98 protein-coding genes and 1 pseudogene are annotated in these 115,343 nt (G+C 43.8%); 53 read left to right on the forward strand and 46 right to left on the reverse strand.

Annotation, left to right across the window (positions count from 1 at the left end; translation table 11 throughout):
• The 3 genes from GVO62_RS02620 to GVO62_RS02630 form a co-directional block, all read left to right on the forward strand.
• Positions 1 to 2,431, forward strand: a 2,431-nt coding sequence (locus tag GVO62_RS02620) for an ExeM/NucH family extracellular endonuclease (RefSeq protein ID WP_159117616.1), incomplete at its 5' end; no start/stop codon positions are given.
• 16 nt (positions 2,432 to 2,447) lie between these two features.
• Positions 2,448 to 3,014, forward strand: coding sequence for a PEP-CTERM sorting domain-containing protein (locus GVO62_RS02625; protein ID WP_159117617.1), 567 nt, complete (start codon positions 2,448 to 2,450; stop codon positions 3,012 to 3,014).
• A gap of 118 nt (positions 3,015 to 3,132) precedes the next feature.
• Positions 3,133 to 4,020 carry a WYL domain-containing protein gene (locus GVO62_RS02630; protein ID WP_159117618.1) on the forward strand — a complete coding sequence of 296 codons (888 nt, stop codon included), beginning with the start codon at positions 3,133 to 3,135 and terminating at the stop codon, positions 4,018 to 4,020.
• Between the two features lie 118 nt (positions 4,021 to 4,138).
• On the opposite strand, the gene GVO62_RS02635 is transcribed toward GVO62_RS02630, so the two are convergent.
• Positions 4,139 to 6,265, reverse strand: coding sequence for a response regulator (locus GVO62_RS02635; RefSeq protein ID WP_159117619.1), 2,127 nt, complete (start codon positions 6,263 to 6,265; stop codon positions 4,139 to 4,141).
• 405 nt (positions 6,266 to 6,670) lie between these two features.
• Here GVO62_RS02635 and GVO62_RS02640 point away from each other — a divergent pair, with 405 nt between their 5' ends.
• Positions 6,671 to 8,545, forward strand: a complete 1,875-nt coding sequence (locus GVO62_RS02640; RefSeq protein ID WP_159117620.1) for an alkaline phosphatase PhoX — start codon at positions 6,671 to 6,673, stop codon at positions 8,543 to 8,545.
• 64 nt (positions 8,546 to 8,609) lie between these two features.
• Entirely contained in the window at positions 8,610 to 10,352 is a 1,743-nt protein-coding gene (locus GVO62_RS02645) for a hypothetical protein (RefSeq protein WP_159117621.1), read from the forward strand.
• Between the two features lie 34 nt (positions 10,353 to 10,386).
• Here the strand turns inward: GVO62_RS02645 and GVO62_RS02650 are convergent, their stop codons facing one another.
• Genes GVO62_RS02650 through GVO62_RS02660 form a run of 3 tightly spaced genes read right to left on the reverse strand, consistent with a single transcriptional unit; the run spans position 10,387 to position 12,698 of the window.
• Complete coding sequence (locus tag GVO62_RS02650) at positions 10,387 to 10,980, reverse strand: DUF1989 domain-containing protein (protein ID WP_159117622.1); 594 nt, start codon at positions 10,978 to 10,980, stop codon at positions 10,387 to 10,389.
• Between the two features lie 17 nt (positions 10,981 to 10,997).
• The gene (gene gntA, locus GVO62_RS02655) at positions 10,998 to 11,669 is read right to left on the reverse strand and encodes a guanitoxin biosynthesis heme-dependent pre-guanitoxin N-hydroxylase GntA (protein WP_159117623.1); all 672 of its coding nucleotides are present in this window, start codon (positions 11,667 to 11,669) and stop codon (positions 10,998 to 11,000) included.
• 48 nt (positions 11,670 to 11,717) lie between these two features.
• Positions 11,718 to 12,698 (reverse strand): glycosyltransferase family 2 protein, encoded by a 981-nt coding sequence (locus GVO62_RS02660; RefSeq protein ID WP_159117624.1) that lies wholly within the window; start codon positions 12,696 to 12,698, stop codon positions 11,718 to 11,720.
• Positions 12,699 to 13,298: 600 nt separating this feature from the next.
• On the opposite strand from GVO62_RS02660, the gene GVO62_RS02665 reads away from it, so the two are divergent.
• Positions 13,299 to 13,847: a hypothetical protein gene (locus GVO62_RS02665; RefSeq protein WP_159117625.1), complete on the forward strand. Its 549-nt coding sequence runs from the start codon at positions 13,299 to 13,301 to the stop codon at positions 13,845 to 13,847.
• A 28-nt stretch (positions 13,848 to 13,875) separates the two neighbouring features.
• Here the strand turns inward: GVO62_RS02665 and GVO62_RS02670 are convergent, their stop codons facing one another.
• On the reverse strand, positions 13,876 to 14,853 hold the full coding sequence (locus GVO62_RS02670) for an endonuclease/exonuclease/phosphatase family protein (protein WP_159117626.1): 978 nt from the start codon (positions 14,851 to 14,853) through the stop codon (positions 13,876 to 13,878).
• A 360-nt stretch (positions 14,854 to 15,213) separates the two neighbouring features.
• Here GVO62_RS02670 and GVO62_RS02675 point away from each other — a divergent pair, with 360 nt between their 5' ends.
• Positions 15,214 to 15,813 carry a BON domain-containing protein gene (locus GVO62_RS02675; RefSeq protein WP_159117627.1) on the forward strand — a complete coding sequence of 200 codons (600 nt, stop codon included), beginning with the start codon at positions 15,214 to 15,216 and terminating at the stop codon, positions 15,811 to 15,813.
• A gap of 296 nt (positions 15,814 to 16,109) precedes the next feature.
• Here GVO62_RS02675 and GVO62_RS02680 read toward each other — a convergent pair whose 3' ends face one another.
• Positions 16,110 to 16,310 carry a hypothetical protein gene (locus tag GVO62_RS02680; RefSeq protein ID WP_159117628.1) on the reverse strand — a complete coding sequence of 67 codons (201 nt, stop codon included), beginning with the start codon at positions 16,308 to 16,310 and terminating at the stop codon, positions 16,110 to 16,112.
• Positions 16,311 to 16,908: 598 nt separating this feature from the next.
• Here GVO62_RS02680 and GVO62_RS02685 point away from each other — a divergent pair.
• Positions 16,909 to 17,286 carry a hypothetical protein gene (locus tag GVO62_RS02685; protein ID WP_159117629.1) on the forward strand — a complete coding sequence of 126 codons (378 nt, stop codon included), beginning with the start codon at positions 16,909 to 16,911 and terminating at the stop codon, positions 17,284 to 17,286.
• Between the two features lie 71 nt (positions 17,287 to 17,357).
• Here GVO62_RS02685 and GVO62_RS02690 read toward each other — a convergent pair whose 3' ends face one another.
• From GVO62_RS02690 to GVO62_RS02700, 3 genes are all read right to left on the reverse strand, one after another.
• On the reverse strand, positions 17,358 to 18,266 hold the full coding sequence (locus GVO62_RS02690; RefSeq protein WP_159117630.1) for a 5'-methylthioadenosine/S-adenosylhomocysteine nucleosidase: 909 nt from the start codon (positions 18,264 to 18,266) through the stop codon (positions 17,358 to 17,360).
• 191 nt (positions 18,267 to 18,457) lie between these two features.
• Entirely contained in the window at positions 18,458 to 19,894 is a 1,437-nt protein-coding gene (gene pyk / locus GVO62_RS02695) for a pyruvate kinase (RefSeq protein WP_105929741.1), read from the reverse strand.
• A gap of 235 nt (positions 19,895 to 20,129) precedes the next feature.
• Positions 20,130 to 20,981: a MurR/RpiR family transcriptional regulator gene (locus GVO62_RS02700; RefSeq protein WP_105929740.1), complete on the reverse strand. Its 852-nt coding sequence runs from the start codon at positions 20,979 to 20,981 to the stop codon at positions 20,130 to 20,132.
• Positions 20,982 to 21,265: 284 nt separating this feature from the next.
• On the opposite strand from GVO62_RS02700, the gene zwf reads away from it, so the two are divergent.
• From zwf to GVO62_RS02725, 5 genes are read left to right on the forward strand one after another with little or no spacing between them, the layout of a single operon-like run.
• On the forward strand, positions 21,266 to 22,759 hold the full coding sequence (zwf, locus tag GVO62_RS02705) for a glucose-6-phosphate dehydrogenase (RefSeq protein ID WP_159117631.1): 1,494 nt from the start codon (positions 21,266 to 21,268) through the stop codon (positions 22,757 to 22,759).
• Position 22,760: 1 nt separating this feature from the next.
• Positions 22,761 to 23,453 carry a 6-phosphogluconolactonase gene (pgl, locus tag GVO62_RS02710; protein ID WP_159117632.1) on the forward strand — a complete coding sequence of 231 codons (693 nt, stop codon included), beginning with the start codon at positions 22,761 to 22,763 and terminating at the stop codon, positions 23,451 to 23,453.
• A 9-nt stretch (positions 23,454 to 23,462) separates the two neighbouring features.
• On the forward strand, positions 23,463 to 25,289 hold the full coding sequence (gene edd / locus GVO62_RS02715; RefSeq protein WP_105929737.1) for a phosphogluconate dehydratase: 1,827 nt from the start codon (positions 23,463 to 23,465) through the stop codon (positions 25,287 to 25,289).
• Complete coding sequence (locus tag GVO62_RS02720) at positions 25,289 to 26,242, forward strand: glucokinase (RefSeq protein ID WP_159117633.1); 954 nt, start codon at positions 25,289 to 25,291, stop codon at positions 26,240 to 26,242. Before edd ends, GVO62_RS02720 begins: the two co-directional genes overlap by 1 nt.
• A 3-nt stretch (positions 26,243 to 26,245) precedes the next feature.
• Entirely contained in the window at positions 26,246 to 26,890 is a 645-nt protein-coding gene (locus GVO62_RS02725) for a bifunctional 4-hydroxy-2-oxoglutarate aldolase/2-dehydro-3-deoxy-phosphogluconate aldolase (protein WP_105929735.1), read from the forward strand.
• Between the two features lie 130 nt (positions 26,891 to 27,020).
• On the opposite strand, the gene GVO62_RS02730 is transcribed toward GVO62_RS02725, so the two are convergent.
• Both GVO62_RS02730 and gap read right to left on the reverse strand, forming a co-directional pair.
• The gene (locus GVO62_RS02730) at positions 27,021 to 27,872 is read right to left on the reverse strand and encodes a D-hexose-6-phosphate mutarotase (protein ID WP_159117634.1); all 852 of its coding nucleotides are present in this window, start codon (positions 27,870 to 27,872) and stop codon (positions 27,021 to 27,023) included.
• Positions 27,873 to 28,058: 186 nt separating this feature from the next.
• The gene (gap, locus tag GVO62_RS02735; protein ID WP_159117635.1) at positions 28,059 to 29,054 is read right to left on the reverse strand and encodes a type I glyceraldehyde-3-phosphate dehydrogenase; all 996 of its coding nucleotides are present in this window, start codon (positions 29,052 to 29,054) and stop codon (positions 28,059 to 28,061) included.
• A 236-nt stretch (positions 29,055 to 29,290) separates the two neighbouring features.
• Here gap and malQ point away from each other — a divergent pair, with 236 nt between their 5' ends.
• From malQ to msrB, 5 genes are all read left to right on the forward strand, one after another.
• Complete coding sequence (gene malQ, locus GVO62_RS02740; RefSeq protein WP_159117636.1) at positions 29,291 to 31,489, forward strand: 4-alpha-glucanotransferase; 2,199 nt, start codon at positions 29,291 to 29,293, stop codon at positions 31,487 to 31,489.
• A gap of 176 nt (positions 31,490 to 31,665) precedes the next feature.
• Entirely contained in the window at positions 31,666 to 33,849 is a 2,184-nt protein-coding gene (gene glgB / locus GVO62_RS02745) for a 1,4-alpha-glucan branching protein GlgB (RefSeq protein WP_159117637.1), read from the forward strand.
• A 31-nt stretch (positions 33,850 to 33,880) separates the two neighbouring features.
• Positions 33,881 to 35,968 carry a glycogen debranching protein GlgX gene (gene glgX, locus GVO62_RS02750; protein WP_159117638.1) on the forward strand — a complete coding sequence of 696 codons (2,088 nt, stop codon included), beginning with the start codon at positions 33,881 to 33,883 and terminating at the stop codon, positions 35,966 to 35,968.
• A 279-nt stretch (positions 35,969 to 36,247) separates the two neighbouring features.
• A complete protein-coding gene (gene gndA, locus GVO62_RS02755) occupies positions 36,248 to 37,801 on the forward strand; it encodes an NADP-dependent phosphogluconate dehydrogenase (RefSeq protein WP_159117639.1) in 1,554 nt (517 codons plus the stop codon).
• A gap of 113 nt (positions 37,802 to 37,914) precedes the next feature.
• Positions 37,915 to 38,343 (forward strand): peptide-methionine (R)-S-oxide reductase MsrB, encoded by a 429-nt coding sequence (msrB, locus tag GVO62_RS02760; protein WP_159117640.1) that lies wholly within the window; start codon positions 37,915 to 37,917, stop codon positions 38,341 to 38,343.
• Between the two features lie 160 nt (positions 38,344 to 38,503).
• Here msrB and GVO62_RS02765 read toward each other — a convergent pair whose 3' ends face one another.
• Positions 38,504 to 39,388, reverse strand: a complete 885-nt coding sequence (locus GVO62_RS02765) for a DUF2989 domain-containing protein (protein ID WP_159117641.1) — start codon at positions 39,386 to 39,388, stop codon at positions 38,504 to 38,506.
• A gap of 192 nt (positions 39,389 to 39,580) precedes the next feature.
• On the opposite strand from GVO62_RS02765, the gene GVO62_RS02770 reads away from it, so the two are divergent.
• The 7 genes from GVO62_RS02770 to GVO62_RS02800 all read left to right on the forward strand — a co-directional run bounded on the left by GVO62_RS02770 (position 39,581) and on the right by GVO62_RS02800 (position 48,111).
• Positions 39,581 to 41,026: a glyceraldehyde-3-phosphate dehydrogenase gene (locus tag GVO62_RS02770; RefSeq protein ID WP_105929726.1), complete on the forward strand. Its 1,446-nt coding sequence runs from the start codon at positions 39,581 to 39,583 to the stop codon at positions 41,024 to 41,026.
• A 175-nt stretch (positions 41,027 to 41,201) separates the two neighbouring features.
• Positions 41,202 to 42,341 (forward strand): M14 family metallopeptidase, encoded by a 1,140-nt coding sequence (locus GVO62_RS02775; RefSeq protein WP_159117642.1) that lies wholly within the window; start codon positions 41,202 to 41,204, stop codon positions 42,339 to 42,341.
• Between the two features lie 103 nt (positions 42,342 to 42,444).
• Positions 42,445 to 44,103, forward strand: coding sequence for an alanine/glycine:cation symporter family protein (locus tag GVO62_RS02780; protein WP_159117643.1), 1,659 nt, complete (start codon positions 42,445 to 42,447; stop codon positions 44,101 to 44,103).
• A gap of 257 nt (positions 44,104 to 44,360) precedes the next feature.
• Positions 44,361 to 44,687, forward strand: coding sequence for a zinc ribbon domain-containing protein (locus tag GVO62_RS02785; RefSeq protein ID WP_014949837.1), 327 nt, complete (start codon positions 44,361 to 44,363; stop codon positions 44,685 to 44,687).
• Positions 44,688 to 44,981, forward strand: coding sequence for a YeaC family protein (locus GVO62_RS02790; protein WP_105929723.1), 294 nt, complete (start codon positions 44,688 to 44,690; stop codon positions 44,979 to 44,981). It begins immediately after the preceding gene.
• A gap of 46 nt (positions 44,982 to 45,027) precedes the next feature.
• Positions 45,028 to 47,892, forward strand: a complete 2,865-nt coding sequence (locus tag GVO62_RS02795; RefSeq protein ID WP_236547048.1) for a DUF349 domain-containing protein — start codon at positions 45,028 to 45,030, stop codon at positions 47,890 to 47,892.
• The gene (locus GVO62_RS02800; protein WP_159117645.1) at positions 47,893 to 48,111 is read left to right on the forward strand and encodes a hypothetical protein; all 219 of its coding nucleotides are present in this window, start codon (positions 47,893 to 47,895) and stop codon (positions 48,109 to 48,111) included.
• 63 nt (positions 48,112 to 48,174) lie between these two features.
• On the opposite strand, the gene GVO62_RS02805 is transcribed toward GVO62_RS02800, so the two are convergent.
• The 13 genes from GVO62_RS02805 to GVO62_RS02865 all read right to left on the reverse strand — a co-directional run bounded on the left by GVO62_RS02805 (position 48,175) and on the right by GVO62_RS02865 (position 58,259).
• A complete protein-coding gene (locus GVO62_RS02805) occupies positions 48,175 to 48,369 on the reverse strand; it encodes a hypothetical protein (RefSeq protein ID WP_159117646.1) in 195 nt (64 codons plus the stop codon).
• A gap of 38 nt (positions 48,370 to 48,407) precedes the next feature.
• Positions 48,408 to 48,584, reverse strand: a complete 177-nt coding sequence (locus tag GVO62_RS02810; RefSeq protein ID WP_025255564.1) for a DUF1328 domain-containing protein — start codon at positions 48,582 to 48,584, stop codon at positions 48,408 to 48,410.
• Positions 48,585 to 48,827: 243 nt separating this feature from the next.
• Positions 48,828 to 49,523, reverse strand: a complete 696-nt coding sequence (locus GVO62_RS02815; protein ID WP_159117647.1) for a DUF2490 domain-containing protein — start codon at positions 49,521 to 49,523, stop codon at positions 48,828 to 48,830.
• 107 nt (positions 49,524 to 49,630) lie between these two features.
• Positions 49,631 to 50,272: a phosphoribosyl-AMP cyclohydrolase gene (locus GVO62_RS02820; protein ID WP_159117648.1), complete on the reverse strand. Its 642-nt coding sequence runs from the start codon at positions 50,270 to 50,272 to the stop codon at positions 49,631 to 49,633.
• A gap of 395 nt (positions 50,273 to 50,667) precedes the next feature.
• Positions 50,668 to 51,240 carry a CC0125/CC1285 family lipoprotein gene (locus GVO62_RS02825; protein WP_159117649.1) on the reverse strand — a complete coding sequence of 191 codons (573 nt, stop codon included), beginning with the start codon at positions 51,238 to 51,240 and terminating at the stop codon, positions 50,668 to 50,670.
• A 25-nt stretch (positions 51,241 to 51,265) separates the two neighbouring features.
• Complete coding sequence (locus tag GVO62_RS02830; protein WP_159117650.1) at positions 51,266 to 51,523, reverse strand: hypothetical protein; 258 nt, start codon at positions 51,521 to 51,523, stop codon at positions 51,266 to 51,268.
• A gap of 44 nt (positions 51,524 to 51,567) precedes the next feature.
• Positions 51,568 to 52,080 (reverse strand): hypothetical protein, encoded by a 513-nt coding sequence (locus tag GVO62_RS02835; protein WP_159117651.1) that lies wholly within the window; start codon positions 52,078 to 52,080, stop codon positions 51,568 to 51,570.
• Positions 52,081 to 52,084: 4 nt separating this feature from the next.
• On the reverse strand, positions 52,085 to 52,414 hold the full coding sequence (locus tag GVO62_RS02840) for a DUF883 domain-containing protein (protein ID WP_105929716.1): 330 nt from the start codon (positions 52,412 to 52,414) through the stop codon (positions 52,085 to 52,087).
• A gap of 203 nt (positions 52,415 to 52,617) precedes the next feature.
• Complete coding sequence (locus GVO62_RS02845; protein ID WP_159117652.1) at positions 52,618 to 54,714, reverse strand: response regulator; 2,097 nt, start codon at positions 54,712 to 54,714, stop codon at positions 52,618 to 52,620.
• A gap of 12 nt (positions 54,715 to 54,726) precedes the next feature.
• Entirely contained in the window at positions 54,727 to 55,179 is a 453-nt protein-coding gene (locus tag GVO62_RS02850; protein ID WP_105929714.1) for a response regulator, read from the reverse strand.
• On the reverse strand, positions 55,169 to 56,683 hold the full coding sequence (locus GVO62_RS02855) for a sensor histidine kinase (RefSeq protein WP_159117653.1): 1,515 nt from the start codon (positions 56,681 to 56,683) through the stop codon (positions 55,169 to 55,171). Before GVO62_RS02855 ends, GVO62_RS02850 begins: the two co-directional genes overlap by 11 nt.
• A 4-nt stretch (positions 56,684 to 56,687) precedes the next feature.
• The gene (locus GVO62_RS02860; protein WP_159117654.1) at positions 56,688 to 56,912 is read right to left on the reverse strand and encodes a hypothetical protein; all 225 of its coding nucleotides are present in this window, start codon (positions 56,910 to 56,912) and stop codon (positions 56,688 to 56,690) included.
• A 15-nt stretch (positions 56,913 to 56,927) separates the two neighbouring features.
• Positions 56,928 to 58,259, reverse strand: a complete 1,332-nt coding sequence (locus tag GVO62_RS02865; protein WP_105929711.1) for a sigma-54-dependent transcriptional regulator — start codon at positions 58,257 to 58,259, stop codon at positions 56,928 to 56,930.
• A gap of 464 nt (positions 58,260 to 58,723) precedes the next feature.
• On the opposite strand from GVO62_RS02865, the gene GVO62_RS02870 reads away from it, so the two are divergent.
• Positions 58,724 to 59,329: an exopolysaccharide biosynthesis protein gene (locus GVO62_RS02870; protein ID WP_159117655.1), complete on the forward strand. Its 606-nt coding sequence runs from the start codon at positions 58,724 to 58,726 to the stop codon at positions 59,327 to 59,329.
• Positions 59,330 to 59,338: 9 nt separating this feature from the next.
• Here the strand turns inward: GVO62_RS02870 and GVO62_RS02875 are convergent, their stop codons facing one another.
• A complete protein-coding gene (locus GVO62_RS02875) occupies positions 59,339 to 60,262 on the reverse strand; it encodes a LysR family transcriptional regulator (protein WP_159117656.1) in 924 nt (307 codons plus the stop codon).
• A 55-nt stretch (positions 60,263 to 60,317) separates the two neighbouring features.
• On the reverse strand, positions 60,318 to 60,668 hold the full coding sequence (locus tag GVO62_RS02880) for a rhodanese-like domain-containing protein (RefSeq protein WP_159117657.1): 351 nt from the start codon (positions 60,666 to 60,668) through the stop codon (positions 60,318 to 60,320).
• 183 nt (positions 60,669 to 60,851) lie between these two features.
• Here GVO62_RS02880 and GVO62_RS02885 point away from each other — a divergent pair, with 183 nt between their 5' ends.
• Positions 60,852 to 61,163, forward strand: a complete 312-nt coding sequence (locus GVO62_RS02885; protein ID WP_105929707.1) for an ArsR/SmtB family transcription factor — start codon at positions 60,852 to 60,854, stop codon at positions 61,161 to 61,163.
• A gap of 82 nt (positions 61,164 to 61,245) precedes the next feature.
• Here the strand turns inward: GVO62_RS02885 and GVO62_RS02890 are convergent, their stop codons facing one another.
• Both GVO62_RS02890 and maoP read right to left on the reverse strand, forming a co-directional pair.
• A complete protein-coding gene (locus tag GVO62_RS02890; protein ID WP_159117658.1) occupies positions 61,246 to 61,992 on the reverse strand; it encodes a PRC-barrel domain-containing protein in 747 nt (248 codons plus the stop codon).
• 196 nt (positions 61,993 to 62,188) lie between these two features.
• Complete coding sequence (gene maoP, locus GVO62_RS02895; protein ID WP_105929705.1) at positions 62,189 to 62,545, reverse strand: DUF413 domain-containing protein; 357 nt, start codon at positions 62,543 to 62,545, stop codon at positions 62,189 to 62,191.
• Between the two features lie 396 nt (positions 62,546 to 62,941).
• Between maoP and GVO62_RS19320 the strand changes: the two genes are divergently transcribed.
• From GVO62_RS19320 to GVO62_RS02925, 7 genes are all read left to right on the forward strand, one after another.
• Positions 62,942 to 63,109: a hypothetical protein gene (locus GVO62_RS19320; protein WP_167390606.1), complete on the forward strand. Its 168-nt coding sequence runs from the start codon at positions 62,942 to 62,944 to the stop codon at positions 63,107 to 63,109.
• A 126-nt stretch (positions 63,110 to 63,235) separates the two neighbouring features.
• Entirely contained in the window at positions 63,236 to 64,066 is an 831-nt protein-coding gene (locus GVO62_RS02900; protein ID WP_159117659.1) for a LysR family transcriptional regulator, read from the forward strand.
• A gap of 67 nt (positions 64,067 to 64,133) precedes the next feature.
• A complete protein-coding gene (locus tag GVO62_RS02905; protein ID WP_105929703.1) occupies positions 64,134 to 64,484 on the forward strand; it encodes a DUF2750 domain-containing protein in 351 nt (116 codons plus the stop codon).
• 59 nt (positions 64,485 to 64,543) lie between these two features.
• A complete protein-coding gene (locus GVO62_RS02910; RefSeq protein ID WP_014949810.1) occupies positions 64,544 to 64,777 on the forward strand; it encodes a DUF2789 domain-containing protein in 234 nt (77 codons plus the stop codon).
• Positions 64,778 to 64,842: 65 nt separating this feature from the next.
• Positions 64,843 to 66,228, forward strand: coding sequence for a ribonuclease J (locus GVO62_RS02915; RefSeq protein ID WP_159117660.1), 1,386 nt, complete (start codon positions 64,843 to 64,845; stop codon positions 66,226 to 66,228).
• 200 nt (positions 66,229 to 66,428) lie between these two features.
• Entirely contained in the window at positions 66,429 to 70,601 is a 4,173-nt protein-coding gene (locus GVO62_RS02920) for an EAL domain-containing protein (protein ID WP_159117661.1), read from the forward strand.
• 212 nt (positions 70,602 to 70,813) lie between these two features.
• Positions 70,814 to 72,487 carry an AMP-binding protein gene (locus tag GVO62_RS02925; protein ID WP_159117662.1) on the forward strand — a complete coding sequence of 558 codons (1,674 nt, stop codon included), beginning with the start codon at positions 70,814 to 70,816 and terminating at the stop codon, positions 72,485 to 72,487.
• 120 nt (positions 72,488 to 72,607) lie between these two features.
• Here the strand turns inward: GVO62_RS02925 and GVO62_RS02930 are convergent, their stop codons facing one another.
• Entirely contained in the window at positions 72,608 to 73,261 is a 654-nt protein-coding gene (locus GVO62_RS02930) for a dUTP diphosphatase (protein WP_159117663.1), read from the reverse strand.
• Positions 73,262 to 73,945: 684 nt separating this feature from the next.
• Between GVO62_RS02930 and recC the strand changes: the two genes are divergently transcribed.
• Genes recC through recD form a run of 3 tightly spaced genes read left to right on the forward strand, consistent with a single transcriptional unit; the run spans position 73,946 to position 83,732 of the window.
• Entirely contained in the window at positions 73,946 to 77,575 is a 3,630-nt protein-coding gene (gene recC / locus GVO62_RS02935; RefSeq protein WP_159117664.1) for an exodeoxyribonuclease V subunit gamma, read from the forward strand.
• Positions 77,572 to 81,576: an exodeoxyribonuclease V subunit beta gene (gene recB / locus GVO62_RS02940; RefSeq protein ID WP_159117665.1), complete on the forward strand. Its 4,005-nt coding sequence runs from the start codon at positions 77,572 to 77,574 to the stop codon at positions 81,574 to 81,576. Before recC ends, recB begins: the two co-directional genes overlap by 4 nt.
• 8 nt (positions 81,577 to 81,584) lie before the next feature.
• Positions 81,585 to 83,732 (forward strand): exodeoxyribonuclease V subunit alpha, encoded by a 2,148-nt coding sequence (recD, locus tag GVO62_RS02945; RefSeq protein ID WP_159117666.1) that lies wholly within the window; start codon positions 81,585 to 81,587, stop codon positions 83,730 to 83,732.
• Between the two features lie 47 nt (positions 83,733 to 83,779).
• On the opposite strand, the gene GVO62_RS02950 is transcribed toward recD, so the two are convergent.
• Positions 83,780 to 84,187: a hypothetical protein gene (locus tag GVO62_RS02950; RefSeq protein ID WP_159117667.1), complete on the reverse strand. Its 408-nt coding sequence runs from the start codon at positions 84,185 to 84,187 to the stop codon at positions 83,780 to 83,782.
• Between the two features lie 162 nt (positions 84,188 to 84,349).
• Here GVO62_RS02950 and GVO62_RS02955 point away from each other — a divergent pair, with 162 nt between their 5' ends.
• Positions 84,350 to 84,667 carry a hypothetical protein gene (locus tag GVO62_RS02955; RefSeq protein WP_159117668.1) on the forward strand — a complete coding sequence of 106 codons (318 nt, stop codon included), beginning with the start codon at positions 84,350 to 84,352 and terminating at the stop codon, positions 84,665 to 84,667.
• A gap of 18 nt (positions 84,668 to 84,685) precedes the next feature.
• Here the strand turns inward: GVO62_RS02955 and GVO62_RS02960 are convergent, their stop codons facing one another.
• The 3 genes from GVO62_RS02960 to GVO62_RS02970 form a co-directional block, all read right to left on the reverse strand.
• Positions 84,686 to 85,258: a DNA-3-methyladenine glycosylase gene (locus tag GVO62_RS02960; protein WP_159117669.1), complete on the reverse strand. Its 573-nt coding sequence runs from the start codon at positions 85,256 to 85,258 to the stop codon at positions 84,686 to 84,688.
• Positions 85,259 to 85,273: 15 nt separating this feature from the next.
• Positions 85,274 to 85,492: a DUF2945 domain-containing protein gene (locus tag GVO62_RS02965; protein WP_159117670.1), complete on the reverse strand. Its 219-nt coding sequence runs from the start codon at positions 85,490 to 85,492 to the stop codon at positions 85,274 to 85,276.
• 116 nt (positions 85,493 to 85,608) lie between these two features.
• Positions 85,609 to 86,481, reverse strand: coding sequence for an EamA family transporter (locus GVO62_RS02970; RefSeq protein ID WP_159117671.1), 873 nt, complete (start codon positions 86,479 to 86,481; stop codon positions 85,609 to 85,611).
• 437 nt (positions 86,482 to 86,918) lie between these two features.
• On the opposite strand from GVO62_RS02970, the gene GVO62_RS02975 reads away from it, so the two are divergent.
• The gene (locus tag GVO62_RS02975; RefSeq protein WP_159117672.1) at positions 86,919 to 87,773 is read left to right on the forward strand and encodes a hypothetical protein; all 855 of its coding nucleotides are present in this window, start codon (positions 86,919 to 86,921) and stop codon (positions 87,771 to 87,773) included.
• 129 nt (positions 87,774 to 87,902) lie between these two features.
• Here GVO62_RS02975 and GVO62_RS02980 read toward each other — a convergent pair whose 3' ends face one another.
• The 3 genes from GVO62_RS02980 to GVO62_RS02990 form a co-directional block, all read right to left on the reverse strand.
• Positions 87,903 to 88,943 carry a methionine synthase gene (locus tag GVO62_RS02980; protein ID WP_159117673.1) on the reverse strand — a complete coding sequence of 347 codons (1,041 nt, stop codon included), beginning with the start codon at positions 88,941 to 88,943 and terminating at the stop codon, positions 87,903 to 87,905.
• 131 nt (positions 88,944 to 89,074) lie between these two features.
• Positions 89,075 to 90,061: a DUF1852 domain-containing protein gene (locus tag GVO62_RS02985; protein ID WP_373996001.1), complete on the reverse strand. Its 987-nt coding sequence runs from the start codon at positions 90,059 to 90,061 to the stop codon at positions 89,075 to 89,077.
• Between the two features lie 172 nt (positions 90,062 to 90,233).
• A complete protein-coding gene (locus GVO62_RS02990) occupies positions 90,234 to 90,497 on the reverse strand; it encodes a DUF7218 family protein (protein ID WP_159117674.1) in 264 nt (87 codons plus the stop codon).
• Between the two features lie 354 nt (positions 90,498 to 90,851).
• Between GVO62_RS02990 and GVO62_RS02995 the strand changes: the two genes are divergently transcribed.
• Both GVO62_RS02995 and GVO62_RS03000 read left to right on the forward strand, forming a co-directional pair.
• Positions 90,852 to 91,583 carry a hypothetical protein gene (locus GVO62_RS02995; protein ID WP_159117675.1) on the forward strand — a complete coding sequence of 244 codons (732 nt, stop codon included), beginning with the start codon at positions 90,852 to 90,854 and terminating at the stop codon, positions 91,581 to 91,583.
• Between the two features lie 297 nt (positions 91,584 to 91,880).
• A complete protein-coding gene (locus GVO62_RS03000) occupies positions 91,881 to 93,062 on the forward strand; it encodes a pyridoxal phosphate-dependent aminotransferase (protein WP_159117676.1) in 1,182 nt (393 codons plus the stop codon).
• Positions 93,063 to 93,222: 160 nt separating this feature from the next.
• On the opposite strand, the gene GVO62_RS03005 is transcribed toward GVO62_RS03000, so the two are convergent.
• The 4 genes from GVO62_RS03005 to trhP all read right to left on the reverse strand — a co-directional run bounded on the left by GVO62_RS03005 (position 93,223) and on the right by trhP (position 97,609).
• Entirely contained in the window at positions 93,223 to 94,398 is a 1,176-nt protein-coding gene (locus tag GVO62_RS03005; RefSeq protein WP_159117677.1) for a saccharopine dehydrogenase family protein, read from the reverse strand.
• Positions 94,399 to 94,534: 136 nt separating this feature from the next.
• Positions 94,535 to 95,746 (reverse strand): aminotransferase class I/II-fold pyridoxal phosphate-dependent enzyme, encoded by a 1,212-nt coding sequence (locus GVO62_RS03010; protein WP_159117678.1) that lies wholly within the window; start codon positions 95,744 to 95,746, stop codon positions 94,535 to 94,537.
• A gap of 117 nt (positions 95,747 to 95,863) precedes the next feature.
• Positions 95,864 to 96,109, reverse strand: a complete 246-nt coding sequence (locus GVO62_RS03015) for a YfhL family 4Fe-4S dicluster ferredoxin (RefSeq protein WP_120959039.1) — start codon at positions 96,107 to 96,109, stop codon at positions 95,864 to 95,866.
• Positions 96,110 to 96,112: 3 nt separating this feature from the next.
• Positions 96,113 to 97,609: a prephenate-dependent tRNA uridine(34) hydroxylase TrhP gene (gene trhP, locus GVO62_RS03020; RefSeq protein ID WP_159117679.1), complete on the reverse strand. Its 1,497-nt coding sequence runs from the start codon at positions 97,607 to 97,609 to the stop codon at positions 96,113 to 96,115.
• 276 nt (positions 97,610 to 97,885) lie between these two features.
• Here trhP and GVO62_RS03025 point away from each other — a divergent pair, with 276 nt between their 5' ends.
• The 4 genes from GVO62_RS03025 to GVO62_RS03040 all read left to right on the forward strand — a co-directional run bounded on the left by GVO62_RS03025 (position 97,886) and on the right by GVO62_RS03040 (position 101,640).
• Positions 97,886 to 100,333: a zinc-dependent metalloprotease gene (locus tag GVO62_RS03025; protein WP_159117680.1), complete on the forward strand. Its 2,448-nt coding sequence runs from the start codon at positions 97,886 to 97,888 to the stop codon at positions 100,331 to 100,333.
• A 15-nt stretch (positions 100,334 to 100,348) separates the two neighbouring features.
• Positions 100,349 to 101,005, forward strand: coding sequence for a hypothetical protein (locus tag GVO62_RS03030; RefSeq protein WP_159117681.1), 657 nt, complete (start codon positions 100,349 to 100,351; stop codon positions 101,003 to 101,005).
• Positions 101,006 to 101,098: 93 nt separating this feature from the next.
• A complete protein-coding gene (locus GVO62_RS03035; protein ID WP_159117682.1) occupies positions 101,099 to 101,356 on the forward strand; it encodes a type II toxin-antitoxin system Phd/YefM family antitoxin in 258 nt (85 codons plus the stop codon).
• Entirely contained in the window at positions 101,344 to 101,640 is a 297-nt protein-coding gene (locus GVO62_RS03040) for a type II toxin-antitoxin system RelE/ParE family toxin (RefSeq protein ID WP_159117683.1), read from the forward strand. The genes GVO62_RS03035 and GVO62_RS03040 overlap by 13 nt, the downstream gene beginning before the upstream one ends.
• 314 nt (positions 101,641 to 101,954) lie before the next feature.
• Here the strand turns inward: GVO62_RS03040 and GVO62_RS03045 are convergent.
• Positions 101,955 to 103,115: pseudogene (locus tag GVO62_RS03045) on the reverse strand (serine hydrolase domain-containing protein).
• Between the two features lie 662 nt (positions 103,116 to 103,777).
• On the opposite strand from GVO62_RS03045, the gene zapE reads away from it, so the two are divergent.
• Positions 103,778 to 105,253, forward strand: coding sequence for a cell division protein ZapE (zapE, locus tag GVO62_RS03050; protein ID WP_159117684.1), 1,476 nt, complete (start codon positions 103,778 to 103,780; stop codon positions 105,251 to 105,253).
• Between the two features lie 116 nt (positions 105,254 to 105,369).
• On the opposite strand, the gene GVO62_RS19635 is transcribed toward zapE, so the two are convergent.
• The 3 genes from GVO62_RS19635 to GVO62_RS03065 all read right to left on the reverse strand — a co-directional run bounded on the left by GVO62_RS19635 (position 105,370) and on the right by GVO62_RS03065 (position 108,901).
• Positions 105,370 to 106,476, reverse strand: a complete 1,107-nt coding sequence (locus tag GVO62_RS19635) for a methyl-accepting chemotaxis protein (RefSeq protein WP_159117685.1) — start codon at positions 106,474 to 106,476, stop codon at positions 105,370 to 105,372.
• A gap of 444 nt (positions 106,477 to 106,920) precedes the next feature.
• Positions 106,921 to 108,039: a succinylglutamate desuccinylase/aspartoacylase domain-containing protein gene (locus tag GVO62_RS03060; protein WP_159117686.1), complete on the reverse strand. Its 1,119-nt coding sequence runs from the start codon at positions 108,037 to 108,039 to the stop codon at positions 106,921 to 106,923.
• A 91-nt stretch (positions 108,040 to 108,130) separates the two neighbouring features.
• On the reverse strand, positions 108,131 to 108,901 hold the full coding sequence (locus tag GVO62_RS03065) for a HesA/MoeB/ThiF family protein (RefSeq protein WP_159117687.1): 771 nt from the start codon (positions 108,899 to 108,901) through the stop codon (positions 108,131 to 108,133).
• Between the two features lie 124 nt (positions 108,902 to 109,025).
• On the opposite strand from GVO62_RS03065, the gene moaB reads away from it, so the two are divergent.
• From moaB to GVO62_RS03100, 7 genes are all read left to right on the forward strand, one after another.
• Positions 109,026 to 109,532 (forward strand): molybdenum cofactor biosynthesis protein B, encoded by a 507-nt coding sequence (moaB, locus tag GVO62_RS03070; protein WP_014949775.1) that lies wholly within the window; start codon positions 109,026 to 109,028, stop codon positions 109,530 to 109,532.
• A complete protein-coding gene (gene moaC / locus GVO62_RS03075) occupies positions 109,529 to 110,008 on the forward strand; it encodes a cyclic pyranopterin monophosphate synthase MoaC (protein ID WP_159117688.1) in 480 nt (159 codons plus the stop codon). The genes moaB and moaC overlap by 4 nt, the downstream gene beginning before the upstream one ends.
• A gap of 158 nt (positions 110,009 to 110,166) precedes the next feature.
• Positions 110,167 to 110,415: a MoaD/ThiS family protein gene (locus GVO62_RS03080; protein ID WP_159117689.1), complete on the forward strand. Its 249-nt coding sequence runs from the start codon at positions 110,167 to 110,169 to the stop codon at positions 110,413 to 110,415.
• Between the two features lie 2 nt (positions 110,416 to 110,417).
• Positions 110,418 to 110,891: a molybdenum cofactor biosynthesis protein MoaE gene (locus GVO62_RS03085; protein ID WP_159117690.1), complete on the forward strand. Its 474-nt coding sequence runs from the start codon at positions 110,418 to 110,420 to the stop codon at positions 110,889 to 110,891.
• Positions 110,891 to 112,030: a molybdate ABC transporter substrate-binding protein gene (gene modA / locus GVO62_RS03090; protein WP_159117691.1), complete on the forward strand. Its 1,140-nt coding sequence runs from the start codon at positions 110,891 to 110,893 to the stop codon at positions 112,028 to 112,030. Before GVO62_RS03085 ends, modA begins: the two co-directional genes overlap by 1 nt.
• A 2-nt stretch (positions 112,031 to 112,032) precedes the next feature.
• Positions 112,033 to 112,728 carry a molybdate ABC transporter permease subunit gene (gene modB / locus GVO62_RS03095; protein ID WP_159117692.1) on the forward strand — a complete coding sequence of 232 codons (696 nt, stop codon included), beginning with the start codon at positions 112,033 to 112,035 and terminating at the stop codon, positions 112,726 to 112,728.
• A gap of 1 nt (position 112,729) precedes the next feature.
• The gene (locus GVO62_RS03100; protein WP_159117693.1) at positions 112,730 to 113,941 is read left to right on the forward strand and encodes an ATP-binding cassette domain-containing protein; all 1,212 of its coding nucleotides are present in this window, start codon (positions 112,730 to 112,732) and stop codon (positions 113,939 to 113,941) included.
• Here the strand turns inward: GVO62_RS03100 and hemN are convergent.
• Positions 113,928 to 115,304 carry an oxygen-independent coproporphyrinogen III oxidase gene (gene hemN, locus GVO62_RS03105; RefSeq protein WP_159117694.1) on the reverse strand — a complete coding sequence of 459 codons (1,377 nt, stop codon included), beginning with the start codon at positions 115,302 to 115,304 and terminating at the stop codon, positions 113,928 to 113,930. The genes GVO62_RS03100 and hemN overlap by 14 nt on opposite strands.
• Between the last annotated feature and the right edge of the window lie 39 nt (positions 115,305 to 115,343).

Here is a 115,343-nt window from a genome sequence, read left to right on the forward strand (position 1 = left end):
TAATGGGCCGTCAACCAATAGTGTTTACATCTCAGAGTATATCGAGGGTGGTAGCTTTAACAAAGCGATAGAGCTTTTTAATAGCTCGACTCAACCTGTGAGCTTGTCTGGTTATGAATTAGTTTTACTTTCAAACGGTGATACTGCCGATGCCGACCGCAAAGTGCTAGCGCTTGAAGGCGAGATTCCGGCAGGTGGTGTAGCAACAATCGCGCACGCACAAGCTGACCCATTGCTTACAGCTGGTTCTACAATCAGCAGTTTCGTAATGAACTTCAACGGCGACGATTACGTTGAATTGGTATATAACGGGCAAGTTGTAGATGCTCTGGGTACGTATGGGGTTGATACTGACTGGGGTAAAGACGTTACGCTAGTGCGTAAGAGTTCAGTGACAGGCGGAAATCCTAATCGTAACCCTGCTTTCACCACTGATGAATGGGATAGCTTTCCAAAAGATACGCTTAGTAACTTTGGCGGTCATAACGGTTCAGTAAGCGAACCAACGGACCCTACCGACCCAACTGACCCGACAGATCCTACTGACCCCATCGCTGAAGTAGTGCTTATCAGCGCGATTCAAGGTGACGGCGATGAGTCCGAAATGGTCGGTACCGACGTGATTGTTGAAGCGGTAGTAACAAAAGTAGTGCCTGCTATGAGTGGTTTCTTCGTTCAGGAAGAAGCGAATGATTCAGACGGTAATACGGCAACATCTGAAGGTGTATTTGTTTACGCAGGTTCATTTAGCCTACCTGAGGCAGGCGATGCAGTGCGTATAGCAGGTACAGTAGGTGAGCGCTTTGGTGTAACCCAAGTAGCCTTGTCAGCAGATGTAGAGGTTACTGGTACTGGTAGCAGTGTGCTTTACACACCAATCGCTATGCCGTTTAGCCCAAGTACGAATTTAGAAACCTTTGAAGGTATGCACATTAGTTTTGAGCAAACCCTTAAAGTTTCTGATATCTATAATCTTGGGCGTTATGGTCAGTTCAATGTGTCTTCAGAACGCTTGATGATTCCGACAAACCAATTTGTAGCGGGTTCAGAAGAAGCGCTGGCGTTAGCGGAAACTAATGCGCGAAACACTTTATTGGTTGAGGATGGAGCTACCTCACAGAATTTGGATGGAATCCCTTTCCCTGTTGGTGGCTTATCACATAATAACCCGCTGCGCTTAGGTGACAGTGTAGAAGCCCTTGAAGGTGTATTACATTATGCCTTTGGTGCTTACAACCTTATCCCTGTTGGTGATATCCAAACTGTACGTACTAATCCGCGGATTGCTGCACCACAGTTAAACGCTATTGGTGATGTAAAAGTTGCTAGCTTTAACGTGCTTAACTATTTCAATGGTCCAGACTTTCCAACTTCTCGCGGTGCTGACTCGGAAATTGAATTTGCTCGCCAGCAAGCGAAAACAGTATCTGCCATTGTGGCAATGAATGCAGACGTACTTGGCCTTGTTGAAATCGAAAACGATGGTTATAGCAGCGATTCTGCAATTGCGACATTAGTAGACAGCGTGAACGCTGAACTAGGCAGTGACGAGTACAGCTATGTAGCATTAGAGTCTCAATTAGGCGGAGATGAGATTGCTGTAGGTATTATTTATAAGCCAGCGGTAGTTTCACTTCAGGGTAATCCTGTGACCTCGTCTGAAGCACCGTTTGACTATGGTAATCGCCAACCTTTGCTACAAAGCTTTAGTGTGAACAGCAATGGCGAAGCGTTTACGTTAGCGATAAACCACTTTAAATCAAAAGGGAGCTGTGGCAGTGCTACAGGCAACAACGCCGACTTAGGTGACGGTCAAGGGTGTTGGAACGAACTGCGTACCCAAGCAGCACAAGGTCTAATTTCTCTTGTTGAGCAAAACAGCGACGTGTTGTCTGACCGCGTTATCGTGATGGGCGATTTAAATGCCTATGCGAAAGAAGAGCCTATTCTTGCTCTTGAAGAGGCTGGCTACAGCAATTTAGTCAACTTCTTCGATGGCGACAGCGCTTATTCCTATAGCTTCGGCGGCGAAATAGGTTACCTAGATCACGCCTTATCAAGCCCATCATTAACGGAATATGTGGTGGACGCGACGGTATGGCATATCAATGCAGATGAGCCTCGTGTATTCGACTATAACGTTGAATTTAAATCGGAAACTCAGCTTTCTAGTTACTACGGCGCTGACGCGTATCGTTCGTCAGATCACGACCCAGTAGTGGTAGTGCTTAATTTCCCAGAAGAAGTAACAGTTGGAGATTTCGATGGTGATAACGATGTAGATTACAGCGATATCATGGCCTTCTATCAACTGTTTTTGCAAGGGCAAGCCACGGGTAATAACTACGATTTTAACGGCGACGGCCAAATTAATTTCTTCGATATTCAAGCATTAATGGCGATGTGTACACGCGCTAATTGTGCAATTTAATTTTAGGAAAATAACAATGAAAAAATTCTTTTTACTATTAATGGTTGCAGCAACCTTCAACGCAAATGCAGCACTCATTTCGATTACAACAGATAAAGATACTTATAACGTTGGCGAAACGATTACAGCAACGGTGAGTGCTTCTGGTTTGTCATTAAATGGCGTTCAAACATACTTCTTCGGGTATGACATATCCGTTTTGTTTGATTCTCTGTTTGTAAGTTTAGACCCAACTACAGTTATGGACTTAGGCGCTATTGGGGTGCCACTTTTTGGTCCCTCAAATGATAGTTCAGCTAATTCAGCGTCATTAAGTAGCGCTACTTTTGGCCCTGTGGAGCTTTTTCAAGCTGGCAAAATTGAGGTAGACATTTTCTCTTTTGTTTTAGTTGCGCTAAGTAGCGGAATGGTCGACCTTTCATTTGCTAAGGCTGAATTATCAAATAACATTGGGTTTAACCTTCTCCTCGAGGCCCCCAGAGGCACTAGCTTCGAAATCGCCCAAGTACCTGCACCAGGTACCTTTGCGCTATCACTTCTGGCTTTAGGTGGTATGTTTTTCGCTCGTAAACGTGCGAAATAACAAACCTTAAATGCTAAATGTTTAAGCCCAGCCAAGTGCTGGGCTTTTTTATCTCTTTTGCTATTTACATGCGGCTTTAAATGAACCACACTGAATAAAAATACAATAAGTGCGCACCATGTTAGAAACCATTTCTTTTTCTCAACGCCAACGACTGGCGTATATCGACTTCTGCCTTTTGTTTAAAGGGGCCATTCATCGCCAAGATTTGATAAATCGATTTGAAGTAGGGCTATCAGCGGGCTCCCGCGACTTTACGCTCTACAAAGAACTAGCGCCCGATAACTTAATCTACGATCCAAGGGAAAAGCGTTACTTTCAAACAGAAAGCTTTATTCCGGTGTTCGAGCACGACGCAAAGCGCACCTTGGTAAAACTTGCCAACGACATCTCAGACGGCTTTGATGCTATTGGCGATGTGCATTTCCCTGTAGAAAGTGCGTCTTCGCTAAACGTGCCTGATATTTTTGTAGTGGCGAAAGTAGTGCAGGCTATTGTTAACAACAAGGCGATGAGTGTTATTTATACGTCGTTATCTAGCGGCAGCGGCGCGCGAGAACTGGTACCGCATAGTATTGTTGATAATGGTCAGCGGTGGCATGTTAGAGCGTTCGACAGAAAATCACAGAGCTTTAGAGACTTTGTTTTAACCCGCTTTAGCAAGGTGACAGTGAAAGCGGAACCAGAAGCACATGAATGTATCAAAAACGACAAAGAGTGGGGAAGACTTATCTCGCTCGAAATTGTGCCCCATCCTAAAAATATAAAATATCCTACCGCAATAGAGCTTGATTACGGGATGGAGGAAGGAGTGCTTACCTTAGAGGTACGTGCGGCCATGGCAGGGTACTTGTTAAGGCGTTGGAATGTTGACTGCACTAAGCACGCAAGTTTACGTACTGGTGAATATCAACTTTGGCTCAGAAACCAGCAAAGCCTTGCCAATACTGACAATCTGGCTATTGCACCGGGTTATGTTGTAGAAGAAGAACTGTACACAGTCTAGTAAAAAATTTGTGTGCGCTATGAAACCTGTGAATTAGCCATGCGCGCCGTATCAAACAGCCTCCAAGGTTGGAGTGATATAGTTAATTCGTTAGTTGTTTGGCGTTTGATAACGCTTATCATGAACCAAGGTATTTTCTGATACATAGCAGCAGCGTATCTTTGTCTAACGGCTTGGCTAAAAAGTCATCCATGCCGGCAGCCAAACATTCATCTTTGTCTTCAGCAAAGGCATTGGCGGTTAGCGCAACAATCGGAGTTTTTACCTCTAAGGTTTTACGCAATAATACAGAGGCTTCAATACCGCCCATGATTGGCATGTTACAGTCCATCAATATGAGGTCAAAGTTATGGTTTTTACAAACATTGACCGCGTCGGAGCCGTTTTTTACATGAAGAAAGTTGTACCCCTCATTTTGTAATATCGCTTTCACTATCTCGGCGTTTATTTCATTGTCTTCAGCCAATAATATTCGCTTTTTCTTGTTGATACTAAGCATGTTTTGTTGGTTAATCGGCTGCTTTTCTATTAACTTGGCTAAGTCGTTTTCCAACTCTCGCCTGTTGATAGGCTTTGCGTGAGTCTTCCAAATAAGTGCCTGTATGTCTCCTTCATCTTCTAAGCGCTCTAGCTCAGCAGATATCAGAATAATTTTTGGAAGCGATGCTGGACTCATGGTTTTCAATTGCTTAATCAGATCAGCACCGCTCATTTCTGGCATAGAAAGGTCTAAAATAATTACCTCATAACCAAGTGGGTTATCGTTTAGATAGGCGCTTGCACTTTCGTAGCAAGTTGGTTTAATCGACATTGAGGTAACAACATGTTCAAAATATTCACGGCTTGTTTGTAAATCGTCAATGATTGCACAGCGCAAATTCACATTTGTTTCTATAGCGATTTCAGGTAGGTGTGTTTCTTCAACTTTTAAATGAAACGTAAACGTACTGCCTTGACCAAGAACTGTGCGCACCTCGATATCGCCCCCCATTAGATTGGCAAGCTGCTTAGCAATGCTCAAACCTAACCCAGTGCCACCAAACTCGCGAGTTGTAGATTGGTCTGCTTGTTCAAATTTGCGAAAAATGGTTTTAAGTTTCGGTGAGGCTATACCTATACCCGTGTCAATTATATCGAACGTAAGAAGGTTGCCATCCTCTTGGCTTGCGTAGTCAACCTTAAATGTGACGGAGCCTTGCTCTGTAAACTTTATTGCATTGTTAAGTAAGTTGTGAAGGATTTGCGAAATGCGGGTAATATCGCCTTTGATTACATGAGGGAGAGAGGGATCTTTGACATATTTAAATGCTAAGCCTTTGCGTTGACAATATACCCGCTGAAGCGAGACCACATCATCTAGCACTTGGAGCAGGTCAACTGGCGCTTGTTCAATTTTAATCTTTCCCGCCTCTATTTTGGATATATCCAAAATGTCATTGATAAGTACGAGTAGCTGACGTCCAGCCGTTTTGGCCTTTTTAAGATAGATACCGCTCTTCTCTGGGTTATCAATTGCCAACTCTATCATACCAAACAGGCCGTTCATCGGGGTGCGAAGCTCGTGACTCATGCTAGAAAGAAATTCTGATTTGGCTTGATTAGCTTTTTGCGCTAACTCAGCATTATTTTCTGCTTGCTCTTTTAACGTGGTGAGTTTTTTGAATGAGCGTTTTATTTCAAGTTCCATTGGAAAAAATATACAGGCAGCTTCAACTGTCAGAAGAAAAAGTGCGGCTAGCCACAGGTACATCTCTATTGATAACACCGTTTCTACACGACTGGTTGCATCAAATTCGAACTGATTTACTACGTTATCCAGCTGCTCAAGAAGTGCTGTAAGTTGGTTAACGTCTAATAATTGGGTTGGTTTACATTCGCCGTTTTCTAAAACTTTTTCGGCCTTTGCAACATAGTCATTGACCATTCTATCGAGCTGGCCACTTTTAAAATAAGTATTGAAGGTGACAATGGGAAGCTGCTCTAACGAAATTAAATACTGGTGGTTCTGCTTGAAACGCGTTAATGACTTATTGAGGTAGCGGCGTTCATCACTGTCACCGCATATGTTTGCCGTGCCGACAAGCAGTGCAATACGCTGTGACAGCATACGCTGCTGACCCGCGATATTTATAATTTCTGCATCTTGTTGTTGGTGTTTAATAAGATCAGACAACACCAAAAAAGAAAGAGTGATAAGAGACGCCGTCAGTGCAAGAGCAATGATGTATCGAAATCGTATAGACATAGGAGCATGCGAAGCACAGTGATATTTAAAAGATAATAGATACCAAGTGGTTACGCAATGGGAATTCGAAGGCATATAGCCTTCGTTTTTTAAAGGCTCTTTTTAAATGTTGATGTCGTTCTACATGATGAAATAAATAATTCATAAACTGACTAAGTGGACTATCTTTTCTTAATTGGACATTCAAAAATCCTAAGCGCTGCGCCGCCTCCGTGTAAATTTACTTACCTTTTTCTTTTACTTTCAGGTTGTTGTGTCAAAAATCTTTCATTTTTGAGTCAATAATTTGTCACCCAAGTGTCATAAATCTTATCCACACTCTTTGCCCGCTAAGACCATTTAGCGAGGTGAGATTTTCGCTTGCCTCTAATCAATATAGAAAACAACTATAAGCAAGGAACCGTAATGAAAAGCGAAACTCTTCGTGGAATAAAGTATTCAGCGATTGCACTAGCAGTAACACTTGGAATGTCTGCCTGCTCACTAGAGGGTGATGATGGCGAAGACGGCGTTCAGGGGCCAGTGGGTGAACAAGGTCCAACAGGTGAGCAAGGCCCTTCTGGCGAACAGGGCCCTGTGGGTGAACAGGGACCAGAGGGGACAACAGCAGGTACACTTACTCGAATTGCGACTGTTCCTCTTGGCGCTGAAGTTACCGGTATTTTCTTAACTGATGAAGGCGACCTTTTCTTCAACGTACAGCATCCATCTGGCACTAACGCTGCGACTACTAGCGTAAATGATATGGCTATAAACACAGGTACTGTAGGTGTGCTAGCAGGCGCTAACTTCAATAATCTGCCAGTTACATTACCAAATTCACCTGTACCAAGCTCTGATGAAGAAAAAGAGCTGGTGGTTTCTGCTATTGGTCAATACCAAGTACTTGGTCAAACCGGTGATACTTTCGGTACTGATCTTCCTGAAGGTTTGGGCCACATCTACACACTAGATGGCGAAGAGCTTGTTCTTGAAAACGATATGCCTGACTTTAACGGCTTTATTTCAACTGCCGAAGGCGAAGGGTACCTGTTCTCAAACTGGGAAGAACTACCTGGCGGTATGAGCCGCATGAAAGTAGAAAAAGACGAGTTTGGTATGTGGGAAGTCACAGAAGCAATGATGCTTGATTTCTCTCCAGTATGGGGTACAGCAGCGAACTGCTTTGGTTCAATGTCACCTTGGGGTACGCCTCTTACGTCGGAAGAGTGGGTGGTTAACTCTGCGGTAGACACAACAACGTCTCCTAGCTGGAATAACCCAGAAGCCGTATCTACAGATGCACGCTTAGGTCGCATGTGGCAGATGACAGCACCAGATGCGCCAAACCCTTATAACTATGGCTACATTGCAGAAGTTACAGAGCCATTGGCTGATGAGCCAGTGATTGTTAAGCACTTCACGATGGGCCGTTATGAGCACGAAAATTCAACAGTAATGCCTGATGGAAAAACGGTTTATCTTTCTCAAGATGACACCGGCGGCGTGCTGTTTAAATTTGTCGCTGATACTGCAGAAGACCTATCAGCAGGTACACTTTACGGCGCAAAACTTACCCAGGATGCGGGTCAGAATGATCCTGCGACTACTGGCTTTGCGGTTGAGTGGGTTGAACTTGCTAGTGGCGACAATATGACTATTCGCGCATGGATTGATGAATACAACGGTATTGGCACCGACGGTTACGTAGATGGCCAAAGCTCTTACATCACGATGGCCGACGTTCAAGCGTGGGTGGATGGCGATACAACGTATCCAACAGTGGAAGAGGGCGGTTCAAGCGTAACCGCTGGCCAACCTATGGACGACCGCGTGGCGTTCCTAGAAAGCCGTGCAGCGGCCCGTCTTAAGGGTGCTACCGCAGAATGGAGAAAACTAGAAGGTATCTCTATTAATCAGAAGCGCGCAAAAGAAGCGGTGGAAGGGGTTGATACTATTGAAGGTGAAGTAGTAGAAAATGCTTACCTTTACATTGGCATTGCGGATATCGACAACACTATGGTTGACGGTGAAGGCGACATGCAGCTTTCTGCCCGCGTTAAAGATTGTGGTGGTGTTTATCGCGCGAAGCTCGAAGAAGGCTACAACATTTCTCGTATCGAACCTGTTGTGATGGGCGGTACGTACCGCTCAAGCCTAACAGGCGCAGAGAGTTGTGACGTAGAACAGCTTTCTCAGCCAGATAACGTAGTGGTAATGAACGACGGCCGTATTCTTATCGGTGAAGACGGTTTCCAAGAGAACAACACGCTGTGGATGTATGAGCCAGCAGATAAGTAAGTTTTCTATTTAATTTAAAATATGCCGGGTGTATTCACACTCGGCTTTTTCCGTTGTGACGAATATGAAAATACTAAAAATAACTTCAGGTGCAGGCATTCTGCTTTCACTACTTGTCAGTGCAGGGTGCACTGAAAGCACAAGTGATGATTTAAACAATCAATCAAATACCGGCATGAGCACAAGTACTCACTCTGCCATCGGGAAAAGGCCTTCATCAGAGCAGACAAACGCCGACAATGTGCACTCTTACCCTTATCAAGAAGGGGACGATATTCCTGCTCTGGCATATATTGAGCATAATGAAGTGTACAACCCTGAATCGGTTATTCCTCCCCAGTGTTACACCAAAACTGAAGGGGTTAACAACCCGTGTTATGCATGTCATCAAAGTTACGATGCAATGGAAAAGCGCCCTAACCAAATGGGTGATGGTACCTTACAGGGCAATTATGAATTTTCCGATGTTGGGTTAACAAATAGCTGGAAGAATCTGTTTATAGACCGTACTTCGCTTATAGCGGGTATTGACGATGCCACCATTCAAAAATATATAGCGCAAGATAACTACGCCGCATCGCTTAAAACAGACGCAATACCAGATTATATGCGAATAGAGGATTTAAGCGCAGCTGACGAAGCGTTTGATGGCGACGGTTTCGCTAAAGATAACAGCGGATGGGTGTCTTACAACTATAAGCCTTTCCCCAGCACCTTCTGGCCGACTAACGGATCGACTGGTGACGCCATGATCAGGCTTCCTGAAAGCTTTCAAACACTGAATGGCGAATACAATAAGGCCATTTATACATTGAACTTAAGCCTGGTTGAAATGGCAGTCAAAGAGCTAGACACACTAACCGTGGCAACGGTCGATGAATTAGCGCTGAACCTTGATATAAACCAAGACGGTAAGCTTACAAAATCAGTGACTGAAATAGCGCGTTCGTCGCATTATGTTGGCGATGCGAGTGCAATTCCGCTTGCCCATATGCTGTATCCTGAAGGTACCGAATTCTTGCATACGGTACGCTACATTGGCGTGGATGAAGATGGAAATATTTACAATGCGCCGCGTATGAAAGAGGTGCGCTACATGAAAAAACACATGTTCAGAAGCCGCGAAAGCTTAGCCTCTGCCTATTATGCCGAGGCAAAAGATAAACACTTTGAGAAACTGCCTCAAACTCGCTACCTAGGTGAAAAAGGGATAGATAATGGCTTTGGGTGGACGATTAACGGCTTCATCGAAGATGAGCAGGGCGAACTGCGTGCGCAACACGATCAAGAACTAGCATTTTGTAATGGCTGTCATAAAACAGTGGGGTCAACGTTCGATCAAACATTCTCATTCGCCCGTAAAGTACCTGGCAAGGCAGGGTGGGGCTATATTGATTTGCGTGCAATCGAAGATGTACCAAACATTAACGAAGAAACGGGTGAATACTTGACCTATATGGAGCGTGTAGGCGGCGGCGACGAGTTTCGTCAAAACGGCGAAATGCTGGCGAAATGGTTCGACGAAAAAGGCATGGTTAAAACGCAAGATCTGCAGCGCACTAAATCGGTTTACGACATCATCACGCCTTCGCCAGAGCGCGCTTATGCGCTAAACAAAGCGTATTTGACCATAGTTAAAGAACAAAGTTATCTTTTTGGTCGCGATGCGACACTGACAGAGGCAACCAATGTGTTGAGTACTATTGATGCAGCGCAACCGCCGCTAAAGCCTGAACATCGCTTTAAGTGGGACATGCGGCTTGATTGGCAACAAGAAAAACCGAGCGCTATTGCAGCGGCACAATAACGCTCGCCTCATTTGCTAAAATAATGCTCGCGAATTACAACGGGTTCGCGGGCATTATCTCAAATTGAATTGGCTTATATTGAAAATTGTTAGATTCACCGGCAGAACATGCAGTTAAACCTACAATCATATCCATTTTAGCTTCAAATATCGTGTAGTCGCCGGCTTTTGACTTCGGCGGCAAAACAGCAATTTTACCCGTACTGTCTACCTCAACATTCATAAATGTATTGAAGGTTGTGCATACGTTATGCTCTGGAATATCAAACTCAGCGAAAGCGGCAACTAAGTTACCGTGACAACCTGGTACCGGCTCTTCATTGGGGTAGAAGTGTTTGAAGGTATCTACGCTACAAGGCGTTAGTAAAAAATCATGATCCTCTACCTTATCGTCGATAATTTCAAACATGACGTTACTTTGATTAGAATAAAGCAGGCTGCCTTTTTTAAATTTAAGGCTTTCGTTGTAATCTAAACTCCTCCCCGAGGAAATGAACTCATCCTTATCATGCTCATTGAACGCGTAAAGGTCGGCCACTTGTTCCCCTTCAGGGTCAATGACTTTAAGGCGTTCACCTTTCTTGATAGTAAATGCAGTACCGCTTCTTGGCTGTATAGTTTGTCTCATACTGTGCCTTTTATATCTTATGAGTTAGTTTTTACTTGTTTAAAGGGGCATTCCCAGCTTTTTGAATGCTTTTTACCACTGTATTGATAAACTTCAGAACTTTCACCATGGTTAGCTAGCAATGGATTTTTACTGCCGCAGTAGGCGGCGTCACGCTTCCTGATATGATCTCTAAATGCTTCAAACTTCTGTTGTTTACGAAGCAGCTCAAACTGTTCGTGTAAATTAAACACGATTGCGGGATGAGAAAAACGTCGGCTCTTTCTAGAGGCATTTGGGTGCAACCCAATTACGAAAAAGCCCTTCCCGCCAAGACTTAAACTGAATTGAGCACTGTGCGGATCGCTTGATACTTTGCTATCCCAACTTTTTAAGCATGCGTCTACTTCATGAAGACGTTGAAGCTTTTCCCAGAGTACTTTATCAAACTCAGTTTCGGTAATGGTGTCGGGCTGTTCAAATGTAACCACAAGAGAGGAATACATATCACGCTTCAGCATAAATGCTTCTACGAACTTGTGAATTGAAGCCAAGATATCAGGTTCATTACTTTCGCAGTAGATATCGTCAAATTGCAGAACGTGTATTTGCTTCTTAGTTAGCGCCGATTTAGCACCTACACAGGGGAAGTCCCCTTCCCCTATAAATGATAAAAAACGATGTGTTAGATCGGGTTTTATTAAAGACATTCCATATCTCCCTAAATTAAACATTACCGCTCATTTCTTATAAAGAAATTAAGCCGTGCTGCTTAAATGCTCTTGGCTTTTAGCTGGCGAATGAAAAGACGTGAATTCAAATCCGGCAGTCGACGGGGTAGGGGTTGAGGCGCTCGTATCCGTGTTGCTCGGGTCATCTTCCTGCTTGGGCAACTGAATAACCTTTAATCCATTTTCTTCGTAGTTTAAATCGATAAAGCCTTTCTCCGCATAAGCGGTGAGTACTTCAGTGCAAGGGTAGAAGCCCCATTTAGCGTGGAAGCGCTGAGCATTATGAACAAAATCTAATAAGTGATTGACGGGGCACTGGTAATTAGGGCGCTGTGGCGCAAAAGTGCGGGTAGGTAACTGCTCTAATGAATAGCCTAATGCTCTGCAGTTGGTAAAAAAGTCTTCGTCATTTAGTCCGAAACCCGCGTAGCCTTCATCGAAGCCGCCGGTTTTCTGAAAGTCTGCCTTACGAATAAAAAACACTGTAGAACAAACACTATCGTCACTAAACTTTCCATGATTAATTTCCTGATCTCTTGAGGGTATTTCGTTGTTATCTTCTTTGGGTAGCGTGTCGTCATTACTCGCTAAATAACCAATCTGTTGCTCGCACTTTGAAATGTCCGAATACGGTTTCTCACATCGCTCACTAGGCAAGAAAACAACGGAAGTAAAAATTACCGCGTTGTCTTTCAGTGCAAGTAAGCCATCTTTAAACAGTGATGGGGACACCACCGCATCAACATTTAAGTAAGCAAGGTTTGCGTGTTTCGCGGCTTGCATTCCTTTGTTTCTCGCCTTCGCGATAGGAAGTTCGCCTTGGGTCGTAAACTTGTGCACGATGTCGAATTTGTCGCTTTTTATCAGAGAAAGACCTGATGGTGGTGCCATCCATACGATGACAAGCTCGTCTGGTGTTGGAGAGCATTGCTCGAGTTGATCGATAAGGTGAATCAATTTCTCAGTTCTATTTTTAACAATAGTTACTGCACTTATTGGTGAACGCATACTCAACCTCCTTTGCCTAGCCCTATAATGCTTAACGCTTGCGACGGTGCACCTTGCACGTTGTATTTGTGTGAAAGCAAAGAACGTTCCTTTTCTTTAAGGTTTTGAATTTGATGGGGTATTTTTGTTTTTGGTGCCTTGCTAAGCACCAAGTTTTACGGGAGATAACGAAAGAGGTGCCCGATAAAGGAAAATTTTACATACCTATTGTATTCAGTGTTCTTTATTCTTAGCGCTTTTTTAGAACCATAAAAGTGTTAACTGAATGCCGTTAAAAATAGGAAAAACATCAAAGGAAATTAATCGAAATGTTAGACACAATTTGATGAAGAGGATTTCTTGCCTTTTTGGTCTTATTTAAGTGTACTTTAAGCGTGCAATTGCTTTGCCCTGGCAACTAATTTTGTTATGCTTATTAGCATGATTTTAAACATGAAATTAAAGATATCAGATATCTATTCTGTTATCGATAAACTCTTTTTCTGACGAAAAGTTTGATTTTCTCTCGCAATACTTTTCTATTCAGAGAGTAGGTAAATCTTCAGTCTTACTTGTAACGTATTAATTTTTATTTCTCTTATTCTTCTGGTGGAAAAGACTGTGGAATCACAATCGTCTGTATTTATTAAAAGCTATGATAAGCAATCACTGAAATCAGTGGATGTGATATCTGGAATTTCCCCTAACGCTATGCGAAGGGTGTTTGGTGGATGGATATTTTTCGCCGCAGTCGTAGGCGTTATTATCAGTGTTGCACCGGACTTAAGCACACAATTTATTGGTCTAACACTTTTTGTTTTATTCGCGTTTACGCTGATTATGTTTGGTCAAAGTCGAATCTCAGAGGGCTGGCCGGCGATAATCTGCGATAACGACATTATCGGTGTGGTACGCGACCCAGTAAAACGAGAGTATATATGTGTTAATTCATCACTAGTCAAAGCCGCTAACCCTACGCTAATTAAACCAAACAAAAAAGCGGTAGAGATTGTGTTGAACCGTGAGAATTTGTCCGAAGAGGAGCAAAGCGTGCTTAACCAAGCAGTTTGGCCTAGAGATGGGGCGCTTATTGGTTTAGCACACTTTAAAAAGCGAGAAGACGCGTGCGAAAGTCTAATGTGGTGTGTAAAGCACAGAAGCTCTCGTTAAACAGCCCGGACTACGCTCTCGAGCTTGTTTAATCGTCGATAAACGCTAGTTCAGTATACAAAGGGTAGTGGTCTGAACCTATACTCTCTAGCTTTTCTATGTGAACCAACGCAAAATGCTTAGAATGGAATACGTGATCTAGTGGCCATTTTACTAACGGGTATTTTGCGTGAAACGTGTTATAAAAGCCTCGACCTTCTCGTGGATCTAGCAATCCGCTTATCTTTTTAAATTTTCGTGTTGTCGGCGACCACGCCACATCGTTGAGGTCGCCTGCCACAATAATCGGCCCGTTTGTATTCGATATCTCCTTTCCAACAATAGCTAATTCGACATCACGAGGTTTTGCATACGTGTTTTCTGTTGGGCTAGGGGGCTTAGGATGAAGAAAGTAGAGGAGAGTGTCTTGCCCTTCTAAATTTATCTTTACCTTCATGGAAGGAACATCATCTTCAATCAGGAAATTAAGCGTAGCCTCTTCAAACGGTATTTTGCTATACAAGTGCATACCGTAAAGGTTTTCAAGCGCACAGAACTTCCGGTAAGGGTACTCCGATTCGATTTCACTAATTCCCTTTTGCCACTTTTCATTCGACTCTAATGTTACTAAGAAGTCCGGTTTCTTATTTCTGACGTGCGCTATAAGTTTTCTAAAGTCGTTGTTAGGCATATAGACGTTACTTGAAAGCACACTTACCGTGCTCGCTGCCTGCGATTTTTCTATTCTTTTGACATCTTTTTTATAAAAGGGTGTGTAAGGGAGTATCCAAACAAGTTGGTAGAGCAGAGTTATCCCTAGTCCTGTAATTACCAGCGAGTTAATAACTAACCAATGATTATCAGAAGTCCAATTTAATGCGTGACAAAGAAGAAGAATGACAATAATTACAGATATTTGCAGGCGAGGGAATTCCCAAACTCGAACCACCCAATGAGAAGAGGGTAAAAGAGGAACAAAGCTGACTACAATAAAGAGTATTGATGCAGCAAAAAGTGCAATATCCATTGGCTTAGCATCCTTGATATTAAAAATTTGAAATGCTGTTTCCTATCAAGTTTTTGAAAGGTACCTAGCAATAAGAAGATTTCTCTATTATCTACGCTTAAATTGTTAAATCAGTTTAATCTTTACTCATTTCAATACGGATGAAACTCAATTCACATTTATTGATTATTCTTCGATAGCTATGTCGGAGAACTCACATTTAAAGCAACAGGTAAAAAATTCTCGTTTCACAGCAAAGATTTCAAATTCTTGAACCATTAAATACGAATATTTCTATGATATTCATTCAAAAACAATGGGTTGCGTTGTTGGCAAGGTTCTAGCTTACTTCATTGTGAGTTTCGACAAAGGAGAAATGTTATGAAACGTTCACTAATTTCTATGATTGTTGCTACAACGTTGACCACTGCAGCTTATGCAGGAGATATGGACACTGACAACAAGTGGGAAAAGGGCGCCAAAGACGCATGGATTGATGGCAAAGCTGAAGCTACGCTGTTGTTCAATGGCAACCTAGATTCATTCGATATCAATACCGATGTGAAAAATGGCAATGTAGTGCTAACAGGTAAGGTTGAAAATTCTGTCGATAAAAAGCTAGCGGAAGAGCTGGTAGCAAACATTGACGGTGTAACCTCTGTAGACAACAAGTTGACCATTGTTTCTGACAAAGACATGGACGGCGACATGTCTGATGATATGGAAGATACGGTAGATGAAGGTACAAGCGAACTTACTGACGCTAAAATCGCTACTGTAATCAAGACCCGTCTTCTAATGGACACTGATATTTCTGGTTTCAACATTGATGTTGACGTTGAAAATGGCGTGGTAATGCTGTCGGGCGACGTTGATTCTGATGCAGAGCGCGATTTAGCGGTTGAAATCGCAAAAAATGCATCTGATGTTAAAAATGTGAAAAGCGACCTTCGTGTAGTGACTAAAACTGCAATGAACTAAACGCATTTCATGTAGATAAGTTTGAAAAGGGGCATTCGCCCCTTTTTCTTTTTAAATGTTAACCAAATATATAATTATCGAAGTCAATGCTTCTATTCTTCGTTAAGGAGAATTGCTTAGCTATTTTCAGATTTGATCTCTTTGCAAGATTCAGTGCAATCATCAAAAACAAAATAGAATTCATAGATAGTGATATCAGTTCCATATTGCTTACTTTCTACAATACGCTTTATGTTCGCGTTCTTGTTCTGATCCCAAAATAGGCGTAAGCACCGCAGAAGCCAAAACTACCATATTCAAATCACGCTAAATTTCAACAATTTTCCGTTCGCTTCAATCAAAATGCTTAAATCAAACTTTTCAGCTGAAATTACTCCAGCATTAGCAAGACTCGAAGCGAGAATTAATGTAAGAGACATTAAAACGGGCTTCATCCATGGGATAACAGAAACGTCACATAACCAGAAGGCAGTAGGCATTGTCTTTATTTTAGACATTTAAACCTCTTGGTAGACAATTGCTTACCGATGCATCTCATACTTAAATCAATATTATTGGTAAGTCCGGTTAAGGGGGTGAAATTGCGTTTTGTAATGCCAATTTAAAATCAATTGACAAAAGTTATGAAGTCTTTAAGTAGATTGCCTTAGAGAGGGAAGGGTGATTATGTGATTGTTGTTTTCACTACTGATTTAATTGTCTTTTAATACTTATGTCTATTTTCACGACAATATTTAGCGCGAAAAATGAACTTTTTGGTAATACCAAACATTCACTGAACACTATATTCTTCATCCACTGTTTATTTAAGGCCGTTTTTATAAATTTTGTTTGGATAGGCTTTGATTAAACCCGAAGGAAAGACACGGAAAATTTCTCTTAAAGTGTGTAGAAAATTCTTTCAATACATTTTGCAGTAGTAGTCTTGTTTCATATCTTCCTGAAATACAAAGAAATATATTGTGGTATAGAAGCTGCAATTACAAATTACACATAGTAATTAAAATTAGCGCATTGTTTGGCTTACCTTAACTTTTTAGCGCTAAGTTTATTAATCAGATTATGAGCAGTTCACAGTTGATCAAGGAGTGAAGCATGAACATTTTAAAGTGGGTTTATTCAGCTATAGTTGTTTCAGTTGTAATAGCATTAATCGGTCTGTTCGGGCAGGGCAAGCTTTCAATTAGCCAAGCAACGGCCGATGACGCTGAACGCACTGTTCATGCAGATATCGTCAAAGTTGAACAGACATTATCACTTGTAGAGTTTGATTTATCCAAAAAGGCGCATCTGCTTAGAAAAACACGCTTAGATTTTTATGTTAAGCAGGCAAAACAAGCTGATTTAAGAGGCTGGAAGTTTAAACGTGACGAGTTTGTTGAGCGCGCTGAGAACATCATTAGCCACCATCTTACACAATATGCGAACGATATAGCTCAAGAGACAGAGACCTACACTGCACAGGCAATCTAGCCGAAACTGCTTTAATGAAAACGCCCTTTACGCTTTGAGAAAGTAAAGGGCGTTTTTGGTTCTATGTAAATCTATCCGTCGATATTTGAAATGTAGGCTTTAATCACTTTTGCGACAAATGCTTGGCAATCCTCGGCTGTTGTAGGATCATATTCACCGTGATTAGTGATATTATTTGATAAAACGCGAATACCCAAAAACGGGATATGGTAGGCGTGAGCAATTTGGGCTGCCGAAGCTGTTTCCATTTCTTCCACGCTAGTACCTAGGTTCCTATTAAGCCATGCAATTCTATCTAGTTCATTGTTCCAAAAGTTACCGCTGCCGATTGTTCCTTTTACTACACTACCTCGTTCATATTGGTTAGCTAGCGATGAAGCCAGCGCGATTAATTGCTTATCGCCTAAATAAAACCGCAATTTTTCAGCATCCTTTGCACTACTTCCTTCTCCTGCACTCCCTTCAGATGCCATAATATCCATGGGGATCCAATTGAGAGGATTACTGCCTTCTCCTTGCACTAGCCTTGGCGTTTTAAAGCTTGATGCGTTTACACTGCGCTCGCCCAAAACGATGTCTCCGACTTTCAAAGATGGGTCATGTCCTCCAGATGTGCCCTGATTGATAATGAGGCGAGGATGGTATCGCTCTATACCAATAGCTGTTGCTGCCGCAGTGTTCTCTAAACCTTTACCAGTTTTAGCAACTACAATGGGGTAGCCGTCTAGCGTACCTTTGTAGAACACAGCATTACCTGCATATTCGATGGTCACATTGCTCAAGAGTGCAGTAAAATATTGAGCTTCTATGGGCATAGGGCCTTGAATCATTATTGGCTGTAACGGAGCACTTGGTGAGCTAACTTCAACGCTTTTCATATTATGCGTGGTAGGGGATGTAGCCCATGCACAATGACCAATAACGGTAAGAAAGGCTATTGTGAATAACCTAAAGGCATGGTGTTTATGGATATAGTACATACTGATCCTTGTTTTTATCGTTCTTGTCCTGAGAAATTTATAACGAAGAAACGTTTGGCATATTAGGTGAAGTTAATTGTTCCAATAACTTTCACACCGCTTTTTTATTATGTGTTTGGTTTGATATTACTATTTAAATTTCAGGCAAAAAAAAGCGAAGCATCTGCTTCGCTTTAATATAATAAATATGGTTATTCAACTTCCACAATTTTTAACGTGTTAGTTGCGCCTACTTTTTCCATTTCATCGCCATAAGTAAGGATGATGCTGTCGCCACTTTTTACTAAACCTTTTTCTTTTAGTGAAGCAATAACATCATACTTTAATCTACCAGGCTCGCTGTTAGATGAGTCAAAATAAACTGGCTTAACACCCCGACACAGCGCCATCGTGTTAAGCGTTGATTCGTGACGAGACATCGCAATAATTGGAAGTGACGTTGTGATGCGTGACATTAACGTTGGCGTAGTACCGCTTTCAGTTAAGCCCACAATTGCTTTAACGCTTGGAAGGTGATTTGCCGCATATACTGCAGATAGTGCAATTGACTCGCTCGTTGATGAGAATTGCTGGTCCATACGGTGCTTAGAAATTTTAACGCTTGGGTGGGTTTCTGCGCCTTCACAAACGCGGGCCATTGCTGCCACCGTCTCGATAGGAAAGTTACCTGCCGCTGTTTCAGCTGAAAGCATAACCGCGTCGGTGCCGTCTAAAACAGCGTTTGCAACGTCCATAACCTCTGCACGCGTTGGCATTGGGCTGTCAATCATCGACTCCATCATTTGCGTTGCGGTAATTACCACTTTGTTAAGCTGGCGAGAACGGGCGATTAACTTCTTCTGTACACCAACAAGTTCGGCATCACCAATTTCAACGCCTAAATCACCACGAGCTACCATAACGGCATCTGACGCAGAGATAATGTCATCCATAGCTTCGTCAGAAGCTACGGTTTCTGCGCGTTCAACCTTTGCACAAATTTTGGCATAACAACCTGCTGCTTCGGCAAGTTCTCTTGCGTAATTTAGGTCTGCACCACTTCTAGGGAACGACACCGCGAGGTAATCAACACCGATTTCCGCCGCAGTTTTAATGTCTTCTTTATCTTTGTCGGTAAGTGCATCGGCAGAAAGTCCACCACCTTGACGGTTAATGCCTTTGTTGTTTGAAAGTTTACCACCTACCGTAACTTCAGTGATAACTTTACGCCCTTCAACACCAGTAACTCTCAGTTGAATACGGCCATCATCAAGCAGAAGAATGTCACCAGCTGAAACGTCATCAGGTAGCGCTTTATAGTCTATTCCTACTTGATTAACATCACCTTCATCGCGACCAAGCTCGGCATCAAGGATAAACTTTGCGCCTACTTCTAAGCGAACTGGACCCTCGGCAAAGCGTGCTACGCGTATTTTAGGGCCTTGTAAGTCACCCAATATCGCTACGTATTTACCAAGATTTTTAGCTGCCTCACGAACGCGCTTCGCACGTTCTATATGGTCTTCAGCTTGCCCGTGAGAGAAATTCATGCGCACTGTGTTTGCGCCCGCAGCAATTAATGCCTGAATTTGTTCAAGAGAGTCGGTTGAAGGTCCAAGGGTGGCAAGAATTTTCGTTCTTCTGGTCATGTGATTCCGTCGCTGTTTCTAAGTTAGAAAAGACAAAGATGATTGGCAGCACATATGAACAGTGTGCCTGTAATCGCTTTACGTAATTTTATTACAGAATAATAGTTTAATTTGACAATAATGTGAATGAATTAAAGAAAAACGCCTTACTGGCTCGACCAGTTAGGCGTTTTTACAAAAGCTAAGGGTCATTTATTATACGACCATAATTCGGGCAATGATCAACGATAGGGGACTAATCACCGCGCTTTTCGTAACGAGAGCCGCGTAGCGTATCCTTGACGCGCTTTAGATTCTCTCTAAATTTATTGCCTCGGCGCAAAGTAAAGCCTGTAGCTAGAACGTCTATAAGCGTCAGCTGTGCGATGCGAGACGCCATCGGCATATACATGTCTGTGTCTTCAGGCACTTCTAATGATAAAACATAGCTACACTCTTGAGCGAGTGGACTGTCAGCTGAAGTGATGCCCACAACAGTGGCGTCGTTCATTCGAGCAATCTGTGCAATTTCTACAAGACTTTTTGTGCGACCGGTGTGACTTATTAATACTACCACGTCACCTGCCGAACAATTCATGCAACTCATGCGCTGCATTAAAATGTCTTCGAAATACACAACAGGTACATTGAAGCGGAAAAATTTGTTAAGTGCATCGTGCGCAACAGATGCTGATGCGCCCAAGCCAAAAAACGAGATCTTCTGCGCTTGTGTCAGCAAATCAACCACGCGATTCACTACATTTACATCAACGGACTGGCGAGCCACTTCAAGTGAAGCCATGGTCGATTCGAATATTTTATTGGTATATTCGTCCGGACTGTCGTTTTCGTCAACATGACGGTTTACATAGGGCGTGCCGTTGGCCAAGCTCTGTGCTAAGTGAAGTTTAAAGTCAGGAAAACCTTTAGTATCAAGTCTACGACAGAACCGATTAACGGTAGGCTCACTAACGTCAGACATTTTAGCAAGGGTTGCTATACTTGAATGTATCGCCGTTTGAGGGTTAGCGAGAATGACTTCTGCAACCTTTTTCTCAGATTTACTGAATGCCGCTTGATTTTGTGTGATTTTTTCTAAAATGTTCATACAGATATAGCAAATACTTAGCACTGTTTATTATAAGGTACATCGCTAATAGTACCTATTGTGACGTCGGTGACAAGAAAAATGTAATTTTTTGACAATATTTGTTGTTTCAACTGGGGTAAATGAGGGTAAACTGAGGGAAACGGTAAATATTTAGATCCTATAGTTGGTTCAAGTTGTAATTTTACTACATTTGGTGTTAACTATACGGTAAAAATAGTCGTTAGTGTTGTAAATAACTGTACAATACGCTGCGGACACATACATTTAAAAGGTCGACGAATATGGTATTGGATAATTCCTACGAACCCTGTGATTTTGTACTTTTTGGTACGCTGGGAGATCTTTCACGACGCAAGTTGCTGCCTTCTTTATATCAGCTTGAGAAAGCAAATCTGATGCATCCAGACACTACTATTGTTGGTGTTGCGCGTCAGGAAATGGAGCTTGAAGCTTACATTGAAGAAGTTCACACGAACCTTGTTAAGTTCGGTGAAAAGAACTTGTGTGAAGAAACTTGGGAACGCATGAAAGCGCGTTTACATTACGCCTGCGTCGACATGAAAGATGTTGATAGCTATTGTGTTCTTGATGACCATGTCGATCCTAGCCGCACAATGGTATGCTATTTAGCAACACCGCCAGCTATCTACGGCGACATTTGCCGCGGCTTACACAGCTGCAAAATTATCGATTCAAGCGTTCGTGTGGTGCTTGAAAAACCAATCGGTCACGATTTGGAATCCTCCAAGGTTATCAATGAGCAAGTTGCCGAATACTTCGACGAAAAACAAATCTATCGTATTGACCACTATTTAGGTAAAGAAACGGTTCTTAACCTGGTATCACTTCGTTTCGCAAACTCAATTTTCGCGACAAACTGGGATCACAACTGTATTGACCACGTTCAAATTTCAGTTGCTGAATCAGTAGGTATTGAAGGTCGCTGGGGTTATTTTGATGATGCTGGTCAAATGCGTGACATGGTTCAAAACCATTTATTACAAATTTTGAGTCTAGTGGCCATGGAGCCGCCAACAACGCTAGATGCTGACAGCATTCGCGACGAAAAACTGAAAGTGCTAAAAGCGCTTCGTCCAATTAACTCATTTAATATCAATGAAAGCACGGTACGTGGCCAATATACCTCGGGCTTTGTAAAGGGCGAAGAAGTACCTGGATACCTTGAAGAAGAAGGTGCCAATACGCAGAGCAAAACTGAAACCTTTATTGCTATCAAAGCGGAAATTGACAACTGGCGTTGGGCCGGCGTGCCGTTCTACCTGCGTACAGGTAAGCGCATGCCAACTAAGGTGAGTGAAGTTGTTATTTACTTCAAGCGCCAGCCGCACAACTTATTCGGCGATAGCTTTAAGAATCTTCCGCCTAACAAGCTAGTTATTCGTCTACAGCCCGATGAAGGCGTAGAAATAACTGTAATGAATAAAGTTCCAGGCCTTACCAGCTCAGGTTCTATGGATCTTCAAAAATCTAAGCTTAACTTGAGCTTCTCTGAAGCGTTTGCTGACGAGCGCATTCCTGACGCCTACGAAAAATTACTCCTTGAAGTGATGCTTGGCAATCAGGCGCTATTCGTACGCCGTGATGAAATTGAACAAGCTTGGACATGGGTAGACTCAATACTTGAGGCGTGGAAGCAATCAAGTGAGCCGCCAGAGCCATATCAAGCAGGTACATGGGGACCAGTAGACTCTATTGGTCTTCTTGCTCGCGAAAACCGCAGCTGGTATGAAAGCAAAACAGGGAAGAAGAAATAGTATGGCATTAACAACTCTATCATTCGAAACGCCTGACGCGCTTACTAATGCCTTTGCGCAAGATTTAGTAAGTATTCTCAAAACAGGGATCAAAACACGAGGTCGTGCCTCGCTTATCGTTAGTGGCGGTCGTACGCCGCTAGCGCTGTTTAAACAGCTAAGCGAAACCGATTTAGAGTGGGATAAAGTTGACATTACCCTTGCCGATGAGCGTTGGGTAGAAGAGGGCCACGAGGCCAGCAACACCAGTTTAGTAAAAAATAATTTAATTCAAAATAAAGCCGCAGCAGCTCGTTTTATCGAATTGAAAAGTGACGCTGATGATGCAAACGAAGGCGTGAATGCAGCTGAATCAAATTTAGCCAGCATGCCTCAGCCCTTTGACGCATTAATTCTTGGAATGGGAGAAGACGGACATACTGCTTCGCTTTTCCCTTGTTCTGAGCAGGTCCTTGACGGCTTAGATATGAGCAGCGGCAGAACATGCATTGCTGTTCAACCTACAACAGCACCTCATCAACGTATTTCACTAACGCTACCAGCGTTACTAAATAGCCGTAATATCTTTTTGCACTTAACGGGTGAAAAGAAAAAGCAAGTATTGCTAGATGCTATTGAAAATGCCACCGAAGCGCAAAAGCCCATCACCGCTGTAGTTAACCGTGCGCCGGTTACTTTGATGTGGGCGCCATAGGAGACAAACATGAATCCAAAAATTGCTGAAGTTACGCAACGAATTATCGAGCGTAGTAAAGAAACGCGTAAAGCGTATTTAGAAAAAATTGAAGCAGCCCGTCGTCAAGGTCCACACCGAGGTGTGTTGTCATGCGGCAACTTGGCTCACGGCTTTGCTGCATGTGGTACAAGCGAAAAAGCTGACCTTCGTTCAATGACTAAAGCCAACGTAGCTATCGTGTCTGCATACAACGATATGCTTTCCGCACATCAGCCGTATGAGACGTACCCAGCGATCATTCGTGAAGCCGTCAAAGAAGTTGGCAGTGTTGCGCAGTTCGCAGGTGGTGTTCCTGCAATGTGTGACGGCGTTACCCAAGGCCAGTCTGGTATGGACTTAAGCTTAATGAGCCGTGACAACATTGCTCAGGGTGCAGCTATCGCACTTTCACATAACATGTTCGATAGTACGTTGATGCTTGGTATCTGCGACAAAATCGTACCTGGACTATTGATGGGTGCATTAACTTTTGGTCACTTGCCAACCGTTTTTGTTCCTGCTGGTCCAATGCCGTCGGGTCTGCCAAACAAAGAAAAAGCACGGGTTCGCCAAGAATTTGCTGAAGGCAAAGTGGGTCGCGACGCACTACTTGAAGCTGAATCTCAGTCATATCACTCAGCAGGTACTTGTACTTTTTACGGTACAGCAAACTCTAACCAGCTAGTGGTTGAAATGATGGGCTTACATTTACCGGGCTCTTCTTTTGTTAATCCGGGTACACCGTTACGTGACGCGCTTACGAAAGCAGCAGCGGTTCAAGCAACGCGCTTAACTGACCTTGGTGACAACTACACGCCAATTGGTCACATTGTAGATGCTAAGGCCATTGTGAACGGTCTTGTGGGTCTGCTTGCAACAGGTGGTTCTACTAACCATACCATGCACCTAATTGCCGTCGCGCGTTCTGCAGGCTACATCGTAAATTGGGATGACTTCTCAGATATCTCTAATGCAGTGCCGCTGTTAACTCGCATCTATCCAAACGGTTCAGCTGACATCAATCACTTCGTTGCCGCTGGTGGTATGTCTTTACTTATCAAGCAATTGCTTGATGCGGGCCTACTGCACAACGATGTGAAAACAATTGTTGGTGAAGGCTTAGATTTATACACCAAAGAGCCTGTTTTGAAAGATGGTGAGTTAGAATGGCGAGATGGCCCTACTGAGTCACTCGATAAAGAAGTACTTGCTACAGTAGAAAACCCGTTTAAACCAGACGGTGGATTGAGTGTGCTTGACGGCAACCTAGGCCGTGGCGTAATCAAGACTTCTGCGCTTCGCACTCCGCACTGCAACATCAAAGCACCGGCCGTTGTTTTTGAAGACCAATTCGAGTTAGATGATGCGTTCAAATCTGGCAAGCTAGACAAAGATTGCATTGTTGTTGTTCGCTTCCAGGGCCCATCAGCGATTGGTATGCCAGAGCTTCACCGCTTAACGCCACCGCTTGGTGTGCTTCAAGACCGCGGCTTCAAAGTAGCCCTTGTAACTGACGGTCGTATGTCGGGTGCATCAGGTAAGGTACCTGCTGCTATCCATGTGACTCCGGAAGCGTACAAAGGTGGCTTGCTTGCTAAAGTGCAAGAGGGCGACATCATTGAGCTTAACACCGAAACCGGTGCGCTTACCTTGCATGTTGATGATGAAACGTTGGCCGCTCGTGAGGCTGCGCCAGCAAACCTAGCTAAGCATCACATAGGCATGGGACGTGAGATGTTCGCAGGTATGCGTGCAATACTTACTGGCGCAGAAGAAGGAGCGTGTTCTCTGTTTTATACGCAGGAGCAAGCATAATGAGCCAGAAGTTTGTGGCTGATGTTGGCGGCACAAATATTCGCGTTGCTAGGGTAACCGAGTCTGGTGTAGCCGACATTAAAAAGTACATGTGCAATGACTTTGCCAGTATAGATTTGGCCATAGGCCAATACTTTTCTGATATGGCGCAACACACCTTTACGCAAGGCTGTATTGCCATTGCATGCCCTGTGCTTGGCGATCAAGTCGAAATGACAAATCACAGTTGGGCGTTTTCACAAAATGCACTTCGCAGTCAGCTTAAGCTAGATGCGTTGTTTGTTATTAACGACTTTACGGCGGTAGCGCACTCTTTACCCGTGTTGGGTAAAGAGCAGGTGGTACAAATTGGCGAAGGTACCGCGAAAGAAAATGGCAATATTGCTGTTTTTGGTCCGGGGACGGGTCTTGGTGTTGAACACATCACAATGACGTCTTCTGGCTGGCAGACTCTTGATGGTGAAGGCGGTCACGTTGATTTTGCCCCTGTTGATGAAACTGACGTTGTAGTGTGGCGTCATCTGCAAAACACTTTGGGCAGAGCGTCTGCTGAAGAAGTAATGTCGGGTCGCGGACTGCATAATATCTATACAGCACTTGCTACTGACGCAAACGCCCCAGTGACTTTTACAGAGCCAGCGCAAATCACAGAAGCAGCCCTTAACGGTACGTGTAAGATTGCAGAAGCAACGCTTACGCAATTTTGTCGCATTATGGGGAGTTTCGCCGGTAATTTAGCGCTTAACATGGCCACGACTGGCGGCATCTTCATTGGCGGTGGTATTGCCAACCGTTTCCCTGAATTTATTCAAAACAGTGATTTTAGAGCTCGTTTTGAGGCAAAAGGGCAGATGAAGCACTACGTGAAAGACATTCCCACCTATTTAATTGCAGAGCCTGACCATGGTCTATTGGGTGCGGCTGCATATCTGAATCAAAATACAGCGAGCTAAATTATGACAACCAAATGGAAAACCTCTCCAGAGGAAATTTTTGCAGCCGGTCCAGTGGTACCTGTACTGGTTATCAACGACGTGGAAAAAGCCGTTCCTCTGGCAAAAGCGCTAATGGAAGGCGGGATCAAGGTATTAGAAGTGACCTTGCGTACGCCAGCGGCAATTGACGTGATTAAGCGTATTGCAGAGGAAGTACCTGATTCACTTATCGGAGCTGGCACGGTAACCAATGCGCAGCAGCTTAAAGCGGTAATTGAAGCTGGGGCTAAGTTTGCCATCAGTCCAGGTATGACTGCTGACCTACTTAAAGCAGGTATGGATGCAGATATCCCGCTTATTCCTGGTATTTCTTCTACGTCTGACCTTATGAAAGGCAAGGATGCAGGCTACACCCACATGAAGTTCTTCCCTGCAGAAGCGTCAGGCGGTGTTAAAGCTATCAAGTCTATTAGTGGTCCTTTCCCTGATGTGACGTTCTGCCCAACAGGCGGTATTGGTCCAAACAACTACAACGACTACCTAGCACTTAACAACGTTAAATGCGTAGGTGGTTCATGGCTTGCCCCTGATGACGCAATTGAGTCAGGTGATTGGGCGCGTATTACCCAGCTTGCTAAAGAAGCTGTTGCAGGCGCGAAGCAGTAAAAGCAAAACGCTTTTAAATTAAAAAAACCTGCCATTGTGCAGGTTTTTTTATATTTATGCGGACTGATATTAAACGGTGCTGATAAATAAGCATTTTGAGGCGCTAGATATCAACACATTGCTAAATGTACTATCTAGGAATGATAGTTTGCTTGAGTGCATGGCTTTCACCAGGGGCTAACGTTTGACCTTGTGTTAAAGATGTCTCTACGCATAGCATATGTTTATAGCCGAAGGGATCCATATCTGAAATAGAGGCCGCACCCTGCCACGGGTTCCATATTACAAGCGAATCATTACCTTCAGAAACAACTTCGGTAAATGCACTGCCGTCCACTTCGATTTCAGCGGTTTTAACCGGGGCAACATGTATTCGGTCTGTTTCACCAGTAATCGTATATGGCGCAGGTGTAGATTTTAAGGCCCAATCATCTAGCTTATCTTTGTATTGCCCTTCAATACCGTTTATCTGCGTATGTTGGATGTGATCTACTTGAAAGTAAGTGTGTAATGCGCAATTGAACTCGAATGGTACTACACCCGTATTTTCTGTAACGAGCGAGACTTCTAGCGCTTCACCGACGGCAATTTTCATAATAACGCTGCAGTCGTTTTCGAACCCTTCTGCACGGGTAAAGCTTGGAGAAAGGGTTATCGTTGTTCTCTTGTCTGTATCTTCTGAATTAACCAGCTTCCACACTTGTGTTCTTAAAAAACCATGAGAGGGGAGTGCACCCTTCTCGCGGCCGTGATCGTCGCTAAACCAAGGCCAGCATACTGGAATACCGCCACGAATAGGACGTTCGCCATTTAAATAGGCGTGAGGGCTTACCCAGAGTCGCTCTCGTTCGTCGACTTTTGGAATATAAGAAAGGATATGGCCGCCAAATAGGCTTATACGTGCTGAAGCGAACGAATTACTCACATCTAGAAAGGTGAGTCCATTAGACTCGCTAACGGTAACTGAATTAACAGGCGGCATAAGCCCTCCTTGGACAAATAAGAGAACAAAAAAGATAAGCGACGGGAAAACATGTATCGCTAGAACATCGTGCTAATAGAAAGCGTCACTTTCAAAAACAAAAAAGGTGCAAACGCATTGTTTACACCTTTAGATTAACTCAACTTATACAAAATTAGTTTAACTATTTTTGCAAAATTTGGTTTTTTACTTTGATATGTGAGCCACAAGGTCAAGAACCTTGTTTGAGTAGCCCCATTCGTTATCGTACCAAGATACTAATTTAACGAATGTATCAGTTAATGCGATACCTGCCGTAGCGTCAAAAACAGATGTGCGAGCGTCGCCAACGAAATCATTAGAAACAACAGCATCTTCGGTGTAGCCCATGATACCTTTCAAGTCGCCTTCAGAGGCTTCTTTCATGGCTGCGCAGATGTCAGCGTAGCTTGCAGGCTTTGCCAAGTTAACAGTAAGATCTACAACTGAAACGTTTGGTGTAGGTACACGGAAAGCCATGCCCGTAAGTTTGCCGTTTAGTTCTGGAATTACTTTACCTACAGCTTTCGCTGCCCCCGTTGACGATGGAATGATGTTTTGGCCAGCACCACGACCCCCGCGCCAATCTTTCATAGATGGGCCATCTACAGTTTTCTGTGTAGCCGTCGTCGCGTGAACGGTTGTCATTAGACCATCAACAATGCCAAACTTGTCATTAAGTACTTTAGCAAGTGGCGCTAAACAGTTAGTAGTACACGACGCGTTCGATACGATGGTTTCGCCCGCGTAGCTGTCTTGGTTCACACCCATAACGAACATAGGCGTATCATCTTTTGAAGGCGCAGACATAACAACCTTTTTAGCACCTGCTTCGATGTGTTTAGCCGCCGTTTCTTTTGTCAGGAATAGACCGGTAGATTCAACAACAACGTCAACGTCTACTTCATTCCACTTAAGTGCAGCTGGATCTCTTTCTGAAGTGATACGAATAGTTTTACCGTTTACTACTAGGTTGTTGTTATCAACCGTAACTTCACCGTCGAATAAACCGTGAGTCGAGTCGTACTTCAGAAGATAAGCAATGTAATCTGTGTCTAGCAAGTCGTTAATAGCTACAACTTCGATGTCATTGCGCTCTGCTGCTGCACGCATTACTAGGCGACCAATACGGCCAAAACCATTGATACCGATGCGAATTGTCATAACGTACCCCGATTGTTTAAATAAAATGAAAATAAATTACGTAAAGTATGGATCAAAATGCCATAATTAGCAAAATAAAAAGCAAATGTGTTGCAAAATTACGAATTAATACTTTTGCAATCGTATTCAGATATCGTCGAGCTCATGTTTCTAGAATAATGTTAAAAAATTGTATGTGACGCTTACGCTTTTTCTCAGATACTGCGTCTTTCACCGAATAACAGGAATGACAAACCATGACACAACAACTTCTGCAACAACTGGTTGAAATGCGGGGCATCGAAACCCAATATGTCGACGCATGGGGAAAACCTGCAACCATCGCAGAATCAAGCAAAGCCAAGTTGCTTAACACACTTGGTTATGACACTAGTAGTGACGAAAAAATTCAGTCACAAATAACGCAAGACGTTAAATCGGTATGGTTGTCGCCGCTTAACCCTGTTCAGGTTGTTCGCAATACCGAAGAAATTATCGTTGCCGTTCGTCTTCCTATCGAATTGGTCAACGACGAACATACCCTTACCATCACTTGCGAAAACGGTGAGGTTAAAGCGCACACATTTATCCCTGTTGATCAAGAAATGACGACTATGGCTCACATCGACGATGTCGAGTTTCATGAGTACGTTGTAACAGTTCCTTTGGATTTACCATTGGGTTATCACGATGTGGTATTAAGTGCTGATAACGATGAATTTGCGCGATCCCGTATTATCGTTGCGCCAGAAGCGTGCTACACGCCAAGTGAAATCAAAGAAGGCAAGAAAATTTGGGGCTTAAGCGTTCAACTTTATTGCGTGCGTAGTGAAAAGAACTGGGGTATTGGTGACTTTTCTGACCTTTCATTACTCATAGAAAAAGCAGCAGGTGTTGGTGCGGATTTTATTGGCCTCAATCCAATTCATGCTCTATATCCCGCTAATCCAAATGCGTGCTCGCCATATGGGCCAAGTTCTCGTCGTTGGTTGAATTATTTATATATTGATGTAACTACCATTGAAGGTTACGACGATGCCTCCGTACAGAGCCTAGTAAATAGTGATGATTTTAAAGCGACCCTTGAACATGCTCGCAATGTCGAACACGTGGATTATGAAGCAGTCGCACATTTGAAATTAGCTGCACTTAAAGCCGTTTTTGAGGTGTATAACGCAAAATATCTATGTAAAAACACCAAACAAAATAAAGCGTTTAAAGCGTTTGTGGAAGCTGGCGGTGAAAGCTTAGATATGTTGGCGGTATACGATGCGCTGCAGTCGCACCTAAAGGCTGATGGTAAAGAGAGCTGGGGCTGGCCAGTATTTCCTCAGGAATTTAAAGATTATCACAACCCAGCCGTGGCTAAATTTAAGCGCGCGAACGAGCAAGAAGTGAAGTTCTATCTGTTTCTGCAGTGGATTGCGGCACAGCAGCTTGAACTAGCAAGCAGCAAAGCAACCGACGCAGGCATGATCATTGGTCTTTATCGCGATTTAGCCGTCGGCGTTAGTGAGGGCAGTGCCGAAATTTGGGGTAACAAAGACCTCTACTGCACGAACGCGAGCGTGGGGGCGCCACCCGATATTTTAGGTCCATTAGGTCAAAATTGGGGTTTACCACCTATGGATCCGCGTAAACTTTACGAACAGGGCTACCAGCCAATCATCGACTTATTTGCTTCGAACATGGCGTCTTCGGGCTCACTGCGTATTGACCACGTGATGGCGCTACTGCGTTTGTGGTGGGTTGTTAAAGGCGATAACGCAAAAGATGGCGGCTACGTGTATTACCCTGTAGATGACCTGTTAGGCATACTTGCACTAGAAAGTCACCGCAACGAGAGCCTGGTCATTGGCGAAGATTTAGGTACGGTGCCAGAGGAAATTCGCAGTAAGCTTGCAGATAACGGCGTGTATTCTTATCGTGTGTTTTTCTTTGAACAAGCTGAAGACGGTGGTTTCTTCTCACCAAGCCATTATCCTGTTCAGTCTATGTCCACGTTAACTACTCACGATATGCCAACGCTAATTGGTTACTGGCACTGTTTAGACCTTGAGCTAGGCAAAGATATCGGTCTTTATCCAACGGATGAAATTCTGCAGACCTTGTATGAAGACCGCCATGAAAATAAGCAGGAAATTCTAAATACCCTGCACGGCCATGGTTCAATTGATGACAATGTGGGTCACGATGTTAATTTCACAGGTATGAACCGAGAACTTAACAACGGGATGCAAGTTCATATGGCAGGAGGGTCTAGCGCACTCTTAAGTCTTCAGTTAGAAGACTGGTTAGAAATGGATAAGCCGGTGAATATCCCGGGTACGTTTAATGAATATCCTAACTGGCGCAGAAAACTCACCGAGAATATTGAATCGATGTTCGAAAGACATGATATTAATGATTTAGCGTCTAAACTTACTCAAGCACGAAAGCAAGCGAGCCAAGGGTAGGGCGTGTGTCCCTAATCATCATTATCAAAGAAACGGTAATTGATGGTTGCCTAGGTTACTTAATCGAGTAAGATAAAGTGCCATCACGGTGCTTTCGACAGGGCTTGAACGCAATAAGGCGCACTCAAGCCCTCAATTCAACCCGCTGAAATGCGGGTTTTTAATAGGAGTAGCGAATGCAATTAGCGCAGCAGTTTGAACAGGTATTATGTTCTCAGCCCTTTTCCCAACTAGGTATAATAACAAGTAGTAATGAGTCGAAACTTCGAGTGTGGCGCCCTAATGCTCAAGGAATCACCATTCAATGGGAAAATTCTGCGCTTGAAGATTTAACGCTCTCATCAAAAGATGGATTGTTTGAGGCGTCGCTACCAAAAGGTTATGACGGTGAAGTTTATCGGGTTATCACTCGAGGCTCCCAAGATAAAAAAGGTAATATTGACCCCTATCAGTTCACTGAACAGGCCTATCATGCAGTCCATTATATTGATAGCGCACCGGAAAATTTATACACGCAAGCTGGCGCACAGCTTATATCCCTCACTACAGGCAGTGGAAACGAAATTAGCGGTGTAAGATTTTGTGTTTTTGCGCCTAACGCCAGCACCGTTTCCCTTATCGGAGATTTCAATCAGTGGGATGGCCGTATGCACCCCATGGAAAAGACGTCAATGGGTTATTGGGTGCTTTTTGTACCAGAACTGACTGAGGGCGAACGTTACAAGTATCATATCAAAGACGCCCACGGGCACGACTTACCACATAAAGCTGACCCGCTGGGCTTCAGTGCCGAACAGTATCCATCGCACGCTTCAAAAATCTTCAACCACGATACCTATGAGTGGAACGACCAAGTTTGGATGGAACAGCGCGGTAAAAATAAGTACCAAAGCCCCATGAGTATTTATGAGGTACATTTAGGCTCGTGGAAGCGCCCGGACGATGCGTCTGGTGCTCGCTACCTGACTTATCGCGAGCTTGCTGATGATTTGATTGCTTATGTTAGTGACATGGGCTATACCCACGTCGAACTTCTCCCCATTTCTGAGTTTCCGTTTGATGGCTCATGGGGGTATCAGCCCGTAGGAATGTTTGCACCCACCAGTCGTTTCGGTAACCCGGATGATTTTAAATATTTTGTTGATAAATGCCACCAAGCTGGAATTGGCGTGATTATCGATTGGGTCCCCGCTCATTTTCCTGAAGATGGACATGGTTTAGCCCGATTCGATGGTTCTTGCGTTTATGAATACGAGGACCCACGCAAAGGCTGGCACCCAGACTGGAACTCATGCATTTATGATTTCGGTAAAGATACTGTTCGCCAGTTCCTAGTGGCAAATGCGCTATTTTGGTTAGATAAATTCCACGTGGACGGACTGCGTGTTGATGCCGTAGCTTCAATGCTGTATCTCGATTACTCGCGCAATGACGGCGAGTGGATCCCGAACGTGAACGGTGGTAATGAAAACTATGAAGCCATCAGTTTGCTTAAGTGGATGAACGAGGAAGTATATAAACACTATCCAGACGCCATGACGATTGCCGAAGAATCGACGTCGTTTCCCAAGGTTTCTCGCCCCGTATTCGATGGCGGCCTAGGTTTCGGTTTTAAGTGGAATATGGGTTGGATGCACGATTCATTACATTATATTGCTAAAGACCCCGCATATCGCAATTATCACCATGGCGATATCACGTTCAGTATGGTGTATGCGTTTGATGAAAACTTTGTACTGCCTATTTCACACGATGAAGTTGTGCACGGAAAGGGTAGTATGCTGCATAAGATGCCGGGGGATGAATGGCAGCAGGCAGCAAATTTACGCTGTTACGCCGGTTTTATGTATGGGCACCCTGGTAAGAAGCTAAATTTCATGGGGAACGAGCTCGCGCAGGCCCGTGAATGGAATCATGACAGTAGTCTTGACTGGCATCTTCTAGATTTCGACAAGCATAAGGGTGTTCAAACCCTTTACAAGGCGCTTAATCATCTTTATACGTCGACGCCTGCGTTGTATGAACAAGATCATAACCCCGCCGGTTTCGCTTGGTTAGACCACGGTAATGCCGACCAGAGCGTTGTGTCATTTGTACGAACATCTAAAGATGCAAAACAAAAGGTCTATGTTGTATCTAACTTTACTCCTGTACCGCGTAAGCATTTCAGGATAGGTGTTGATGAAGCGTGTTCGTTATCATTGGCTTTGAATACGGATGCCGGCGAATTCTGGGGAAGCAATTATGAAGTGGTTTCTAAAGTAGATACACAAAACACTCCGTGGAATGATCGACCCTATTCTGTGGAGGTAACGTTACCGCCCCTGTCTACTGTGTTTTATATTACCAACTTAGACTAAACCGTTAAGCTAATAGTACATTGAGAACGTTGTGAACGAGATACAAACAACCGCGCTAATTGAAATAAATGCAATAGGCCAGCCGTATCCATTAGGCGCATCAATTACAAAAGAAGGATGTAATTTCGCGGTATATGCACCAGACGCGAAAGCGGTAATATTGTGTTTTTTCAATAGCGATACAGAAGAGGCGATAAGCGAGCATCCGTTGCCGGAAAAAACAGGCGAGGTTTGGCATGGTCACTTCAGCGGCGTTAGTGCAGGGCAGTACTATGGATATCGGGTTGAACGGGGTGAGGGCGGTTTGCACTCAGTGCCCACTGACAAATTACTTATCGATCCTTACGCAAAGAAATTAAGCCGTGCGATAAAGTGGGATGCGCGACGTTACAAGCATGACTCTCAGTTTATGGTCCCAAAGTGTATTGTTATAGACGATAGCTCTTACGCTGTTAGCCATGCAAGTTCCCCTGTTATTCCAAAACACAAGCGTGTTGTTTATGAAGCCCACGTTAAAGGGCTCACTAAGCTTCACCCTGATGTACCGAAAGAGCATAGAGGCAAATTTATAGGGGCGGCGCATCCAAGCGTAATTAACCATTTAAAGGCGCTGGGTATCACTACGGTACAGTTTATGCCTTTGTGCTCATTCATGCCCGAACCGTTTATTACAGATAAAGGACTGACGAATTATTGGGGTTATAACCCCGTTAATTTTTTCGCGCCAGAGCCTCGCTACGGTGTGGCAGACGCCTTGGCCGAGCTTAAAGCAATGGTCGATGCGTACCACAGTGCTGGCCTTGAGGTAATTGTCGATGTGGTATTTAATCATACGGCAGAAGCAGGAGAGGGGGGCCCGATATTATCGTATAAAGGATTTTGCCCCTATCAAGCGTATTTATTGGAACAAACAAAAACCGGTGAGCTCGTCTATTCGAATCATTCAGGCTGTGGTAACACCGTAAACACCGCTCAACCATTTATGATGGGCCTTATTTTAGATGCGATGCGTCACTGGGTCTCGGTTATTGGTGTTGATGGTTTTCGGTTTGACTTAGCTGTTTGTTTGGGAAGAGAACCGCAGCAGTATAATAAAAAGTCCGGTTTGCTGCGGGCAATCAGCGCCGATCCTTTTCTAAGGGATAAAGTATTACTTGCCGAACCCTGGGACATTGGACCTGGCGGTTATCAGGTTGGCAACTTCCCGTCGCCTTGGCTTGAGGTTAACGATAAGTATAGAGACACGGTGCGAGCATTTTGGCGCGGTGACGATGGCGTAACAGCTGATTTCGCAACGCGACTTATGGGCTCCAGAGATATATTTCACAAAGGGCGTCGACATATCAGTACATCGGTGAATAACGTAACCTATCACGATGGATTTACCCTTCATGATATGGTGACTTACGCCGAGCGTCATAATCTTGATAATTTGGAAGATAACAGAGATGGTCACGGTCACAACCTATCGGCTAATTATGGTGTAGAGGGCGAAACCAACGATGAATCGATTATCACCATGCGAGAGCGCCAGAAACGAAACCTCTTTGCAACCTTGATTTTTTCACAAGGTACGCCCCATATTCTTGGTGGCGATGAGTTAAGCCGTACCCAAAATGGAAACAACAACGCTTACTGCCAGGATAATCCTATAAGCTGGCTGAACTGGGAGATGAATAAACGCAAGCAGGACTTTCTGAGTTTTTGTCAATACGTTATTCGCCTGCGTCAATCGTCTTCCTTATTAAGTGAGTTAAAGCTTCATGATGATGCTTTTACTTTGTCGCGAAATGTAAAAGAAATAAACTGGTACAAACCCGATGGTTCAGACAAAGCGTCTGAAGACTGGAATGCGCACCACAACAAGTCCTTTGGCGTTGAAATTAAGGGGTGTGCGTTAGGTGAACAAAAGCCAGAACATTGGTTTTTATGCGTTAACGCCAGTGAAAATGACGTGCGCTTCCATCTACCGTCTGTACTTCCAAAAGGGGGATGGACTATGCACCTAGATACCAGATACAGTTCGCTGGAAGAACAACCGTCAATATGCATCCAAAAGGTGTTTTTGCAAGCCAGTAAATCACTCACGCTGTTTAGCTTTGCCCAGTTTACTGGGTAGAGCGCCATTGATTTTCGGTTAGTGTGCGTTAAGAATAATATCTCCCTATACTATAATGCGTTGAAGCGACTAAGACTTTACCTTTGTTGGGATTTCATACAGCATAGGATTGTAAGCTGAAGCTCAGGGTTAAAATCTCCGACCAATTAGCCTTTAATGCCTGTTTATATTTACTGGTGGTGGTATTTACACCAGTGCAGACGAAATTACGATGTTTGACTGTTCATTATTGTTTCAGGTGGTATCATGCGCAGCCATCTGAAATGTGAGGGTGTTCCTATGCAAAAGAAAGGTGGTAATTCGCACGAAGACAAGTCGTGTGATATTGGTTTTATCGGTTTAGGGGTAATGGGTAGTAACCTGACCATGAACCTTGTGGACCATGGTTATCGCGTCGCGTGCTTCGACTTAGACCAAAACAAAGTTGAGTCTATTTTAGCTAAAGACGACAGCGAACGCGCCGAAAATACTGAGCCTCGTGTTGAAGGCTGTAGTTCATACACCGAGCTTTTGAGCAAATTAAAAGCCCCTCATTTAATTATCATCTCTGTGCCTGCGGGCGACCCAGTTGACCATGTTTGTAATCATCTGATTGATGCGGGTATTCATGCTGACGATATCGTTGTAGATACAGGTAACAGCTTGTGGACTGACTCTGTAGCCCGCGAAGAGCAGTATAAAGGGAAATTTATTTTCTTCTCTACTGCAGTGTCTGGCGGTGAAGTCGGTGCGCGCTTTGGTCCGTCTTTAATGCCTTCAGGCAACCCATATGCATGGACACGTATCGAGCCTGTGCTCAAAGCTATTGCTGCGAAGGTAGATCCTGAAACCGGTAAGCCACTAGAAAGTCATACGCCGGGTCAGCCAGTGTTAGAAGGCGAACCATGCGCGACTTATATAGGTCCCGTTGGAGCGGGTCACTACGTGAAAATGGTGCACAACGGCATAGAGTACGCCGACATGCAGCTAATTTGCGAAACCTATCATGTAATGCGCGAGGCGCTTCATATGGCGCCCGCTGAAATAGCAGAAGTATTTCGCAAGTGGAACCAAGGCAAGCTTAATAGCTATTTGATGGAAATCAGTGCCGAAGTGCTAGAGCAAATGGATCCAGAAACCAATCAGCCGCTTGTTGATGTTATTTTAGACAGGGCAGGCCAGAAAGGAACGGGTCTGTGGACCGCGGTAAGCGCATTACAGGTAGGTAGCCCGGCGCAAACTATTACATCAGCAGTATTCGCACGCAGTATATCTAGCCTGAAAGATGAGCGAGTGGCAGCGAGTAAAGTACTCACAGGTCCAGATGCGCGAACGTTTAGCGATGAAGAAAAAATGTCTATCGTTAACAAGCTAGAGCAAGCGCTCTACTGCTCGAAAATCTGTGCTTATGCTCAAGGTTTCCAGCTGATGGCTATGGCGGGTAAAGAACACGGTTGGACGTTAGAGTTTGGAGAAATCGCAAAAATTTGGCGTGCAGGCTGTATTATTCGCGCAGTATTTTTACAGTCGATTTCTAAGGCTTACGAAAACAACGAAGATCTTGCGAACTTGTTGATGGACCCGTTCTTTTCCGAACAAATTACCCAATTCCAAGCTGATTGGCGAGAATCTATCGCCCAAGCAACCCTTGCAGGGGTTCCTTGTCCTGCAATGATGTCAGCATTGAGTTATTACGATTCTTATCGCACAGCGGTATTACCTGCTAACCTGTTGCAAGGCCAGCGCGATTATTTCGGCGCGCACACTTATCAGCGTGTTGATAAACCAGCGGGTAAGAAGTACCACATCGAGTGGAGTGATCCAGCAAGGCCGCAAACTGCTATCAAAAGATAGCTGATAACATTCAACGCTATCGCTCTATGAGCCCTGTCATTAATGAGCGAGCGTTTTTAAGAAAAAGGTGTATTTGTTGTCAAATACGCCTTTTTTGTTTTAGGAGGTAAGCGATGTCGACAGATAATAATGAAGGTGTATCCAAAACAGAAAAAGATTGGAAAACAGATTTAAGTGAACAGGAATACTATGTGTGTCGTGAAGCGGGGACTGAGCGGCCCTTCACAGGGGTTCTTTTAGATGAACAGCGAGAAGGCTTGTATTTATGTAAGTGCTGTGAAGCTCCCTTATTTCCTTCAGATACCAAATTCGATGCCGGTTGTGGTTGGCCATCTTTTTATAAGCAGCTCGATGATGGCAATGTGGATTACAGAGAAGATTTAACTCACGGTATGCGAAGGGTTGAGATTTTTTGTAAGCAGTGTGGTTCCCACTTGGGGCACGTTTTTCCTGATGGACCTGCGCCAACGGGGCAGCGCTATTGTGTAAACTCACTGTCTATGACATTTAAGGGCGAAGACAACGTTAAAGTAAAAGGCTGATATTGCAGTCTCACAACGTCGCTAAAGAAGATTAAGGTAAACATCTGATTAAAAATTAACCTTGTGTTTGGCCTTCAATTTTAAAATTTAAAAAAACCGCCCATAAATGGCGGTTTTTTTAATTATTTACCGATAAAATTGTGTAACTAAGTTTCAAAAATCAGAGCTTATCTAGCTTAAGCGCATTCGCATCGAAGGTTGCGCTTTTAAGGCTGCTAACGACTTCATCGATGATAGCGTCCAATATTTCAGTAGGAAGTGCATGTTGTTGCCCCAATTGAACTCGCTGAGTTTCATCGAGTCTCTCATCGAAGGCTTCAGCGACGCCGTACCAGACATAAGCACGACGATAATTGTCTATGTCCATGCCTATAGAAGCGAGTGAATAAAAAACACTTACATCAATATCATCACTGTCGGTGTATAAGCTTAATGCGCGATAAAGGGTTTCTGTGGTGCGCTTTAAATCGGTTTTTATCTGAACTGAGGCAAGAGATACCAGTAAAGCGGGATCGGTAACCCGATTGCTTGCCGCGTAGCGCTCAAAGCGATGAAAAGCATCTTTATCGTTGAAACGAGTCCAGTGATAGTAGGAGAGGTAGGGGTCTAATGAATCTTTAGTCTCTCTGCTAAGCCGTTTAATTTCACGTTGAGCAGTGATCACGCCCTTAAGTCGGGTGGCTTCTTTTCCTTTGCGCTTTATGTGCTCAATGTGTTGCACTTCTTCTACACACGTTAAGTATTCTTCGAAATTCAAAAGAAGTGGGTATTTATATGCGTCATCTTTCGAGTCTTGGTTGTAGTAGCGAAGGCGAATAATTTCGGCTCGCTCGGCGCGACAGCGTGCGTCTAAACTTAAGTCGAGACAAATTTCGCTGTGAGACTCGCAAATTTCACTGATGGTAGGTTCGAAGAGATCGCCACAGCCGCCGAGGGCGAATAGTGAGACTAGCCCTAATGTCGAAGCCCGTATTTTTGTTGGAAACTTACTAAACAAATTCTTCGTTGTATGAGTTTTCATGGTGGTTTTGAAACTTATCAACAATTTGGTCTTCCTTGCTTGTTTATTTAAGATACTGCTCGTCACCGTCAGACGAAAACTCACCTAGTGTACCCTAAAAATAATAAAAAGCTGACGCGTAATTAAGAATTGTTGAACGTCTACGCCCTCTATTTTATGGCTGCAAATAGACATCAACGACAACACCGTTAATTTAATTTCGATGAAGGCAGAAGCATGAATCAACAGTTTGAGCAGGAATTACAAAGCAGCTGGCAAGAGCGTCAGGAATACGCAGAAATGATGTTGCCCCTCATTGGTAAGCTTTACCGTAATAAGGCAGTTGAAATTTCAGTTTACGGACGTTCATTATTAAATGCCAGTGCGATAGACGTTATCAAAGCGCATCGCAAAGTGCGACTGCACGAAGGTATCAAATTACGCCTTCGAGAAAGTTTCCCTATTTTAGAAGCGCTAAGCAATATGAAGCTGGCGCCTGCCCAAATCGATATCGGCAAACTAGCCTTCGATTTTCACTTCGGTTCTGCGGTTGATAACAGCGACCTTACGGCCTACCTCAACGAAAAACTAAACGACGTTGCCAACAAAGAGGACGATCAGAAGCCTCAAGACGTTGTACTTTATGGTTTTGGTCGTATTGGTCGCTTACTTGCACGCTTACTTATTGAGCGTCAGGGGAAAAATAACAAATTGCGTCTACGAGCCATTGTGGTCCGAGGTGGACGAGACGGCGACTTAGAAAAGCGAGCAAGCTTGTTGCGCCGCGATTCAGTTCATGGTCCTTTCAACGGGAGCATTACGGTAGATCACGAGCGAAACGCACTAAAAGCGAATGGCTCGTACATCCAAGTGATATATGCCAACAGCCCTGATGAGGTGGATTACACCCAATATGGTATAGATAACGCCATCATCGTTGATAACACGGGCATTTGGCGTGATCGCGATGGTCTTGGTCTTCACCTAAAGGCGAAAGGCGCAGCTAAAGCCATTCTTACTGCACCTGGTAAAGGTGACATTAAAAACATCGTACACGGTGTGAACGACGAAGAAGTAACACCAGAAGATACTATTGTTTCTGCTGCTAGCTGTACGACCAATGCCATTACACCGGTGCTTAAAGCGCTAGATGAAGAATATGGCATTGAAAATGGTCATGTTGAAACGGTTCACTCGTATACTAACGACCAAAACCTGATCGATAACTACCACAAAGGCGACCGTCGCGGACGAAGTGCACCACTTAACATGGTAATTACCGAAACTGGTGCGGCGAAAGCGGTTGCCAAGGCATATCCGAAACTAGCGGGTAAACTTACTGGTAACGCTATCCGTGTACCTACGCCGAATGTGTCTTTAGCTATTTTGAACTTGAATCTTAAAACGTCAGTAGATCGCATTGCAGTAAACGAATTTCTTCGTGATACCGCACTGTTCTCAAAGCTTCAGCATCAAATTGACTACACAGCAAGTAAAGAGATTGTATCTACAGACTTAGTTGGCTCTCGCGCTGCGTCAGTAGTAGATTCTCAGGCAACCATTGCCGCGGACAACCGCTTAACGCTTTATGTATGGTACGACAACGAGTTTGGTTACAGCTGTCAGGTATTGCGCGTAGTTCGTGACATGGCAGGGCTAAGCTTCCCTACATTGCCGCTTTAATAATCTTCTATAAAGCTGAGCTTTAAACTGTATAAAAAACCGACCCAAGTGGTCGGTTTTTTGATGGTGTAAACATTTTGTATACTTTCGACAGTATAAAAGCCGCTGAGTGCGTGGAATTTGTGTTTATGTCTATGCTAAATTAGCGCTCAAATAACGAGGAAAACGACAGTCTATGCATATTTCCAGTCAATTCGACAGCGGTAACATCGAAGTAGTTAGCGCACAATCACCAGACGATATTCGTCTTACCATTCCCAACGATAATCAATCTGAATTTGCTCAGTGGTTTCATTTTCGTTTAGTGGGCGAAACCTTTGTAACGCACACCATGACAATCGGTAACTTGGCAAAGTCGGCATATCCAGAAGGTTGGAAAGGATATAACGTTCTAGCGTCTTACGATCGTCACACGTGGTTTCGCATTCCTAGCGAATTTGACGGTGACAACCTTACGTTTTCACTTACGTTAGAACAGCCTAGCGTTTACTTTGCGTATTTCATTCCGTACAGCTATGAACGCCATCTCGATCTTGTGCACGATGCGCAAATGTCATTGTTGTGTGAGCACAAATTCTTAGGCCTTACTCTAGATGGCCGTGATATGTCTTTGCTGGTAATCGGTGAAGAAACGCCAGAGAAGAAAAAGGTATGGATAACAGCCCGCCAACACCCTGGCGAAACGATGGCCGAGTGGTGTGCAGAAGGCATTATATATCGTTTACTTGACGAGCAAGATGGTTTGGCGCGACAGTTGCTTGATAACGCCGTGTTCTACATTGTGCCAAACATGAACCCAGACGGCAGTGCACGAGGCCATCTGCGTACCAACGCTGTAGGCACCAACCTCAATCGCGAATGGGCAACGCCCTCGCAAGAAAAAAGCCCAGAAGTACTTTACGTACTTAACGCGATGAGTGAAATTGGTGTGGACATGTATCTTGATTTGCACGGTGATGAGGCATTACCGTACAACTTTGTGGCAGGAAGTGAAGGTAACCCGAGCTACAATGACACCATAAAGATGCTTGAACATACGTTTAAAGCTGCGCTTTTAAACGCAACGCCAGAGTTTCAGGATGAATTCGGTTACGACAAAGACGAGCCAGGTAAGGCTAATTTAACCGTAGCGTCAAATGCGGTGGGTGAGAAGTTCAAATGTATGGCATACACAGTGGAAATGCCATTTAAAGATAACGCTAATGTGCCGGACGACATTTATGGATGGTCGGTACAGCGCAGCCGTCAATTAGGTGAAGATTTGCTTATTGGCGTGAATGCGGTTGTTAAAAAGCTAAAAGCATCAGAAAAATAAAAATAGGAAGCGAAAGCTTCCGCAAGAAAGGCCTCGACAAAAAGAGGCCTTTTAATTATTAAAATAAAACAACAATTAAACATAATAAAAAAGGGGAATAACGTTGGAAGGGTTATATGGTTTTCTAACTATGCTCGATGGATTCTTAGGGGGCGCGTTTTGGTTTCCTTATGTGCTGTTAGGTGTAGGTCTTTTCTTCACGGTTTATCTTAAGTTTCCGCAAATTCGTTTTTTTAAACACGCTTGGCAGGTTGTTACCGGCAAGTTTGACAAAGAAAGCGACCCTGGCGATACCACCCACTTTCGCGCGCTAACTACCGCACTGTCTGGCACGGTAGGTACAGGTAATATCTCAGGTGTGGCGTTTGCTATTTTCTTAGGTGGTCCAGCGGCATTATTCTGGATGTGGGTTACCGCTTTTTTGGGTATGACGACAAAGTTTGTTGAGGTAACCCTGTCGCATAAGTACCGTGTTAAAACCGAAGACGGCACAATGGCTGGTGGCCCAATGTATTACATGGACCGTCGTTTAAACATGAAATGGCTAGCTGTGGCCTTTGCTATCGCCACGGTAATAAGTTCATTTGGTACCGGCAACCTTCCTCAAAGTAACGGTATTGCACAAAGTATTGAAGCCACTTTTGGTTTTGAGCCTTGGTTAGTAGGAAGTGTATTGGGTATTCTTCTCGCCTTGGTTATTCTTGGTGGTATTCAGCGAATAGCGGCTTTCACCGCGCGCGTTGTTCCCGTAATGGCAGTTATCTACCTTATTGGTGCGCTTGCGGTTATTTTCGCGAACCTTGAAAATATTGGCCCTTCGTTTGCCGCTGTAATTGGTGATGCGTTTACCGGCTCAGCCGCTGCAGGTGGTTTCTTGGGGGCGTCGTTAGCTTACGCGTTTAACCGTGGTGTTAACCGTGGCCTGTTCTCGAACGAAGCCGGGCAGGGGTCTGCACCTATTGCTCACGCAGCTGCAAAAACGAAAGAGCCCGCATCAGAAGGTATGGTTTCTCTGCTGGAACCTTTCATCGACACCATTTTAATCTGTACCGTTACGGGTTTGGTTATTCTCTCTTCAGGTGTGTGGAAAGAAAAGCACGAAAACGTGTTCGATCGTTCCGATATGTATTTCGTGGCGGGAAAATACGACGATACCAACCAAGCTGATGTCGATAAATTATATGGCTACCTAAACGAGATTGAAGGTAACGTTGTTGAACCTTATACAGGGTCGATTACAGTTGTTAACGGCACTGCGGTAAGCGATGGCTTTACGCTTCTTAACGCTCGTTCAATTGCGGAAGACGTGAAGTATTCTGTCGGTAGTGAAGACTTGTTTACCGGTACCCTCAAAATTGTGGACGGTAAGCCAGTTAAAGAGAATTTAGAAATCAGCGGAAAGTCACTGGTTCACTCTGCAGCGCTAACGACGATTGCATTTACACGAGGCTTTTTTGGCGACTTCGGTCAATATATCGTGTCAATTGGCCTTATGCTGTTTGCGTTCTCAACTGCTATTGCCTGGTCTTACTACGGTGACCGCGCCATGACTTACCTTTTGGGGCCGCGTTCTGTTATGCCGTATCGCGTAATTTACGTTGCCGGTTTTGTTTGGGCTGCGTTCTCCGACACCACATTAGTTTGGGCACTGTCTGCCGTGGCTATCGTGGTAATGACCTTGCCTAACCTGTTTGGGATCATGCTGCTTTGTAAAGAGATGAAGGAGACCGTAAACGACTATTGGTCTCGCCACAAAAAGTAGAAACCACGGATTTATAAGGCGTCTTAAAAGACGCTGTTGTCTAACGTTTATACAGAAAACAAGTGAGTAAATTTGCGCGCCGGTGTACTTTGTTAAAAGTGTACACCCCGCGCATTTTTTGTTTTGGGATGTCATGGTTTATCCTCAGAATCGACTTCATTGTTGTGCCTAACTTCAGTATGATAGCCGTCCGCGTAAAATACTGGTGCAAATAGCATGAGTATTCTCATTTCGCACTCAATCATTAGGAGCAACATATGGCATTAGTTGACTGTCCTTCATGCAACAAGAAAACGTCTGACAAAGCGAAGACGTGCCCTCATTGCGATTTCAAAATCGGTGACGCGACTTCAGAAGATATAGAGCGCAAACAAAGCTTACAAAGATTTAAAAAGCTGGCGAGTATCCAGAACCAGTCTCTTCTTGCTATGCTAATATTCGTTGCGAGCTTTGGCTTCATGTATTGGGGCGGAACCCGTCCGGGTGATTTGCAACATAATTTGGCTATTTTGGGCGCAGTGGTTGGCTTTGTATGGTACTTAGTAAATCGTGCGCGTATTGTTTATATAAAGCGTTTTTCCTAAATGAATATTGAAGCACTATTAGCGAGTATGACGCCAGAAATCTATGAGCGTCTCCGCCAAGCAGTTGAAACCGGCAAATGGCCTGATGGCACACCTTTGAATAATGAGCAAAGAGAAAGCTCGATGCAGGCCGTTATGCTTTACCAAGCCAAAATTGAAAAGTCCTCAGAGCATATGACTGTAGGCGAGAACGGCGAAATTGTTCACAAAAGCAAAGCCGATTTTAAACGCTCATTACGTAGTGAGCAGGATGATAAAAATACAATAGCGCGGTTCAAACAGGATGATATTTAGTCGTATATTTACGCCTTCGCACCAAAGCCCTAAGCCTGAAAAAAGAATGCAGGCAATTGAAAATCTCTCTCCAGATAAGGCACAAGAAAAAACAATTCTTCACGAGCTCGCCTTCAACGACGAGGATCCCAATGTAAGTTTATCAGCGCTAGAGAAGCTCAATAGTTTCGTGTTGTGGCTTAAAATGTCGCAAATCGCGAAGCAGGCTCGAGTAAAAAAGGTCGCTGAGCAGAAAGTTAATTCAGCGCTTTTAAATGAGGGGGATCTTTCCCTATCTTGTGAAGAAAAATTGTCGTTTTTAAAAGAAACGGCGAGTCCCGAGTTCGTCATACAACTTCTACCCAAAATGCTCGAAAAAGACGCTGCACTGTTACGTGACGATACGTTAGCCAAAGCGTTAATTGAGAAAGTTAATAAACCTTCATTTACACATTACGTTTTTTTAGAAGGGGCAAGTGCCAGTTTACAAACACAGCTTATTAACGGTTACTCAACGATATCCGATTTGCAAAAGCTGGCAAAAAAAGTGTCGGATGACGATTTGTTGTCCAAAATCAACGTTCGCATAGACGCAATAAAAGAAGCGCAGCAGCGCCCAGTGGAACTTAAAAAGCAGCTAACTTTAACCTTATCAAAGTACCAAGCGCTACTTGATAAGCCGGACGTAGAGGTTGTCGAGCAAAAACGCCGAGAATTCGACAGTGAGCTTTCGGGGTTATTTGCCCAAATTAACCTTCTCACTCAGGAAGAACACACAGAATATAAAGAAAAACGAGAAAGGATTTCAGAGCAAGTAGACCGGTACTTATCGCGTATTCGCCCAGGGTGGGAAGAAAAACAGTTAGCTACTCAGCTTGCCAATACTCAAGCATTATGTGAACAACAATTGGCCCACGCTATCGAGCAAGTTTCATGGCTTTACGACAATCGCCTTTGTGAAGCGACACTTGCGGATGTAGCAACAGTAAACGAGAGTGTTCGCGGGGTAGAAGCTACGCTTGAGCAGTTAGCTCGTTTGGGAAATGAAAAATCAAGCGAGAAGCGCCTAAAAGAAATAACAAAAGCAGTAAACGAGTTAAACGACAAACTTGAACGTTTCTCTATGCAGCAACACTACGGGCAAAAGCTCCTGATTAAACTGCAAATGCTTGAGGATATTGCTACCAAAATAACAACACTTAGCGCTGTGAAGGTACAGAGCGGTCAAACAGACGCTAACCCAGCGGAACTAAGCGCACAAGTTGATGAAACGTCGCATGAAAACGTCACCCTTGATACTCTTCAGGCCGCATTTACTGAAGCGCGCGAGGATTATAAAAAGCTAAGTAGTGAGATTGACGCTATCCCTAAAGCGTTGTCAGGGCGTTACAAGGCATTGATTAATCGTGTAAGTGCTAAGGAAAGAGCGCAAAAAACAAAGCAAAATGAGCAAATCAAAAATGTTAGAAGACAAATAAGCGTTATTGATAATCTCATTGGTCAAGGAAAGTTTCGCGTCGCGATATCGAAATTTCAAAAGCTCGAAAATAACTACAATGAGATGCCCGATTCTGCGAAAGAACAAGTCGAAAAGCGCTTCGACAAAACGGCTGAAGAAGTCTCTCGTCTTGAGGGGTGGCAGAGTTATCTCGCTGCACCTCGTAAGCCTGCACTTGTAGAGGAAGCTCTAACTTTAGCGTCGACAGAAGCAGACGATATAAAAGCGCGAAGCGAAGCGATCAAATACCTTCGCAAACAGTGGTTGTCATTAACAACAACGACGAATAGCAGCACAACGGATGGTAGCGACGACGATTTGCAGAAGCAGTTTGACGATGCGCTAGAAAAAGCCTTCGAGCCTTGTCGTGAGCACTATGCAAAACTTGATGAGCAACGGCAACAAGCTCAAGAAAAACGCGTAGCTATCATAGCTTCTGTAAAATCGATAGATCCAAGCTTACCGGAAGCGGAGTTAGTTAAAATTTTCGACAGAGCAGCAAAGCAATGGCACGCTGCAGGCCAAGTTGAACGAGATACTTACGAGCAGCTGAAGCGCGAGTGGAAAGCGATTTCTGCTCCCATCCAAACTAAGATTCAAGCTTGGCAGAATGATAACCAAGCTCAGAAGCGAGATTTAGTATCGCAAGCTCAGCAACTTGCAAATCACGACGATGTAGCTGTTGCAGCAGACGAAGCTCAGAGTCTACAAAACCGATGGAAGCAAGTTGGTCATGCGGGCAAGCGGGAAGAGAGTAAACTTTGGTCGGAATTTAAAGCGGCAAATGACTTAGTTTTCGAACGCTTGAAAGCGGAAAGAAAATTACTCAATAACGTTGTAAACGAGAAGGTAGATTCACTGCTTTCTAATATCGAAAATATTGATACAAGCAGCGACGACGCTTCTTTCAACGAGTCTATGGCCCGCGTTAGAGAACAGCTTGCGGAACTACCTAAGCCGCAGCGCAGCAAAGTTGAGCGAAAATTAAATGTGGTTGAAAGCAAGCGCGAAGCGCAAGCAGAACGTGCACAGGCTCAATCTCAACGAGACAAAGCACAGGCACTCACTTCATTACTTAAGCTTAGCGTAGGTGAAGGTACTGAAGATAAGGAGACGCTAATTGAACGGTTGGGTAAGCGCTGGTCAGGTTTCTTCACTCAGTCTGACGGCTGCACTCGCTCGCAGCACGATAGGCGGTGGTTAACCGTTGCCTTGGAAGTGGCATCTAATATGCCAAGTCCAGATACTGATACATCAATAAGGTCAAGCGTTCAGTTACAGATGATGACTGCAAAACTTGAGCAAGGGGAGGCCGCCACGGCTTCCGAGATTTTAGCTGATTGGCTGTCGTATGATGTATTAGAGTTTAAAGACAATGCTTTAACCCAACGTGTTATTGCTGTTGTTGATGCACACCCCGAGGTGGTGTATTAAATGGAAAACGCTGTTGAATATGAATTTACGACAGAAATGTCTGCTTATCGGTTTTTGAACACCGTTAAACACCTTGATGCAGATGGATTGAAGGTTAAATTCGGAAAGTCTGACCATCACGTTAGTGTTAAGTATCGTTATATACTTGGTGAGTTTGATTCGACGCTATCGACGCTCGACGATTTAGCTAGAGACTTAGGTGGCGAAGAAGTTTCCTAGCTAGTTTTTAACGTAAACGAAAAAGGGTCAGACAATGTCTGACCCTTTGTTCTAAAGATCCTATTAACAATCTTTATCTTCGGCTTCTACGCCTTCTTTCACATCTTCGCAAGCATCTTCAACGGCGTTACCCGCATCGGTAACCATTTCGTCAAGCTCTTCACCTGCGTTTTCTGCTTCACCATCGCCACACGCGGCTAGTGATAGTGCAAATGCTGATGCTACTAATACTTTAGAAAGATTTTTAAATGAAAACATATCCTTACTCCTTTTTCCTATTAAAATGCTTGTTACTTCTAGGCTCTTGGTGCTTTGCCACGTAGCGCGTTAGCGATTAGTGAGATTACTAGCAATGCGATAAACACGAAAAATAGAAACTGTGCTATACCCGTTGCTGCACCTGCGATGCCTCCAAAACCAAAAACTGCTGCGATAATGGCGATAATAAAAAATGTAATTGCCCAACCTAACATAACTAAGTCCTCGTTTTGCTTCCGTTACTTACACAGTAACTAATGCTAGCTTCATGCCGAGTTGCTAAGTTAATGATATTTAATATAAATATTTATTTTTCTTATTTTATTGGACGATAGTAACTAGATAGTTAAAGTCACGATTACATAAAAAAGTGCATATTTTACATGACAGCATGAATTGTATTTGGAATTAGAATTAGTTTATCTATCTATATCTTTTCTCAATTCAATATATTGACTTCACCAACTCCCAAAGAACGTGAGTGATAAATTGTGGTTCGTTATTGCGTCAGCATTGTCGTCAGGAGGGTTGATATAATTGTGCATATAGCCCATTTCGATGCGCCACTTTTGATTTAATTGAAAGGCAGGGCCAATGTACAAACGATTCTGGTCAAAACCACTAGTCTGTCCCCAGTCCGTATCGTTGAAGCCAAAGAAAATTTCATCCCAGATAACGAAGCTCCAATTTTCAGTAAGTGGTTTAGACCATCTAATAAACTGTCTAAATCTATAGCCAGTATCGTCACCTTCGTCATGTCTAAATCGCTGCTCTAGACGACTTCTTCCGGACAAACTTCCGCCCATAAATTTGTTTAAGGAGTATGTCGACTGCTGCCATATTCTGTCCTCATGTATCAAGCCACCGTTACTATCAATTGTAACTCGGGCTACACCTAACCAAAGTGCAAAATCGTCTGAAAACTTGTATCCAAAACCTGGTCTTATGATAGAAACGCCCAAACGAGAAGCATCGTCTTTAAATCGTAAATGGCCATCAAACCAAAATTGCCATTTTCCATTGTTACTTGCATCGCCGGAAAGTGCCAATGCATTCCAAGATTGGATATCAGCATTCGCGAATGTTCGAACACTTGTAAATGTTAGAGATAACAAGAGCAAGGCACATAGGGATAACTTAGATTTTATGTTCATAGTATTTTAACATCTCAAAAAAAAAGACAGAGCGGAAGGGAAAGCCGCGCTGCCTAAACAAAGGGGAGAGACCCCTGAATATGCAAGTACTCAGGGGCTGAACTGACTTAATTTCCATTGGGGTTGTAGGGTAAGGATGATTGATGGGCCACAATTCGAAGATCACCGTCACTGTCTTTTACATAGGCAAATGTGTACTCTACCTTTGTTTCTCCGCCCTGTGTGTCGGTAAAGAAGTAGTTACCCATTGCTACCGCCATACGGCAGCTGTTATTGATAATGCCAACGTTATCAAACTTGACGTTTGTATAAGGTTTAATTGCGAAGCCTTTATCCTCAGCATAGGCATCGTTGCCGCCAACAAAGTAAGAAAGCGCTGCATCAAAGCTTGAACGGAATTGGTCATTAGCGGCCAGGGTTGGCTTAAATAAGACACTACTTAAATCGTAGCCATACATCGCCTGTATAAAATCTGCAGCCTCAGTTGAGTAATCGCCATCATTACTAAATACTGCGCCAATTCTGACTATACCGTCGCCCCATTTTCTCTGCGCTGACACCACCTCTCTTTCCGTGATGCACTCGTCGGAATAAAGTAGCGCGTTATCTAGTGCTTTTGCTTTTAAAACAGGCGCACTGGAAGCGGTATTGTCCATCTGCGGTTTAGCCACAGCACTGCACCCCGAGACTAACAACACTGTAGCCGCTGCAACTGCAGTCTTTGTAATCGCTGTGTTTAGTTTTTTCATCGCTGACTCCTTAGTCGTATGCAAAATTAAGTTCTGCGTCACCCAAATCACTAATATGATTAAGGCGTATAAACCTGCTATGCAGTTCATGTGATTAAGGATAGAGATTGTTGATGACAAAGACTTTTGTACAATATTAATAGAAGATTAACGGGGCATTAACGCCATGAAGGTGCGGGAAAAGCTTTGAATGCAGTGGTGCTCAGTTAAGGCTTTCTGAGCACGGTGTATAGTGCTTATCTAGCAACGCCGGTGTAATTATGGTGAAGCAGAGTAGAAGGTGGGGAAAAGTCGCGCAGTCGATGATAGCAGGTTTTATGAGCCTGGCAGTATGACACGATAAACACAGAGTCGCGATCGAACTGCCAGACGCGGATATTGTATCTTATTTAATTCTACTTTTTGGGTTCCAAAGGCTCTGACAATATCTCATTTACTGTGAAGGCATTTTTGCCCAAAGTAGTCTTATCGCTCGACATCTCTACATCTATAGTAAAGTAAATATCGTTTATCTGTGTTTTTACCACGTCATTAGAGCTAGGTACGGCCATTGGCTGAGCTACTTCGTCACAGCCTGACATTGTACACTGTTTATCGGTTTGAAAAGCTACGGGCTGTTCGTTGTTCGCCATTACCTCTCTTGCCATCACAGGCTTTTTATCAACACTGGTTTTTACAATAGCGAGGTGAGAAAAACCTTGAGATTTAGCTATCTCAGCGGCCCGATGCAGTGCGTATTGCTGAACGAGATCTGCAGGCGTTTTATCCGTTGCTTTAAAAAGGACTCTAATCTCGTTTTCAGAAAGCTTTTCGCTGGAATAACCGTACGCGGCTTTTGAACTAGCCGATTTATAGGGAGTAGGGGCTGCAATGGGAGAGGATGAGCAACCTGTTATGGCTAAAGCAAAAGTAGCCCCAATTAAGGCCAACTTAATTCGTGATTTTCTATTTATGATTGTATTGCCCATCTCACATACTCCTTAGGTACTGTGATTATTGGAATAATGACATCAACGCCGTTCGGCCTAAAGCCATCATTGCTTGATTACGTTTTGCTTTAGGCTTTGCATCTACTGCACCTTTATAGGCACCAAGTGCCGAAATACCTAACAGAACTTCGGGTTTTCCCATCAGTAACTTACATTGCCTTTTTGCTTGAGTAAGTGCAATGTCTGCGTGATGTTTTTGAGAAAAGTAAGCATGCTCTTTTTGAGCAATATCTTGTATGTTCGATTTAAGAAAAATATTCATAAATACTATCCTTCGTATTAACGAAGCTTTTACGAGCAAATAAGTTAACCAATAACTTTATGCCATGTTCGAATCAGCCGTTGAAAGCTTAAATAATTAAATGCATTTTGAGCAAGTTTAAACAAACCAAATGCTGCAGCGCTATTAAGTACGAGAAGCACAAGAGGTACTACGACATAATGTAGGCCAATGTTGTGCAAAACAGTGCCAATGGCAATGTTCAAAATAAGCCAGCAGACTGTGCCAACCGTAAACGCAGCTAAACAAGCAAAAACAGTTACAAAAAAGCTTTTTTTAATAAGCATTAATTCGCTGTTGGTCAACTCTAAAAACGCAAAGCCTTGCGCTTTTCGCTGAGCAAGTGCTTCTTGTAGTGCTGAGAAAATGTCCGAGAAAGCCGGGTCTGGATATTGCTGTTCGTTTATAGTGGAGCTTGCTGATTTACTCGTATTTAAATTGCGGGAATAAAAATTCGTCTGCGCCCCAGGGGGCGTCAGACGAAACGGATTTTCTTCGCACAGAGTAAATTGTGCTTTGTGAAAATCAGGGGCTTTCATCAAATTACTTCTTGCGTAGTAGTGAAGTTACTAACATACCAGCAGCAAACGCGATACCCGCTGTTGCAAGAGGATTTTCGATTGCATAGTTACGCACTTTTGAAGCTTGCCATTTTTGCTCTGCCAAGCGTTTTCTCTCAGACATACTTTCTGCAGACGATGATGCTGTTTTACGAATATTTTCTTCGGCAATACCCGCACTGTCTGCTAATTTATCGACAGATGCATGAAGAGAATCCTTTAATTGATCCGTCACTGGGTGGCTTGGCTCAGTCACGCCGTTTGCTGTGGTAGATTTTACCGTTTGCGATTTTGCTGATGCTTGTGTAGCCATAATACTCTCCTTAATATTTTGGGTTCAACATAAGAGGTGCAACGCTTATACCAATACTTTAACTTTTTGATTAATAAGAAATATTATGTTTACGACGTGGTTTGGGTAGTGAAAAGTTTGCAAGTCCCACGCACTGAGGTTGCAAACCTTTGTAATATTTTCGCAGTGTCTATGCGGACTGGTATTAGGCTAATGTCGCCCGCTTAGCCTACGACGGATTCTAAGTCATCTTTAGATACAGGCTTAAGGAGTGCGCTGTCTATACCAATAGATTTCATGCTTTCTGTGTCAGCTTCATGTCCGCTTACTATCGTTAGCGATGTGTCAGGAAGTGCTTTCTTCAGCTCAGCTGCAAGGTCATAACCGTTGTAATCGGGTAAGGTTAAATCCATGAGTATGTGGTCAAAACGTTGCTCTTGAGCTGTATTTAATGCATCTACACCACTATACGTAGTTGTAACTGTGTGACCTAAGTGTGAAAGAAACAGCTGTAAAAGCTCCGCCGCATCTTCATCATCTTCAATCACAAGGATTCGCTTGTTAATAACCCCCTTTTCACTCGACTTTTCATCAATGTCTGTCTTTTCGGGGCTGAGTGATGTTACATCTCGCTTGTTTTCATCTTCTGCTGAATAGGGGAGGTGTTTTTCCGGCGCAAACGGTTTGTCCAAAGGCATGTCAGCAACCTGAGCTTCTACGTTTGTAAACGTAACATGGTTACCAGGTGGCAAGTATTGAGAAAGCAAGGTGGCGAGCGCAAACCGGTCGATAGGTTTGCCGATAACATCATTAAACCCTTCTCGAATTAACGACTCTTTGAGTCCCTTCCGGCTGGCGGCTGTTACTGCAATAACAGGAATTTTTTTACCGTGACGGCGTATCGCATGAAGTGCTTCAATACCATTCATAACAGGCATGTGAATATCCATTAGCACCAGGTCGAAAGGTTGATTGTGTTCATCTGCTTCCAACACAGCTTCTAGCGCCTTAACGCCATTTTCAGCATAGCTGATATCCGCCTGTGACTGGCTCACTAAATGTCCGGTAAGCCTGCGTATTTCTCTTAAATCATCAACGATTAACACCCTTCCCGTCACACAGAGGTTGATACTACTTGATTCAACAGGTTGAATTTGCTCAAGCTGAAGGTCAACGAGAGGTTGTGATGAAATATTTCCGGGAGCAATATTAAAAGTAAAGATACTTCCTTCGCCATGTCGAGAAGTAACTGTTATATCTCCACCGAGCTTAGTGACGAGCTCTTTGCATATTGCCAGCCCCAAACCAGCGCCGCCGTGGTTGGCCCGCATTACATCTTCGATTTGTTCGAAAGGTTGAAATATGTTTTCTAGCTTATCAGGAGGCATTCCAATGCCAGTGTCCTCAACCGAGAAACATAAACGCGGCTCGTCTGCGGGCTCTGACGAGGGCACTTCAAGTGAAATCGTTAGCGTAATGCTTCCCTTGTCAGTAAACTTTACTGCGTTCGAGATTAGGTTGAGCAGCACTTGTCGCAGTCGAGTAGGGTCGGTCTTAATAAATTCAGGTATTTTGGTAGTTGAAACAACGTTAAGGCTTAAACCTTTGTCTTTCGCATTTAACCGCATAAGTGAATGGATGTCGGTAAGAAATGCCGATAAATTCACGTCTTGAATATTAAGCTCCAGTTTCTCTGCCATGATACGCGACATATCAAGAAGATCATTCAGCAAACTTAACAGATGCTTACCATTAGAGTGAATAATCGACAGTTCTTGTTGGAAAGGACTGTTGCGCGCGTCATCAATAAGTAGTTCTGTATATCCAAGAATAGAGGTCAGCGGGGTGCGGAGTTCATGACCCAAATGGGCGAGAAATTTGTCTTTCGCCTTGTTTTTTTGCTCAACTTTATTGCGTTCAAGCCGCTCGTTTTCGATGTCACGTCGCACCATTGCATAGCGTATGGTGCGCATAAATCGTGGAGACTCAATTTCAGATTTCTGCAAATAGTCAGCGGCGCCAGCACGCATGACCATTTCATCTACCGTTGCATCGGATTGGCCGGTTAAGATAACCACGGGTAGGCTAAATTGATTTGACTTTAAGACGCCTAAAACATCAATAGCGTTTTCTGCACCTAACAAATAGTCAAGTAAGCACAAATCGAAACTATCAGCTTTAAGTGCTTCCACTGCGTCTAAACTGTTTGTCACCCACGTTAGTTCAAACGAAGGTGACTCACATTGTTCCAGATAATCAGAGGTAAGGAAGTAATCATCTTCATCATCCTCGACTAATAAAACTTTAATAACCTCTGTCATCTAGTTCCCCGACTACTCGTGTGGCAACTCTACGAACTCTATCCAATAGCGTCCGAGCGCGCGCATTAGTTCAACCAGGCCTTCAAAGTTAACCGGCTTGGTTATGTAAGATGCACACCCTAAGTCGTATCCTCGAAGCATATCTTCTTCTTCCTTAGAGGTTGTTAAAATAACAACAGGAATACTTCTAAGTTTTGGATCGTTTTTAAGTTCTTGAAGTGCTTCTCTGCCGTCTTTTCTAGGCATATTTAAATCTAACAGAATAAGACTAGGACGTGGCGCAGAAGCGGGGTCTGAGTATTTTCCCTCATGACGCAAAAACTCTAAGAGTTCAACGCCATCTTCAACGCAGAACAAATTGTTTAAAACTCGACTCTCTTTAAGTGCATCAACCGTGAGCAAACGGTCGTCTTCATCGTCGTCTGCCATAAGGATGTTGATAGGTTGGGACTGTTTACGCGTCATTGGTTGTTTCTCCACTATTGTTGTTAGTTCCAAAAGGATCACTGTCTTTTGGCAGTATTATCGAGAATGTTGCACCCTCTCCAGGCTTGCTTATTGCTTTAATTTGCCCATTGTGACGTTCAACTATACGGCGGCAAACAGCTAAACCAATACCGGTTCCTTTGTACTCACTTCTACCGTGTAAACGTTGGAAAGGTGCAAATATTTTCTCCGCAAAGGACTGCTCAAACCCAATGCCGTTGTCAGTTACCGTGATTTTTATCCACTCGTACTCTTCGGAAATGAGGATATCTGATATATCTTCGGGAAGTGCATTGGTTACATTTATCGAAACAATGGGCTTGACGCCTTCACTTTGAAACTTGAGCGCATTGGAAATAAGATTTAAAAACAGCTGTTCAAGTTGCGATTTATCGCCACGAATGACAGGCATATCACTCACATTTATTTCGGCGGATTTTTCATCAATAGCAATTTCTAAATCGTCAATAACGCTGTTTATCGCACGATTGAGGTCAACCTCGCCAAATTCCTTACCACGAGTTGATACGCGCGAAAACGCGAGAAGATCTGATATTAACATTGACATCCGCTCTGCTGCATTGAGCATGCGTGCAAGGTAATCTCTACCTCGTTCGTCTATGACATCGTTATAACCTGACTCTAGCCTATTACCGAACGCACGAATTTTTCTTAAAGGCTCTTGTAAATCATGAGAAGCGACAAAAGCAAAGTCTTCCAGTTCTCTGTTACTCCTTGCAAGTTCCTCAGAAAAAACGCTTAGCTCCTGAGTTCGCTCAGCAATCTTAGTTTCTAGATCCTCATTCACAGACTCAAGATCAGCTTGGTACTTTTCATGTTCCCGAGAGTTAATTTTCAACAGTAAAAATACGGTGATAATCAGAAGCAGAGTAGTGACCGAAGAAATGATTAATGTGTTCACGGAATCGCGTCGTAAGCTCATCAAGTTAGCCAAATGCGTTCCTTGCATGTTTCTCTCAGAACTATCGATTTCACTGAAAAGCGTTTCGAAACGCTTATAGAGGATAATCCCTTTGTCACTTTTTAGGAGATCGATTGCCTCTTGCTCTTTACCTGCTTTTACCAGTTCAACAACTTCAACGACCTCGTTAACCTTGGCTTTTGTCAATAAAAGCAGCTGTTCTATTCTGTCAGTTTGCACTTTAATGTCAGATGAATATGAACTTACTTCTACTTCATCCATGACCTCATTGATAAGGCCCAATGTTTCTGTGTAGTCAGCAAGATATTTTTCATCATCGGTTAGCATGAAGCCTCGTTGACCAGATTCAATTCTGAGCACGGCAACATGTAACCTGTTTACCGCGTTAATTACGCGGTTGGTAGTGAAAAGTCTTGCTTCAAGGGCAGAAAGGTCATTTAAAGTATTTACCACATAAAAAGAATTAGCCGTTATCACAACAATGACAAAAACAACAATAATGATCCAACTGTAAACAGAAGACAGCACTTTAGAAATCATTTAACTAATCCGCAATGTTGTCACCCAAGTCTGAGGTCATTTCAGTAAGGGTGTGGCTGCAGTCTTTCGCACTGCTAATTATTTTGTCTAACGCCGCAATTGCCTTTTCAGGGGCGACGTCTCCGTTTAAAGCCATTTTTACAAGTTCAGCCTGCATTGAAATCCTGTTAAGCGGCTTGCGTGCATCGTGTACGAAAACACTTAGCTTCGAAAATTCCTCGCTAGTCATACCGAATACCTCTTTTTATTCGTCTTTACTTAAATCACCATAGGCATGAAGACGGTTATAAAGCGTTTTAGTGCTGATCCCCAGCATTTCGGCTGCGGTGGTTTTATTGCCGTTCACTTTTTCAAGCGTGGCATAAATGAGTTCTTTTTCTACGTCCTCTATTGTCCTACCTGCCTGTAGCGCAGGGGTAGTACTTTGCTTTTGCGCAAAAGGAGACTCAATCGTTTTAGGAAGCTCAATTTCACTTTTTTCTGGGTCACTCATGATGGCAGCACGGTGAACAAAATGTCTCAATTCGCGAACGTTACCCGGCCAGTCATAGGCTTGTAACGTTTCAAGTTGGCTATCTTCCCAACGATAAATCGAGCCATTGTCTTTGTTGAATTCAGCGATAAAGGTTTTAGCAAGCAGCGGTATATCTTCTTTGCGTTCACGTAGGGGAGGGATAGTAATAGGAAAAACAGCAAGCCTAAAATAAATATCTTCTCGAAGTACCTTACTTTGTGCAATTTCTTCCATAGTGCGGTTCGTAGCCGAAACAACACGACAATTAACCGGAATCGATTTGGTTCCGCCAACGCGAAGTACAACTTTGTTTTCCAATACCCGAAGCAAATTCGGCTGCATATCAATTGGCATTTCTGTAATTTCATCAAGGAAAAGTGTGCCGCCTTCCGCTTGCTCGAATACACCTTCTTTTCTGCCTACAGCACCCGTAAATGCCCCTTTTTCATGACCGAATAATTCGCTTCCAATTAGTTCTTTAGAAAACGCGCCACAGTTTGTAGCGATATAGGGGCCTTCACTTTCAGAGGCGCGATGGATTGCGGCAGCAACCACTTCTTTACCTACGCCACTTTCACCTAGCAGCATAACGTTTGCACTTGTTTTACTGACGCGAGCAATAAGCTTATACAAGTCTTTCATCACCGGCGATTCGCCGATAAGTAAGTCAAAATGCTTCTCTATTTTTGCTTCTTCTGGCTCTTTACTCTTCTTTTTCTGACTTAGAACTGCTTCAATTTCTTCTCGTTGAATAGGTTTAACGAGGTAATCAACAGTCGGCCCACAAAGCCCTTTTATAACGCTCTTTACAGAAGGGTGACCAGTTATTAATGTAACTCGTGGTCGCTTTGGAAGTGCGTCTAATTCATTAAACAGGTGAGCCCCGCTACCATCAGGCAGCATAAAATCTAGTAAAACGTGGTCAAAGGTTTCTTTTTTTAACCAATCTCGCGCTTCTTCTAGTGTTCCGGCAGTAAGTACTTCATGCCCCAAAAATTCAATAATGGTACAGGCAACTTCTGTGAATTCGGCGTCGTCATCAACTAAAAGTACGGTTAGCACGTGGATGTCCCTCTCTTCTATTCCTAATTGGAAAAACTTGGAATTTAATCAATATTATGGTTTTCATAGTTCAGTCATCGCAGCATTACGAAATTTGCTATCGAAAGCTAGACAACTGCATACGTCAATTCTTTATAACTAGGAAAGTTAACTCGGCAGACGAAACAACCCATTCAAACTAGACCGCGTTTGTTGAGTAGTAACCTTTGAAGCTATTCCTATATTTCTAATTTTTGTTATTCGCAAAAACGTTTTATAAAAAGTGAATTTGCAAAAAACATTCCCATGCGCGCGATAGTTGTATCAAGTACCCAATGGCACATTTTTCGCACAGCTTTCATCTAATCATTGTTCGCAATATGAAGTGCTTTGTCTCTAAAATGCGCTTTATATTAGATTTTTAGCGAGGAATTCGTCAAACAGCATACCAGTTCACAGGTAAAGTTAAATCAAAGGATTTGAAAATGTTGGGAAAAACAGCTGAAAGATCAATGACATTATATGAGCTTCTTGGAAGAATGCAGCCCAGAGCTCAACAAGATGTCTTTCATCTTGCTGATTTTTGGAGTGTCTTAGAAAAAAGAGGCTTCGGTCCAATGCTTGCCTTGCCTTCATTTATCGCTTGTACACCTATTGGAGCTATTCCAGGAGTGCCATCTATAACAGGTGTGACGATTTTACTTATCTCTTTGCAAATTTTACTCGGTCAACGTCACCCGTGGCTCCCAGAAAAAGTAATGGAATTACAATGTGACGCCGACCAACTTAGATCGATAGTTGAAAAAGCGAAACCTTATGCGGTACGTATCGATCGATTCTTAGTTCCTCGGTGCTTTTTTATGCGTCAAACGGTTTTTCGATCGTTAATTGCATTGAACTGTATGCTATGCGGTGCGGTAATGATGCCACTGGAACTCATTCCGTTTATGGGTTTAATTCCTGCGTTTGCTGTTTTGGTTATGGCAATAGGTATGGCCACTGACGATGGAGCAGTGGCTTTAGTTGGTGTGTCTGTTTCACTTCTAGGTTTTGTTTTAGGTTTTGAACAGCTCAGCGGCATCTTGAGCTAGTCAAGACGTTTAATCCGTACTACTGTCTATGATTAAGTCGGAGGTTGGAAGGTTCATCGTTTGATAACGTAATTCTCCGATAAAAGCGCGAGCCGCAGGACCAAGTGTGTCACCATCCTCAAAAGATAGATAAAGCAGCGCTTTTCTCAACGCAGCATTGTTGTCCAGCGGCAGGGGAACCAAGGTTCCGTCTTCAAGTTTGTCTTTAATAATAGCAATAGGCAACCACGCAAATCCTAAACCCTGCGCAATAACATCTACCGATGTCCTTACATGACTCACTGTCCACCGCTGTTCCGCTCCTAACCAGCCGACGTCAGCCTTACGTTCAGTTGATGAATCTCGAACCACAATCTGACGGTGAGCCTTTAAATCCTCTAACGTGAGTGTCCTACCCAACTGGTGTAACGGGTGGTGGGCGTGTGCGACGGCTACAAACTCGATCTCGCATAGATCTTCACTAAAACCATTTGGAAGGACGAAGGGCGAAATGCCCATATCCACCTTACCGCTGCTCAACAGAGAGTTTGCACCGCTCAATACGGTTTCCTCTAATTCAATACGCAACAAGGGATATTCGTCTGACACTTTTGCGAGAACGTTATATAGCAGTTCCGACGGAAATATTATATCGACAGCGATACGTAATGTAGTTTCTGTTCCAGCCTGAAGACTGCTTGCCACCGCTTCTAATTTGTGTGCCTCATCCAGCAAAAAACTAGCGCGACGATACATTAAATCGCCCTGCGGCGAGAGCTGTACTTTTCGTCCAATGTTTTCAAATAATCTGACACCGATAGCGTTTTCTAACTTTTGTACAGCATGATGAACACTTGACTGACTTTTATGTACTTCTACGGCGGCCTGATTAAAACCGCCTGCGTCGACAACGGCTTTGAACATTCGCCACTGTTCTAATGTGGATTTCAGCATGTATCGCTCTTTCTCTTTCTTTTCAGGCTTTTATATCACATGAGTTAATATTGAGTCATTTATCGCTAACTTCGTTAATTGTAGGCACTGAGCACGTTACAACAGATATATTTTCGTAACCTAATTTAGTTAGCTGCTCTGCCGCGAGCTTAGCGCGAACACCTGAGGCACAGTGAATGTAAAGGGGTGTGGATGCATCTTTGAATTGCTCAAGGGCTTTCATTTCGAGAACGCCACGGGGGATGTGTAATGCAGAACGAACGGGTTGCTCATTTGCCTCTGCGGCTTCCCTCACGTCAATTAATGTACCTCCATTATTTTCTAACTCATTAAACGCCTGTTCTGCCGTCACAGTTCTAAAGTTAACGTCGATATTTTCTAACCGAGTCTTGATGTCAATGAGCATTTGGTTTCCTTTAAGTTAAGCTGGTGAACAACGCATTAACGTTTATATTTGCAATTTAGGATAGCAGAACAAGAGTCTTGACTGAAATTCATCGTATAAAATAGCCAATCGGCAATTTGTTTTATACTTTAGTATAATAAAGGGGTAAATTAGCCCAGTTATTTTACAAAAAAGGAAGTGCTTATGTCCGAGGATATGGTTATAGGTTCAAACGCGATAATGGAACATGCCGCAGAAGCTGAAATTTTTCTCAAGCAGTTTGCAAACAAAACGCGCCTTATGGTGCTTTGCTCATTACTCGAAGAGGAAAAGTCGGTTACTGAACTTCTTGATGTTGTCGACGTGTCTCAGCCAGTAATATCACAGCATCTCGCCTTACTGCGAGAGTCAAAAATGGTAGCCACGCGTAGAGAGGGGCAAACTATCTTTTATCGTTTAGCTGATGAACGGGTTAAACGTTTGATAGCCTTAATGTTCGAATTTTTTTGCAAATGAAGTAAAAATTATCGTAAAAGACTCTCAAAACAATGTCCGTTTAAAGAAACGGACATTGAAAGAGAAAGGCATATCGCCTCATTTATATATTGCTATTAAGGTCACTGCATAGCGTTGCAATGTAACCATCTTCAGAAATCTTATCGTTATCCACTTCAGGTCGATTCATTAGTTCATCTTGGCTCAGATTCACGCTAACGTGATGAGCAGCCCAGTCGATGTTTTTGATATCACTAGGTAATAACGCTAAATGCTTCCCGCCAGGTAGCCAGTTGTTTGTATCAACCACCAGAAGTACGATTTTCCAACTGCGCGTATCAATAATAAAATTACTAATATGACCTACATTGTCAGATGTCGTAGCAACTTCATATCCTCCAACTTCTCCCACCGCGCGTAAATGATTTGATGTTTTTTGAGGGTGAACAGTATCGGACTCCTCGGCATGCTGTAGTTCAACTAACTCATCGGGGTGGGCAAATTCGCCCCAAGCTCCGGGGCCTATCCAGTAGTAACCGTAGCCAAAGTACTTAAAAAGGTTCTCTTCGTACTCGCGAGAGACAGGTTTATGCTCGTCAATTGAAGGGCTATTCTTGAGTGTATCGACAGTCATATTAATATGAACTGTTTCATCTTCACAGGCTAACTGCTTGACCGAAATAGGGGATATCACGACTTTGCGGCTGAGGGGGAGCCAGGTATTAGTGTCCGCCACTAGATAGCGAACGGTGAAGGTTTCATCATCAAAAAGGATGTCGCGAATACCGCCCACTTTGTCATCAAGTGCATGAATAGAAAAGTGAGTAAGCTGTTTCGAACTAATAACCATCGTTGCGCCTCCTTTGCATGGGCTGGTTTAATCAGAGCAATAAAACCTAACACGGGCTTTTTTGCTCATCTTTAATCTAAGTGTAGACATTCCTTAACGTTTCTCAATTTTGTTCTTTCCATAACTTGATTGAGATCATTTAAAGCTCAAACAAAAAAGCTCGCCATGGCGAGCTCTTTTGATCAGTCTATACTTTTTACGCAACGTCGAACTCGTCGTCTGAGTAGTCGTCATCGTAATCCGACTGATTACTTGCGCTACTGTGCAACGTATAAAAATGTTTTTTGCCTCTTGCAAGTCTGACGTACTTTGCCCACGCCTTCTCCATGTTATTGCTTGCTTCAACCTTACCACTAATAAAGTCAACAAAATGCGCTTCATCGTCACTTTCTGGTTTAAGTTCGCCACTCTCAAGTCCCAGCAGGGTTTTACCGTATGTGGTGAGAAGATCTGCTTCAGCAATGCTGAAGTCACCGGACTTACGAAATCCATAGGGAAACTTCAAACGGTCAATGTAAGGTTTTGCTGATGGTCTAATAGCTAAACTTTTCATAATGTACCCAACGTAATGTTTTGTTCAGCGCTCTTGTATGACAATTGAAAAGCAAGATAAAACAAAAGTTTTTTTTCTTATCAACAAAAAATTTTTAACTGAAGATAAATTCAAAAACTATGCGAGATAAAATAAGCGATAAATTGCTATTGGTGACTTGTAAAGTGATGTTCTCTTTCTTCTATTTTATTGAATAATAAAGAATATAACTTTTTCTGTTTTGTTTTTAGGTGATAGCAGATAAACGTTCTATCGATAGCTTTTGGTGACGGTAGATTTTTCAAAAACTACTCCATTTAGTCATCAAAAATTATTATCGCTACGATGATAAATTTTCGTTTTTCATTTTTACGCTTACGTTAATAATTAAGGTGTGTTAACAACTTAGAGAAAGCAATGAGCAAAGACTATCGTTACCAGCGTGAAGAATGGGACTCGGTAGAAGACGAAGGTTCTTACGCAAAGAAAACTAACGCTAAGCGTCAAAGCAGCGTCAAAGTTAAACAAAAGCGTGACCTACAACGTCGTGATAAACAGCGTCGTCTGCACCAAGAAGAATATTAATTCTACTAGTTGGTGAAAATTTGATTAAGCGTACCGTTTGTAGCGGTGCGCTTCTGTGCTTTTGTGTTTACTTGCCGTATCATCTATGTCAATTTAGACACACTTTGATTCGGTTGTACAACAAGCATGGACATACGCTTCCTTACCACCTTTATAGAGGTGGCCAAAACTCGTCACTTTGGTAAAGCCGCAGAAAATCTTTACCTCACACAATCTGCAGTCAGTGCACGTATAAAGCTTCTTGAAGAATACTTTCATACCACGTTGTTCATCAGGCAAAGAAATAGTATCCAGCTTACGCAATCCGGAGAAAAGCTCCTGCCTTATGCGAAACAGCTTTGTGCAACACTAAACGAGGCTAAACAGGAATTACAAATTCAGTCGTCTGAATATGTAGTATGTGGCGCCACGCAATTAGCCAGTGAACTGTTGTTACCCCAAATGTTGAGTCACTTGCATAATGCCTTTCCGGATTGGTCGGTCAAAGCGGAAGTGCTTACGCTTGACACCTTGTCTCGTCAAATGCACGAACGCGTTACAGATTTGTCTTTTTCTACCGAACCGTTAAAGTCAGAAGAAGTGAATAGCACAGTGTTGCTAGAGCATGAACTTGCTCTGTATAGAGTCGGAGAGGGACGGGAAACCATAGATGCCGCCGATTTTGTTGCCATCGACTGGGGCGCCAAAGCAAGAGACTGGCTACTTACGACCTATCCACAATTACGAGATGCTAAATTAAGAACAAACTCTTTGAATTTAGCGTTAAACAACCTTCAAAGCGAAGGCGGTGTTGCTGTTTTACCCACGAATGTTCAAACCCAATTACCTGAAAATGTAAATCTTACGAAAATTAAAGTATTGGAAAACGTATCACTGAAAGTATACGTACACAGCATGAAGCAAGTAAGAAGAGTAGGTCTAACAGAAATAATAGACAGTGTGTCCACTGCAAATTAATCGTTAATTAGACAATAACTCTGAATACACAGAATGTGGCAATCGAGCCAATTAAAACGAGAATTTTATGCCAAATATACATCCATTGTTAGAAAAAAGTGCTGCTCAGCGATTAGACGCCAGTTTAGCTATTATTAAAGCCGAACAACGATTATTCATTCTCAAAGATGAGCATGGATGTGTGATGCTAACTACGGATGAAGAGGATGGCGTACCAATTTGGCCTGAATCTGAACTTGCATTATTGTGGGCGACAGAGGATTGGGCTCACTGTGAGGCGATGGAGCTTACTACCCAAGAGTTTTTAACTAAATGGGTTCCGGGTATGACCCAAGATGAGCTTATGGTCATCGTGTGTCCTGTACCTGCCGAAGAAGGTGAGGTAATAACGCCTGAAGATTTTGCAGAGTATTTATAACCTGTGATCTCAGAAGCAGATGTGCCGGTAAACAATTATTAGGAATAAAAGGAGACAATATGTTTACTGAGCAACCCACGATGAATAGTCTGTTTAGTCAACTTGGCCTAGGAAGTTCAGACGAAGAAATCGCTGAATTTTTTGAAACACACCGAGGGCTGAATAAGAGTCAACATCTACATGAGGCTCCTTATTGGAACGAGAGTCAGTCTGCGTTTTTAAAGGATGCAATTGTTGAGGATGCAGCGTGGGCTGAAGTCATTGACCAGCTGAATGCCGAGTTACATGAGTAGTCGTGTTTTTGATATCAGAATTTATCCTCGCTAAGTAATCAAATTTAATTAAAGGTAGTGTTAATTTGTTGCAACCAACAGCGGACGACTTGTGGTTTGTTCCCCTAGGAGGGACCGGAGAGATTGGGATGAATCTCAATCTCTATGGCCACAATGGGCAGTGGCTGATGGTAGATTGCGGTGTCTCTTTTGATGAACCCTTGATACCGAGTTACAAAATCAAAAGTACTCATGGAGAAGGTAGCAAAGCAGGGATTACTCACCGAGTTGTCGCTCCCGACCCTTCTTTCATTGCTAGTCAAAAGGAGTCGCTGGCAGGTATTGTTATTACTCATGCTCACGAAGACCACGTAGGTGCAATCCCTTATCTATGGGAGAGATTTCAAAAGCCAATTTACACTACGCCTTTTACCGCTGAAGTACTCCGACGAAAACTCGCTAAAAGTAAATTGGCAAACCTTATTCCGATTGTTGAGGTTGACGCTGGCGATATCCGTCAAATTGGGCCATTTACAGTAAACTGGCTGGCGATTACCCACTCTCTGCCTGAGCCTTTTGCATTGAAAATATCCACACCAGTGGGGACCGTTCTACATACTGCTGATTGGAAAATTGATGCCAACCCTATTACCGGTACACCGTTTGACGTAAACCTTTACAAACAGCTTGGAAAAGAGAACATACTTGCGCTGGTAGGTGATTCTACTAACGCGACAAAACCTGGTTTCTCCATTTCCGAGCGCAACTGTTATGATGGATTACTCAGCACCATTTTACCCCTCAAAGGCAGGGTCGTTGTTGGATGCTTTGGTAGTAATATCGCGCGCCTTATTTCTTTAGCGAGGGTGGCGAAAAAAACGCAACGTTACATGGGGCTTTATGGGCGTTCACTATTAAACATGTACGGCATCGCTAAACAGCAGGGGATTTGGCCTGACGACTTGCCAATTGCCGATGCGCAACATCTCGGCTATTTACCGCCACATGAGGTGCTTGCTGTGGCTACGGGTAGCCAAGGCGAGAAAAATACGGCGCTTGCAAGGCTAGCTAAAGATAATCACCCCCATCTTCAGGTCGAGAAGGGCGATACGGTGCTGTTCTCTTCTATAGTGATCCCAGGCAACGAGAAAAGCGTTGAGCGTTTAAGTAAATCACTGACAGATAAAGGAGTGACAGTGATTCATAGTGAAGACAGTTCTCTACCGATTCACGCTAGCGGTCACCCTTGTGAAGAAGAGCTCAAGCTTATGTATCACTGGGTAAAACCGAAGATTTCTATTCCTGTTCATGGCGAACACCTCCATCTTTCTGCTCATGCCAACATTGCGAAAGAGAGCGGTGTTTTAAAACATTATGTGGGGCAAAATGGTGATTTATATAGGCTAGCACCACAGCCTAGTATTAGACGTCAAATTGTTCCAACAGGTCGTATTCCCGTTCAACAAGATTAATGGTACCGAGTCGTTTATATACCTAAACTTAAAATAAAGGTAAAACGTTTCACTCAATTCGTAAAATAAATATCTTTTTTATCAACGTGATATCGCAATACTTTTGAGTTAAAAACCTGTGTACGGATGCTGCCCATGCTTAAAACATTCTGTTACACTGAAATGAATAATAATAAATCTTACCGAACGACCCTTATTCGATGCGAAGTTTCTTTTATTTGTTTCTGTTTCTTTTTGTTGTGGGATGGCAGGCGGCAGCGTCACCTCGATTATCCAATCCGGTTTTTCAATCGCTTTCGACAAAAAACGGTTTGCCTCAGGACATCGTTAACGACATCGTCCTCAGTGAAGACGGGTTTGTTTGGATAGCCACAGAAGGCGGGTTAGTTCGCTGGGATGGCGTGCGTGCCAAACGAGTAGAAGGCCCTAATAATTCCATAGTTGATGCCTCAATTTACAAGCTCTCACTAAAGGGAAAAGAATCATTATGGTTTAGCGTTTACGGTAGAGGTGTTTTTTATTTAGATTTGGCAACTCAGAAGATTGAACAGATAGAGCCTACGAGTTATAGAGATATAAAAAGCTATGTTCAGCACGCAGAAAGCTTTTACTGGCAAAGTGCGAATCAAATAATCATCGCACTTGCAGAAGAAGTGCAGAGATTCAATACCCAGACCAACACACTCGAGACAGTAGCACGACTTCCTGACAAGTTTCTCGATAACAATCAGAGTATTCGTGCTGCGATTTCCATAGACGACACGCTTCTTATTGCTACCACATCTGGTGTTTTCACTAAAGATGTAAACAACCCATCTCAATCGCTTAGCGAGCTTAACTATTTGGGCGAAATACCAAAAAATCTTGACAATTATAACGCCAAGTTTTTGATGGTAGATAACCAAGATAGGGTTTGGATTACAACGGTTCAGGGCGTTTTTGTTGCAGAGAAAACAAATTTCCTCGCGCAGTTACAAGGCAAGAAAGAAGGAGCTTTCACTCAAGCTGTATCCGATAGAAATGTTTGGACTATGGTGCAACACAAATCCGACGGATTTTGGATGGGTACGAATAAAGGGCTCTACGAATTAAATAAGACAGCTAACGGATGGCAGTATGAACATATCTTGGAGCCGCACAATGGGTCGACCGAGATATCAAATAAAAAGATATCAGCCATCGCAAAAGACGAATCTGGAAACCTTTGGCTTAGCTCTGTTTACGCGGGTGCGCTTTATTTTGGTACCAAAAGTGCTGATATCTTTTCAATACAGAATACGCGAACTGGAAGCGGCGACGTTCTTACGAGTCATGTGATATGGGCCCTAGCCGAAACACAGCCTAATGAACTGTGGCTAGGCACAGAGAATGGCCTCAATCGTTACAATCTAACGTCTAGAGAGTCCAACAAATATCTTTTTTCAGAATCTGAGCTTGCGTCTATGGGAGATGGTGCAATCGACCGCATCATTCCACTGCCTGATGGAAGACTCTTAATTCAATCCTACAATGGGATTCGACTTTTTGACCCAAAAACCGGTAAGTCGAAGCGACCAGCTATTTTAAACGGTGGAGAGCCCTCTATTTTCGACGCTTACGCGCCAGGCGCAATGCTAGCAAGTGATGGCCAGCTTTACTTCATCGGGGCTTCCGATTTTATAAGGTACGACATTGAACAAAAACGTATTTCTACTTTAGAGCTCGACCCCCGAGTATTTGATATTAATTTTTCATTCGGTTTTCTAGGGGAGTCTCCCCATCATGACAATAGGCTGTTCCTCGCAACCGAAGGCGGCCTTTGGTTGATTGACCCTAAAACCTCCGGTCATGAACTTGTTTACAGATTTTCAGAGCTTCAACGGGCCAGAGACCGCTCTATAGGTTCCTGGGTTATCGATGATATGGGCGTGTTATGGCTTGCTTACAGTGGTGTAGGCCTTATTGGAATAGATGCCGACACCTTCGAGCCGCTGTACAATTTAGATGACTCCAATATTTTACTTTCCAATATTGTGTATGGCCTTCAAAAAGATGAGTCTGGGAAGATATGGTTTAGTTCTCATAAGGGCTTGCACAGGTATGATCCTTCAACTAGCCAAATAAAGAATTTCATCTACGGTCGTGAGTTGAGTGTGTCTGAATTTAATCAGGGAGCGTCACTCAAGCTCAATGATGGTCGGCTTGTTTACGGCTCTACAAGCGGCGCGGTCGTATTTTCACCGTCACAGTTAGAAAACTTAGAGACTGGAAAAAGTCTGCTAAGTAAGCAGACGGCGATTACCGAACTTTCTGTAGACAATAGAGCGCTTCCACAACCTCTTGCGAACTTAAATGGGCACCATTTTAACTTAGGCTATGAAGACTATGGCTTAACTATCCATTTTTCAGCACTTACTATGTCTGGTGTTGGGAAGGTAAAATATTACTATAAATTGCTTAACGGGGAGCAAACCGTGACAGAAGGCGTTACGGAAGATGCAAAAATTACTATCGCCAATATAGAGCCTGGCGACTACGTGTTCTCCGTCGTACCTACACCGGGAAGCTTCGACTTCAATGTCACTCCTGCTGAAGTTACTCTTTCCATGCCTTATGCGCCACTTCGTTCACCGCTGGCTTACACGATATACGCATTACTTATTATTGGTCTTTTGATCGCTTATTTGTTATCGCGTCAGCGTCAGCTATTCAGGTTACAAAAAGCCCAGCAACAGGTGACTTTGTTCAGTGATGCATTCAGGCAAACTCGCGACTGGGTTTTAATCTTTGATAAAGATAAGCGGCTTGTTGCAGCGAACCCAGCATTTGAGCAGGTGTTTGGATTTAACAGTAAGGAACCTTTACCCAAACAGCTAGCGAAACTTTATTTGCGCTATCCGAATTTGAACAGGCATCTTTCTGGAAAATTGCCAGAGATGCAGGGTGGTGATTTTTGGAAAGATGAAGCCACAATAGATGGTGCCGACGGAAAACGCTACGATGTTTTAATCGATATTACAGCGGTAAGTGGTGAAACTTATGATGCTGATCACTACCTCATTGTTATATCGGACATCACAGAGCAAAAAAATGCGGAGCGCAAACTCTTAAAAATTGCGACCTATGATAGTCTGACAGGCTTGGTAAACCGGCCACTCCTCTTAGATAGGTTAGAGCATGCTATTGGCTTGGCGCGCCACAACGCCCACCGTGTAGCCGTAATGTTTGTAGACTTAGATCGTTTTAAGGGAATTAACGACTCGCTAGGTCACGATTATGGCGATAAGTTGCTACGTATTGTAGCAAACAGAATGAGAAACCTTGTGGCCGAGTCGGGAACTGTTGCACGACTTGGTGGTGACGAGTTTGTGATCGTAATTGAAGAAGTTAGTAATGACGACGATTTAAGTCCATTTGTTTCGCAAATTATCGAGTCGGTCGAAACGCCAATTTCATTAGCAGAAGAGGTCCTTCGAGTGTCTTGCAGCATTGGCGTGGCATTTTACCCGGAGGACGCCTCAGAACCCGCTGAACTGATAAAGCAGGCGGATGTTGCGATGTATACGGCTAAAAAAGATGCGCTGAGCGGTTTTACGTACTTTACGAGCGACATGAACGAACGAGCAAAAAACCGACTTCAGCTAGAAAACAAGGTAAAACGCGCGTTCTCAGAAGACGGCTTCTTTAACAATTATCAGCCCATTATTGATTCCAGATACAACACGACTGTTGGCGTAGAGCTATTGTTGAGGGGAAGGCTGAACGATGAGCCGTTATACCCAGATCAATTCATTCCCGTGCTAGAAGAGCTCAAATACATAATTGAAGTTACACGCAGAGCGATGCGAAGAGCTGCTGAAGACTTGTCCTCATGGTATGAGCAAGGTTTTGAAGGATATGTTTCAATTAATCTGTCGGCATTGCATTTTAAAACCGAGTTCGATGTGGCGGGCGTTTTGAATTTACTTGGTGAGTTTGGGTTACCAAAGGAAGCATTCCGTTTTGAAATCACAGAAGGCGTATTGATGGACGATAGCGACAACGCGCTTAGGCAAATTCAACGTTTTGTTAACGAAGGTTTTGTACTAGCACTGGATGATTTTGGAACAGGGTATTCATCGCTCAGTTACCTAAAACGCTACCCGCTGTCTGTATTAAAAATTGATAAGAGCTTTGTTAATGAAATGGCGCCTGGTAACGCAAATGAAGCATTAGTGACTACCACTATCACACTTGCCAGCAATTTGAAGATGACGTGTATAGCCGAAGGCGTTGAAACAAAAGCGCAGGTTAACGAATTAAAATCAAAGTCGTGTTTTCTACACCAAGGCTATTTTTACGCGAAGCCATGTTCGGGCCAAGAGATTATTCCGCTTTTGTTTAAGACATGGTAAAAAATTTTGTGGGTTTTGCCTCGATTACCTATAAAAATTAAAAAGCCTTAACTATAAGGAAACTAAATTCAGCGCTCAAAGTGTTGTTATTCATCGCAAATAATGTAAACGCTTGTTTAAAAGGCTTGTTTTTCAATTAAAAATAGGGCTTATTAGAAGTCTGTGAAATCATTGTAAAAATGATCTACATTATAACAACATATGAGTGACTTATGCCGCTAGACATGACAGCAAATACTACGGAAGTAATAACATCGCCATTGAGTATGTTGTACCACTGGGAAAAAAGCCGAGGGGACGACGTATTTCTTACTCAACCAATAAAGGGTGAATATCACGATTTCACTTGGAAGCAAGTGGCTGAACAGGCTCGAAAAGTCGCTGCACGTCTTCGTGAAATGAATTATCCTGCTGGCAGCCGTATAGGCATTTTTTCAAAGAACTGCGCAGAGTGGTTTATCGTTGACCTTGGCATAATGATGGCCGGTCACATTTCTGTTCCAATATTCTCCACAGCCGGGCCAGATACCGTTCAATACGTGTTAAAACATGCAGACGTACAGCTTTTATTCGTTGGCAAACTAGACAATACTGCAGAACAGGTTGCTTCTATTCCTGCCGAGTACCTAACCGTTGCTTTCCCGTATCCTAATATCGCTACCAAACAGCAATGGGATGAATTCATGGATATTGGGCCTATTGATGATTCGCCGGTTCACGACATGAACGATATCATGACCATTATCTATACGTCGGGCAGCACAGGCCAGCCAAAAGGCGTCGTTCATAGCTACAACACTGCATGTTGGGCGGCCCGTCGATCGTTAGATCAGTTGGGTATAAATCAAGATGATCGCACCATGAGTTACCTGCCGCTCGCACACATCACTGAGAGAGTGCTTGTTGAGCTTTCAAGCTATTACAGCGGCGGGAAAATCCACTTTGTTGAAGATTTGGCTACCTTCCAGCGTGACGTTGGTCACTGTCAGCCAACCTTGTTCATCTCGGTTCCTCGCCTGTGGACGAAGTTCCAAATGGGCGTGTTGGCGAAGATGCCACAGAAGAAGCTAGACACACTGCTGAAAATTCCAATTTTGAATAAGATTGTAGCGAAGAAAATTCGTAACGGCTTAGGAATTAACAATGCCCGCTTATGGGCTAGTGGATCGGCGCCACTTGCACCAGCGGTAATAGAATGGTTTGCCAAAATAGGGATCAATATTTCCGAAGGTTGGGGTATGACCGAGAACAGCGCTTATGGTACAGGTAGCGTTCCATTCCGCCACGATAAAATAGGATGTATCGGTAAGCCGTACGATGGCGTTGACATTCGTACTTCTGAAGAGGGCGAAATTCAGGTTAAGTCGCCATGCAATATGTTGGAATATTATCTCGAGCCAGAAAAAACTGCCGAAGTCTTCACTGACGATGGTTACTTGCGAACCGGTGATAAAGGCGTTATCGATGCTGACGGCTACGTTAAAATTACGGGCCGTTTGAAAGATATATTTAAGACGGCTAAAGGCAAGTATGTGACGCCTGCGCCTATCGAAGCTAAGTTTATGGAAAACCCAATTGTGGAACAGGTGTGCGTTACGGGAACGAACCTACCTCAGCCTGTCGCTTTATTGGTGTTAAGCGAAGAGGCCCAGAAAAAAGATAAGTCGGGTATTGAAGCAAGTCTTAAGAAAACCTTCGACGCTATCAACGCTAAGCTGGAAAGTCATCAGGTTATGGATCGTGTGGTAGTGATGAAAAACGAATGGAGCATTGAAAACGACCTGCTTACGCCAACATTAAAAGTAAAGCGTCACGTATTAGAAGAGCGTTTCGAAGATATTATCCAGGGTAACTACAGTGACAAATTAGTGTGGGTTGATGCGTAGACGTGCTAACTAGCTCAATCGGATTTGATGAACATCAAAAAGCTCTGTCATAGACAGAGCTTTTTTCTTGAACGCTCAGTTAACAGCTGCTTTATCGTGTTAAACGAAATGCAACCACGCTCAAGAAGGGTAGCGAGCGCGTAAACCTTCATAAACCAAGTCGCTAAACTCAGGCTTAGTTAAGTCAAGTGCGTCCATAACTTCTACTAAATGCTCGTTATCTTCACGGCCTTCCCATACTTTTACGTAAGTCCCATCCTTGTAACCATTATCTTGGCGGAAAAAATTAAGTACATTCTTACCTACGTATTGACGATACAGTTCGTCGGCCGACATTTCGCACTGACTTACAATGAACATAAATAGGGGAACACTAAAGCGCTTAGCGGCACAGAGCCCAGTCATCAACTCTAAATTATCAAGAAGCGACTGATTTGATGCGTCATAGTCTTTACCGTCAAACGCAACTAAGGCGTTGCCACTTGCCAGTTCAGAGGCAATGCTTTTAGCAGATTCCTCAATATTGCCTTTGTATTCAATAATGCAGGCGCTTAATGCAAAATGCCAAATATCAACTAACTCCATTTGAAGTTGAGGCAAATCTTTCTGCTGCGCCTTCCACCATTTCCAGCCGTGATGCTCGATAGCCTCAACCGACTCGACCATTGCCGCACGAAGGTAGCCATAACCTGCGTTCAGCCAGTCTGGGTTTACTTTTGCGTTCATTTTATCTTGAAGAGAAAGCATGGTGGCGAGTTGTTGCGCGGTTAACATTGTTGCTCCTGACCGTGAAATTATATTGCGTTTTATAAAGGTGAAATTGTACTTGAATGGTGCTTTGGGAGAAACCGCTAATTATCGTTTAAAAGCGAGTTCATCCTTACGATTTGGCTTTATGCGCATTGGTATTTCCCCGTGCTTGCTTGTGGTGCATTTGCACCAAGCTTAAACCTTAAGTATAAACCAAATGGCTCGAAAAATATGTAAGTTATTGATATTTAGAAGTTAAAAAGTTGGCACCCAACATGCAAAATCTTATAGTGTTAACAGTGCTGCGCAGTAGCGCTAACGTGAATGAGTGCCAGGCAACGCTTATTCACGTTGTTACTGAGTAGACCGTAAACCTTACCCATACAGATTTTTCGTGTCCTGAGGTCTGTGTGGGTTTTTTTTTGCTCGAAAAACGTGGCTCTTACACCTTTTCTTTTATCCGCTTGATCACGTTCAATGTTTTTGCCTCTGAAACATCAACCCGCACATCGCTAATGAATGGCGTGAATGAAGCTATTGTAAAGAGACTCCCACCGTTATTTTTAACGCATAAGACATTTGCTTATCAATTTTTAGAGAAATAACTTAACTACTTTGTTGAATACGATACACTAAATTATAACGTCGACGATGTGTGCACGGTATCTTCACTGTATCTAAAAGCACGTTCTACAAAGGATTTTTCGATTGCTTGCGCTATATCCCTCTAACAAATTAGAACATTTAAGTTTTCTTCTTACTACGCTTTTACGTCAACAGCCTTTGGGCGTATTTACGCCGGAAACAATTTTGGTTGAAAGCCCAGGAATGCAGCACTGGGTAAGTATGCAGCTAGCAAACGAACACGGTGTAGCGATGAATATCGACTACCCTTTGCCGGTGCGCTTTATGTGGAATACTGCGCGAACGGTACTAGGAACTGATAAGGTACCAAAGCAATCGCCTTATCGCCGAGAAGTGTTGACGTGGCGAATAGATAATATTCTTCAAGATAGTTCGTTAATGGATAGCGACGCATTCGAGCAGGTAAACAAATACTGGCAGAGCGCAGGCAGTGAACAAGAGCAAGGGTTACAACGTCTTCAGCTTGCAACAGCCTTGGCTGACGTTTACGAACAGTATTTACTTTATCGACCAGACTGGCTATTCAAATGGGAGAATAATGAGCGCGCCGTCTTTGATGATATGGAAATATGGCAAAGTGAAATTTGGCGTATTTTAGCGAAAGATCAGCCCTTGCATCCTGCTCGCTTACACCAAATGACGCTAGAAGCACTCGAAGCGGGGAAAGTGCCAGCTAACTTGCCCAAGCGTGTCATTGTTTTCGCTATCAATACCATGGCTCCCCAACTTATTGCGTTTTTTGACGCGCTCGCTCAGCATATCGATATTCACATCTTTCATCTTAATCCAAGTGTCAATTACTGGGGGGAAGCGAAAAGCAGTAGCGAGCAAGCGAAGCTACTTCGTTTAGAAGGGCTCAGAAAGTGGATGGAAGAAGACCAGTCTAACCCTTTGTTAGGCAATTTAGGCAAGCAAGGACGAGAGTTATTTAACCTGCTTACTGAGCTAGACACGTTTGAGATAAGTGCATTTGATTCGCCAGATTTTGAAGGTGTAGGAGAGGGTGATAGAACAAACGAACAGGTTAATGGCAAAGGCCTGCTCGAATATATCCATAACGACATATTGCACGCTGCACATCCTCAGCCAATTGATAGTCAATTAAAAGAAAACGACGACAGCGTTACCGTGATGTGCACCCATTCAGCGCTTCGAGAAGTCCAAGTCTTACACGATCACTTATTGCATTGGCTTTCTCAAGACAAAAATCGAACACCTTCTGATATTTTGGTCATGTGCCCCGCGATAGAAAATTATGCGCCTTTTGTAGACGCAGTATTTCACAGAGTAGGCACCAAATCTTTAGCCGGTACTGGGCAGGTGCGTCTCCCTTGCACCATAGCCGACAGAAGCCCGATGGATGCGGAGCCTCTTATTGCCGCATTCATGGCGCTACTCCAGCTACCGGATAGCCGTTTTGGTGTGTCAGATATTTTAGATTATCTTCAGCTTGATTCTGTTCAAAAGCGCTTTTCTGTGTCTCAAGATGATATCGAGCAAATGGTGGTTTGGTTAAAACAAGCGCATATCCATTGGGGGCTCAATAGTGCCCATAAAACTGCTGTTTCAGAGGGTGTTAGCTTAGACGACACTTACAGCTGGTGGTGGGGAATTCGTCGATTACTTATGGGAATGCTCGCGCCAGATAGTGAAATGATAGTAAGTGATTTACTTACCATTCCCGATGTAGAGGGGCAAAGTGCCCTTACCTTGGGCAAGCTTATAGAAGTTGTCGCCTTGCTGGGCGAGTTCGCACAGGAATTAACGGCACCGCGAACACCACAACAGTGGTCAAAGGCATTGATTGCACTTCGTGACGCCTGCTTTGTGCCGATAAATGATCAGCAGCAAAGCTGGGATCTTATTGCCAAGGTTGCAGCAGATCTCGCCGCACGGTGCGAAGAAGCGGGTTACGAGCACGAGTTAACGTTGCGTCAGGTCCGCGATCTTTTACTTAATCGGTTCTCTTCGCCTGATGCGGGAAACCATTTTATGACCGGCCAAGTCACCGTATGTTCAATGCTTCCAATGCGAAGTATTCCGTTTAAAAAGGTGTGTATATTAGGGTTGAACGACAGTGAATTTCCTCGCAAATCGAGCCCCTTAGGGCTCGACCTAATGGCAGGCTGGGGTCGTCGAGTTGGCGATCGCTCTAGGCGGTTGGAAGACAGGTATTTATTCCTTGAAGCCATTATTTCAACGCGGGAAAGCCTGTATCTAAGCTACCAAGGTAACGATGTCACCAATAATAGTGAAAGGCAGCCCAGTCTTGTGTTGGCTGAATTTATGGATATGCTAGAAAATAGCTACGCATTATCTTTAGACAGCTACGCGGTTCATGCGCCACTACATCCGTTCAGCGAGGCGGTTTTTTCTGGTGTGTTGCCCAGCTATGAGACAGGGTGGCTGCGGTTGGCCGATGCGCTTCAGCAGAATAATTATCGAGCAGGTATCGAAAAAAGTGCTAACGACGGGCAATCAATAGAAGGCATGGCTAGCGAATCAGCAACCGAGACTATCCAGCCACCAAACGCACTTGCAGCCCAAGAATTACGTTTATCACATATGCAAATAGCCAGAGCGTTTAAAGATCCCCTTGAACACTTTGCTATTCAGAGGTTGGGAGTGAATCTAACTCAATCCTTTACCTTGCTTGAAAACAGCGAACCCTTTGAGACTAATGCGCTGCTTCGTTATCAAGTGCTAGACGCTATTTTTTCATCGCCAGATCGCATGTCAGCTGGTGAACAAGACTCCAATGAACTTACTTACAGTGAACAGGTGATCACGTATGCATCCCTAAGAGGGGATATCCCTAATAACGCTGTGGCGATGGATGAAGTGGAAATGTGGAAAGAAGGGGCGCTAGCGCTGAGTCAAGCTATGGGCCCTCACGATGCGGACCCTAAAAAGGCACAATTTAAAGGGAAATATATTACCTTCAGCACTGCGGCATACAAAGGTCGCGATGCATTAGTAGAGCTTTGTGCCGGAAAGGTTGATACTCACAGAGCGCTGGGCTTTTTCATCTCTCAGTTGGTCTTTTCATGTAGCAATGAAGAAACTAGCTATACCGGTTATCCACTAGAAATCTATTCATGCTCGTGGGAAAAAGGGGAAACTACCCTGAAGAAACGAACGTTTCCTGCATTTGAACGTGATACCGCCGCGCAATTGCTATTATTTATCGAACAGCTTTATTTGGCTATTTATTCCGCGCCAAAGCCTGTGTATCTCAGCCTTTTTGACAGCATTATCCCCGGCAAGAGAAATTCTGAGAGTAAACCTATCGTAGATAGCGTAACCCCTTCACTGTTTAACGAGATTCTGCGCGGGCTTGTGCGAATAAATGAAAGTTCCAGCGAAGCTGACAAGGCGCTGCTAAGCCAGCTTCGAATGACAATTGACGAAATATGTCCGTTCGTAGACAAAGATGATGCACCAAGCGAAGAAAAAGATGAGAAGGTTCAACAGATAGTCGGTCATGCCGCGGCGCTTTTTGACAGTGTCGAGTTGCAGCGGGCGTTAACCGATTGGCAGCAAACTAGCGGGCAATTTAGTGCTGATATAGCGAACAACCCCTACCTTAACTGGCTCTTCCCGCAAGGGGTTAGTTGGAATGACGTACCGCATCTTAGTGCGTTTATATTACTAGCTATGGTGAACAACGCATCTCGAGAGGAGAAGTTATGAGTAATTTTACCCCATCCTCTGGTAACGACATGTCAATCGATACGCAGCCTCACGCCAATGAGCAAGGCAAAGATAATGCACGGCTACTCGATGTTGTGGCAATGCCGCTTAAGGGGCGTCATCTTATTGAGGCCAGCGCGGGCACAGGTAAGACGTTCAATATCACCCGATTGTATTTACGTTTGCTGCTAGAGAAAAAACTTACCGTAAAAGAAATATTGGTAATGACCTTTACCAAGGCTGCCACCGAAGAGATAAAAGGGCGCATTGCTAAAACCTTGAGAGAAGCGTTACTGATTTGGCAGGAAGCTAAAGATAATGGTAATAAAATTAAAGACGACTGCGACCCAGTCTACCAGCATCTGTTTAATAGCTTTGATATTGATGAGAGTTTGGCTTTATTAAAAGCAGCGCAACTTGAGCTGGATGAAGCGTCGGTATTCACCATTCATGGCTTCTGTCAGCACGTGATCACGCAGCTGGCGTTTAACAGTGGCTTTGCCATGTCGTTAAATTTAGGTAATGACACGGGCGACTTGTATCTTCAGGCAGCAGAAGATTACATCCGAAAGGTGAGCAAAAGTGAAGATGATTTTCGGCTGTTGGCAGAGTCTGGTTGGCATACACCTGAAAAGCTATTGCTTGAATTTGGTACCAGCATAAAAAGTACTCTGACCCCACTAATGCTCAGCGAGCAAGATATCGAGCATGCCTTTCAAAAGCGGTTGGATGAATTACCCGATACATCATTGGCTTATGTAAAAACCTTGTCGCAAAGTGTGGAAGAAAACGAAGGGCTATTGGTTGAGCAGCTGATTAAAACCCCCGCACATAGAAAAGAAAGGCCGCAGGAATTAGCTGCGCTAAAAAGCTGGTTGCGCTCGTGCGTAGATAACGCACAGTATTATTTACCACCGCCTGAAGCGGAAGCCTTTGTTAAAGGAACTCGCTATGCGAGAAATTCCTCTGGGGTTAAGGAAATTCTAACACCTGTTAAAGAATTTGCTGCTACGTTGAAAAAGGTATTTGGCGAAAAAGAAAAGGCCCTTGCTAAAGTGCCGGTATTTAAGCTGATTGTAGAGGCTATTGGATTTATCAAAGGGCGTGTTGATAAGCAGAAAAAGCAGCTTGGCCTTATTGATTTTGATGATCTAATTCGCATGCTGGCTGATGAGGTCGTGAAGCCAAGCAATACACTAGTACCTGAACTTCGCAAAAAGTTTCCGGTGGCGCTTATCGATGAGTTCCAAGATACGGATGCCAAGCAATACGCTATTTTGGACGCGGTCTATCCCAATGCATCGAGCAATTCGACCTCACAAACAGAAACAGACCGTTTAAACGATAACGAGGAGAGCGCCTCGGCTAGAGACAGCGCGCTTCTAATGATAGGCGACCCCAAACAAGCTATATATCGCTTTCGCGGAGGAGATATCTTTACCTATTTGAAAGCCGGTAGGCAAGCTGACTATCGCTGGGTAATGAACACAAATTGGCGTTCAGTAGAGGGAATGGTAAAAGCTTATAACCGACTATTTTATGGCGCACCTGTCGCATCGAATGAACCTACAGATGTGTTTGGCTTCGACATCAAATATAACCCCGTTGAATTTACGTCTAAAGCGGCAGCGGCTAAAACACCGTTGGTTGACCCTGCTAATCAACGCAGTGCAATGAACTACGTAAGCATGTGTTTGGAGGAAAAAGAAAATACCAACATCATGCGTCGTAAAATGGCCCAATGGATTGCGCAAGAGATTTACCGCTTACTTAACGAGGCACACTTTGAATTAAGAAATGGCGAGACTAGGCCGGTAAAACCTCAAGACATCGCTATTTTGGTGAAAGACAGAACCGAGGCTGGGGCTATTAAAAATGTGCTTCAGCAAAAAGGGTTAGCCTGTGTGTATTTGAGCGACCGAAGCAATTTGTTTGCTAGTGCCGAAGCGAAGGATGTCCTCAGGCTTCTTAACGGTATATGGCACGCAAACGATACGAGTAAAGTTGCTTCTAGTTTAGCGTCCCCGCTTTGGGGCTATAGTCCACAGATGCTTATCGAACTGCTTTATCACGAAGATGATGCAACATGGGATAGGGCGATGGACAAAGTATTGTCTCTGCGGGATATGTGGCTGCAAAAAGGATGTATGAGTGTGCTGTTGCACTTAATGCAAGATAGCTATTTCCCTCACGCTGATAGCGTGGAGCGAGCGCTAACAAATTATCAGCATCTTGCAGAAGTGCTGGAAAAAGCCAGTACCACTCACCAGCGACCTGAACAGCTACTCGACTGGCTAAATAAACAAATTCACAAGCCAGAAAGCGACGAAGAGCTTACGTTACGTCTTGAAAGTGATAGCCAACTAATTCGTTTAATAACGCAGCATGGCTCAAAAGGCCTTGAATACCCCATTGTGTTCATTCCTTATGCAACGGGCTATCGTGATGCGGCAAAAAATGGTAATTCGACGTCTCAAATATTTACCTACTACGATGAAGAGAAGCAAGATTTGCAAATGCAGTTAGGTCAAACTGCGCAAGCCATATCTCGAGTGCAAAGTGAAAGCGAGGCAGAAGACATGCGCCTTGCCTATGTTGCGGTAACGCGTGCGGCACATCGTTGTTACATGGGGGTTATTCCACTTACAAATAACGAAAAAAGCGCATTGGCGCGCGCTCTAGGCGTGAGTGGGGAAGAAGGTTTGGGTAATGACTGGTCGAGTGTATTACGCCGTGTGGCCGAAGAAGATGAATCTCATGCAAGCTATATAGACGGTGATGAGTTTGTGGAAGTGTATTCAGGCTTTGAACAAAATGAAGTAACTCCTCAACTTACGGCACTTCAATTTACGGGCACCGCGAGCGAGGAATGGCGGCTTTATTCGTTTTCCGCCATGAGCCGTTTAACAACTACTGGCCCAGTGAATAATACTGAAATAGCCGAAGATACAAACCAAAACCTTCCTAGTGTCCCTGTACTTCAAACTATTCGTGATGAAGAAATATTCGCGCTCAATACATTATCTGCTGATGGTGAGATTCTCGACGGGATGACGTCACACCACAACCCGTTTGTTGAAATGAGTTTAGTGACCCGAAGTGACCTGCGTTTTACGCTGGAAAAAGGAGCAAGCGCGGGTAATTTGCTCCACGATATTTTAGAGCATAGCGATTTTAGTGACCCTACTTGGGAAGAGACGGGCAAAGAACTGGTAAATCGTTTTGGATTAGATGAAAAGCGCACGCCTTTTCTATATGCGTGGTTAGACGAAGTCTTACAAACGCCGTTATATCCTAATATGCAACTAAGTTTGAGTGATTTGACCCTTGAGCAAACCCTGCGTGAGGCGGAATTTTACTTCCCAATGAACGACACACAATGGGCGTTGCTTAAAGAGGCTCTAACAAGCCATCGACAAGACGTCGCAGCTACCCTAGGTGGTCAAGCTGAAGTCGCTCCACAGTTAATGACCGCAAAACTACAAGGCATGATGCATGGTTTTATCGATTTGATTTTTGAGCATGAGGGGCAGTTTTTTGTTGCTGATTACAAGTCGACCTGGTTAGGAGATACGTTAGAGAGCTACACACCTTCAGCGCTTTTTGATAACAATCAGCATCACCTTTATGACCTGCAGTATTTAATTTATTGCTTGGCACTGCACCGTTATTTAAGCAATACATTGCCAGATTATGATCCCGATATTCATTTTGGAGGCGTCTACTACCTTTATTTACGCGGAATGCATCCAGAAAACGAGCAAGGGGAAGGCGTGTTCTATACTGATATACCCTCATGCTTACTTAACCAACTCGATGCTATTTTCGCAAGTAGGGATGGTACGCACACCTATCAAGACAAAGCCTATGAGCTTGAAAGCGAAGTGCCTGCATGTGAAGCGCAATCGGATGGCACGCTGAAAAGTGATGCGAGGGTAAACTCGCCAAGCTCAAACAATGGAGCTTCAGGTCAGCAGCAATTTAGTTTCGACGACGAGTAGGAGATGTCATGAACAACTATCAACAATGCGTGTCGTCGTTTTTCGATAATTTATTTGGCATTGAAGCCATCGATAAGTTCGTCGCAAAAGAGTTTGGCTTTGTAGAACCGCTGTCTGAAAGTGATGCTTTAATTTGGGCAGGTTTATTGGTACACCTGTCGTACATGCAGAGAAATGGCCATAGCTGTGTTTATTTAAAAGATGTTGCGGGAACTACGCTTTTTAAAGAGGTAGCACCTTCGGCGGCAAGTAGTATTGCTGAGCAACCATCTGGCGACGTACTTCAAACAGACGAAATTCATGCAAGCGGACGAGAAGAAAAAGCGCTTAAAACAGGCTTTGTGTTACCAGAATTAACGCCTCTACTTAAAATTGTGAAAAGTGCGCTTAAAAACGAGCAGGTTGCTCAGCTGTTCGTCTATGACAATGGCAAACTTTACAGCCGTCGCTACTATGAGTTTGAACAAGAGGTAGCGAGAAACGTTGTGAAGCGAGCAGCGCTTGAGCCGTTAACTGAAGAGGCTAGCGAAAAAGTTAAGCAGCTTTGGCCTGCTATATTCCACACACAGACCACAGAGCATCAAGACTGGCAGCAAATCGCCGTTGCTAAGAGTTTGATGCAGCGCTTTTGCGTGATAAACGGCGGGCCGGGAACCGGGAAAACCTATACTGTGCTGCGCCTTTTACTCGCGCTCCAGGCAAGTAATGAGAATTTAAAAATTGTACTGGCAGCTCCTACCGGTAAAGCGCAGCAGCGCATGACTGAGTCTATTATAAGCAGTATAGAAGGACTTCGGGGGAAGGTAGACGATAGTGCCCTTGATAAAGTGCCTACCGACGCCGTAACCCTGCACAGATTGCTAGGGCTTCGCGAATTCGGCGTTTCAACAAAGTACAACCATTATAACCAATTGACTGCTGACGTCCTCATAGTAGATGAGGCAAGTATGGTCGATTTAGCGTTAATGACTCGCATCGTTAGAGCGTTGCCAGAGCATGCTCGACTTTATCTTGTCGGCGACGCCGACCAGTTGCCTGCGGTAGAGCTTGGCAACGTGTTAGAACAACTTGTTAGCGACGAAACAGTGGTTTTTGACAAGGGTGATAATGCTATATCAAGTAACGCAAGTACTAGTGATGACGCGCTTTCAATGGGAGGAGTGCCTTCTTTAATGCGACAGAGTATCGCAACGCTTTGCCCACATCTCCCCTTGTTGCCTGTAAATGAGGAAGCCAAAACTTATGTGGCGACACTTCAGGCACCGCAGCGCTTCAAGGGGCAGGTGGCGAAGGTGGCGACGGCCATTCAACGTGGCGATGCTAATGAAGCAATTGCCGCCATTGGTGAAAATGACAGTGGCGATGAAAAGACAAAAATTACGTCAAATGCTCTTTTAGGCTTGAAAGCTGGCGTTCATCTATTGCCAGAACAACAAGTAAATACTCGAGATTTACAGAAGCTTGCAAAAGAAAGCTTCTTGCCAATATTTGATGCGAAAAGCGCTGAAGAAGCGCTTAGTTGTCTCAATTTTGTCCGATGGCTCACACCAGTACGAAAGGGTGTAATGGGTATTGAAGGTTTGAACAGTCTTGTATTCGACGCCATCAAGCACAAAATTAAAAAGCGAGAAGGGCACTTCTACCAGGGCCAGCCGATAATGATAGTAAAAAATCATCATCCTCAGCGACTTTCAAACGGCGAAGTTGGCGTAATTTGGCCAGACAGCAAGGGTAAACTTTATGCTTGGTTTTACCAAGATACAAAAAATGAAGTCGAAGTTCCAAGTGCAGATAACAAACAAAACGTAAATGTGAGTAGCGGGCAGCAAAAGCAAGCGCTTCGCAGCATATCACTGTCAAGAGTTCCGCAGTTCGAGACCGTATATGCGATGACTATTCATAAATCCCAGGGCTCTGAATTTAACCATGTAGTACTTATTTTGCCGAAGCCTGACAGCGAGAAGGCCGCTAACCTTTTTCATCGAGGCTTGGTTTACACTGGGTTAACCCGTTCAAAAGATGGTTGCTTAATCATTGCTGATAACAACACTTTCACTGGTATGGTTGCGAAGGTTGACAAGCGTTATTCTGGGCTGTCAGAAGCGATAAAACGAATCACTGCCAAAGAGCAGGTCCTCGTACTAGAAGACGATTAGAAATAAGTACTCTGACCCCCTAAACTTTTGAGGGGCAGAGTACTTTTCTATCTCACAGGGGTAAAAAGGCACAGGCCGTGTTTGTTGATATCTATGGGTGTTTTGCTTATTAAATAGATGCGGGTCGGTGACGTGACGCGAAGGATCCCGCCTTCTGCTTTTAAAAACTGAGAAGGAAGGATCACTGATTTGTCGTCAGAGTCACTGCTGGTTGTTTCAGTTTTCACCGCAAAGTAAGATAACCCGCCGTGATCGAGCCAGCCTAATATATTATCTGGCGTCGCCACAAAATTATCGTGTTTTAATACGCTACTGTGCAGCGTAATGTTGGCCCCAAAAACCGGCTTGGTTTCTATTGCCATTTGAGTATTGGGTTTCAGGTGCAGCCGATAAAGACCATGAGGTTCTGGTACGATCTCGTCGTTTGCATCTGTACTGTTCACTAACGTAAGCATACTAAGTTTCGCATGGAAGTTCTGATGGTTTTATTGTGGTGGACTTATGGCTAGGCTGCATTGACGTGGATCAAGTAGATTTAAAAGCCGTGGTGGGTTGGCATAAATCGACCAAGCCCACTTTAAAAAGTAGAAGTAATTCAGTAATTATTGAGAGACGTAGTGACAGATACCCTAATTAGCGTGCACTTTCGCTTAACAAAGTTGGATGCCATGCAAGCATATACACTAAAACGTGAAATTGAGGGCGCGTACTTCATTAAGCGCGATGGCTCTGATGTGTTTGTAGGTATGGTGCCTTTAAAAGAAACGCTGTTCGACGAGCTAAACGATTATGTTATTCGTCAGCAAATTCAATATGATGCTTGCGATATACTTGTAGAGGCGAAAAATACAACAGGGGAAGTAGCGGTACCAAGGGAGGTAAACAAACTGCTCAAATATATCGACTGTAAGCTAACTTACACTTGCTCCGCATAGCATCAACACTCTCTAACCTTAATGCTTCATTACAAACCGCCAAGGCAATTTGGCATCATGCTGGGCATAATCAATACCAATACGAGGTGAGCTTATAATATTCTCATGGCAAACCGGCGAGGCGTTGCCTTCAATCCAAACAGTGGTTTTATCTAAAATAGATATGCCATTCAGTGCAGGCGTTAAACCGAGAGCTTGAGACAGCTTTGCAGGGCCGGTACACAAAGACCGAGTTGGTGTTTTTATTCCTCTACGCTCTCGCATGGTGTCTAAGCCGACTGTGGGCTTTATTGCCCTAACGAGAACCGAGTCCGCATAGCCCGATTCATTCGTGACTATATTAAACATGCTGTGATAGCCATAAACGGAATAGATATAGGCAATACCACCTTGGCTTTTGAGTACATCAACAGATGAGGGTCTTCGCACAAGGTGCTTTTGCATGGCTAAATCGCAGCTTTCACAATATGCCTCGGTCTCGATAATGATACCGCCAGTAAGTGTGCCGTCTACCTTGCTATAAAGGGAGGCGCCAATGAGCGACTTGGCGATACCAACAACATCGTTATTAATGAAAAAAGACCGTTGCATAACAAGCAAAACCGATTAAGACGACTTCTTGAGCTCACTATGAGACTTTAAAACCTTGCTGCCATCATCTTGCTCTATGAGGTAAGCTGGGTCGCTATCGCTTGCTTCACGTTTAACTGATGAGCCCTTAATTGTGCGCTCAACATCACTGGTAAACTTTTCTCTAATATTGCCAGAAGCGCTACCGTTACCCCATTCCCATTCAACTTCTGTGTTTACAGCGTAGTGTTTCATCGCATTATTCCCTGTGTTCTTGAACGTTAGCGCCATATACTGCTTAAACGGTACGGGTAAGCGCTAAGTTCATAAATCAGAGAAAAAACGATAAAAAGCACGGCAAATTTTAAGAGCTAAGATAAGGTCTCGACCTGTTTTTGCCTCTGAGTAATAGAGCTGCCAGCAGTAGCGATAACCACCAACGCCACAGCAAACCACTGCGAAAGGGTGAGGGTTTCATCAATAATGATAAATGCCGCTATTGCCGCGACGGCTGGCTCGACACTCATCATTATACTGAACGTTTGTTTGGGCATATTGCGCATAGCACTCATCTCTAATGTATAGGGGATAGCAGACGAAAATATGCCCACAGCGCAGCCTATAAGAATAACGTCGATGTTTAGTAAAGCGCTTCCTTGGCTTATTATGCCAATGGGTACAACGCACATAGCGGCTACCAACATGCCCAAGGTTACCGTAACACCGCCCGACCCTTCGTTACCTGTTTTGTTACCAAACACGATGTAGCCAGCCCAGAAAGCACCCGCAGTAAGTGCAAAGATAACACCGAGTGGATCTAAGCTTTCTGAAGAGGCTCCGCCAATATCAGGAAGTAGCAAGCAAACGCCAGCAACAGCTAAAAGAGCCCACGCAAAATCTCGCTTTTTTCTCGCACTAAAAAAAGCGACAGCTAGCGGGCCAGTGAACTCAAGAGCAACACCAATACCAAGAGGAATGCGGGCAATGGCAAGATAAAAAATGATATTCATTGCACCTAAGCAGGCGCCATAAAAGAAAACGTTCCGCCATCCCTTCGCGCTTAAGCGTGCACGCCAGGGCCTAAAAATACCTGTTAAAATTAATGCGGCGAAAAAAGCGCGAAGGGCGCTTGTTCCCTCAGGTCCTACAATTGGAAAGAGCTGTTTGGCAAACGAAGCACCGGATTGAATAGTTATCATGGCCAACAGCACTGCGACAATGGCCAGTAAAAAACGTTGATTCACAATGTATTACAACTTGGATAAGACAAAATTAAATTATATTTCTTCTAGAAATGAAAAGCTTGTCTATTAGGGAAAGTAGTGAAAATTAATGTTGAATAGCAGAGGGTGTCTAAAGTGAGGTTTGGCGTTACTTTACGCAAGAAAATACAGCAAAGCTGTAACGCGTTTAAAAGAGTATGCACAGTAGCTTTTAGCACAATGCTAACGGCAGTTAAATTGATGTTTAAATTGCGGTGTAGCAACGCTCTATTGTGCTATTACGTTAGCTTAAAACGCATGAACTCTTGAATATTAGTATGTATCGCTACCATCACCTATACTGAAGTGCGAACGTAATTCAGGCCATTATTTTTCTAAATACATTGTTCACCGTATCCACCAATCAAGAAGTGTGGGTGATAGTAGTCGGTTGATATTTCCTAATTTAAGGAAAGCACTTGTTTACAATTACCCAGTTACATATCGATATTGCGCGCAACGCCACTGATGATTTTAACTTATTTCACGACCCTATGCGATGGCAGCGAATATCGGGCAATCCATTTCATGGCACTATCGCGCTTGGGTTTCAACTTGGTTTATTCATAGAAACTCAAATTCATCGAGGTGCGTCTAACATCAAACCAAGATGCTATTCAGTCTACGAATTTACCTTCGTAAATCCCGCCAAAGAGGGAGACGAGCTAAGCTTAATGTTCAAGGCTCAAAGGGTTTCACAGACGGAGCAGGGTGAACAGGAGTCACAGCGTTTGATTTTAAAGGCGTCGGGTAAGGCGAGTTTAATGGGGTTTTATCGGCAGTCAGATTTTATGTCGGTAAAAAGCCCTTTAGTTAAATATAAAAAAGAAGACTTAGCTCGACTAGCGGACAGGACGTTGTTAGATGGGGATGTGTTTCTAAAGCGGAAATGGATGATAGTCGGTAATGCTAAAAATTATTTGTTGAGCGCCTTTGCTGACCAATCGCTATATATTGACGAATTCGCAGATAAAGTGCGCTTTCCACAATTTTACCCACTGTCTCTGATGTCTTCAGCCATGCTAGAAAGAGCCCAGGCTCTTAGTTACGATTTAATTAAAAACCCCATGATCTACGTATCGCAAAATTTATGCATTGACAACGACCAGCTCGAGCAACTTAAAAGTAACGACTGTTTAAATATGCTTGTTGCGCCTGTGGAGTCTGACTCTGGCCATCTTACTTGCGCGGGATGGGTAAAAAGTGAATCTCCACTTTTTTGCGCCGAAGTGAGACTTATGCCTCTATCAGATATGCTCGTTAATAATCGTTAACCAGGCCAAATTTTCAGAGCAAATTTTTAATTTGTAAAAAAACGGCGCTGAAAAACGCCGGTTTTACTTTTACTCTATAAGAATTGATTTACATTTTGTACGCTACAGGCACAACCGAAACGGCCCCTGTTAAGCAGTTCGTCTTAGCGCTAATTCTTGTCTTACAATGTCGGCACCTGCACTTAATGCCTCAAGCTTACCTCGCGCAACAGCGCGAGAAAGTGGCGCCATACCGCAGTTAGTGCAAGGGTAAAGCTTGTCTGCATCCACGTACTTTAATGCTTCACGCAATGTAGCTGCTACTTCTTCGGGTGTCTCTATCGAGTCTGTAGCAACATCAATAGCGCCTACCATTACCTTTTTGCCTTTAAGAAGCGAAATCAGCTCAATAGGAACATGGGAGTTATGACACTCTAGCGAAACCATATCAATATTGGACTTCGCTAGTTTAGGAAAGCTTTCTTCGTATTGACGCCATTCCGTACCCAGTGTTTTCTTCCAATCTGTGTTGGCTTTGATACCGTATCCGTAGCAAATATGAACAGCGGTTTCACATTTCAGCCCTTCAATAGCACGCTCTAATGCGGCGATACCCCATTCATTAACTTCATCGAAGAACACGTTAAAAGATGGCTCGTCAAACTGGATTATATCTACACCCGCTGCCTCTAGTTCTTTCGCCTCTTGGTTTAAAATTTTTGCAAATTCCCATGCAAGCTTTTCGCGGCTTTTATAGTGGTCGTCATACAAGGTATCGACCATAGTCATTGGGCCTGGAAGTGCCCATTTAATAGGTTGATCAGTCTGGCTTCGTAAAAACTTGGCATCTTCAACAAATACCGATTTTGGTCGCGTAACCGCTTGGGTTACAACAGGTACGCTAGCATCGTAACGATTGCGAATACGCACGGTTTTACGGTTTTCAAAATCTACGCCATCAAGATGTTCTATGAAAGTGGTCACAAAGTGCTGACGGGTTTGCTCACCATCGCAAACAATGTCGATGCCAGAAGCGGTCTGCTCCTGAAGCGTAACGCGCAGCGCATCTTTTTTACCTTCTTCCAGCGTTTCACTTTCTAACTTCCAAGGCGACCATAGCGTTTCGGGTTCTGCCAACCATGATGGTTTTGGAAGACTGCCTGCAATAGAGGTGGGGAGTAGTTTTTTCATGTAGTTTGGTTTCTTTGAATCAATAATTCGGATAGGTGAATACAGGGCAGGGCGTACTGCCCTTTTCATCGACATTTCGAATTCAATTAGCCCTGTTTGAACGTGATGAGCCGCGCTAAAAGAGGAAGCTTTTAAGCATAGCTAGCCGTAAATTGCTGTAGCTTGTGTTGATAAGGCTTCAGAAAATTATCTTCTACAAACTTGCCTTGCTCAACAGCGAGCTGGCTGCGCTCTTCACGGTCATACACAATGCGCGTTACCGAATGGTCGCTATTTTTTAAGTCCGGCTTGTAGCTTAGACCTGCTTGTGCGTTTGCGTTGTAAATTTCTGGGCGATAGATTTTCTGGAACGTCTCCATGGTCGCAATCGTGCTAATAAGCTCTAAATTGGTGTAGTCGTTTAGCAAGTCGCCGAAGAAATAAAAAGCAAATGGCGCGGCGCTGTTGTGCGGCATGAAATAGCGCACGTTTAAGCCCATCTTTTTAAAATACTGCTCAGTTAGCGACGTTTCATTAGGCTGATATTCCACACCTAATACAGGGTGCTGGTTCTCTGTTCTGCGGTATGTTTTATTGTCAGAAACACTCAAGCAAATTACTGGCAGCTTTGAAAAATGTGTTTTATAGGCTTCTGAATTAACAAAGTATTTAAAAAGTTTGCCGTGCAGGTCGCCAAAGTCGTTGGGTACACTGAAGGATGACTGCCCACGGTTGTGATTAGATAGACGAACGCTAAAATCATAATCGCGAACATAAGACGAGAAGTTGTTACCCACGATACCTTGGGTGCGTTTACCGGTTTGCTTATCGATGATATTGGTTTGCAATATCTCGATAGTGGGAAAGGTGTTGCCATTTCCTTCTATATCAATATCTACCGATACTATTTCTAGTTCAACGGCATAACGGTCACCACGTTCATTGTCCCAGCTAGCTAGTGCATTAAAGCGGTTGTTAATCATACTTAATGCATCGCGTAAGTTTTCTTTGCGGCGCTCACCCCGCGCTAAGTTGGCAAAATTTGTGGTAATGCGCGTATTGTCTGACGGGTGATAATCTTCATCAAACTTAACGCTGTTAATAGTAAAAGAGAAATTTGTGTCCACGTTACTGTTCATGAGAATGCGCTTCTATTCAAAAGATTAAACCGAGTAATGTAAAGGCTGTAAAAGCTATAAGTACGTTATACGTGGTTTTATTTATGAATAAAAATGACTTAATTTCATTTTTGTATGAAATATTCTCATTGATTTTTTTAACGCTGCTATTTAGATAACGGTGTGCCCGCCACTAGTGGTTGCGCAGAGCGTCGATTAGCTCGTCTTTGCTCATGTTTGAGCGACCTTCAATACCTACCTCTTTTGCTTTTTGGTAAAGCTCATCTTTAGTGCGGTCCTCGTACTTCTTGCCTTTTCCGCCATCCTTTGAAGGCGTTTGTTTGCTGTTTGCCTGTGCATTGGCAATACGCGCTGACTTTTCTTTGCTATACCCTTCATCGCGAAGCGCTTCGTAAGTATCGTCGTTTTTAATTTGAGCACCGTGATCCTTAGCCATTTTGAAACTCCTGTTTAATGGTGATAACAAAGTTTTGTACTTAAGTTGTCGTATTAAAGTTTAAAGAATTATGCGGAGGACACTCTGATAAATACAATTCGTTACATGCTGTATCCATTTGGATCTCAAACGATTACTGCTTTATTTTTTGCTTCGTGAAATTTAAAAGATGTCGTAGCTTGTAGTGCTTGTCGAGTGTCGATAAAATTTACAAAAATTCAGAGAAAAATTATAACCTTATGAAAAATATAAAAATAAAACATGGATTAGAATTTGCTTATGTCTCGCAGCAATTAAGCTATTAAAATTAAAAAAGGAATTAAAATGTATTTTAAAAATATATGTCTTTCATTAGTGCTCATAGGATTAGCATCGTCAGCATCGGCTGGTTTGATTATTGAAACCGATGCTCAAAACAGAACGATAATTAGCTGGACTGGAAGTTGTTCTGATTGTTTAGGCACAAAGGGTGACAATAGTTTTTCAGATCCAATAGATGTATCAGGTAACATTGTTGTAGATGGCTTCACTTATGGCCAAGACTTTCGTTTTAATTCGTCTAACCTCTATTCATTTCAATACGATGGCCCATCAAATCACGTAGACAATTTGATCATATATAACGCGGGGTATTCCTCTGACGATGCTTGGATAGATAGCTCTGATGCTCTATTTAGTATAATTGGTCGAACAGATTACTCCACGTCAATAACAGGTACGGTTCCACCAGAGGGCTATTATGCTGAATTTGGCGAAAACTTGACCGTATCAGGTAAAATTACAGGTAATTTAGAAAGTTATTTCTTATCAATATCTTTCGATACTTACGTTCCTGTAAATTCGTTGACAGGCGAATATATTAAAATGAGTACTTTAGTCAACACAGGTGAAGAAGCTCTTCTTACGTTGATTACGTTTGATCTAGAGTTTTTCGATGATGGAACTTGGTATATTAGGGCTAATGACGAGGCTTATGATATCGGCCGAAACGCACAACTTTCAATTGCCCAGGTTTCTGAGCCTGCAACATTTGGTATCTTTTTGTTGTCTCTAGTCGCTTTCTCGAGAGCTAGACGCGCTAAATAAACTCTCTCAAGCATCGTCTTGTTAAAGACAATTTGTTAAAGCGTGAGTCTTCACGCTCTAACTCCCCTCCAGTTTGTTTAAAAAATGTCATTCGTCGCAAACGCTCAAATGCTCAAAATACCACTGCACCGCAATGTAACAGCTTAACACCTTAAAACTTCTTGTATTGTCAACTTTAGTGCGTTTTATGCACGCAAAAAGTGCATTTGAGTCAATGGTTTACGTTTTTTATCCTATTGCACGTTCAAAATTAAGTCTTTAGTCTAAAGATATCGTAGATGGAAGGCAGAGCGAAATATGAATAAAAATGTACAACAAACCACGGTGAATTCTTCACGTCGCAATTGGTTGAAGTCAGTGGGTTTAGGCGCTGGTGCAGTGGCATTGACGACCAGTGTCGACAGTATTATGGGTGACCTTCGAGCAGCAGGTATGCCCACCGAACACTTTCCATCAGCTACCCCTAATGTGAACGACGGTCTTATTCGCTTGTCGTCAAACGAAAATGCCTTTGGCCCATCAAAGAAAGCTGCAAAAGCGATGCAAAGCGAGCTTTTAAATCTCGCACGTTACACTGATGCTACCGTTGAAGTATTGGCGCAAAAAATTGCTAAGCAAGAAGGCGTATCTGCTGACCAAATCGTTATCACAAACGGTTCTTCACCTATTCTTTTTGGCTACGCTGACTGGATCACGAAAAATGGCAACAAACTAGTTACCTCTATGGCAACCTATGAAGGGGTACCGCGAGGCGCTGAGTTTATGGGGGCAGATGTCACTTATGTCCCCCTTGCGGCAGACATGAGATTTGACCTTGATGCGATTGAGGCAGCTGTAACCGAAGATACTACCGCCGTTTATGTATGTAATCCAAATAACCCCACGGGGAGCATGGTCGATGCAGCCAAACTGACTGCTTTTGCAAAGCGCGTGTCAAAGAAAGCGCAGGTGTTTATTGATGAGGCCTACATTGAAATGTCTGATGCTTATCCAGCTAATGTGCAGTCTAAGCTAGTAGCAGAAGGTCACAACGTGGTGATATGCCGCACCTTTTCTAAGATTCACGCGATGGCAGGCCAGCGTTTAGGCTATGCCATTATGCCTGCCGAACAAGCTAAAACTATGGGTGGCATGCTACGCATGGGTGGTGTGAACTATTTGGCATTAGTGGCGGGTATGGCAAGTATGGACGACCATGCGAACTTAAACACAATGCGTTCACGCATTAAAACCGAGCGTGAAAAACTAGTGAAAGTGGCGAAGGAGTTGAACCAGCCGTATGCACCAAATCCGCAAGGGAATTTCATCTATATGGATACGGGTATGCCGCACGATGTATTCGCGGAAAAAATGAAAGCTCAGGGTATAAAGGTGGTAGGGCGCACATGGCCAGGTTACGACTCGTGGTCACGGATCAGTGTCGGCACGCCTTCAGAAACAGATGCGTGCGTTAAAGCATTAAAAGCAGTACTTGCTTAGAAAAAACAATAATAATACCTAGCGCAGAAAGAACAGGCTGAACACTATTAGTGTTCAGCCTTTTTCATATTAGTTGTGCGAAAATGCAACCTACGTTTTGATAGAGTGGAACAAAGTTTGAATTTTACTTAAGTCTTTGCTTTAGCTCTTATTTTAGCTCTTATTTTTCGATAGCAAACGTTAAGCCTGCTTTCTCTTCTAAGCGGTTTACTAGCTTATCACCAAGAGCAGCCGCTGGTGTGAAAAAGCCGCCAGATAGGTTTACGTCTTTACACAAGCAAAGCGCCGACTCTGAAATCATCTTACTAGTAGAGCCATAACCTGGGTCTTTATCACCTTTTACCGATACGGCTAGCATATCGCCATTCGTTGCGGTACCTACAAACATGACATCGTAAAAACCGTTTTCACGCTCTTCTTTGCTAGGGCCTTCACCTGGCTTAGGACCATCGTCGCTTGCAAGCGATTTATCTTTAGCAACGTGGTTGGCCATGGCCTCACCTTTTTCGCCAGGACCTGTCATCATCATTTCATCGTACTGGAAGTTTTTTCCATAGGCATAGCCACCTAAATAGTTCGTGCGGTGAACGTTTTTCGTATTGATTGCCGCCATAATGAAGGGGGCAACCCATGTACCTAATTGCTCGTCGAAATAAGGTTTGTTGCCGTCGGGCTGAGGCTGGTTTGATGCGCCATCGGTTAACGAATGCGGGTTGATAAGCGCGGCCATTACCGATTTATCTTTGTGAGCAGCAGCCATGGTTGCTTTTAAGCTGGCAGCCGTTCCACCAGAGAAGGTTCCCTGCATCTTGCGAACGCGACCTTTGACGTATTCAATCACGTCGCCAGTTTGCTTTTTAGCATGCGCTTGTAAGTAGTGAACACCTAAGTCAAATGGTACTGAGTCGAAGCCGCAAGAAAATACAATGTTTGCGCCAGTTTCTTTGGCCTTCGCTTCATACTTATTGATCATTTGGTGCATCCACGCCGGCTCACCGCATAAATCTGTATACCCCGTACCATTATCAACACACGCAGAGAGTAACTTTTCACCGTAAATTTGATAAGGGCCCACTGTGGTGAGTACAACCGCAGTTCGCTTAGTCATAGCATCTAGCGCGTCGGCATCATCACCGTCGGCTACAATACTGGCAACGCTATCACTGATACCTAGCTCCTGTTTTACGTCGTTAAGCTTAGCTTCATTACGACCTGCAACTGCCCATTTAACGCTGCTGTCATTGCCATACTGTGCCTGAAAGTATTCAGCTACTAGTTTGCCCGTAAAACCTGTAGCACCGAAGATAACTACATCAAATTCCCGTTCGTTACTCATTGTTTTGTCCTGTTTTATTTCGTTTTGACACGTGTCATCAATATACGATATCCAATATACGCACAAGCGCGGATATCTATCATTTTTTTCGGTAATATTTGTCTATTCACGAAATTAAACGGCAGGCGATAAACCGTTAGTTTAATGACTTAACAAACTTAGCCAGACGTGTTAATCCTTCGTTTAAGCGGTCCATATCCGTAGCGAAAGACAGCCTTACATAGTGGTCGGCATTGTGCTCGCCAAAATCATTGCCGGGCGTAAGTGCAACATGATGTTGTGAGAGCAGGGCGTCACAAAACTCAATAGCACTTAGCCCTGTGTGTTTAATATTGATGAAAGCGTAAAAAGCACCGTCTGGCTGGGCATCTAAACTAATGCCGATTTTTTCAAGTGCATTAAAAACGAAAGAGGCCCGCTTTGTCAGGTTTACACGATTTTGTTCGCATTGCGCCAATGCCTCAGAAGTAAAACAAGCAAGGGCGGCTTTTTGTGAAAGGGTGGAGGGGCAAATGAACAAGTTCTGCGCGAGCTTTTCAACGATGGGTGTCATCGCTTCAGGCACAACACACCAGCCGAGGCGCCAGCCGGTCATGCCAAAATATTTAGAGAAGCTATTGATAACCACTACAGTGTCTTCCAGTTTAGCGTTAGCAAGTACGGTTCGAAGCTTGGCGTTCTTGTTGCTGGTTGATTGGGTAGTATCGTCATTAATAGAAAGCGAAAGATCCAAGTAAATCTCATCAACAATTAAGAAACCACCGTTGGCTTTGCAGTATTCGCCAATTTTAATCAACTCGTCTATATCAATCGCTGTACCTGTCGGATTGGCTGGGGTGGCTATAAGCACGCCTTTCGTGTTTTGCTTCCAATTATCGGCAACACTTTCAGCGGTTAATTGAAAGTTATCCTCGCTGCGTGTTGGTACTAGCGTTACTTCTGCGCCAAATGCGTTCAAAAAGCGTCGGTTACAGGGGTAAGACGGGTCGCCCAATATCACATTATCGCCGGGTTCAACCAAGGCCGCGCTTGCCAAAAGTAACGCACCAGACGCGCCGGCGGTTACGACCACCCGTGAAGGACTTATCTTTACGCCGTGTTTAAATTCGTAAAAGCGGGCTATGGCTTCTCGGAGTTCAGGCATACCTAGCGCAGACGTATAAGGAAAATCTGGGGTATTCAAGCTTTCTTTCATTGCTGCAAGTACAGGCTCGGGAGCGCCAAAATCTGGCTCACCAAGATTAAGACGAATAACATCTTTACCTTGCTTTTCCAGAGCAGAGGCCTTTTCGCCATAGGCCATGGCAAGAAACGGAGAGATAGCGGTAGCGCGAGAGGCAAACTTCAAAACAAAACCCTTATTAGTTGTGCCAGTTCAAACAGTTCTGCAATTAGGGATCACTCTTGAGTAGGATTCAAGAAAATTCTTTGAATAGTATGTTTAACTTATTGGCTTACATCGTTGCTAAGTAGTTAAACGTATAAATTTCTCAGCTAACTCATCTAACGTTTCTTTCTTGTTCGGGTCTGGTTTAACTACATCTATAGGGCACACTGCCACGCAGGTAGGGGCATCGTAATGCCCCACGCATTCGGTACAACGATTAGCATCTATTTCGTACACGTTATTTCCCATGCTAATTGCTGAATTAGGGCACTCAGGTTCGCACATATCGCAGTTAATGCAGCTATCTAGAATAAGCAGTGCCATGAATTATACCTCGCTTACGCTCTGTTTTTTTACGGCACTATCCGTTTTGCGAAACGGGTTACGAGTGTCAACGCCTTCATCCAGATTACGTAGCAGCAGAGCAAAATCTAGGTCTACATCGCAAGGTAGAGGTATACTAACCTGGTGCCCTGAACCTTTGGCATCGCTGATATAAAGGTTTTTCTTATCCAGCATTTCATCAAGCGCAAAGGTAATGTTTCCGCTTGGTGTCATCAATTCTAGCGAGTCCCCTACACAGAATTTGTTTTTAACATCTATAATCGCAAAACCCGTTTCGTTGCAGCGGCCTAGCACTTCACCAACAAATTGCTGTTTATCGCTGACAGAATGCCCGTATTCGTAGTTCTGATACGTTTGGTGTGAGTGACGACGCAGGAAACCTTCTGTATATCCTCGATGAGCCAAGGTTTCCAAGCTTCCCATTAACGAGTTGTCGAAGGGTTTACCTGCTACTGCGTCGTCAATGGCTTTGCGATAAACTTGCGCTGTTCGAGCGCAGTAGTAGTGTGATTTTGTGCGACCTTCTATTTTTAAGCTATGCACGCCCATTTTGGTTAGGCGGTCGACATGCTGAACGGCACGCAAGTCTTTCGAATTCATAATATAAGTGCCATGTTCATCTTCAAAGGCAGGCATCAATTCGCCGGGCTTTTCTTTTTCTTCTAACATAAACACATCAGTACTTGGCACGCCTTCGCCAAGGGTGGGAATGACCGTTTGAGATGCCGAAACGGCTTTATCAATTTCGGTGGCTTGAACGATATCACCGGTTTCGTTTTCGCTACCCTCCTTAACATCATAAGACCAACGACAAGCATTGGTACAAGTGCCTTGGTTAGGATCTCGTTTATTCATGTAGCCAGACAATAAACAGCGCCCGGAATACGCCATGCAAAGCGCGCCATGAACAAACACTTCTAATTCCATGTCTGGCACTTGCTCGCGGACTGTTTCAATTTCTTCAAGCGATAGTTCTCGCGATAAAATAACGCGCTCAATGCCTTGTTTCTGCCAAAACTTCACCGTGGCGTAGTTCACAGCATTGGCCTGAACACTTAAATGAATTGGCACATGAGGGAATGCATCGCGCACCATCATGATAAGTCCGGGATCTGACATAATTAGCGCGTCAGGTTTCATAGCAATTACCGGCTCAATATCATTAAGGTAGGTACCGAGCTTACTGTTGTGGGGCGCGATATTGCTTACCACATAGAACTTCTTCCCTAGAGCATGCGCTTCTTCTATACCTATCGCTAAGTTTTCGAGGCTAAATTCGTTATTTCTCACGCGTAGCGAGTAGCGGGGTTGACCAGCATAAACAGCGTCTGCTCCATAGGCAAAAGCGTAGCGCATATTGCGCAAGCTACCTGCTGGGGCTAGCAATTCTGGTGCGTTAAACGTTTGGTCGGAAAGTTTTAACGCTGAATCTTCGCATTGAATTGAAGAACTGTTACGAGAAGAAGTGTTTGAAGTCATATATAAAAACCGCTACTAGACGCCTTTAACAAGGCGGCGGATTCTATAAGTACGCCGTGAGGCCCTCAAGGCAAATCAGGCAAGGGGTTGATGGAGATCAAATTATTTCTGCATATTAGACTGAGCAGCAAGACAAATGCACTAAGAAAAATGTTATGAGAACTTATAGCAAAACTAATCTATCACCTCAATTGACGTACTTAAACGACGAATCACCATGGGCAAAAGCCGCCACATAGGGTAGGCTAGAAATTCACAATAATAAGGACTAACTGCATGCTGCAATTGAACATTTTTCATAAAGCGGCGCGACAAATAAAAGCCTCCGGCAAATCGGCCATTGCCATTACGGTATTGTTTGTTGTGTCTACGTCTTCAGCTTGGGCAGCGCTGCCAAGCATTGGTGAATTCACTAGCGATATGACCAAAAAAGACGGTCTAATCCCTGTTTACTATGACGATGAAAGTGACAAAGTTTATTTGGCGGTGCCAACAGGTAACGCCGAATATTTGTTTCAAAGCAGCTTGCCCTACGGTGTAGGCTCGAACGACATTGGCCTCGATCGCGGACAGCTTGGCGAAACCCGCTTAGTAAGTTTCGAAAAGTTTGGTAACAAGGTTTTGTTGAAGCAGCACAACACGAAATACCGTGCGGCACACGGCAGCGATGCCGAAAAGCAAAGTATTGATGAAGCTTTTGCGGATTCGGTCATTGCCGGTTTCACGCTGGTAGCAAAAAGCGACAACGCCAGTCTTATCGATTACACGCCTTTTTTACTCAGTGATATTCACGGTATCGGTAACCGCATGGCGCGCACCAATCAAGGTAGCTTTAGCGTAGATAAAATGCGAAGCGGGGTGTACTTACCAAAAACCAAAGCCTTTGAAAAAAATACCGAGTTAGAAGCATTAGTCACTTTTGCTGGTAAAAAGCCGGGTGAATACGTTCAGCAAGTGACCCCCGACCCAGAAAGCGTGTCGGTGCACTTACATCATTCCTTTGTGGCACTGCCTGACGACAACTATACGCCTAGGGAGTACCACCCATATTCAGGCTACTGGAAATTTAGCTATTTCGATTACTCAACACCTATTAGTGAACCTACCGAGCAGCGTTTTATTACCCGCCATCGCTTAACCAAGAAAACGCCCCATGCAGCAATGAGCGAAGCAGTGGAGCCAATTGTGTATTACCTAGACCCAGGTATCCCAGAGCCGGTAATGACCGCGCTTAAAGAAGGCGCAAGCTGGTGGAACCAAGCCTATGAAGCTGCAGGTTATAAAGATGCGTTTCAGGTAAAAGTACTGCCTGAAGGTGCCGACCCTATGGACGTTCGCTACAACGTTATTAACTGGGTTCATCGCGCAACGCGCGGCTGGTCTTATGGGTCGTCGGTAGTTGACCCACGTACAGGGGAAATTATCAAAGGTCACGTTACTTTAGGCTCTCTGCGTGTAAGACAAGATTATTTAATTGCCCTTGGCCTAACTAGCCCTTTTAAAGACGGCAACACCGACACCACTTTGCAGCAAGAAATGGCGCTGGATCGCATTAGGCAGCTTTCTGCTCACGAAGTAGGGCACACACTAGGCATAGCGCACAACTTTGCGGCAAGTGAAAATAACCGTGCGTCGGTAATGGATTATCCTCACCCTAAAATAAGCATTAAAAACGGCAAGATTAGCCTTGAAGGCGCCTATGACAAAGGCATAGGCGCATGGGATATTCACGCCGTAGCGTATGGCTATCAAGACTTTGCTAGCGATGTAGAAGAATCCGAAGCCTTGGCAAAAATTATCGTTAAAGGTCGTAATGAAGGGTTAAGCTTTAAATCAGACCCAGATACCCGCAGCAGCCGTCATGCGTCAGCAAATGGTCATATGTGGGAAAATGGTAGTAACCCGCTAGATGCCTTCGATGAAATTTCACAAGTGCGCCAACTGGCGTTAGCCAATTTAGGTTTAGATACGTTAAGCCCGAACAGCAGCTTGTCGTCACTCGAAAATGCTTTAGTGCCCATTTACTTGTTACATCGCTATCAACTAGAAGCCGTAGCAAAGCAAGTAGGCGGCTTAGTGTATGAATATGAACGCAAAGGCGATTACACCCAAACGCAAGGGCAGCAATTTGTAGCACCCGCGGTTCAGCAGCGCGCTATGCAGCAGTTAATCACTGCTACTACGGCCGACTACCTTACTATACCTGAATCGGTTCTCGCGCTTATTCCACCTACAGCCTACGGTGACGACATTACCCGCGAGCACTTTAAGGGTAAAATGGGGTTAATGTTAGACCCAGTTTCTGCGGCCGCTTCGGCGTCGAACTTTGCGTTTGAGTTGTTATTACACCCAGAGCGCTTGAATCGCCTAGAGTGGCAAGTAAAAAGCAGTAAAGATAGACGCAAAAAAGTGGGCGTTTCAATGCTGGTGAAGCAAATACTTAGCGTACACTGGTATAAAAATAAGTCGCAAAGTCCACTAGCAAAGCGCTTACAGTTAGTTGCATTAAATGCCGTGATGAAAGCGGTCACTAACGACAAGCTGGCGCCAGAAGTAAGAATGGAAGCTGAACTTGCTTTACTTGAATTTAGCGAGTGGCTAGATGATGAAGCTGACGACAATCAGTATGAGATACTAAAAGAGCAGTTCGATACTTACTGGTCCAGTAAAACGTGGCCAAGTAGCTTCGAAGTAGAGCCACTACCGCCGGGTTCGCCGATTTAAGGAAGCTGATAATTAATGTTAGGGACAACGCAATTAGAGCAAAACTATAGCCCGAGTAACAAGCAAGTGCCGCAAAGAACCTTTGCGGCCTTATTCACTCATTTACTCGCTGTGTTACTTCTAACAATAGTTCCATTAGTAGAAAGTCTGCATGGTAGTGTGCTGTGGGGCTTGAACTACCATTCCCCCAAGTTCATGTCACAGGTCGGCGACGCGTTAGCCTTAAGTAAACTTATAGCGCTTTGCGCAGGTGTGTATCTGCTTTTTAAGCAATACGGTGCATTTAGGCATCTTGTTAAAAGTAAATGGTTATCTATTCTTTTGAGCAGTGTTTTAGCAATAGTGGCGCTCATTCAGATAGCGATAGGTCTAATAGGTGTATTGATTGATGCAACACTAGGAACTAACCGAGACTACTTTCATAAAGAATTTGCAATAGAAAATAACACTATTTACGTGTTTACCGCAGATCCAGGCGCGATGGGAACGGCCTACCATTATTTTTATTTAGAATGCCCACTTCCTTTAAACCGCTATGAACTAAAGTTTATTGAAAAAACAAATTGGGTATGGGAGCTAGAGCTTAAAGCTTCTGATAATGGTTTTGACGTATTTAATCAGCGTGGTGAGTTTAAATACCGCGTTAGTTTGGGTGAAGAAGGGTGTGGTTAGTTACCTTGTAGCTCTGCTCTGAGTGAATGAAATCTTGTGTGGTTATTGTTAAGTGATACTATAGTGGTACATTTGAAAGCTGGAACCTGCATCGTGAAAGTAGAATTAGTTACTACATTGAAGAGACAAGCCACAAAAATTTTGCAAGACCTGCACACTTCAAAAGAGCCTGTTTTGATTACTGAACATGGTCAGCCATCGGCTTACTTAGTTGATGTTGATGATTATGAGATGATGCAAAAGCGCATGTCGATTCTGGAAGGTATTGCAAAAGGTGAGCAGGCAATAAGAAATGATGACGTTTTAACTAACCTGCAGGCCAAAGCGAAAATGGATAAATGGCTGAAATAGTATGGACGGAACCTGCTCTAATTGACTTGGACAATATTGCTGAATACATAGCGGTATCTAATTTAGTTGCGGCAAAGAAACTAGTTAAAGAAGTCTTCGCCAAAGTAGATATGCTTGAGGAATATCCTAAGTCAGAAAAGTCAGTCTCTGAATTACCATCCCTCAATTACCGCGAGCTTTATGTAAAGCCCTGTCAAATTTTTCATAAATTTGAAGACAATAAAGCCTTTATTTTGCACGTAATGCGGCACGAACAAGATCTTAGGCGCTTTTTATTAGATTAGCGTCGTTACTATTTAATTACGTTTGAGTGGTTTAGCTATCTTAAACTAAACGGGCTAAAAACCAATGGCAGCTAAGTTTGTTTGACCCATTTTTTCTGAGCCGTCTGCATTCGAGCAGGTTTCTGAAAATTCGCATTCTTTCGCACAGTACTTTTTTCGATTTTTAGTTTATATACCAGTATTAAGGTTTTATAAAGTATCTATTGCGACATGTTAATGATCGTTTGCCTATTGACGGTAATGTTGACCTTCTCAGCATATAGAAGAGTTAAATCTCAAAACTTCACGTATAACAAAATAATTTAGGTAGGTCTCTATTTATTGAAATACCACTTATCTATCTCATCAGCAATATTCGTAGCATTAATTGATGTATTACTGCACATTACTAAATTCATAAATTGATTGTCAGGGTAGCGACGATACATGATATTTGCCCCTAACCATCCCCCAGAGTGAGATACCAAAAGACCATTTTCACTCTTAGAAATGCCCTGGCCATTTGCGTAAAATATGTCAGCCCCACTATCTGGATTAACGGGAAGAGAACTATTTGGTAACATGAACTCTTCCATAAAAGTTACCGGATTCTTACCTAGTTTAGGTGTATAAAACTGCGCATCCCACTTTTGCATATCATTAATGGTTGTATGTAGCCCCCCATCTCCTACAACGAATAAGTTTGTCATATCGTTTACATAGTTACCGTCCACATCCTTGGAATATCCGTAAGCTCTATTTTTAATCAACTCTACCGCATCGTCTGCAAAAAACGTGTTATCCATACCAAGGGGTTTGAATACATATTTATCGGTATATTCCCGAAGTGTTAATCCGCTTACTTCCTCAACGAGAATGGCTAACATAATGTAACCCATATTGCTGTAACGCCACTCAGTGTCAGGTTCGACTACTAAGGGAAGCTTTTTAACTACTTCATGGAATTCTTATACGCTTAAATAATCTTCATTGCCGATTCGCATTGGATGACCGGAAATTGCTTTCAAATTAAGAGCTCCTTCCTTTGCTTTAAAATCTTCAGGGTAGCCATATGTCGAAATTAAATCATAATCGCCCATCCCTCCCGTATGCCCAATAATACTATTGATTGAAACCTTGGTACCGTAATCAGGTAGATTTTCAACGTAGTCAGAGATGCCGTTCTCTAATTTTATTGCGCCTTGATCGGCCAATAAACGAACCGCCATTGCTACGAATTGTTTAGAAACTGATGCCATGCGATGCACATTATCATTAGACATAGCAACATTTAGTTCAACGTTTGCCAAACCGTAACCGTCTTTAATTAATGCATTTCCATTTTCAAAAACACCTATCGAACAGCCCGCCTCATTCGCGGGTATCAGCGATTTAAGTTTTTCATCTAACGAGCCAATCTGGTGTGACTCCGCATAAGAAGACGCATTCAGAACTAGAAAAGGAAGCACAAAAACTAAGAGAGTAAATCTTTTCATACAAATGCTTTCCCTAGATCTAACTGATGAAAGTGAGTTTAACTTTTAATGTACTTTAGCTTAGTTTATGACTCTAAAAGATCAAACTCCTACTTTTTTACGGCATTATTCAGATTCAAGTACGCTTGAATATTAAAAATATAAAAACTATGCACCAACCCGCTGTGTTGGCTGTATTTAATGTTTGTTGTACGAGTGTCTAAATGGATTACACTTTTTAAACTTTGTGCCCATGACACACTTCGCGCCTGATAAGGCATATCTAAATCTTTCAGATGTTCTGACAATCGAGGACTATTTTTGCCCTGTCGTGAGACAGTCAATTCTGCACGTACATGAGCATTTGGGGGGAACACGCAATGGCCGGTCACCTGAACCCTTTAAGGCTCAGCCTGGAAGGGGGCACAATGCAGCGAGGCTGCCGAGGAAATCAAAACATGAGGCGTCATGTATTTTAAGTTTATGAAAAATAGCGCATTATTTTACCTCTATCCTAAAGCTTCTGCGTTGCCATATTGCACTAAACAGATTGCCGACTCGAATATCGGCGGATAAGAGAAAAACTGTTGTTAAAAATAGAGAGGGTGTGGATGGGTATCAATTGATACTCATGCAGAAATCCAGCGTACATACTTTCTAGTTAATAAACGCATGAGGCCATAATGAAGACGGTGATGAAGAAGATGACAGCACAACATCGCGTCGCTCGGCGGTGCCTCCCGACTGGGGCTGTGACAGCAGCGTATGAACGCAAGGTGGATGCGGGGGAGGTGCAAAGAGACAACGCGCAAGTCGCTCTGGCAGCAAAACTCGATGCCCTGCACGAGTCTCTTGCTTCGCTCCCACCAGTACCCATGCGCACCGACCATCAAATAGAGGGCATTTGTAAAAGCAGCGGCCCTCAATTACTGGGGCGTTCCCTGGCATCCGCCCAGTCCTTTCTTCGAAAGAAGCTCCATTTGTGGTCTTTTGGTCCACCACCGCGAGGAATGTATATTCATGGGCCTGTCGGGGTTGGCAAGAGCTTTCTAATGGATCTTTTTTACGCCTTGGTTAATGTTCCTGATGATGCTTCTTGCTGTAAAAATAACAGCCACAAACACGCAAAAATTACCAAACGCCGCGTCCACTTTCATGAATTTATGCTAGACGTCCATCATCGAATATTTGTCTACAAACAGGAACACCCACGTGGCGATGCGATCCCCATTGTTGCGCAACAATTGGCACAAGAAGCCCAACTTCTCTGTTTCGATGAATTTCAAGTGACAGACGTTGCCGATGCCATGATTTTGAAACGACTTTTTTTACTCTTATCGTATTGGAATGTCGTGGTGGTGGCCACCTCAAATCGCTCCCCCGATGCCTTGTATGAGGGAGGCATTAACCGCTCTCTCTTTTTGCCATTCATAGATATGTTAAAACACACGTTCGACATCATTTCCATGGAGGATTCCAAGAAAGATTATCGACTCGAGAGTAGTGCGGATGGCCAATCCTATTTTTGGTCAAATAAGGATATTCATGGCGATAATAGTATTAACAACAACATACAGGCGCAGTTGGACGAAATATTTGGTGGCACTGCATCCATAACTGAGGCCGAGAGCATTTCCGTCCTCTTTGGTCGCAGCGTCCGGGTCGCCAGATTCAATGACCGGTGCGCTTGGTTTGACTTTTCCGAGTTGTGCTACCAACCGCTCGGGGCGGCCGATTATATTTCCCTCTGCCGGCGATTTCCGGTCATCATCATTGAACGCGTCCCCCAACTAGACGCCAATCACCTCAACGAAGCACGACGATTTGTGACTCTTGTCGACGCGTGTTATGAATCTCGTACCCGCTTGGTGCTGGCGGCACAAGTCCCGCTCGACGAATTGTTTGTTGATTTTGAAGCGCAAGTCGAAAGCAGTGACGGCGATGGCGAATTGATTGTTAATGACAAGGGAGGAAACTCGAGTTCCTTTGCGACTACTATGATCCGCACCAAAGAAGGGAAATATTATGAGTGGTCGGCGACGGGACGAGTTGGCGTGTCACTGGCACAATTTTCGTCTGCCAATGATCTCGCCTTTTCCTTTCGACGAGCCGCGTCTCGGTTGGTAGAAATGGGGGGAAAGGGATGGGGACGGCAATAACCTATAACGACAAGGTGCCCCACCAACTAAAAAAACCTCTTATCAGTTACAGAGCCAAGAGTTGCGCTTGCAGCTCTGTTTTTGTCCATAGGTTTACAAGCTTTGCGAAAGTATTTTTAATGCCCCATCTCGTTTTTCACTTTGTTTTCTAATTTATTTAAGAAGTCAAAAACTCGAGCGCTGGCTTCTTCCATTTTGTTTAGGTGCGTGATTAACGTTGTTCCATCCCCGTTTTCATGTGCATTTAGAGCCGCAATGCCTGACTGGTGGACTAATGCATGGGGCCCCTCTAAATGTGAATACTCCGTGTAATGACTGTAATGTTTTTTACCATCTCCTTCATAATACCACTTACCCAATCGACACTGGTGATGGTCTGCAAAATCATCTTTTGTCTTTTTACTTTCTCCCCGGATAGTTCGATACACTTCAACCTTCCAAACCAGATGATCTAATTTAACGGTCTGGATAAAAGTACTGACGCTAGAAAGAGAAATAACATTAGCCATGTCTTCAGCAATATGGGCAACGTTATCAAGGGATGCGCTTATTTGCGATGCAGAACTGGCTACTTGCAAGGTTTGTCGTGTACTTTCCTTGATTTGATGATAAGTACTGTCTGTCCTTTCAGAAGCTTTTACCGTCAAATCTGAAATTTTAGACGACGCTTCAGACGAACGACTAGCAAGCGTTCTAACTTCATCCGCGACTACAGCAAAACCTCGCCCTTGCTCCCCAGCTCTAGCTGCCTCAATGGCTGCGTTTAACGCTAAAAGGTTTGTTTGTTCTGAGATACTCTGTATTTGCCCTATAAACGACTCAATATCTTTACTGGATTGTGCAAGCGACTCAATTGAACCATTGATAGCGTCTGAATTTCCCGTCATTGCATTAAGCACTTCAACACAGTTTGAAAGGGCTGTACTAGTGCCACTAATATCTTCAAGCACATTGTCTAAACGAATTTTTTCTGCGTGCAGTTGAGTCGCAGAATGAGCCACGTCATGCCTCACCAAATCTAATGAATCAAGCGAGTGAAAAAAGTTTTTTACAATGGTTCGTTCGACATTAACTTTTCTGGCGAGTTCTTCAGCTTCTTCATAAGACAGGTGTAAACGAGACTCCATTTGCAAGAGCTGCCCTTGCAGCCTTTCGTTTTCCTTTTTGAGATTCTCCATCTCAGTGTTTGAATTCGTCGCTACAGGCTTTTTATTAAACCACATTAGTTTGCGTCCTTGGCTTCGTTTAGGATTCTGTGCATTTTTGTTTAGCTTAGACTAATTAATTTAAAACAGTCAAAAATGAATAAAGTGTTTGTAGCTAAAGAGAAATATCCTTTATTGTATGAAAGTATTCAACGCGAGCTAAATATCGCTTCGCCTACCGCGCCTGCAAATATGTTTGCAAAAAATTCATTTTGGAATGCTTTCAACAGTTCGGCACTGTTTATTTACTTACTAACACCACCAACTAAGATGATCAGTCTTGTTCTGATGCGACAGTCTGTCAGGTTTCTAATCGAAGGCTGGTGTTTTTGTATTTTGGCGTTCGTCGCCTCTAAAATTGCTTCTTCGAAACGCGTGTGTAATCTCAACGCGTACTATCAGGTTTTTGTTACCTTTCTAGTTATACGCGTTGAGTAAACGTTTTTACTGGCACATAAAAACCTACAACTCCCTATAGTTAGTAAACACTTTATATAACTGTGTTCCACTTAATACCGAAGCAGAAGGGAAGTGCAGGATGGGAATTAAATCGCAAGGGGCTTCTAGCGTCCTGCTGCCGTTGTCGGTATCTAGGTCGTCGATATTTAAAATTTGCGCCAGCGGTTCGCCTTTTTTCACGGTTTGGCCGGGTTTTGCCATGTATTCCACCATGCCGCCCCAGTTGGTGTATAGGGTCTTGTAGTCTTTTAAATACACACCTAAACGCTGCATTGCTTTCGGTTTAATATCGCATTCGTGCAGTACGCCTTTGGCGTTCAAGTAGCTAAGAATACTGGTGGCGTCTATATTACCTTCGTTAAAATCGATCACTTCTTGGCTACCCATTTCAAGCGTAAAGGCTTCAACGTTAAAGCTAATCTCACGCGCTAAATTCGTTTTTATGCTTTCTTGCAAGGTCCACCACGGGCAAAATGTCGCTTCGTCTAATGCCCCAGCAAATACGTTTGGAATAAAAATACAGTGAGGAATGTTAAATAGCTTGGCGCTGTCTTTGGCGTATTCGGGAATATAAACGTGGCGGGTAGACACCGGGCCGTTGTGGAGATCTAACACGAAATCGGCGTTCACCGCCATTTGCTGTAGCTTTAGGTTCAACTGCTGCGCTAGTCCTAGGCCCCATGGTTCAGCCAGTTTGTTGTCGATAGCGTTAGACAGGTGAGCACGAAAACGTTGTTTTATGCCTTCAATTGACTCTTCGCGGGTGACGGTCTTGGCGAAGTGCTCAACCGCGCCCTTGTCAAAGAAATAGCCGCGATTCCAGTTTGTGCCGTTGACAGGGTCGAACCGGCCTAACGTGTACTCACCGGCTTTAATATTAGTTCCAATGGGATTACAGTTGGGTACTAGGATAATTTCGCCGCAAATATCCATATCTTTTAAGCGCTGAATGAGATGGTAAATAACCACGTTCCCTTGCACTTCAGCACCGTGAATAGAGCTTTGAATGTACACGGTGGGGCCGGGGCGCGCGCCCTTCATACGATAAATTGGCACGTTCATGTTGCGTCCAGACGCGTTTTGCGCCACTACCATGTGTTTTTTCACTACTTGGGTTGTCATTTAAATCAACCTATTTTCTGTCTTGTTCTTTGTTTTAGTCTGTTGCTTAAAACTACTGCTTTGAGCATTAACACTATAAAAGCACGTAAACTTAGCAAGCACATAGCTCGCAATCTAAGCCTTTAGGTAACTTCCAGCTTCGCCACTCGTGCGACAGTGCATCAAACGTCATTAACGTGTTTTTAGGGATGTTATCGAAATCCATCAATACTTGCATAGCTAGCATTGCTTGATAAGTACCAACAATGTTCACTACAGGCGAGAATATACCTGCTTCGACGCAGCTTAAATCGGGTGATTCAAATAGCGTTCTCAGACAAGCATAGCAGCGGCTCTCACCGGGTATAGCTACGAAAAGCTGGCCTTCAAAGCGAATGGCTGCACCAGATACTAGCGGAGTATTTAGTTTAAAACACAATAGGTTTATTAAATCTCGTGAGGCTGTATTGTCGGTGCAATCAAGCACAACGTCAGCACGCTCTATGGCCTGTTTTAACGCTGGTGACAGCTGGCTAATGCCGGGCGCCGAAAACTGTTGTGCGATAATGGTAACGTCGCAGTCACTGTTTATGGCAGTAAGCCGCGCTTTTGCTGCCTCTACTTTACTTGTGCCAACATCTTGTTCGCTAAACAAGGTTTGCCTTGGCAGGTTAGTGGCCTCGACTGTGTCGTGGTCGATAAGTGTAAGAGAGCCAACGCCACTGGCGCAGAGACTAGTGGCGGCCGCGGTGCCAAGCCCACCAATACCAATGATACAAATATTGGCGTTTAGCAGCGCTTCTTGACCGTCTAGGTCCACTTTGGGAAGCACAATGTGGCGGTTATAACGCATAGCCTGCTGATTAGTTAGGCTTTTAGACATAGTTTATGCCAACTTAGTTGTTGAATTCATGGCATGCACCCTTATAAAGTGATTACCAAATAGTATTTTGGCTGGTACTTTATCAAAAACCGCCAAAATGTCGCATATCAAATTAGGATTTCATATGTCAGTTGTCAGCCAACCCCTTAATATAGCCGTACTCACTATTTCAGATACGCGCACCCTCGAAAACGACAAGTCGGGAGACTACTTGAAAGAGGCGCTTACCTCGGTTGGCCATAACCTTTACGATCGCGATTTGGTGAAAGACGATATTTATCAGCAGCGCGCCGTGGTGTCGAAATGGATTGCCGACAAAAACATTCACGCGGTATTAATTACCGGTGGTACAGGTTTTACCCACCGCGACTCAACGCCAGAGGCCATTAGCGTGTTGTTCGACAAAGAGGTCGACGGCTTTGGTGAGCTATTCCGTCAAATTAGCTATGAGGAGATTGGTACATCAACCATTCAGTCTCGCGCAGTAGCGGGCTTTGCCAATAATACGGTTATTTTCTGCCTGCCAGGCTCTACAGGCGCGTGTCGTACTGCATGGGAAAAGATTATTTCTAGCCAACTTGATGCTGACTTCAGACCGTGTAATTTTGTAAAGCATCTGGTGGAAGCATGAGTACATTTAGCCATTTAAACGCTGGCGGCGAAGCCAATATGGTCGACGTCAGTGACAAAGACGTTACTAAGCGAGAGGCCACAGCAGAAGGCTTTTTATACGTAAGCGAAGACGTTATTCGCCAAATCTCTGAAGCAAAAATTGCCAAAGGTGATGTATTTGCGGTTGCCCGTGTAGCGGGTATTCAAGGGGCGAAACGCTGCGCCGATCTTATTCCTCTTTGTCACCCACTGGCGCTGTCGAAGGTGGATATAAACTTTGAAATCCAAAGTGAACAAAACCGAATTAAAGCCACCTGCTATTGCAAGCTAAGCGGTAAAACCGGTGTTGAAATGGAAGCGCTCACGGGCGTAAATGTGGCGCTGTTAACCTTATTTGATATGTGTAAAGCCATCGACCCTGGCATGCATATGGAAGGAGTACGGGTGCTGGAGAAAAAAGGCGGCAAGACAGGCCATTGGCAGTCTGCTAACTAGTGGGCAAGAAGAAAGGTGCACTTTAAAAATAACGTACATACGTGTTCGCGTGCCCAATAGAAAAGCTGTTTTAGGATTAACGTCTTTCAGAAAATTAAGACAAACCAGTCAACACACGCGAACAAGGCGTCGTTAAGAACTTATAAAAAAGGCAGAACATGCGTATAACGCTTAAAACATTTGCACAAACCCGAGAGATTACGGGCGAAGACAATATTACGCTTAATTTAAGCGACAACAGCACCATTGAAACCGTGTTATCGCAGCTTAAAACTCGTAGCGACAAATGGGCGTTAGCATTAGAGGGCAGTGTGCTGACAGCTCGAAACCAAGAACTTTGTAATACTGAAACTGTACTTAGCGACGGTGACGAACTTGCGCTCTTTCCTCCTGTGACCGGGGGATAGCTATGTTCGCGCTAGTTCAAGTTGAAGACTTCGACCAAGGTGAGTTGTACGGAAGGCTAAAGCAGTCGGCAGACGAAAAGGCGTGCGGCAACACCGGCGCTATCGTTACTTTTACTGGGCTGGTGCGAGATTTTAATAGCGCTGGCGATATAGACGGTATTGAGCTAGAGCACTATCCGGGCATGACTGAAAAAGCGTTAATGCTGTTGGTTGAACAAGCTATTGATCGTTTTTCACTTAACAGTGCTGGCGCGCTGCACAGAGTAGGGCGTATATACAATAATGAGCAAATTGTATGGGTAGGCGCTGCTGCCCCCCATCGCCAAGCGGCGTTTGATGCTGCGAGCTATTTAATGGATATGCTTAAACAGTCTGTGCCCCTATGGAAGAAAGAGTTCAAGGGCGATAGTTCTGAGTGGGTTGCGGCAAAAGCGTCTGACGATAAAGCTGCACTCAAGTGGATGCATAAAGAGTAATGGCTTTTTCTTTCGCAACGGTACATGCAAGCTTTTTCAAGTCTGTTATGTTCCTTATGACGAGCCTTAGTTTGTTTACAGGAGCCATGGCTTTTACGAGCTTTGCAGCGCAAGCGGACAGTGTTGAGGCAGCGTATGTGCCTGAAAATGAAAACAGCGGTACTAATGCCGTTGAGCTGAGCCATCCTGACGCGTTTGAGCGGGATGAAAAGATAAACGTGGCTGTAGCTGCAAACTTTGCAAAACCGCTTAGAAACATCGCAAAGCAGTTCACCCTGCTCACAGGCATAGATGTAGCGGTAACCGTGTCTTCTAGCGGTACCTTGTATGCGCAAATTCAACATGGTGCGACGTTCGATGTGTTTTTATCGGCAGATCGCGCTAGGCCACAAGCCTTGGCGGAGAATAACCTAGTACATAAAAGCAATGTGGTGGATTATGCGAAAGGCAAGTTGGCGTTTGTTTATTCTGGCGACTTGTCTGATGCACCAAGCTGCGAGCATGTTATTGGAGAGGCAATAGAACAACGAAATGTTCAGCGTACTGACTGTTTGTCTAAGCAGCTTATTCAGTTAATCGGAAATCCACAAAACAAATTGGCTATCGCCAACCCAAAGCTAGCGCCCTATGGCATTGCTGCACAGCAAACGTTGCAGAACTTATCTCTATGGCAATCATTTTTGCCACACAGAGTAATGGGCAAAAACGTCCTACAAACCCTTCAGTTTTATACCACGGGTAGTGTTAAAGGAGCCTTTGTCGCGTATTCGCTTGTTCTCGACGTACCTTCTAGTTTTGCGAGTGCCGTTGATATAAATAATGTCGCCCCCACGACGGTCATTAGTCCTGTGCCAGAAATCTTGTACCAACCCATCATTCAGTCGTTAGTCGTTAACAGCAAAACAGCGGCAGCTCTTACGCCAAATCTGTTTGATGTGATGGCGACGAGTGAACCACAGGCTTTAGAAGAGCGTGGTAACGAACACAAACAAAAAGCTCTAAAGCAGTTCAATTTAAGTGACGCTAATGGCGTGCCATCTGCTAGCCTGTTTGTGCAATATTTGATGTCGCAAGGGGTTCAGCACAGCTTAATTGAATGGGGTTATGAGCCAGTGAATACACTTGGTGTTGGTCAATAGATATGTTTGGTGATTTCTTTGGAGCGTCGACCCTTGAAGCCATATTAGTTACTCTAAAACTGGCTTTTATCACCAGCGGTTTGCTGTTGTTCATTGCATTGCCGCTAGCGTGGTTTTTAGCGAATTGGCAGAGCAAAGCCAAGCCTTTGGTTATGTCGATACTCGCGTTGCCGTTGGTGCTACCCCCAACAGTACTTGGGTTTTATCTGCTTGTTGCGTTTTCGCCACAAAGTGCGTTAGGACAGGGATGGCAAAGCCTCACTGGCAGCAACCTAGCATTTAGCTTCGAAGGTTTGGTGCTGGGCTCGGTAATCTACTCGCTTCCATTTGCTTTACAACCTTTGTACAGCGGCTTCTCTCAATTAGATAATCGTTATTTAGATGTGGCAAAAACGCTGGGGTTTTCGGCTACCGAGGCTTTCATGAAAATAGTGCTGCCTTTAAGCAAAGCGCCCATTGTCGTGGCGTTAGGCTTAAGCTTTGCCCATACCATTGGAGAGTTTGGCGTGGTGCTGATGATAGGCGGTAACATTCCTGGGGAAACCCAAGTACTATCTATAGCGCTCTATGAACAGGTAGAGGCGTTGGAATACGATAGCGCTCATAACCTCTCTATTGCGCTTTTGGTATTTTCATTCCTAATGCTCGCGGCACTGTATCGCTTTAATGGCATTACTCGTAGTGAAGAAGGGCGCTAACATGAGAATATCAGCGCATTTACCAAATCGCATTGATGCACAAATCTCACTGCAACCAGAAAGCCGTTTTATCGGCGTTACCGGTCCATCAGGTGCGGGAAAAAGCAGCTTATTTCGGGCGCTGGCTGGTGTGGAAAAAAGCGCAAAGGTCGAAACATCATGGGCGTCTCAAAAAGTCGGCATCGTCTTTCAGCAGCCTATGTTGTTTCCTCATACCAATGTTCGGGGCAATTTAGCCTTAGCGCAGCGTCACGCAAGCCCTACTGCAATGCCTATCGATGCGTGTTTGCGCGCTTGCTATTGTGAACATTTAATCGATAAGCCGATTCATGCACTATCTGGTGGTGAAGCGCAGAGAGTCGCGATTGCGCGAGCGCTGGTCAATGGGCCAGATGTGCTATTACTCGATGAATCGTTGAGCGCCATTGATGTCTTTACCCGTCGTAAGATTTGTCAGTTTTTGAAAAATTTGTGTGTGTCGGGCCAGCTTACCTGCTTTGTGATTTCTCACGACCTAGACGATCTTGCCCTGTTCAGCGATGAGTTGATTTACATTGATCGCGGCCGCGCTGAGCTCTGTGGCCAAACGCGCAATGTGCTGGCTCGAGTGTTCGAACGAGAGAGCTTTACAACACCCTCTAGCGTGCTTGAAGGAGAGACGGTAGCCACGCCACACAAAAGCGACGGTAATAACCAGAACAAAAACGCCAGTAGCAATCACGATACCAACAGCGACAGGCAAGAAGGTCAATACGGCTCTGCAATTTTGCGCCAATACAAAAGTCAAGCTGACAACGGAATAGTGCTGATATTAGTAGCGGGGCACGAGATTTATGTAAGTGAGGAATCTGTATCGTATTTCCCCCAACATGGCAGTGAACAGCTATCTGCCCGTTTCGCGGTTAAGGCCTGTGATGTCAGTATCGACACCAACATTGCTGATTTTGGTAGTGCCAGTACAATTAGCATTTTAAATGCGCTGCCCTGCGTTATATCGAGCATTAACCCTGTATCTACAACGCTAATCACTACAGAAAGCGAACCCCAAACTGTCCAAACCCAGCAAGGCAAAACTCACAGCGCCAAGGTGCTGCTAAAGCTTAACATTATAAACACCAACCAAACGCTTTATGCCAGTATTAGCCACCTTTCTTTAACGCGCCTTCACCTTCAAACGGGAATGCAGGTAATAGCCAGGTTTAAATTGCCTTAGAGTAGTTGACGAGTTTTTCATCCACGTTGAGATAGGCATCGAATCGAGCGCAAATAGCACGTATATAAATTCGAGCTGATTCGGGAACTCTAATGTACTCAGGCGTAATTTCAACAAGACCATCTTCATGTAGCCCTGCTAAGTTTTCCAACGACTGTGAAAAATACTCATCAAAGATGATGTGATGCTCGTCTGAAATCTGCTGTTTGTCTACGAACAAGTTGCACATCAAGCTTGATATCACGTCTCGGCGAATAAGGTCGTCTTGCGTTAGTGAAAGCCCAACTTTGGCTGAAGGCAAATGGTTGTCCAATCGCTGATAGTACTCTTTTAAATCTTTCGCATTTTGTGCAAAGGCATTACCAATTGTACTGATAGCCGATACGCCGACCCCAATTAAGTCAGTATCGCCTCGCAATGTATAGCCTTGAAAATTTCGGTGAAGCTCGCCTTTATTTTTGGCAATGGCTAACGCGTCATTGCTTAAGGCAAAATGATCAAGGCCAATCATCTCATATCCCACGCCAGTAAAGCTATTTACCGCAAGGGTATAAAGCGCCGCTTTTTCTTCGCTGGTAGGCAGTGTTTCTTCTGCAAACTTTCGCTGCGCCGCGAATCGTTCAGGTAAATGAGCGTAACTAAAAAGTGAGATACGATCGGGCATCATGGCTTTCGTTGCAGCTATAGTCGATTTAAACGTTTCTAGGGTTTGGTTCGGCAGTCCGTAAATGAGATCTAAGTTTACTGAATCGAAGCCTAGCGTGCGTGCTTCAAACACCAAATTAGCAATATGTGACGTGCTTTGTACTCTATTTATTATTTTCTGCACATTGTAGTCGGTGTCTTGAAGGCCAAAGCTTATGCGGGTGTAACCTAAGCGTCTAAGGCACTTTAAATAGGCACTGTCCACGTTTCTAGGGTCTAGCTCAATAGACAGCTCCGCACCTAGTTCAAACGTAAAATGCTTCTTTAAAAGATAAATCAAAAATGTGTGCTGTATTTCGCTCAGAAAACTGGGTGAACCACCCCCTAAGTGAAGCGAAACCACGCGCTTGCCCTCTGCTAAATAACGCTTAGACAAAATTTCTTTCTCTAGGTAGTCTAAGTAGTCGTCGGCTTTTTCACTGTGGCGAGTGACTAATTTGTTGCACCCGCAGTAATAACAAAGCGTTTTGCAAAAAGGGATATGTACGTACAAACTTACGGCTGGCGCTTTGGAAACAGCCAGTGCTTGTGGGTATATATCTTCTTCTAGCGGTTCGAATTTAAGAGCCGTAGGGTACGATGTATAGCGCGGGGCGTGCTGGGCATACTTTTTTACAGTAGATGCGTTGTGGCTTTGCTTTACAGCATTGGTGTTCATTTTTTATATACCCTATTGAGGTGGCTTTGCGCTTATTAA

This window comes from Alteromonas sp. KUL150 (assembly GCF_009811475.1).
GTDB lineage: Bacteria > Pseudomonadota > Gammaproteobacteria > Enterobacterales > Alteromonadaceae > Alteromonas > Alteromonas gracilis.

Bases quoted from the DNA above. Each gene is read 5' to 3' on its own strand.
- GVO62_RS02660 (WP_159117624.1), bottom strand. From the start codon at position 12,698: ATGCGTTCACCAATAAGTGCAGTAACTATTGTTAAAAATAGAACTGAG.
- GVO62_RS02790 (WP_105929723.1), top strand. From the start codon at position 44,688: ATGAATATTGAAGCACTATTAGCGAGTATGACGCCAGAAATCTATGAG.
- GVO62_RS02925 (WP_159117662.1), top strand. From the start codon at position 70,814: ATGCCGCTAGACATGACAGCAAATACTACGGAAGTAATAACATCGCCA.
- GVO62_RS02730 (WP_159117634.1), bottom strand. From the start codon at position 27,872: ATGCCGCCTGTTAATTCAGTTACCGTTAGCGAGTCTAATGGACTCACC.
- malQ (WP_159117636.1), top strand. From the start codon at position 29,291: ATGACACAACAACTTCTGCAACAACTGGTTGAAATGCGGGGCATCGAA.
- GVO62_RS02990 (WP_159117674.1), bottom strand. From the start codon at position 90,497: ATGGCTAAGGATCACGGTGCTCAAATTAAAAACGACGATACTTACGAA.
- GVO62_RS03065 (WP_159117687.1), bottom strand. From the start codon at position 108,901: ATGTCTAAAAGCCTAACTAATCAGCAGGCTATGCGTTATAACCGCCAC.
- GVO62_RS02700 (WP_105929740.1), bottom strand. From the start codon at position 20,981: ATGAACATTTTAGAAAAAATCACACAAAATCAAGCGGCATTCAGTAAA.
- GVO62_RS02880 (WP_159117657.1), bottom strand. From the start codon at position 60,668: ATGCTCATTGACATCAAGACTCGGTTAGAAAATATCGACGTTAACTTT.
- GVO62_RS02965 (WP_159117670.1), bottom strand. From the start codon at position 85,492: ATGAAACACTACGCTGTAAACACAGAAGTTGAATGGGAATGGGGTAAC.
- GVO62_RS03030 (WP_159117681.1), top strand. From the start codon at position 100,349: ATGTTAGGGACAACGCAATTAGAGCAAAACTATAGCCCGAGTAACAAG.
- GVO62_RS02960 (WP_159117669.1), bottom strand. From the start codon at position 85,258: ATGCAACGGTCTTTTTTCATTAATAACGATGTTGTTGGTATCGCCAAG.
- GVO62_RS02625 (WP_159117617.1), top strand. From the start codon at position 2,448: ATGAAAAAATTCTTTTTACTATTAATGGTTGCAGCAACCTTCAACGCA.
- msrB (WP_159117640.1), top strand. From the start codon at position 37,915: ATGTCGACAGATAATAATGAAGGTGTATCCAAAACAGAAAAAGATTGG.
- GVO62_RS03000 (WP_159117676.1), top strand. From the start codon at position 91,881: ATGAATAAAAATGTACAACAAACCACGGTGAATTCTTCACGTCGCAAT.
- pyk (WP_105929741.1), bottom strand. From the start codon at position 19,894: ATGACCAGAAGAACGAAAATTCTTGCCACCCTTGGACCTTCAACCGAC.
- GVO62_RS02820 (WP_159117648.1), bottom strand. From the start codon at position 50,272: ATGAAAAAACTAAACACAGCGATTACAAAGACTGCAGTTGCAGCGGCT.
- GVO62_RS02835 (WP_159117651.1), bottom strand. From the start codon at position 52,080: ATGAAAGCCCCTGATTTTCACAAAGCACAATTTACTCTGTGCGAAGAA.
- GVO62_RS19635 (WP_159117685.1), bottom strand. From the start codon at position 106,476: ATGTGGTTTAATAAAAAGCCTGTAGCGACGAATTCAAACACTGAGATG.
- GVO62_RS03100 (WP_159117693.1), top strand. From the start codon at position 112,730: ATGAGAATATCAGCGCATTTACCAAATCGCATTGATGCACAAATCTCA.
- pgl (WP_159117632.1), top strand. From the start codon at position 22,761: ATGGCATTAACAACTCTATCATTCGAAACGCCTGACGCGCTTACTAAT.
- GVO62_RS02815 (WP_159117647.1), bottom strand. From the start codon at position 49,523: ATGAACATAAAATCTAAGTTATCCCTATGTGCCTTGCTCTTGTTATCT.
- GVO62_RS02650 (WP_159117622.1), bottom strand. From the start codon at position 10,980: ATGAGACAAACTATACAGCCAAGAAGCGGTACTGCATTTACTATCAAG.
- maoP (WP_105929705.1), bottom strand. From the start codon at position 62,545: ATGAAAAGTTTAGCTATTAGACCATCAGCAAAACCTTACATTGACCGT.
- GVO62_RS02635 (WP_159117619.1), bottom strand. From the start codon at position 6,265: ATGTCTATACGATTTCGATACATCATTGCTCTTGCACTGACGGCGTCT.
- GVO62_RS02795 (WP_236547048.1), top strand. From the start codon at position 45,028: ATGCAGGCAATTGAAAATCTCTCTCCAGATAAGGCACAAGAAAAAACA.
- GVO62_RS19320 (WP_167390606.1), top strand. From the start codon at position 62,942: ATGAGCAAAGACTATCGTTACCAGCGTGAAGAATGGGACTCGGTAGAA.
- hemN (WP_159117694.1), bottom strand. From the start codon at position 115,304: ATGAACACCAATGCTGTAAAGCAAAGCCACAACGCATCTACTGTAAAA.
- GVO62_RS02670 (WP_159117626.1), bottom strand. From the start codon at position 14,853: ATGGATATTGCACTTTTTGCTGCATCAATACTCTTTATTGTAGTCAGC.
- GVO62_RS02930 (WP_159117663.1), bottom strand. From the start codon at position 73,261: ATGTTAACCGCGCAACAACTCGCCACCATGCTTTCTCTTCAAGATAAA.
- moaB (WP_014949775.1), top strand. From the start codon at position 109,026: ATGTCAGTTGTCAGCCAACCCCTTAATATAGCCGTACTCACTATTTCA.
- GVO62_RS02845 (WP_159117652.1), bottom strand. From the start codon at position 54,714: ATGACAGAGGTTATTAAAGTTTTATTAGTCGAGGATGATGAAGATGAT.
- gndA (WP_159117639.1), top strand. From the start codon at position 36,248: ATGCAAAAGAAAGGTGGTAATTCGCACGAAGACAAGTCGTGTGATATT.
- GVO62_RS02890 (WP_159117658.1), bottom strand. From the start codon at position 61,992: ATGGTTATTAGTTCGAAACAGCTTACTCACTTTTCTATTCATGCACTT.
- GVO62_RS02770 (WP_105929726.1), top strand. From the start codon at position 39,581: ATGAATCAACAGTTTGAGCAGGAATTACAAAGCAGCTGGCAAGAGCGT.
- GVO62_RS02860 (WP_159117654.1), bottom strand. From the start codon at position 56,912: ATGACTAGCGAGGAATTTTCGAAGCTAAGTGTTTTCGTACACGATGCA.
- GVO62_RS02855 (WP_159117653.1), bottom strand. From the start codon at position 56,683: ATGATTTCTAAAGTGCTGTCTTCTGTTTACAGTTGGATCATTATTGTT.
- GVO62_RS03080 (WP_159117689.1), top strand. From the start codon at position 110,167: ATGCGTATAACGCTTAAAACATTTGCACAAACCCGAGAGATTACGGGC.
- GVO62_RS02830 (WP_159117650.1), bottom strand. From the start codon at position 51,523: ATGAATATTTTTCTTAAATCGAACATACAAGATATTGCTCAAAAAGAG.
- edd (WP_105929737.1), top strand. From the start codon at position 23,463: ATGAATCCAAAAATTGCTGAAGTTACGCAACGAATTATCGAGCGTAGT.
- GVO62_RS02680 (WP_159117628.1), bottom strand. From the start codon at position 16,310: ATGTCTAAAATAAAGACAATGCCTACTGCCTTCTGGTTATGTGACGTT.
- GVO62_RS02850 (WP_105929714.1), bottom strand. From the start codon at position 55,179: ATGACGCGTAAACAGTCCCAACCTATCAACATCCTTATGGCAGACGAC.
- GVO62_RS02905 (WP_105929703.1), top strand. From the start codon at position 64,134: ATGCCAAATATACATCCATTGTTAGAAAAAAGTGCTGCTCAGCGATTA.
- GVO62_RS02985 (WP_373996001.1), bottom strand. From the start codon at position 90,061: ATGAACAGTAACGTGGACACAAATTTCTCTTTTACTATTAACAGCGTT.
- GVO62_RS02900 (WP_159117659.1), top strand. From the start codon at position 63,236: ATGGACATACGCTTCCTTACCACCTTTATAGAGGTGGCCAAAACTCGT.
- gap (WP_159117635.1), bottom strand. From the start codon at position 29,054: ATGACAATTCGCATCGGTATCAATGGTTTTGGCCGTATTGGTCGCCTA.
- GVO62_RS02775 (WP_159117642.1), top strand. From the start codon at position 41,202: ATGCATATTTCCAGTCAATTCGACAGCGGTAACATCGAAGTAGTTAGC.
- GVO62_RS02875 (WP_159117656.1), bottom strand. From the start codon at position 60,262: ATGCTGAAATCCACATTAGAACAGTGGCGAATGTTCAAAGCCGTTGTC.
- GVO62_RS02725 (WP_105929735.1), top strand. From the start codon at position 26,246: ATGACAACCAAATGGAAAACCTCTCCAGAGGAAATTTTTGCAGCCGGT.
- GVO62_RS02630 (WP_159117618.1), top strand. From the start codon at position 3,133: ATGTTAGAAACCATTTCTTTTTCTCAACGCCAACGACTGGCGTATATC.
- GVO62_RS02685 (WP_159117629.1), top strand. From the start codon at position 16,909: ATGAACATTTTAAAGTGGGTTTATTCAGCTATAGTTGTTTCAGTTGTA.
- GVO62_RS02920 (WP_159117661.1), top strand. From the start codon at position 66,429: ATGCGAAGTTTCTTTTATTTGTTTCTGTTTCTTTTTGTTGTGGGATGG.
- zwf (WP_159117631.1), top strand. From the start codon at position 21,266: ATGGTATTGGATAATTCCTACGAACCCTGTGATTTTGTACTTTTTGGT.
- GVO62_RS02645 (WP_159117621.1), top strand. From the start codon at position 8,610: ATGAAAATACTAAAAATAACTTCAGGTGCAGGCATTCTGCTTTCACTA.
- GVO62_RS03085 (WP_159117690.1), top strand. From the start codon at position 110,418: ATGTTCGCGCTAGTTCAAGTTGAAGACTTCGACCAAGGTGAGTTGTAC.
- GVO62_RS03005 (WP_159117677.1), bottom strand. From the start codon at position 94,398: ATGAGTAACGAACGGGAATTTGATGTAGTTATCTTCGGTGCTACAGGT.
- moaC (WP_159117688.1), top strand. From the start codon at position 109,529: ATGAGTACATTTAGCCATTTAAACGCTGGCGGCGAAGCCAATATGGTC.
- glgB (WP_159117637.1), top strand. From the start codon at position 31,666: ATGCAATTAGCGCAGCAGTTTGAACAGGTATTATGTTCTCAGCCCTTT.
- gntA (WP_159117623.1), bottom strand. From the start codon at position 11,669: ATGTCTTTAATAAAACCCGATCTAACACATCGTTTTTTATCATTTATA.
- GVO62_RS02690 (WP_159117630.1), bottom strand. From the start codon at position 18,266: ATGTACTATATCCATAAACACCATGCCTTTAGGTTATTCACAATAGCC.
- trhP (WP_159117679.1), bottom strand. From the start codon at position 97,609: ATGACTTCAAACACTTCTTCTCGTAACAGTTCTTCAATTCAATGCGAA.
- GVO62_RS03060 (WP_159117686.1), bottom strand. From the start codon at position 108,039: ATGACAACCCAAGTAGTGAAAAAACACATGGTAGTGGCGCAAAACGCG.
- GVO62_RS02980 (WP_159117673.1), bottom strand. From the start codon at position 88,943: ATGAAAAAACTACTCCCCACCTCTATTGCAGGCAGTCTTCCAAAACCA.
- GVO62_RS02885 (WP_105929707.1), top strand. From the start codon at position 60,852: ATGTCCGAGGATATGGTTATAGGTTCAAACGCGATAATGGAACATGCC.
- GVO62_RS02675 (WP_159117627.1), top strand. From the start codon at position 15,214: ATGAAACGTTCACTAATTTCTATGATTGTTGCTACAACGTTGACCACT.
- GVO62_RS02640 (WP_159117620.1), top strand. From the start codon at position 6,671: ATGAAAAGCGAAACTCTTCGTGGAATAAAGTATTCAGCGATTGCACTA.
- GVO62_RS02810 (WP_025255564.1), bottom strand. From the start codon at position 48,584: ATGTTAGGTTGGGCAATTACATTTTTTATTATCGCCATTATCGCAGCA.
- GVO62_RS02825 (WP_159117649.1), bottom strand. From the start codon at position 51,240: ATGGGCAATACAATCATAAATAGAAAATCACGAATTAAGTTGGCCTTA.
- GVO62_RS03025 (WP_159117680.1), top strand. From the start codon at position 97,886: ATGCTGCAATTGAACATTTTTCATAAAGCGGCGCGACAAATAAAAGCC.
- GVO62_RS02870 (WP_159117655.1), top strand. From the start codon at position 58,724: ATGTTGGGAAAAACAGCTGAAAGATCAATGACATTATATGAGCTTCTT.
- GVO62_RS02910 (WP_014949810.1), top strand. From the start codon at position 64,544: ATGTTTACTGAGCAACCCACGATGAATAGTCTGTTTAGTCAACTTGGC.
- modB (WP_159117692.1), top strand. From the start codon at position 112,033: ATGTTTGGTGATTTCTTTGGAGCGTCGACCCTTGAAGCCATATTAGTT.
- zapE (WP_159117684.1), top strand. From the start codon at position 103,778: ATGAAGACGGTGATGAAGAAGATGACAGCACAACATCGCGTCGCTCGG.
- recD (WP_159117666.1), top strand. From the start codon at position 81,585: ATGAACAACTATCAACAATGCGTGTCGTCGTTTTTCGATAATTTATTT.
- GVO62_RS02840 (WP_105929716.1), bottom strand. From the start codon at position 52,414: ATGGCTACACAAGCATCAGCAAAATCGCAAACGGTAAAATCTACCACA.
- GVO62_RS03015 (WP_120959039.1), bottom strand. From the start codon at position 96,109: ATGGCACTGCTTATTCTAGATAGCTGCATTAACTGCGATATGTGCGAA.
- GVO62_RS02805 (WP_159117646.1), bottom strand. From the start codon at position 48,369: ATGTTTTCATTTAAAAATCTTTCTAAAGTATTAGTAGCATCAGCATTT.
- modA (WP_159117691.1), top strand. From the start codon at position 110,891: ATGGCTTTTTCTTTCGCAACGGTACATGCAAGCTTTTTCAAGTCTGTT.
- GVO62_RS02950 (WP_159117667.1), bottom strand. From the start codon at position 84,187: ATGCTTACGTTAGTGAACAGTACAGATGCAAACGACGAGATCGTACCA.
- GVO62_RS02720 (WP_159117633.1), top strand. From the start codon at position 25,289: ATGAGCCAGAAGTTTGTGGCTGATGTTGGCGGCACAAATATTCGCGTT.
- GVO62_RS02785 (WP_014949837.1), top strand. From the start codon at position 44,361: ATGGCATTAGTTGACTGTCCTTCATGCAACAAGAAAACGTCTGACAAA.
- GVO62_RS02800 (WP_159117645.1), top strand. From the start codon at position 47,893: ATGGAAAACGCTGTTGAATATGAATTTACGACAGAAATGTCTGCTTAT.
- recB (WP_159117665.1), top strand. From the start codon at position 77,572: ATGAGTAATTTTACCCCATCCTCTGGTAACGACATGTCAATCGATACG.
- GVO62_RS03040 (WP_159117683.1), top strand. From the start codon at position 101,344: ATGGCTGAAATAGTATGGACGGAACCTGCTCTAATTGACTTGGACAAT.